The organism is Novosphingobium aquimarinum (genome assembly GCF_009746585.1).
GTDB classification, from domain to species: domain Bacteria; phylum Pseudomonadota; class Alphaproteobacteria; order Sphingomonadales; family Sphingomonadaceae; genus Novosphingobium; species Novosphingobium aquimarinum.
The window spans coordinates 113,041-226,168 of record NZ_WRPO01000003.1 but is presented as its reverse complement, the minus strand read 5'-3'; the positions used below and the strand labels follow the sequence as shown (position 1 = coordinate 226,168).

General features: G+C 63.9%; 109 protein-coding genes (2 of these 109 running past the window's edge). 43 read left to right on the top strand and 66 right to left on the bottom strand.

Annotated elements, in window-relative coordinates; all coding sequences use genetic code 11:
* A protein-coding gene (locus tag GQO94_RS21360; protein WP_408636589.1) for a hypothetical protein crosses the window boundary here: on the bottom strand, positions 1-132 show its 5' portion. 78 nt of this gene lie to the left of the window's left edge; only the first 132 of its 210 coding nucleotides appear in the window; it begins with the start codon at positions 130-132; the stop codon falls past the left edge of the window.
* Here GQO94_RS21360 and GQO94_RS20955 point away from each other — a divergent pair.
* Positions 28-363, top strand: coding sequence for a hypothetical protein (locus GQO94_RS20955; protein WP_232332782.1), 336 nt, complete (start codon positions 28-30; stop codon positions 361-363). The two genes, GQO94_RS21360 and GQO94_RS20955, sit on opposite strands and share 105 nt — an antisense overlap.
* Before the next feature lie 246 nt (positions 364-609).
* The gene (locus GQO94_RS05095; RefSeq protein ID WP_156840081.1) at positions 610-1,527 is read left to right on the top strand and encodes a glucosamine inositolphosphorylceramide transferase family protein; all 918 of its coding nucleotides are present in this window, start codon (positions 610-612) and stop codon (positions 1,525-1,527) included.
* A 28-nt stretch (positions 1,528-1,555) separates the two neighbouring features.
* Here GQO94_RS05095 and GQO94_RS05090 read toward each other — a convergent pair whose 3' ends face one another.
* Genes GQO94_RS05090 through GQO94_RS05080 form a run of 3 tightly spaced genes read right to left on the bottom strand, consistent with a single transcriptional unit; the run spans position 1,556 to position 5,627 of the window.
* The gene (locus GQO94_RS05090) at positions 1,556-3,673 is read right to left on the bottom strand and encodes a GumC family protein (protein ID WP_156840080.1); all 2,118 of its coding nucleotides are present in this window, start codon (positions 3,671-3,673) and stop codon (positions 1,556-1,558) included.
* A 54-nt stretch (positions 3,674-3,727) separates the two neighbouring features.
* Positions 3,728-5,047, bottom strand: coding sequence for an outer membrane beta-barrel protein (locus tag GQO94_RS05085; RefSeq protein WP_156840079.1), 1,320 nt, complete (start codon positions 5,045-5,047; stop codon positions 3,728-3,730).
* Positions 5,048-5,054: 7 nt separating this feature from the next.
* On the bottom strand, positions 5,055-5,627 hold the full coding sequence (locus tag GQO94_RS05080; RefSeq protein WP_198045813.1) for a polysaccharide biosynthesis/export family protein: 573 nt from the start codon (positions 5,625-5,627) through the stop codon (positions 5,055-5,057).
* Between the two features lie 244 nt (positions 5,628-5,871).
* Here GQO94_RS05080 and GQO94_RS05075 point away from each other — a divergent pair, with 244 nt between their 5' ends.
* Positions 5,872-6,984, top strand: a complete 1,113-nt coding sequence (locus tag GQO94_RS05075) for a glycosyltransferase (RefSeq protein WP_156840077.1) — start codon at positions 5,872-5,874, stop codon at positions 6,982-6,984.
* On the opposite strand, the gene GQO94_RS05070 is transcribed toward GQO94_RS05075, so the two are convergent.
* The 8 genes from GQO94_RS05070 to GQO94_RS05040 form a co-directional block, all read right to left on the bottom strand.
* Positions 6,935-8,038 carry an acyltransferase family protein gene (locus tag GQO94_RS05070; RefSeq protein ID WP_198045812.1) on the bottom strand — a complete coding sequence of 368 codons (1,104 nt, stop codon included), beginning with the start codon at positions 8,036-8,038 and terminating at the stop codon, positions 6,935-6,937. The two genes, GQO94_RS05075 and GQO94_RS05070, sit on opposite strands and share 50 nt — an antisense overlap.
* Positions 8,031-9,443, bottom strand: coding sequence for an O-antigen ligase family protein (locus GQO94_RS20760; protein WP_198045811.1), 1,413 nt, complete (start codon positions 9,441-9,443; stop codon positions 8,031-8,033). The genes GQO94_RS05070 and GQO94_RS20760 overlap by 8 nt, the downstream gene beginning before the upstream one ends.
* 39 nt (positions 9,444-9,482) lie before the next feature.
* Positions 9,483-10,646 (bottom strand): glycosyltransferase family 4 protein, encoded by a 1,164-nt coding sequence (locus GQO94_RS05065; RefSeq protein ID WP_156840075.1) that lies wholly within the window; start codon positions 10,644-10,646, stop codon positions 9,483-9,485.
* Entirely contained in the window at positions 10,643-11,227 is a 585-nt protein-coding gene (locus GQO94_RS05060; RefSeq protein ID WP_232332781.1) for a glycosyltransferase, read from the bottom strand. Before GQO94_RS05060 ends, GQO94_RS05065 begins: the two co-directional genes overlap by 4 nt.
* Positions 11,173-11,736: a glycosyltransferase family protein gene (locus GQO94_RS05055; protein WP_156840073.1), complete on the bottom strand. Its 564-nt coding sequence runs from the start codon at positions 11,734-11,736 to the stop codon at positions 11,173-11,175. Before GQO94_RS05055 ends, GQO94_RS05060 begins: the two co-directional genes overlap by 55 nt.
* 217 nt (positions 11,737-11,953) lie before the next feature.
* Entirely contained in the window at positions 11,954-13,471 is a 1,518-nt protein-coding gene (locus GQO94_RS05050; RefSeq protein ID WP_156840072.1) for a lipopolysaccharide biosynthesis protein, read from the bottom strand.
* 202 nt (positions 13,472-13,673) lie between these two features.
* Positions 13,674-14,993: an SGNH/GDSL hydrolase family protein gene (locus GQO94_RS05045; RefSeq protein ID WP_156840071.1), complete on the bottom strand. Its 1,320-nt coding sequence runs from the start codon at positions 14,991-14,993 to the stop codon at positions 13,674-13,676.
* 7 nt (positions 14,994-15,000) lie between these two features.
* Positions 15,001-15,429: a hypothetical protein gene (locus GQO94_RS05040; protein WP_156840070.1), complete on the bottom strand. Its 429-nt coding sequence runs from the start codon at positions 15,427-15,429 to the stop codon at positions 15,001-15,003.
* 169 nt (positions 15,430-15,598) lie between these two features.
* On the opposite strand from GQO94_RS05040, the gene GQO94_RS05035 reads away from it, so the two are divergent.
* Together GQO94_RS05035 and GQO94_RS05030 are read left to right on the top strand one after the other, a co-directional pair.
* Entirely contained in the window at positions 15,599-16,561 is a 963-nt protein-coding gene (locus GQO94_RS05035) for a J domain-containing protein (protein WP_198045810.1), read from the top strand.
* Positions 16,530-16,934 carry a hypothetical protein gene (locus GQO94_RS05030; RefSeq protein ID WP_156840068.1) on the top strand — a complete coding sequence of 135 codons (405 nt, stop codon included), beginning with the start codon at positions 16,530-16,532 and terminating at the stop codon, positions 16,932-16,934. The genes GQO94_RS05035 and GQO94_RS05030 overlap by 32 nt, the downstream gene beginning before the upstream one ends.
* A gap of 24 nt (positions 16,935-16,958) precedes the next feature.
* Here the strand turns inward: GQO94_RS05030 and GQO94_RS05025 are convergent, their stop codons facing one another.
* Complete coding sequence (locus GQO94_RS05025; RefSeq protein ID WP_156840067.1) at positions 16,959-18,239, bottom strand: nucleotide sugar dehydrogenase; 1,281 nt, start codon at positions 18,237-18,239, stop codon at positions 16,959-16,961.
* 254 nt (positions 18,240-18,493) lie between these two features.
* Here GQO94_RS05025 and GQO94_RS05020 point away from each other — a divergent pair, with 254 nt between their 5' ends.
* Both GQO94_RS05020 and GQO94_RS05015 read left to right on the top strand, forming a co-directional pair.
* Positions 18,494-20,002 (top strand): glycoside hydrolase family protein, encoded by a 1,509-nt coding sequence (locus GQO94_RS05020; protein ID WP_198045809.1) that lies wholly within the window; start codon positions 18,494-18,496, stop codon positions 20,000-20,002.
* Entirely contained in the window at positions 19,999-20,607 is a 609-nt protein-coding gene (locus GQO94_RS05015; protein WP_198045808.1) for a hypothetical protein, read from the top strand. Before GQO94_RS05020 ends, GQO94_RS05015 begins: the two co-directional genes overlap by 4 nt.
* Positions 20,608-20,640: 33 nt before the next feature.
* On the opposite strand, the gene GQO94_RS05010 is transcribed toward GQO94_RS05015, so the two are convergent.
* The 22 genes from GQO94_RS05010 to GQO94_RS04905 form a co-directional block, all read right to left on the bottom strand.
* A complete protein-coding gene (locus tag GQO94_RS05010; protein ID WP_198045807.1) occupies positions 20,641-22,560 on the bottom strand; it encodes an acyltransferase family protein in 1,920 nt (639 codons plus the stop codon).
* Entirely contained in the window at positions 22,557-23,432 is an 876-nt protein-coding gene (locus GQO94_RS05005) for a sulfotransferase (RefSeq protein ID WP_156840064.1), read from the bottom strand. Before GQO94_RS05005 ends, GQO94_RS05010 begins: the two co-directional genes overlap by 4 nt.
* Positions 23,429-24,619: a glycosyltransferase gene (locus GQO94_RS05000; RefSeq protein ID WP_156840063.1), complete on the bottom strand. Its 1,191-nt coding sequence runs from the start codon at positions 24,617-24,619 to the stop codon at positions 23,429-23,431. The genes GQO94_RS05005 and GQO94_RS05000 overlap by 4 nt, the downstream gene beginning before the upstream one ends.
* Positions 24,620-24,653: 34 nt before the next feature.
* Positions 24,654-25,781, bottom strand: a complete 1,128-nt coding sequence (locus GQO94_RS04995) for a glycosyltransferase family 4 protein (RefSeq protein WP_156840062.1) — start codon at positions 25,779-25,781, stop codon at positions 24,654-24,656.
* Positions 25,778-26,878, bottom strand: a complete 1,101-nt coding sequence (locus tag GQO94_RS04990; RefSeq protein ID WP_198045806.1) for a glycosyltransferase family 4 protein — start codon at positions 26,876-26,878, stop codon at positions 25,778-25,780. Before GQO94_RS04990 ends, GQO94_RS04995 begins: the two co-directional genes overlap by 4 nt.
* The gene (locus GQO94_RS04985; RefSeq protein ID WP_156840060.1) at positions 26,875-27,792 is read right to left on the bottom strand and encodes a glycosyltransferase family 2 protein; all 918 of its coding nucleotides are present in this window, start codon (positions 27,790-27,792) and stop codon (positions 26,875-26,877) included. Before GQO94_RS04985 ends, GQO94_RS04990 begins: the two co-directional genes overlap by 4 nt.
* Positions 27,789-29,651, bottom strand: a complete 1,863-nt coding sequence (locus GQO94_RS04980) for an ABC transporter ATP-binding protein (protein WP_198045805.1) — start codon at positions 29,649-29,651, stop codon at positions 27,789-27,791. The genes GQO94_RS04985 and GQO94_RS04980 overlap by 4 nt, the downstream gene beginning before the upstream one ends.
* A 57-nt stretch (positions 29,652-29,708) precedes the next feature.
* Complete coding sequence (locus GQO94_RS04975; RefSeq protein WP_156840058.1) at positions 29,709-30,806, bottom strand: EpsG family protein; 1,098 nt, start codon at positions 30,804-30,806, stop codon at positions 29,709-29,711.
* Positions 30,800-32,755 (bottom strand): asparagine synthase (glutamine-hydrolyzing), encoded by a 1,956-nt coding sequence (asnB, locus tag GQO94_RS04970; RefSeq protein WP_156840057.1) that lies wholly within the window; start codon positions 32,753-32,755, stop codon positions 30,800-30,802. The genes GQO94_RS04975 and asnB overlap by 7 nt, the downstream gene beginning before the upstream one ends.
* Positions 32,755-33,477: an NTP transferase domain-containing protein gene (locus GQO94_RS04965; protein WP_198045804.1), complete on the bottom strand. Its 723-nt coding sequence runs from the start codon at positions 33,475-33,477 to the stop codon at positions 32,755-32,757. The genes asnB and GQO94_RS04965 overlap by 1 nt, the downstream gene beginning before the upstream one ends.
* Positions 33,470-34,372, bottom strand: a complete 903-nt coding sequence (locus GQO94_RS04960; protein WP_198045803.1) for a glycosyltransferase — start codon at positions 34,370-34,372, stop codon at positions 33,470-33,472. Before GQO94_RS04960 ends, GQO94_RS04965 begins: the two co-directional genes overlap by 8 nt.
* Entirely contained in the window at positions 34,369-35,001 is a 633-nt protein-coding gene (locus tag GQO94_RS04955) for an HAD family hydrolase (protein ID WP_198045802.1), read from the bottom strand. Before GQO94_RS04955 ends, GQO94_RS04960 begins: the two co-directional genes overlap by 4 nt.
* A complete protein-coding gene (locus tag GQO94_RS04950; protein WP_156840053.1) occupies positions 34,994-36,217 on the bottom strand; it encodes a 2-phospho-L-lactate transferase CofD family protein in 1,224 nt (407 codons plus the stop codon). Before GQO94_RS04950 ends, GQO94_RS04955 begins: the two co-directional genes overlap by 8 nt.
* Positions 36,211-36,456, bottom strand: a complete 246-nt coding sequence (locus tag GQO94_RS04945) for a hypothetical protein (RefSeq protein ID WP_156840052.1) — start codon at positions 36,454-36,456, stop codon at positions 36,211-36,213. The genes GQO94_RS04950 and GQO94_RS04945 overlap by 7 nt, the downstream gene beginning before the upstream one ends.
* 10 nt (positions 36,457-36,466) lie before the next feature.
* Positions 36,467-37,843, bottom strand: coding sequence for a lipopolysaccharide biosynthesis protein (locus tag GQO94_RS04940; RefSeq protein WP_156840051.1), 1,377 nt, complete (start codon positions 37,841-37,843; stop codon positions 36,467-36,469).
* Positions 37,844-37,883: 40 nt separating this feature from the next.
* A complete protein-coding gene (locus tag GQO94_RS04935) occupies positions 37,884-39,134 on the bottom strand; it encodes a tetratricopeptide repeat protein (RefSeq protein WP_156840050.1) in 1,251 nt (416 codons plus the stop codon).
* Positions 39,131-41,401: a GumC family protein gene (locus tag GQO94_RS04930; protein ID WP_156840049.1), complete on the bottom strand. Its 2,271-nt coding sequence runs from the start codon at positions 41,399-41,401 to the stop codon at positions 39,131-39,133. Before GQO94_RS04930 ends, GQO94_RS04935 begins: the two co-directional genes overlap by 4 nt.
* 148 nt (positions 41,402-41,549) lie before the next feature.
* Positions 41,550-42,944, bottom strand: a complete 1,395-nt coding sequence (locus GQO94_RS04925) for an O-antigen ligase family protein (protein WP_156840048.1) — start codon at positions 42,942-42,944, stop codon at positions 41,550-41,552.
* A gap of 172 nt (positions 42,945-43,116) precedes the next feature.
* Complete coding sequence (locus tag GQO94_RS04920) at positions 43,117-43,374, bottom strand: hypothetical protein (RefSeq protein ID WP_156840047.1); 258 nt, start codon at positions 43,372-43,374, stop codon at positions 43,117-43,119.
* Positions 43,375-43,511: 137 nt separating this feature from the next.
* Positions 43,512-44,255, bottom strand: a complete 744-nt coding sequence (locus tag GQO94_RS04915) for a polysaccharide biosynthesis/export family protein (RefSeq protein WP_156840046.1) — start codon at positions 44,253-44,255, stop codon at positions 43,512-43,514.
* Positions 44,256-44,259: 4 nt separating this feature from the next.
* The gene (locus GQO94_RS04910) at positions 44,260-45,102 is read right to left on the bottom strand and encodes a metallophosphoesterase family protein (protein WP_156840045.1); all 843 of its coding nucleotides are present in this window, start codon (positions 45,100-45,102) and stop codon (positions 44,260-44,262) included.
* Positions 45,102-46,385 carry a sugar transferase gene (locus GQO94_RS04905; RefSeq protein ID WP_232332780.1) on the bottom strand — a complete coding sequence of 428 codons (1,284 nt, stop codon included), beginning with the start codon at positions 46,383-46,385 and terminating at the stop codon, positions 45,102-45,104. Before GQO94_RS04905 ends, GQO94_RS04910 begins: the two co-directional genes overlap by 1 nt.
* Before the next feature lie 233 nt (positions 46,386-46,618).
* Here GQO94_RS04905 and GQO94_RS04900 point away from each other — a divergent pair, with 233 nt between their 5' ends.
* A complete protein-coding gene (locus GQO94_RS04900) occupies positions 46,619-47,755 on the top strand; it encodes an acyltransferase family protein (RefSeq protein WP_156840043.1) in 1,137 nt (378 codons plus the stop codon).
* Between the two features lie 3 nt (positions 47,756-47,758).
* Here the strand turns inward: GQO94_RS04900 and GQO94_RS21315 are convergent, their stop codons facing one another.
* The 6 genes from GQO94_RS21315 to dcm form a co-directional block, all read right to left on the bottom strand.
* On the bottom strand, positions 47,759-48,478 hold the full coding sequence (locus tag GQO94_RS21315; RefSeq protein ID WP_332310832.1) for a cell wall hydrolase: 720 nt from the start codon (positions 48,476-48,478) through the stop codon (positions 47,759-47,761).
* Positions 48,479-48,676: 198 nt separating this feature from the next.
* Positions 48,677-49,423, bottom strand: coding sequence for a hypothetical protein (locus GQO94_RS04890; protein WP_198045801.1), 747 nt, complete (start codon positions 49,421-49,423; stop codon positions 48,677-48,679).
* A 34-nt stretch (positions 49,424-49,457) separates the two neighbouring features.
* Positions 49,458-50,297 (bottom strand): hypothetical protein, encoded by an 840-nt coding sequence (locus GQO94_RS04885; RefSeq protein WP_156840041.1) that lies wholly within the window; start codon positions 50,295-50,297, stop codon positions 49,458-49,460.
* Between the two features lie 12 nt (positions 50,298-50,309).
* Positions 50,310-51,530, bottom strand: a complete 1,221-nt coding sequence (locus GQO94_RS04880) for a type II restriction endonuclease (protein WP_156840192.1) — start codon at positions 51,528-51,530, stop codon at positions 50,310-50,312.
* Position 51,531: 1 nt separating this feature from the next.
* Positions 51,532-51,984 (bottom strand): very short patch repair endonuclease, encoded by a 453-nt coding sequence (locus GQO94_RS04875; protein ID WP_156840040.1) that lies wholly within the window; start codon positions 51,982-51,984, stop codon positions 51,532-51,534.
* Positions 51,977-53,236 carry a DNA (cytosine-5-)-methyltransferase gene (dcm, locus tag GQO94_RS04870; protein WP_156840039.1) on the bottom strand — a complete coding sequence of 420 codons (1,260 nt, stop codon included), beginning with the start codon at positions 53,234-53,236 and terminating at the stop codon, positions 51,977-51,979. The genes GQO94_RS04875 and dcm overlap by 8 nt, the downstream gene beginning before the upstream one ends.
* A gap of 206 nt (positions 53,237-53,442) precedes the next feature.
* Between dcm and GQO94_RS04865 the strand changes: the two genes are divergently transcribed.
* Entirely contained in the window at positions 53,443-54,027 is a 585-nt protein-coding gene (locus tag GQO94_RS04865; RefSeq protein ID WP_156840038.1) for a nucleotidyltransferase family protein, read from the top strand.
* A 44-nt stretch (positions 54,028-54,071) separates the two neighbouring features.
* Here the strand turns inward: GQO94_RS04865 and GQO94_RS04860 are convergent, their stop codons facing one another.
* The 4 genes from GQO94_RS04860 to GQO94_RS04845 are packed head-to-tail and all read right to left on the bottom strand — an operon-like array spanning position 54,072 to position 57,574.
* Positions 54,072-55,268: a site-specific integrase gene (locus GQO94_RS04860; RefSeq protein ID WP_156840037.1), complete on the bottom strand. Its 1,197-nt coding sequence runs from the start codon at positions 55,266-55,268 to the stop codon at positions 54,072-54,074.
* Positions 55,265-56,452 (bottom strand): site-specific integrase, encoded by a 1,188-nt coding sequence (locus GQO94_RS04855; protein WP_232332779.1) that lies wholly within the window; start codon positions 56,450-56,452, stop codon positions 55,265-55,267. Before GQO94_RS04855 ends, GQO94_RS04860 begins: the two co-directional genes overlap by 4 nt.
* A 10-nt stretch (positions 56,453-56,462) precedes the next feature.
* Complete coding sequence (locus tag GQO94_RS04850; protein WP_232332778.1) at positions 56,463-57,104, bottom strand: cell wall hydrolase; 642 nt, start codon at positions 57,102-57,104, stop codon at positions 56,463-56,465.
* Complete coding sequence (locus GQO94_RS04845) at positions 57,101-57,574, bottom strand: Rap1a/Tai family immunity protein (protein ID WP_156840036.1); 474 nt, start codon at positions 57,572-57,574, stop codon at positions 57,101-57,103. Before GQO94_RS04845 ends, GQO94_RS04850 begins: the two co-directional genes overlap by 4 nt.
* Positions 57,575-58,025: 451 nt before the next feature.
* On the opposite strand from GQO94_RS04845, the gene GQO94_RS04840 reads away from it, so the two are divergent.
* The 4 genes from GQO94_RS04840 to GQO94_RS04825 all read left to right on the top strand — a co-directional run bounded on the left by GQO94_RS04840 (position 58,026) and on the right by GQO94_RS04825 (position 61,207).
* Positions 58,026-58,994 carry a UDP-glucuronic acid decarboxylase family protein gene (locus GQO94_RS04840; RefSeq protein ID WP_232332777.1) on the top strand — a complete coding sequence of 323 codons (969 nt, stop codon included), beginning with the start codon at positions 58,026-58,028 and terminating at the stop codon, positions 58,992-58,994.
* A 1-nt stretch (position 58,995) separates the two neighbouring features.
* Positions 58,996-59,970: a glycosyltransferase family 2 protein gene (locus GQO94_RS04835; protein WP_156840034.1), complete on the top strand. Its 975-nt coding sequence runs from the start codon at positions 58,996-58,998 to the stop codon at positions 59,968-59,970.
* Positions 59,963-60,313 carry a hypothetical protein gene (locus GQO94_RS04830; RefSeq protein ID WP_156840033.1) on the top strand — a complete coding sequence of 117 codons (351 nt, stop codon included), beginning with the start codon at positions 59,963-59,965 and terminating at the stop codon, positions 60,311-60,313. The genes GQO94_RS04835 and GQO94_RS04830 overlap by 8 nt, the downstream gene beginning before the upstream one ends.
* A gap of 132 nt (positions 60,314-60,445) precedes the next feature.
* Positions 60,446-61,207, top strand: a complete 762-nt coding sequence (locus GQO94_RS04825; RefSeq protein ID WP_156840032.1) for a metallophosphoesterase — start codon at positions 60,446-60,448, stop codon at positions 61,205-61,207.
* 2 nt (positions 61,208-61,209) lie between these two features.
* Here GQO94_RS04825 and GQO94_RS04820 read toward each other — a convergent pair whose 3' ends face one another.
* The 3 genes from GQO94_RS04820 to GQO94_RS04810 all read right to left on the bottom strand — a co-directional run bounded on the left by GQO94_RS04820 (position 61,210) and on the right by GQO94_RS04810 (position 64,246).
* Positions 61,210-62,184 (bottom strand): class I SAM-dependent methyltransferase, encoded by a 975-nt coding sequence (locus GQO94_RS04820; RefSeq protein ID WP_198045800.1) that lies wholly within the window; start codon positions 62,182-62,184, stop codon positions 61,210-61,212.
* Positions 62,185-62,252: 68 nt separating this feature from the next.
* Positions 62,253-63,410 (bottom strand): hypothetical protein, encoded by a 1,158-nt coding sequence (locus tag GQO94_RS04815; RefSeq protein ID WP_156840030.1) that lies wholly within the window; start codon positions 63,408-63,410, stop codon positions 62,253-62,255.
* Positions 63,411-63,511: 101 nt separating this feature from the next.
* A complete protein-coding gene (locus GQO94_RS04810; protein ID WP_198045799.1) occupies positions 63,512-64,246 on the bottom strand; it encodes a methyltransferase domain-containing protein in 735 nt (244 codons plus the stop codon).
* Positions 64,247-64,605: 359 nt separating this feature from the next.
* Between GQO94_RS04810 and GQO94_RS04805 the strand changes: the two genes are divergently transcribed.
* Together GQO94_RS04805 and GQO94_RS04800 are read left to right on the top strand one after the other, a co-directional pair.
* The gene (locus GQO94_RS04805) at positions 64,606-66,150 is read left to right on the top strand and encodes a hypothetical protein (RefSeq protein WP_156840028.1); all 1,545 of its coding nucleotides are present in this window, start codon (positions 64,606-64,608) and stop codon (positions 66,148-66,150) included.
* A gap of 13 nt (positions 66,151-66,163) precedes the next feature.
* On the top strand, positions 66,164-67,684 hold the full coding sequence (locus tag GQO94_RS04800; RefSeq protein ID WP_156840027.1) for a hypothetical protein: 1,521 nt from the start codon (positions 66,164-66,166) through the stop codon (positions 67,682-67,684).
* Here the strand turns inward: GQO94_RS04800 and GQO94_RS04795 are convergent.
* The 3 genes from GQO94_RS04795 to GQO94_RS04785 are packed head-to-tail and all read right to left on the bottom strand — an operon-like array spanning position 67,650 to position 69,603.
* On the bottom strand, positions 67,650-68,030 hold the full coding sequence (locus GQO94_RS04795) for a GtrA family protein (RefSeq protein ID WP_198045798.1): 381 nt from the start codon (positions 68,028-68,030) through the stop codon (positions 67,650-67,652). The genes GQO94_RS04800 and GQO94_RS04795 overlap by 35 nt on opposite strands.
* Before the next feature lie 5 nt (positions 68,031-68,035).
* A complete protein-coding gene (locus GQO94_RS04790) occupies positions 68,036-68,728 on the bottom strand; it encodes an HAD family hydrolase (protein WP_156840025.1) in 693 nt (230 codons plus the stop codon).
* Positions 68,725-69,603 carry a UbiA family prenyltransferase gene (locus tag GQO94_RS04785; protein WP_198045797.1) on the bottom strand — a complete coding sequence of 293 codons (879 nt, stop codon included), beginning with the start codon at positions 69,601-69,603 and terminating at the stop codon, positions 68,725-68,727. Before GQO94_RS04785 ends, GQO94_RS04790 begins: the two co-directional genes overlap by 4 nt.
* Positions 69,604-69,916: 313 nt before the next feature.
* On the opposite strand from GQO94_RS04785, the gene GQO94_RS04780 reads away from it, so the two are divergent.
* From GQO94_RS04780 to GQO94_RS04765, 4 genes are read left to right on the top strand one after another with little or no spacing between them, the layout of a single operon-like run.
* Positions 69,917-70,921: a glycosyltransferase family 2 protein gene (locus GQO94_RS04780; RefSeq protein WP_156840024.1), complete on the top strand. Its 1,005-nt coding sequence runs from the start codon at positions 69,917-69,919 to the stop codon at positions 70,919-70,921.
* A gap of 11 nt (positions 70,922-70,932) precedes the next feature.
* Entirely contained in the window at positions 70,933-71,940 is a 1,008-nt protein-coding gene (locus GQO94_RS04775) for a lysylphosphatidylglycerol synthase transmembrane domain-containing protein (RefSeq protein WP_198045796.1), read from the top strand.
* Positions 71,937-73,277: an NAD(P)/FAD-dependent oxidoreductase gene (locus GQO94_RS04770; protein ID WP_156840022.1), complete on the top strand. Its 1,341-nt coding sequence runs from the start codon at positions 71,937-71,939 to the stop codon at positions 73,275-73,277. The genes GQO94_RS04775 and GQO94_RS04770 overlap by 4 nt, the downstream gene beginning before the upstream one ends.
* Positions 73,270-74,874 (top strand): hypothetical protein, encoded by a 1,605-nt coding sequence (locus GQO94_RS04765; protein ID WP_156840021.1) that lies wholly within the window; start codon positions 73,270-73,272, stop codon positions 74,872-74,874. The genes GQO94_RS04770 and GQO94_RS04765 overlap by 8 nt, the downstream gene beginning before the upstream one ends.
* Positions 74,875-74,928: 54 nt before the next feature.
* Here the strand turns inward: GQO94_RS04765 and grxD are convergent, their stop codons facing one another.
* The 7 genes from grxD to GQO94_RS04730 form a co-directional block, all read right to left on the bottom strand.
* Entirely contained in the window at positions 74,929-75,258 is a 330-nt protein-coding gene (gene grxD / locus GQO94_RS04760; protein ID WP_156840020.1) for a Grx4 family monothiol glutaredoxin, read from the bottom strand.
* A 58-nt stretch (positions 75,259-75,316) separates the two neighbouring features.
* Positions 75,317-75,550, bottom strand: coding sequence for a BolA/IbaG family iron-sulfur metabolism protein (locus GQO94_RS04755; RefSeq protein WP_156840019.1), 234 nt, complete (start codon positions 75,548-75,550; stop codon positions 75,317-75,319).
* Between the two features lie 31 nt (positions 75,551-75,581).
* A complete protein-coding gene (locus GQO94_RS04750) occupies positions 75,582-75,905 on the bottom strand; it encodes a DUF1476 domain-containing protein (RefSeq protein ID WP_156840018.1) in 324 nt (107 codons plus the stop codon).
* 75 nt (positions 75,906-75,980) lie between these two features.
* Positions 75,981-76,583 (bottom strand): 3-isopropylmalate dehydratase small subunit, encoded by a 603-nt coding sequence (gene leuD, locus GQO94_RS04745; RefSeq protein WP_156840017.1) that lies wholly within the window; start codon positions 76,581-76,583, stop codon positions 75,981-75,983.
* A complete protein-coding gene (locus GQO94_RS20755) occupies positions 76,583-76,756 on the bottom strand; it encodes a hypothetical protein (RefSeq protein WP_198045795.1) in 174 nt (57 codons plus the stop codon). Before GQO94_RS20755 ends, leuD begins: the two co-directional genes overlap by 1 nt.
* A gap of 373 nt (positions 76,757-77,129) precedes the next feature.
* The gene (leuC, locus tag GQO94_RS04735) at positions 77,130-78,563 is read right to left on the bottom strand and encodes a 3-isopropylmalate dehydratase large subunit (RefSeq protein WP_156840016.1); all 1,434 of its coding nucleotides are present in this window, start codon (positions 78,561-78,563) and stop codon (positions 77,130-77,132) included.
* 76 nt (positions 78,564-78,639) lie between these two features.
* A complete protein-coding gene (locus GQO94_RS04730) occupies positions 78,640-79,032 on the bottom strand; it encodes a hypothetical protein (protein ID WP_156840015.1) in 393 nt (130 codons plus the stop codon).
* A gap of 240 nt (positions 79,033-79,272) precedes the next feature.
* On the opposite strand from GQO94_RS04730, the gene GQO94_RS04725 reads away from it, so the two are divergent.
* From GQO94_RS04725 to GQO94_RS04695, 7 genes are all read left to right on the top strand, one after another.
* Positions 79,273-80,385: an S-(hydroxymethyl)glutathione dehydrogenase/class III alcohol dehydrogenase gene (locus tag GQO94_RS04725; protein ID WP_156840014.1), complete on the top strand. Its 1,113-nt coding sequence runs from the start codon at positions 79,273-79,275 to the stop codon at positions 80,383-80,385.
* Positions 80,385-80,768, top strand: coding sequence for a VOC family protein (locus tag GQO94_RS04720; protein ID WP_156840013.1), 384 nt, complete (start codon positions 80,385-80,387; stop codon positions 80,766-80,768). The genes GQO94_RS04725 and GQO94_RS04720 overlap by 1 nt, the downstream gene beginning before the upstream one ends.
* A complete protein-coding gene (gene fghA, locus GQO94_RS04715; protein ID WP_156840188.1) occupies positions 80,768-81,601 on the top strand; it encodes an S-formylglutathione hydrolase in 834 nt (277 codons plus the stop codon). Before GQO94_RS04720 ends, fghA begins: the two co-directional genes overlap by 1 nt.
* A gap of 110 nt (positions 81,602-81,711) precedes the next feature.
* Positions 81,712-83,916, top strand: coding sequence for a catalase/peroxidase HPI (katG, locus tag GQO94_RS04710; protein ID WP_156840012.1), 2,205 nt, complete (start codon positions 81,712-81,714; stop codon positions 83,914-83,916).
* A gap of 302 nt (positions 83,917-84,218) precedes the next feature.
* Positions 84,219-84,899 (top strand): DUF969 domain-containing protein, encoded by a 681-nt coding sequence (locus GQO94_RS04705; RefSeq protein WP_156840187.1) that lies wholly within the window; start codon positions 84,219-84,221, stop codon positions 84,897-84,899.
* On the top strand, positions 84,896-85,834 hold the full coding sequence (locus tag GQO94_RS04700; protein WP_156840011.1) for a DUF979 domain-containing protein: 939 nt from the start codon (positions 84,896-84,898) through the stop codon (positions 85,832-85,834). The genes GQO94_RS04705 and GQO94_RS04700 overlap by 4 nt, the downstream gene beginning before the upstream one ends.
* Positions 85,835-85,958: 124 nt before the next feature.
* Positions 85,959-86,945 (top strand): DUF2891 domain-containing protein, encoded by a 987-nt coding sequence (locus GQO94_RS04695; RefSeq protein WP_156840010.1) that lies wholly within the window; start codon positions 85,959-85,961, stop codon positions 86,943-86,945.
* Here the strand turns inward: GQO94_RS04695 and GQO94_RS04690 are convergent, their stop codons facing one another.
* Entirely contained in the window at positions 86,946-87,440 is a 495-nt protein-coding gene (locus GQO94_RS04690) for an asparaginase domain-containing protein (RefSeq protein ID WP_156840009.1), read from the bottom strand.
* 72 nt (positions 87,441-87,512) lie between these two features.
* Between GQO94_RS04690 and GQO94_RS04685 the strand changes: the two genes are divergently transcribed.
* The gene (locus tag GQO94_RS04685; RefSeq protein ID WP_156840008.1) at positions 87,513-87,788 is read left to right on the top strand and encodes a PilZ domain-containing protein; all 276 of its coding nucleotides are present in this window, start codon (positions 87,513-87,515) and stop codon (positions 87,786-87,788) included.
* Positions 87,789-87,998: 210 nt separating this feature from the next.
* On the opposite strand, the gene GQO94_RS04680 is transcribed toward GQO94_RS04685, so the two are convergent.
* Positions 87,999-91,394, bottom strand: a complete 3,396-nt coding sequence (locus tag GQO94_RS04680) for an acyl-[ACP]--phospholipid O-acyltransferase (protein WP_232332776.1) — start codon at positions 91,392-91,394, stop codon at positions 87,999-88,001.
* Positions 91,395-91,641: 247 nt separating this feature from the next.
* Here GQO94_RS04680 and GQO94_RS04675 point away from each other — a divergent pair, with 247 nt between their 5' ends.
* Positions 91,642-92,232: a TetR/AcrR family transcriptional regulator gene (locus GQO94_RS04675; RefSeq protein WP_156840007.1), complete on the top strand. Its 591-nt coding sequence runs from the start codon at positions 91,642-91,644 to the stop codon at positions 92,230-92,232.
* Here GQO94_RS04675 and GQO94_RS04670 read toward each other — a convergent pair.
* A complete protein-coding gene (locus GQO94_RS04670) occupies positions 92,229-92,858 on the bottom strand; it encodes a TetR/AcrR family transcriptional regulator (protein WP_156840006.1) in 630 nt (209 codons plus the stop codon). The two genes, GQO94_RS04675 and GQO94_RS04670, sit on opposite strands and share 4 nt — an antisense overlap.
* Before the next feature lie 66 nt (positions 92,859-92,924).
* Here GQO94_RS04670 and GQO94_RS04665 point away from each other — a divergent pair, with 66 nt between their 5' ends.
* From GQO94_RS04665 to GQO94_RS04655, 3 genes are read left to right on the top strand one after another with little or no spacing between them, the layout of a single operon-like run.
* On the top strand, positions 92,925-94,382 hold the full coding sequence (locus GQO94_RS04665; protein ID WP_156840005.1) for an efflux transporter outer membrane subunit: 1,458 nt from the start codon (positions 92,925-92,927) through the stop codon (positions 94,380-94,382).
* Complete coding sequence (locus tag GQO94_RS04660) at positions 94,379-95,572, top strand: HlyD family efflux transporter periplasmic adaptor subunit (protein WP_156840004.1); 1,194 nt, start codon at positions 94,379-94,381, stop codon at positions 95,570-95,572. The genes GQO94_RS04665 and GQO94_RS04660 overlap by 4 nt, the downstream gene beginning before the upstream one ends.
* Positions 95,572-97,125: a DHA2 family efflux MFS transporter permease subunit gene (locus tag GQO94_RS04655; RefSeq protein ID WP_156840003.1), complete on the top strand. Its 1,554-nt coding sequence runs from the start codon at positions 95,572-95,574 to the stop codon at positions 97,123-97,125. The genes GQO94_RS04660 and GQO94_RS04655 overlap by 1 nt, the downstream gene beginning before the upstream one ends.
* A gap of 66 nt (positions 97,126-97,191) precedes the next feature.
* Here GQO94_RS04655 and GQO94_RS04650 read toward each other — a convergent pair whose 3' ends face one another.
* Positions 97,192-98,226 carry a chemotaxis protein CheB gene (locus GQO94_RS04650; protein ID WP_156840002.1) on the bottom strand — a complete coding sequence of 345 codons (1,035 nt, stop codon included), beginning with the start codon at positions 98,224-98,226 and terminating at the stop codon, positions 97,192-97,194.
* A 188-nt stretch (positions 98,227-98,414) separates the two neighbouring features.
* Between GQO94_RS04650 and GQO94_RS04645 the strand changes: the two genes are divergently transcribed.
* From GQO94_RS04645 to GQO94_RS04600, 10 genes are read left to right on the top strand one after another with little or no spacing between them, the layout of a single operon-like run.
* Positions 98,415-99,812: a methyl-accepting chemotaxis protein gene (locus GQO94_RS04645; protein ID WP_156840001.1), complete on the top strand. Its 1,398-nt coding sequence runs from the start codon at positions 98,415-98,417 to the stop codon at positions 99,810-99,812.
* A 22-nt stretch (positions 99,813-99,834) separates the two neighbouring features.
* The gene (locus tag GQO94_RS04640; protein WP_156840000.1) at positions 99,835-100,095 is read left to right on the top strand and encodes a chemotaxis protein CheX; all 261 of its coding nucleotides are present in this window, start codon (positions 99,835-99,837) and stop codon (positions 100,093-100,095) included.
* The gene (locus tag GQO94_RS04635; protein WP_156839999.1) at positions 100,092-102,296 is read left to right on the top strand and encodes a chemotaxis protein CheA; all 2,205 of its coding nucleotides are present in this window, start codon (positions 100,092-100,094) and stop codon (positions 102,294-102,296) included. The genes GQO94_RS04640 and GQO94_RS04635 overlap by 4 nt, the downstream gene beginning before the upstream one ends.
* A complete protein-coding gene (locus GQO94_RS04630; RefSeq protein WP_156839998.1) occupies positions 102,293-103,162 on the top strand; it encodes a CheR family methyltransferase in 870 nt (289 codons plus the stop codon). Before GQO94_RS04635 ends, GQO94_RS04630 begins: the two co-directional genes overlap by 4 nt.
* On the top strand, positions 103,159-104,184 hold the full coding sequence (locus GQO94_RS04625) for a protein-glutamate methylesterase/protein-glutamine glutaminase (RefSeq protein ID WP_156839997.1): 1,026 nt from the start codon (positions 103,159-103,161) through the stop codon (positions 104,182-104,184). The genes GQO94_RS04630 and GQO94_RS04625 overlap by 4 nt, the downstream gene beginning before the upstream one ends.
* Positions 104,184-104,738, top strand: a complete 555-nt coding sequence (locus GQO94_RS04620; protein WP_198045794.1) for a chemotaxis protein CheD — start codon at positions 104,184-104,186, stop codon at positions 104,736-104,738. Before GQO94_RS04625 ends, GQO94_RS04620 begins: the two co-directional genes overlap by 1 nt.
* A gap of 17 nt (positions 104,739-104,755) precedes the next feature.
* Complete coding sequence (locus GQO94_RS04615) at positions 104,756-105,127, top strand: response regulator (RefSeq protein WP_156839996.1); 372 nt, start codon at positions 104,756-104,758, stop codon at positions 105,125-105,127.
* A gap of 26 nt (positions 105,128-105,153) precedes the next feature.
* Complete coding sequence (locus GQO94_RS04610; RefSeq protein WP_156839995.1) at positions 105,154-105,594, top strand: chemotaxis protein CheW; 441 nt, start codon at positions 105,154-105,156, stop codon at positions 105,592-105,594.
* Complete coding sequence (locus tag GQO94_RS04605) at positions 105,572-105,928, top strand: hypothetical protein (RefSeq protein WP_232332775.1); 357 nt, start codon at positions 105,572-105,574, stop codon at positions 105,926-105,928. Before GQO94_RS04610 ends, GQO94_RS04605 begins: the two co-directional genes overlap by 23 nt.
* Positions 105,929-105,968: 40 nt before the next feature.
* Positions 105,969-106,574 carry a DUF938 domain-containing protein gene (locus GQO94_RS04600; RefSeq protein ID WP_156839994.1) on the top strand — a complete coding sequence of 202 codons (606 nt, stop codon included), beginning with the start codon at positions 105,969-105,971 and terminating at the stop codon, positions 106,572-106,574.
* Here the strand turns inward: GQO94_RS04600 and GQO94_RS04595 are convergent.
* A complete protein-coding gene (locus GQO94_RS04595; protein ID WP_232332774.1) occupies positions 106,561-107,901 on the bottom strand; it encodes an MATE family efflux transporter in 1,341 nt (446 codons plus the stop codon). The genes GQO94_RS04600 and GQO94_RS04595 overlap by 14 nt on opposite strands.
* A gap of 49 nt (positions 107,902-107,950) precedes the next feature.
* Here GQO94_RS04595 and GQO94_RS04590 point away from each other — a divergent pair, with 49 nt between their 5' ends.
* Together GQO94_RS04590 and GQO94_RS04585 are read left to right on the top strand one after the other, a co-directional pair.
* Positions 107,951-108,754 carry a fructosamine kinase family protein gene (locus GQO94_RS04590; protein WP_156839990.1) on the top strand — a complete coding sequence of 268 codons (804 nt, stop codon included), beginning with the start codon at positions 107,951-107,953 and terminating at the stop codon, positions 108,752-108,754.
* A 185-nt stretch (positions 108,755-108,939) separates the two neighbouring features.
* Positions 108,940-109,908, top strand: a complete 969-nt coding sequence (locus tag GQO94_RS04585) for an aldo/keto reductase (protein ID WP_156839988.1) — start codon at positions 108,940-108,942, stop codon at positions 109,906-109,908.
* Positions 109,909-109,955: 47 nt separating this feature from the next.
* On the opposite strand, the gene GQO94_RS04580 is transcribed toward GQO94_RS04585, so the two are convergent.
* From GQO94_RS04580 to GQO94_RS04570, 3 genes are all read right to left on the bottom strand, one after another.
* A complete protein-coding gene (locus GQO94_RS04580; protein WP_156839986.1) occupies positions 109,956-111,059 on the bottom strand; it encodes an NAD(P)/FAD-dependent oxidoreductase in 1,104 nt (367 codons plus the stop codon).
* A gap of 72 nt (positions 111,060-111,131) precedes the next feature.
* Entirely contained in the window at positions 111,132-112,070 is a 939-nt protein-coding gene (locus GQO94_RS04575) for a 1-phosphofructokinase family hexose kinase (protein ID WP_156839985.1), read from the bottom strand.
* Positions 112,071-112,185: 115 nt separating this feature from the next.
* On the bottom strand, positions 112,186-113,128 hold the 3' portion of the coding sequence (locus GQO94_RS04570) for an NAD(P)/FAD-dependent oxidoreductase (protein WP_232332773.1). Its footprint extends 140 nt past the window's final position; the window shows 943 of its 1,083 coding nt (coding positions 141-1,083); its start codon lies beyond the right edge, outside the window; the stop codon is at positions 112,186-112,188.

Sequence of the window (113,128 nt, the reverse complement as noted above, 5' to 3'; positions counted from 1 at the left end):
TCGGGCGCAGCGCCCGCTGAGGGAAGGTTGATCGGAGTTGGCAATACTGTCGATCCAGATGGTTCGCGCTCCGATCGCGCGTGCCGCGATCAGGCAGAACAAGCCTGGCAGGGCCCCGGTCGTGACAAGCACTCGGGGGCGAAGCCGGACGACGAGATTGACCGATGCGAGCAGGCATTTCAGCGCCCGCCAAGCGCCGTCGCGATTGGCGTCGGGCAGAACGTGAAAACGTTCGAGACCATCGCGCTTGGACAATTCGGGATCCGTCGTGGCAAACACCGGATCGAACTCGAGCAATGCAGGACGAAGCAGAATCAGTTCTTCCCAATGACCGCCTCCGGAAGATACTGCGAGAAGCGCTGATTTTGACCGTTCCCTCCTGGCTCTCATCCACCTATCTCAATCGACCAGAAAGCCAGATACCTGCAGCATGAAGCCATGGGTAAAATTACGGATGCTACCGAACCCTGCTTCGCTACCCGACGTTCAGGCATTCCGCAAGTTTGCGAATGGTCCCCTCGTGCGGTGAAGTTTCCAGGCCATCCGACGGCAAAATGCATCAATATCATAGCGACTTGCGGAGGCGCCGGCGACGGCGAGGAGTGATGTTTGCAAATTAGGAAAGATATCTGGCGCTGCGGCATCATACCGGCTTCGCTGTCGCAAATCCTGCAATCCGACAGCTTGGACGGCTGGCCTCTGACTTGGCTGCCGGGCTCGGGCAATCTGCGATATCTTGCGGATCCATTCGGGATTTGGCGAGATAATCGGCTCCATGTCTTTGCCGAGCATTTCGACTACCGCGATGCACGGGGGCGGATCGCTCTATCGGTCTACGATTCGACTCTGACTTTGCTCGATCAGGAGATCGTGCTCGCAGAACCGTGGCACTTGTCTTACCCTTACGTGTTCGAAGCCGAGGGTTCGATCTGGATGCTTCCCGAGAGCTTCGAATCGGGCGCGCTATGGCTTTATCGCGCGGTCGACTTTCCGAAGCGCTGGGAGCGCTCGGTGCGGATCGACCTGGATGCGATCCCGCTGGATGCGACGCCGTATCATGATGGCGAGCGATGGTGGCTGTTCTACGCTCCTGCGTTTCCGCAGAATGCTCGGCTAACCCATCTTCACGTCGCATGGTCATCGACGCTGGAAGGGCCTTGGCATTCGTGCAGGGCGAACCCGGTCTTCGTCGACGAGAACGGCGCGCGGCCCGGTGGTACGCCATTCCGATCTGGGAACGCCTTGTTTCTTCCGGTTCAAAGCTGTGTCGGCACATACGGAGCGGCCATCCGGATGGTACGGATCGATCGATTGACCCCCGATGCTGTCGAAGTCAGCGTGACGTCCGAATGGCAAGCTCCGATATCGGCAACTCCGTATCTCGATGGGTGCCACACGATTGCCGGCGCGGGGCCGTTCACACTCATCGACGTCAAGCAGACCCAATTTTCGGCAAAAGGCTTGCTCGTTCGCCCCATGCGTCAGTGGTATCAGCGAAGAAGGGCGGCGCTCCCCCAAGGCTGGTAGGCCGAGCGGAGCGCTCGGCCTCCATCGATCACTGATTCTGGTAATATCCGGCGTATTGCTTCGAATAATAGTAGAGTCCGCCGACCGAATGAGCCGACGCATCCACTTGGGTGAAGATGGCACCGACCGGGCGGGCACCGTCACTGCGCAACCAGCTCACGGCTGATTTGACGGCTGAAATCGGCGTACTGCGCCACTTGACGACGAGCGCTGTCGCATCCGCGAAGGTGGCGAGATAGCGGCCATCCGCAAGCCCCATCAAAGGCGGAAGATCGAGGACGATGTAATCGTACCGCTGGCGCAGTTCGGCCAGCAATGCCTCCATCCGGCCTTCTCCGAACAGATTCTCTGCGGAGAAATACGGGCTGACGGTCAGCAGGCGGTCGAGGTTCGGGACGTCGCCCTCCTGGATTGCGGCATCCACTTCGACTTCGCCATGGAGCACTTCGACGATCCCGGTCGATGGCGACGGGATTTCCAGGACCTGCTGGATCGCGGCCCGGCGAATGTCGCATTCGAGCAGCAAAGTACGCGAGCCCGCGATGGCAAGCGTGCGGGCAAAGGCCACGGCCGATGTGGTCTTGCCTTCGGCCGGAAGCGAAGAAGTGATCGCGATGACCTTGATGTTCGGATTGCCGGCGCCCCCGAAGATCGCCGTTCTCGCGATCCGGAAGGATTCCGAGAACATCGATGTCGGTCGCTCCAGCATCATCTGAGCCGGCGATTCGCTGTCGGCCACCTTCGGGACGACAGCAAGTACCGGCAGTCCTGTCTGCGATTCCAGTTCTTCGACCGACTGGAAACCACCACTCAGCATTTCCTGGATGGCGATCACGGCCGCACCTGCCGCCAGTCCAACCAGAAATGCCAGACCATAGAGCAACGGCTTGTTCGGCCGGCTCGGGTGCGTCGGGGGTGTCGCCGGAGTGTATTCCGCTTGCTCGAACTGCTCGGTGACTTCCTGCGTGGTATCGAGCGAGAACTTCGACATGTTGTCGTAAAGGGCCCGTTTCGCTTGGGCTTCTCGCTCCAGCGCATAGGCGGTCGAGTTTGCAGAGGCGCTCTGTTCGCGCTGCCCCTCGATATTCTGGAGCGATCCACCAAGGCTTTGCGCGCGCGCATTTGCGGCGGCGGCTGCCGCTTCAAGCGAACTGACGACGCGCCGTGCTTCGGCTGCAATCTGACGATCGAGCGATTCGAGTTGTCCCTGAATGCGCAGGGACTCCGGGTGCTTCGCGCCGTACCGTTCGGTGATCTCCTTGTTCTCGATCATCACTTCGGCGCGTTGGCGGCGCAAATCCGCGATGACGGGCGAATCCAAGACCTTGGACACGGACTCGAGGCCACCACGGGCCATCTGCGCCCGGGCCGCGGCAAGGCTTGCACGTGCCGCGGCGGCCTCCGATTCCGCGGCAGCGAGCGAACCGGCAAGCGGGGCGACTTGCTGGTCGACGATCGTGCCGCCGACGCCGCCCTCTAGAATTCCGGCGCGGCTGCGAAAGGCAATCGCCCGTCCTTCCGCGGCAGCCGCATCACGACCCAGCTCGTCAAGACGTTCCTGGAACCAGATGTTCTGCTGGCGAGCCGATTCTCCGCGCTTCGAACGGCGCAGTTCGAGGTAGTTCCGGGCAAATGCATTGGCGATCCGCGCCGCTTTTATCGGATCACGAGCGCTGAAATTGATGTTGAGATTGAAGCTCAAGGATTCGCGCGAGACATTCAGGTTTTCGAGAAGCGCATTGGCCACAATCGTTTCGCGCGCCTCCGGGGTCGTCGTCGCGCTGACTGAGGTCTCGAGCGCCTTCGCATAGACGGGATCGCCCATGAGATCTTCGGACTGGACCACGCTGCGCGCGACTTCGAGCGAACGAACCGAACTGGCTTCGGTCTCGATTGCCTCGTCCGACAGTTCTTTGGGCTGCCGCGGAGAATTGCTTGTCGGCGACGCTTTCTCCGGTTCGAGCCGGATCTTCGCAGTGGCGCTGTACATCGGCGTGATCAGCGACACGAGCACGATACCGGCAATGATCACGGCCAGCGCTACCGCGGCGAAGGTCTTCCAACGCCGCCGAAGCGTATTCTGAACGACACTGATGACGTCGGAGAGCCGAGCTTCGTACTCGTCGGCTTCGTGCTTCATCTCCATGGTGTTCGACTCTCTTGATGAACTACTTGAATGGTCATCGCGCTTCCAATCCGATCAGATCTGATACTGAAAGCCGACGGTGAAGCGGCCTTCGTTTACCGACCGCTGGAATGCGGCGTCGTCGCTTTTGCGATAGCGATAGCTCAGCGCGCCTTCGATGCTTGCGCGGCGCGATCCAAGATATCGTGCGCCGATGGACGCTCCATAGGTGTCGGCCGTCACGTCACTCTCGGTGAAGTCCTGCCGCGAGTATCTCACGGTGGATGTCAGCAGGAGGTTCTGCTTGAGCGCATAATCACCGGTAAGGGCGAACTGTGTCCGCCAGAAGGGATCGCGCCGCCGCAAAGTGGAATCCTCGATGGAGCGTTCCGCTTCGGCAGTCACGGTGAACAAGCGACTGGGAAAGAACTCCACCCGGCTGTCGACCGAAACGCCGCGGACCGTATCGTAGATATCGGCATCGAAATCCTTGATGCCGTAGCCGACACCTACGGATCCGCGCATCTTTCCCGAAATGTCGAAGTTCACCCCGCCGACGACGCGGATCGCCTTGGAGTCGATGTTCGGCAAGCCCGAGAACAAATCGTTGTCGTAGTTCGTGTCGGCTGCGCCGATCTGCGCGAAAAGGGCGAGGGCCGGCGAGCGGGCGTATTCGATTTGTCCGGTGATCCGCGCGATCGAGCGATCTCTATCGCTCTGGTCGATGACATTGCCGCTGGAGAGGGGAACGTCATCGAAGCTCAGGTCCGCATAGTCGCCCAGCACGAAAACGCGGACTCTGCTTTGCGTATAAGTCGCCTGCAGCGATCCGAAATTGCGACGATACCGGGACAAGGCAGCGACTTCATCGTTCACCTCGCCCGAGAACAGGCTTTCGACTTCCCGCGACGCCTGCAGGTTCGCTTCGATCTCGAAGCGTGAACCCAGTTCGACCAGACCTCGGGCACTCGCGTCCCAGGTACGTTCGTTGCGGCGGGACTCGCCCAAGTAATCGACGCGGTCGACGCTCCCCGTGAGGGTAAGCTGGTGCCGCTGCCAGCCGGAAGCCAGGCGGCCGTAAGCGCGGGCCGTGATGAACGGCGCGGCCTTCTCGTTCTCGCTGCTGAGGTAGGTGTTCGACGTAGCTCCCGCGCCCGCTTGGAGACGAGGGTAGAAGTAAAAGCTGCCCAGGCGAATCCCAAGCGGATTGTAATCGGGTAGCGGAGCCTGACGCACGCTTACGTTCCGGCCCCTATCATAGCCTTGTGGAATCTGCGTTTCGATGTCGAGCCGTTCGTCGACTTGCGCGATCGCGGGCGATGCCGAAGTCGCTGCAAGAATTACAACCAGCCAGACACGTGCGCTCAAAATCGCTCCGCCCCGTTCGACCGTCATCACGAACTCAAAAGAACCGCTCGCCAATCAGGATCGTGTCGCCTGGGTAGACGTGGAGATTGGGAGTCAGTGCGTAGTTGATTTCCTCGGTCGCCCCCTTGCGACGAATCCCGATCACGTCCTTGTTGGCCCGCGGTGTAAAGCCCTTCGCGAGCGCCACGGCATCATTGACTGTCAAACCGACGGAATATGGATAAGAGCCCGGCGTCGCCACTTCTCCGAGAATGAAGAAGGGGCGGAACTCGACGACTTCCGCCGCCACTTGCGGTGTGCGCAAGTATCCGTCCGCGAAGCGCGCTTCGGCGGCGCGTGCGACCGCGTCGATCGTCTGCCCGCGCGCGAGGATGTTTCCTATCAGCGGAAGGGAAACCATCCCATCCGGCTTGACGTTGAACTCTCCCGACAGAGCGGCTTCGTTGTAGACCGTGAGTCTGATCTTGTCGCCCGTATCCAGTTCGTAGTCCGAAACTTCGGCCGTGGTGGGCGCGTAGCGATCGCCGGTCGAGACGACAGTTCCCGTGCTCGCGCATGCTGAAACGAGGAGAAACAGCGCGGATAGTGCAATAGTTCGAAGTGACATTAGGCCCCGGAACATCCCCAAATCGGTAGCGTCGTGTCCCACAATCCGTCCGCCATTGCAATCAGGTATGGGTGTTTTACCGTAGTTGCCCGCAGGTGCGAAGGGCTGCCAGATCCAGGCCCCCGTATTTTCCAAACTATGCGCTCACTATTGCACTGTTCGGCGTTGCTGCAGCGCGACAGCCCGCGCAGATTCCCATATAGTAACACGTCCAGCGCCACTCAGTTGAGGTCTCGGTAGAACCGTGAGCCGATCTGCATCGATCGTCGTCTTCATCCGCTCGCTGCGCGAGGGCGGCGGGGGGGCGCAGCGAGCGATGGTCCGCTTCGCGACCGGGCTTGCCCGGCGCGGGTTTGCAGTAACCATCGCCACCTTGCACGAGGGTCGGGCTTACGATGACGAACTCGATCCGGCGGTGCGCCGGGTCGCCTTGAGTGGAGGCCGGCTCGGCGGTGCGATTCCGGCGCTTGCGGCATTCCTGCGACGCGAACGTCCGCAGACGATCTTCAGCACCGAGCCGGCCAGCAACGTGATCTGCGTGCTGGCCAAACTTGCCTCCCGCGTCTCGACCCGCGTCGTGATCCGCGAAGGGCTTTATCCCTCCGTCGCCCGGAAGGTCAGTCCCTACCGTGCGACGCGCCTCGCCTACGCGCTTTCGCCCCTGGTGTACCGCTTTGCCGACGACATCATCGCGATCGCTTCTGACATGACGGCGGATCTCGCCCGGACCGCGAGGATTCCGTCTGCGCGCATCACAACTATCGCGGTCAATCCCGTGGTCACGCCGGCCTTGCTCGAAGCAGCGCAACAGCCGCCGCCGCATCCCTGGCTTCATGACGGCGGGGCGCCCGTCATCCTCGGTGTCGGTCGGCTCACCAAGCAGAAGGATTTCGCCACACTGATTTCCGCTTTCGCGCTGGTGCGGGCGCGGCGAGCGTGCCGGTTGCTTATCATCGGAGAAGGCGATGAGCGGCCATCGCTGGAAGCCTTGGCCGCCGAGACGGGATACGCGCAGGACGTCGGGCTTTCGGGGCATGTGCGCGAACCGTTCGGCGCGATGCGGACTTGCGATGCCTTCGTTCTGTCATCGCGCTATGAGGGCCTGCCCAACGTCCTGATCGAAGCGCTCGCGTGTCGCGCGCCCGTGATCGCCACTGACTGCCCCAGCGGGCCTCGAGACATTCTCCAAGGCGGCGCGCTCGCACCGCTGGTTCCAGTGGGCGATGCTCCGGCAATGGCGTGTGCGATCGAACTCGTGCTCGACGAGCCCCCCGATCGCGACGCGCTCTTTGCGCGCGCGATGGATTTCACCGTGGATCGGAGCCTGGATTGCTACCTTCCAGTGCTGTTTCGCTGAAAGAGAGGCGCGGTGCACTGGCGCGGCGCGAGTTCATCGCCGCGATGAGCGGGCGCTCGATAACCAGGTGAGCTGAGATCCCTCCCATCACAGCGAAGGCTACGATCGGAAGGTACAGCAACTCAGCAGAGACGCTGTCGAGCACGTCGAATCGGATGATTACTGAGCCTGCCACCGCGATGGCGGCGGAATGCGCAAGATAGAGCGAATAGGACGCATCGCCCAGGAACATCAGGCCGCGTGGAAGGCAAAACGCGCGCTGGCGCTCCAGCAATGCGAGCCCCAGTATCAGGACCGCGAAGCCTGCCATCATCGCCAGCATGGGCAGGCTGCGCCCACCGTGGAAAGCCGGGATCGGAGTGGCGCAGACGACGGCCATGATAGCGACGCTTCCCAGCCAAACGTAGCCGGACCCGAACCCGGCCGCGCCGCTTCGAAAAAGCAGACAAGCCATGAGACCCAGGGGGAACGCGAGATTCCAGTAGGACAGCCATTCGGCGGAGAGATCGTTCCACGGCGAGAGCGTGGCTATCGCGAAACCCCAAACGCAAGCCAGAACCATCGCCGGGCGCGGATAGGCGATGGCCAGCGCGAACAACAGATAGAACCGTATTTCATAGAACAGCGTCCACGCCACTTTGAGAGGCGGCGGGCCGAAGTTCGGCGTGACGTGGATGAGCAGATGTGCCTGAACGAATTCGGCGGGGGCATAGGAAAAGTCGGGCTCGCCCATGCCGGAGATCGCCGCGCAGACGAAGAGCGCCGAAAGGACCCAGTAGACCGGGTAGACCCGCAAGAACCGTTTGCGCACGAATGGTGGCAAGCGATCCGGCCGGCCAAGGTCGGCGAAGTGCGCGTGGCCGATGATGAACCCGCTCAGCACGAAGAAGAACGGCACCCCCATGTAGCCGTATCCGCCGGCTCCGTCGAAGAGGATGAGATCGGCTCTCTGCTCGAACAGAAGCGAGGTATGGTAGAACACGATGGCGAGTGCGGCGAGGCCGCGCCCGACCTGGATGGTCTGCAGCTGTCGGCTCGCCTGGACCTCAGGCAACGCCAGCCTCCGGCTTCGGCGCGAACCGGCGCGCTGGCGAGAAGAAGCATGACATCGGGGTGCCGACACGACGGAGGCTTGCGGTCCGGGGCGCGCGCAAAGGCCCGAAGCGGTCGAACATCGGGATTGCAATCAGCATCCAGAATGCCTGGTTCACCGGCATGAAGATCGGCGCGACGACGCCGAGGACCAGCATCGCGACAAGCACGGCCAGCATCGTTCGCGCATAGAGGTCGCCGTGATTGGAACGCCGGAACAGCGACACGATCACGAGCACAAGCGCGCCGTAGAACAGCGCGCTGCCAATCAGTCCGAGATTGATCTGGTTCTCAACGTAGCCGCCCTGGGCGTTCCCCGCGAAGAATTCGTACTTGAAAAAATCCGCGCCGGTCGGTGTCTGCCAGAGCGCGCCGCCGAAGCCCCAACCCGTCGCCAGCCGCTCGGTCATGGCCGGTTCGAGCGCATGCCAGAGGCGCGTCCGGCCCGATAGGGTGGCCGTTTTGTCGAAGGCTTCAAGGACAAGGGGCAGGAGCAATCCGGACAGGCCAATCAGTCCGGCACAGACTATGATGGACAAGCCGGAAAACACCGGGCGCGCCCTCCCGGTGCTGCATAGGATCGCCATTGCCACCATGACGGACAAGCCGATGCCAAGCGCGCAGATGCTGCTCGCCGATCGCGACAGGCAAACGCCGGCAATGCCGGCCGTGAGAAACAGCGCAGCGCGCATCGTGCCGATCGACCGCGCGCGCCAGGCGCCGAAGATCACCAGCGTGAAGAGGCAGGCCGCCCAACCGTAGATGTTCTTGTGCACGTAGAGGCCGCGGGCAGTCGTTTCGCCGCGGTAGGTGGAAATCGCGAGATCGGGCGCGATTGCGGTAAGAAGCAGTGATGTCAGCAGCACGGCGCCGAAGGTGAGCGCCATGATGCGCAGTTGCGCAGCGCGCGGGAACGTGGCGATGAATGCCGCGGCGAGCGTCGTCCCGAGGAAGGCGAAGGCGCGCGACAGCGTGTAACTCGGCGCGATCGACCAGAGAACGCTGGCGAAGGCGTAAGCGACGATCAGCCACACCGGCACGGCCCGCAGCAACGGCATGAGATGGAACTTGAGGCGCAATCCGATCCCGAGCGCCGACAAGCTGAAGCAAGCGAGGGCAAGGATATAGAACATCGCGCTGGTTTGGCCGCGCTCGCCAAGGGTGAGGCCCGCGCTTGCACCTCGGCCGCCCATGAACAGGACACTGGGGTTCATCGCAAAGAAGAAGAGAACGACTTGAGCGATCGAGCGGAAGCGATTGTCGGTCCGCTCGGGAACCGACTGCACCGCTGCCGCATCCCGGTTCGTCAGCTTGTCGAAAAAGCGCTTGGTAACGAGATCATACATCCGCGCGAACCGCCTTGCCATGTCGTCCTGCTTGTTCAACCGACCCCGCGCCTCGTCATCCTAGTATGCGGCTTTGAGGTTGTGCCTGTCGTCCGATGCCGGAACGGGACGACTGACCCTTTCGGTTGTGGGGGCGGAGAAGATCATCGCGGCATAGCGATCCACCATGGGGGCGAGCGCAAAGCTGTTCGCATGGGTGACGAGCCGCTCGGTCTTCGCGGCATCGCATCCTTCTGCGATCCGGTTTCGGATGCATGCCGCCCAACGATCGGCATCGAGGGGAAGGAAGTCGCCATGGCGATCAAGCACCTCTCGCGTCACGGGGAGGTCGTGAGCGATGACAGGCACGCCCTGCGACATGGCTTCCAGCAGGGTTCTGCCGAACCCTTCGTAGCGGGACGGGAACAGGAACAGATCGAGCGATCGCAAGAGCCGCGTGACGTTCTGGCCTTCGAGACGGCCGGGCAGGATCAGGTTCAGTCCCCGTGCGCGGACTGCGTTTTCCATTTCCGCCGCCATGGGGCCTGCGCCTGCCAGGACGAACGTGACTTCGGGGATGCGGCTTGCCACTTCGAGCAAAAATTCGGGGGCCTTCTGCGGATGCAGTCGTCCGATGTTGCCGACCAGCGGCCCGTCCTGCGGAAGCCCCAGTGCCGCGCGCGCTTCGCGTTTGCCTTCCTCGAGTTTGGCCAGTGGCGGCAAGCCATTTGGAATGACCGTCAGCTTGTCGAGGTAGGCGGTGCTGTAGTGCGCGTAGGTCTGGCGAACGGCATGGCTGACGGCGATGTTGGCGTGATAGCGCGAGGTTGCCCCCAGCAGCGCTTCGATATGACGCAGGATCGTGCTTTGACTATGCGAGGTGTTGCGTTGCGTCGCGATGAAGCGGCGATGGGGCGTCGCTGCGAGCGCACCCATGACATTGGCGAGCGGGTGAAATCCGACGACTGCGACGGGATCTGCGCCTTGGACAGCCGCGTAGAAGCGCCGAACCATTCTCCCCAGAGCCAGGGGCGAGCGCGGAACGTGGTCCAGCATGACGCGCACGGGGACGTCTGTCGTCTCGAGGTCCGCGGACCGATAAAGGCACCATAGCTCTGCGGAAATGCCGCGTGCGACGAACTGCTCGGCCAGCATTCGCGCATTGAGCGTCGCTCCGCCCGTAGTGTAGCGGGATGCAAGGAAGATCACCGGACGATCCTTGCGGACCGGAATGACGGCGCTCATGATGTCATTTCGGTCTGGGCCCGGCTCTCGAGCAGCGGGTTCCGGGCGCGCCGGGGAAACTTCGCCAAGTATTCGCTCAAGGCCGCCTTGAGCTCTTCTCCCGAAGACGCGTTGCTGTGATGGGGAAGTCCGATTTTGTGAGGATCGAGCAGCAAGCTGCGCAGATCAGCGTCGTTCAGCGCTATTGCGATCCCCGGACGCCCCGCGAGCGTACGCGTGGTCGCGAGCTGGTGGTCGTTGCGATGTTCGCCCAGCATCGCGCGTCGGGGGAACAGAATCATCGGCTTGCGCAGCAGCCGCGCGTTGAGCACCGTCCCGATACCCGCGTGGCCCACCACGATCCTGGCCGATCGCATGATCCGCTTGAAGTCCTGCGGGCTCAGGGTGCTTCGCCAATCCATGTTCGCAGGCTGAAATTTACCGTTCCCAGTTTGCGCGAAAACCCTCCCAGGAAGATCGGGCGCTATCGCATCGACCAAGCGAATCAGCCGATCGAACGGCAGCTGCGTGCCGACGGTGACGAAGATCACAGGATCGACCCTACGTAGCTCGGCCCTTCCGGGCGAGCGAGATGTTCCCATTGGGTCAGCGTCACTGTCGCCACGCATGTTGCGACGCGTCCGCACATCGAAAGGCGCTCGGCATTGGCGACACTATCGACCCAGATCGTCTCGGCACCGAGCAGCCGTCCGAATAGAATGCAAAGCAGTCCGGGCAAGGCGCCAGTCGAAACGACATAATTGGGCCTGAACCGCCAGACAGTCCAAAAGCTGATCAGAAAACACTGAAGTAAAAGTAAGGGCGTATGGCGATTGCAGTCCGGCAAATCATAGGCTCGTTCGGTCCCGTTCGCGACGCTCAGATTACGGTCCGTGGTCGCGTAGGCCACGCTGTATGGGGCGAAAACGTCGCGCAGCATCATCACCTGGTCCCAATGACCACCCTTGGATGCGGCAACCAACAGCTTTGGGGTGCCGTCGGGATGGTGGAGTATACCTTTGCCCCGGTTCCTGTCGTTTACTCGCTTATCACGTCCGCATGACGAGACATGCGAATAAAGCTCGTATAAAACCGCATCTGATCGGAGCATAGGCCTACCCCTCCAATGAAAGGAGGCGATTCGCTCCTCCTGTCTATGGAATATTACTTACGCTCCCTAAGCCCATCAATAAGTATAAATACGGATATAAAGTGGCGGGGCGCGGCGATATTTATATGTAAAGTATGTAATTCGGGTTCGAATAGTGCCGGATTCGCAGAATTTTGGCTGTCATCCGTTTGTCGGCGCCGCTTCACGCTGCGCGCGGTCAGTGCGGTGAGCTGGGGCGGGGTCTGAAAGCGGTCGCTACCGGTATTCTTTGAACGAGCTTGTCGAAGATTGGCCGAATATCGGCGGGCAGGAAAAGCGACGTCCTGATCGCGATCGCGGCCGTCACCACGCAACCGGCCAGGAGGATGCTCCCGATCAGCACGACGAGCGGGCTGCCGGACCATGTGCGCAATTCGCCGGTTATCGTCCAAAGCGTCAGGCCGAAGACCAGCGTCAGCGGCAAGGGCAGGACGTGTGCTTTCACCAGCAACGCAAACGGGAGGCCGCTCAGCCGGCGTGCGAGTTCGAGTTGCACGACGGTTTGCACGAGGATCGCGGCCGTCACTCCCCAAACGACGCCGTCCAGACCATGGCGGCTGCCGAGATAGGCTCCTGACAGAACCGTGGCGAAATAGAGCGCCTCGCCGGAAGCGATTCTCCAGTTTGCGCCGGTCGATCGCGAGACCGTGGTCGCGAGGCGCTGAGACGAGCGGAATGGTAATGCCAGGGCGAACAGCGCCAGCAGCGGAGCGGCTGCACTCCACTGCGGACCAAGCGCAATCGCGATGATTTCGGGAGCAAGCACGGCGCAGGCAACTGCTGCCAGGAACAGAAGCGTATTCATCAGCAAGAGCGATCGGAATAGGCCACGCGCGAGGCGCGCGCGCTCGTTCTGCACTGCCGAGAAACCCGGAAACGCGGCGTCTTCGACGATGTTGCCGAGCAGCCGGGCAGGCAATCGCATGATCTGGTAGCTGCGGGAATAGAGGCCGAGTGACGCCGGTCCCAGTACGCGCGCGACGACAAAATAGTCGGCCTGGTTCGCCAGCGTGTTGGCGATCTGCGACACGGAGAAGCCGGTGCCGAAATGGAACAGCTGGCGCAGGCGCTCGCGCTCGAACAGCGGCCGGCGCGGGTGGCGACACCCGAAGGACAGCAGGATCGCCGCGACCGTGACTTCGCCGAGCTTGGCCCCGACGAGGGCCCAGGCGCCGAAGCCAAGCACGGCCAAGCCCACCCCGATCACGCCGTAGCCGACGAAATAGCTGAGGGTTCGGCGCAGCGCGAGAAGGCCGAACTGTTGCCGCCGGGCCGCGAGGCCTTCTGCGACTGCGCTCTGCGATTGGACGAGAAAGACGAGCGAAAGAACTTGCACCATCGGCGCGGCCGACGGGGTGTTGAGCAGTCTGGCGAAGGGGGCGGCCAAGGCGAAGACCAGGACCCCGAGCAAGGTGCTGAGACCGACCGCGATCGTATGCGCGGCGCGCAGATCCTGATGGCTCAGTTCGGCGCGCTGGACGATCGCGGGTTTCATGCCCAGCAAGGCAAATCCCTGCGATAGCTCGAGTACTACCATGGCGGCGGCCACGAGCCCGAATTCGCGCGGACTGAGCAATCGCGCAAGAATGCCGACCGTCAGCAGCTGCAACAGGACCTGAAGCACCGCCGCGAGCGAAAGCCAGGCTCCGCCTCTCAGCGTCGTCTGCGTGAGGTTGCGCGGCGTGTCAGCAGCCAAGGATCAGAGCCCGCTGGCCAAGGCGATCCCGAACGCGGCCGACAGCGGCGAAACGGAGTTGCGGCGCGATGGGCAATGGCAAGCGTGTCCCCCGGGGCCGCTTCGAAGCAGCGGCCCCTCTTCGGGTCGAAAGACTACTTACGGCGCGGGAATCTTGCAATTGATACTGTCGCAGCGTCAATAAAAGGCAAGGTCCGCCCGGCTATACTTTCCTCAGCGAAACGTTGTTGAAGGCAACTGCTCCCGTCAGGGCAGCGCCGCCATAGCCCGATAGATAGAGACCGATGCGAACTTCCTCGAGGATACCGGCGGGAACCGTCAATTGCGGCGTGCGGATGACGCCGCTCCAGGCCTCGGGGGGAAGATAATTGGTGCCGGTATCGCGCGTTCCCGCTTGCGCATAGTGATAGGTGCCGTCGACGCGCACGCGCAGCTGCGCCATGATGCCCTTGAGGTTGGCGCTGGCGCCGCAATCAACGCCGCAGAACAATTCCAGCACGTCGCCGCTGCTCACGCGCGAAAGCACCGTCGAGCCATATTGCTCGAGGATGACTTCGGGATTGGTCGAGGTGGGCGTGCCGCTCAGCGTGATGCGTTGGCTCGTGATCTGGCCGTTGGCGCTGGTGACCTTGCTGGCGACACCGGTCACCCCGCCCGCGGACGTGGTCTGCAGATAGTAATTGTCGGCGATGGAGCCTGACATGGCGCCTCCGCCATCGGCGACGATCGACCCGCCGGTGCCGATCATCGCCGGGTTCTCGTTGACGCAGCCAAAGGGGTTGTTGGCCGCATCCCATTGATCGGCGTTGGAATAAGCCAGGGGATCGCGCGGCGGATAGATCGTATCGATCGCGGCAGCCAGCGCCTGGCCCATGTAGTACGCGCCGCAAGGTCCGGGGTGCAGGTGATCGTTCGAGCGCATGACCAGAGGCGTTTGCCGGCTGCCGATGGTAGACACCGAAGGATCGGCCATGTCCGGCCACGCGTCGACGACGACCACATTGGGAAACTCGGTCGGCGCGGTGTACTTGAGATAGGAGCGGATCGCCATCAGGTGGCCGCGCTGGGCCATGCTCCGAACCGAGCCGGTCTGGGGCAGCTCCGCGAACAGGAAAACTAGTTTACCCGCACCCAGCAGCGCCGCTAAGATCGTGCGATAGGCGGTGAGGCTTTGCGCGATGGTGCGTCCGGCCGTGGTGATGTCGTTGGTGCCGGTCAGCATGAGGACGCCCGAGGCCGGGCAGGCCAAGACTTCGGCGAGCTGCTGATCGATGAGCTCCTGCGTGTTAGTGCCGGCGAGCGCGAAATCATATTCGAGCGGGAACCGCACGCGTGCACGGGAAAGCGTCGTCGCCCAGAATTGCGGCCCGCGTGCGGTATGGATGCGGCTGTTGGGAGTCGCGACATCCTTGCCGAAAGCCACGCGGCTGTCGCCGATGACGGCGAGCATGTTGTTTTCAGGGCGCGAGCGCGGGGCCATCCGGACCAGCTTGCTGCGCGCGATCAGATCGAAGTCCATCATGATCTCCTCAACGCTGGCCGGCGCGAACCGTGAGCGACGGCGTCGAGGCGGTCCCGGATCGCTCCAGCTTGAGCCAGCCACCGCCGGGAAGCAGATAGATGCCGTCGCTCGAGACCGAGGCAAAGGGACCGTTCCCGTTCATATCGTAGACGGACGTGACCGGTACGAAGCTCTCCTCGTCGAGCGAACGCAGGAATGCGAGCCTGTCGCCGCCGGAGAGGCCACTGACCTGAACTTCGGCAGAGGCGAAGCCGGTCAGATCCTGCACGGAGGACAGAGAGTTCCAGGCTGCAGGCGCGAGATCGGCCAGGGCAGCCCGCACCGGCAAGGGCGAACCGGGGCCGACGATCACGGTTTCGTCGTTGTCGCTGGGAAACGCGAGGCCCTGGATCGTCACGTAATGGGCCGGCGCAAGCATTTGGGGCAGGTCAGGCATGGGCATCTCCTTTACAGGGATTTGCCTCTTAATGAACCAGATAGGTTGTAGGAAAGGGAATAAGGAACCTTATGTGCCATTCGTAGCCTCGGTTGGCTCCCGCGACTTAACAGGCATGGAAGCCCGACAATGGGCGTGTTAAGGCTGTCGTCGCAGGCTGGGAGCGCGTGTGCGGACAAACTATTACGATGTGCTCGGTGTCTCGCCTGCCGCCACAGCGGCGGAGATCAAGGCGCGCTATCTCGCCCTGATGCGTCGCAACCATCCGGACGTGAACAGTTCCCCGATGGCCAACCGGCGCGCGGCCGAATTGAACGAAGCGTTCCGGTGCCTCACCGATCCCGAAATGCGCCGCCGGCATGACGAGCAGCTTGCCCGTCGTCGAGCAGAGGCGATCAGCGTCCGCTCGGTTGCACTCGGGCGGCAACGCCGGGGGACATCGCTCGCATTACGGCGCAAACGACCTTTCTATCGGCGTTACGAAACCCAGATCGCGGTGATCGCCTTGGTGGTCGCGACGTCTGCTGCTGCGTGGCGGATCGAGCAAGACTTGCTCGCGCAAAACCGCGGCAACCAGTTCGGCCAGGCTTCGCCGGAAGACGACGGTGAAGCCCGGCTGGCCGTGGCCGCGATCAGCGAGGCCAGCGCGCGCGAGACTCAGGCGATGCCCGTGGTCTCGCAGGATGCCGTCGCAAGCGGAGTGAATGCATTCAGGCGGATTTCCGCCGGCAACGATCCTGCCGCAGTACGCGCTGCCAGCGTGGAGTGTCACGACCAGGTCGGCGGTGAGTTCGCCTCGTGGGAAAACCTGGATTTCTGCGTGGCTTTCGATCTGGCGGCGTTCCTCGCCTACGCGCGCGATGGAACGACCTCGGTCAACACGGCCTACTTCGTCGATCGTCACGATCGCGCGGCGCACCTTTACGTGTCCCGGGTCGTGAGTCTCGAGGCCATAGACCGGCGTCTGGCGTTCATTCGGGGCTTGGTGGAGCCGAAGCCTGCGAAAGTGCAGCGCACTCCCACACAGCGGGTGCTTCACGGCATCGCGAAGCGGGGCCGGAACTTGCTCGAACTCGTCTTCGACGGCGATCCGGAATCGAATGATTCTCAATCCGCAGACCGAGATTTCTGACCGCCTGACAATGCCGACGGATTTCGAACAAACGATCGCACTGTGGGGCGACTTCAAGATTTGGCTGGAGCACAGCTCGCACGTCCCGCAAGCGGCGATGCACGTGATCGTGGGAATCGCGCTCTATCCGATCTTCGCCAAGTTGCTGAAGGTCCGCTGGGGCTCGCCCCTGCCACTGCTGCCGATTCTGGGGATGGAGCTGATCAACGAAGCGATCGACTTCACGCGCTATTACCTTGCAGGCTGGCCCTATTCGCCGACGCGTTCACTTGGCGATGTCGTGCTGACGATGGCGCCGATTGGCGTGCTGGTCGTCATTTTCCGGCTGTGGGGGTGGCACGAGAAGCCGGGCACCGCGAAGCGCGGGAACTGACGGCAAAACCCAACGTCGCGAGCCTCACAGGCCCCAGTACGTGATTCCGTTCGGCAGCGATTGGCCGGCGAAAACTCCCTTGAGATCGGCAAAAACCCCGCCTTCGCGCAAGGGCGCGATCACGCCCTGCAGACCGGCATCGCGGTAATGCGCATGGGCGACGGCCAGCAGGACCGCGTCGTAGTCGCTCCGTTCGTCGGCGCTGTTCAGTTCGAGCCCGTATTCCCGCTTCGCTTCGGCAGGATCGGCCAGGGGATCGGTAACGTCGACGGTATGGCCAAGCGCCTGCAGCCGCATCACGAGATGCGCGACCCGGCTGTTGCGCAAGTCGGGGACGTCTTCCTTGAACGTCAGGCCCTTGACCAGAATGCGCGAGCTGGTGCCGAGGCGGGCGGAAAGCTGATCGGCGACCCATTCGCTCATGCCGTCGTTGATCGCCCGGCCCGAGAGGATCACCGCCGGCTGGTATCCTCGATCGACCGCGCTTTGCGCCAGGTAATAGGGATCGACACCGATGCAGTGGCCACCGACGAGGCCCGGCTGAAACGGCAGGAAGTTCCACTTGGTGCGCGCGGCCTCAAGCACGTCCCAGACCGAGATATCCATCAGCGCGAAGATGCGCGCGATCTCGTTCATGAAGGCGATGTTGATGTCGCGCTGCGCGTTCTCGATCACCTTCGCGGCTTCGGCGACTTTGATCGAAGCGGCGCGATGGACGCCGCCCGCCGTGATCGCGCCGTAGATCGAGGCGAGAAAATCGGTGATCTCGGCGTTTTCGCCCGCAACCACTTTGGTGATCCGGTCAATCGTGTGCTCGCGGTCGCCCGGATTGATCCGTTCGGGGCTGTAGCCGAGGAAGAAGTCGCGGCCGCGGGCGAGGCCGGAGACCTCTGCGAGGATGGGGCCGCACACGTCTTCGGTCACGCCGGGATAGACGGTGCTTTCGAAGCACACGACCGGACGCCGCGCCGCATCGAGCATGCCGCCCACGGTTCGCGTCGCGCTTTCCACGATCGCAAGGTCGGGGCGGTTCTGTGCATCGACCGGAGTCGGGACCGTGACGATGTAGAGATCTGCCGGTTCGATCTCTTCGGGCGACGCGGCCAGGCGCAGGGGCGATTGCTCGAGCTTTTCCGGTGAGATCTCGTTGGTGTGATCGTGGTTCCGGCGCAGTTCCGCGATGCGGGGCTGGTTGATGTCGAAGCCCACGGTCTCGAACCGCGACGCGAGCGCGACCGCCAGTGGCAGGCCGACGTACCCTAATCCGACGACCACGATCCGCGGCGATGTTCGGGCGTCGGTCAAGGCACACTCACACGAAGCAAAAGAAAAAATTGGTCGCGTTTCCCGGCGTTTGGCATCAACATCTGGGCGTCCCGGTTTGTGCGACCTCGTCAGGCTGCCTTAAGGAAAACAACCTAGAACGGCTGCTAGCGGCAGTCGCACGCGAAGGGAAGGGACAACCGCGCAGGCGCGAGGCGAAGCCTTCCGCGCTCATGCGGGCCTTGCTCATCCGGGCATGTCGACAAGAGTTTTCCCGAAAATTAGAATTGGAAAATATGACAGCCACCTCTGCAAGTACCCGGCGACAGTTGCTCCGGGCCGCTGCGTCGCTTGCCCTGGCTGCCATGCTGGCGCGTCCGACTTATGCCGCCGAGCTCGCGTTCACGCCCGAGCGCTACGGAGCGCGCGGCGATGGCCGCACCGACGACAGCGATGCCTTCGCGCGGTTATCGGACGCGGTTAACGCGGCGGGTGGCGGCGTCGTCCAGCTGCGCAAGACGACGTATCTTGTCGGCACGCAAAAGCCTGGACCCGATGGTGCGCCAAGCGAAGTGCGGCTGATGACTTTTGCGAATTGCCGCCGAATGGTGACGATCCGGGGCAATGGCGCGCGACTCTTGTGCGCGCCTGGCCAGCGATACGGGATGTTCCAGCCCGACGGTACGCCGGTGGCCAAGATCGTGCCCAAGGGAATCGTCGGTCGGGCGAGGCCCTATGCGGCAATGATCGATGCGCGGTTCTGCGCGGGCGGCGTCCATATCGAGAATCTCGAGCTCGACGGCAATTCGGGCAAGCACATCATCGGCGGCAAGCGGGGCGACAAGGGCTGGCAAATCGGCTGCGTCGGCATTGCCCTGCGCAACAATTCCGGACCAGAACGATTAATCAACGTCAATGCGCACCATCAACCGCACGACGGCTTCTACATCGACGGCCCCCGCGAGCCGACGCCGGGCGTCGAGCGGCGATTTACCGGCATTGTCGCCGACATGAACGGCCGGCAGGGCATGAGCCTCGTCGGCGGGCACGGCTATCGCATCGAGCGCTCGCGCTTTTCGCGCACGGGTCGCGGCGCCGTGGCCAGCGCGCCGGGCGCCGGGGTCGACATTGAGGCGCAGCGCAAGAAACCGATTCGCGACATCGCCTTTTCCGACTGCCGCTTCGAGGACAATCGCGGCTGCGCGGTCGTCGCCGATTCGGGCAACACCGCCGACGTGCGCTTTGCCGATTGCAGGTTCGTGGGAACCGACAACTGGGCGGTCTGGCCGGACAAGCCGGGCTTCGCTTTCGATCGCTGCCTGTTTTTGGGCAATCTCGTCCACGTCTACGGCGATGCCGATCCCCGGCGAGCGACGCGCTTCACCGGCTGCAGGTTCACCGACGATCCCACGCTCTCACCCACCGGAAAGCTGGCGCTGCGCAAGAGCAAGGCCTCGCTGATCAAGGGCGAGAACGTGCTGTTCGATGGCTGCGCCTTCACCATGATCGGCGAGGGAGTGCTGCCCAGAAGCGATGCGGCCATCTATCGCAATTGCCGGATGACGCAGGCTTCGCCCAAGATCGCGACCCCACGCGGCACCTTCGAGGGTCGTAACATCATCGAAGCCAAAGCGGACCTCGGCTTTTCGGTCATCGCCGGGCCGACGATCGTCAACGGGAAGGAATTGCCGTTACGCTCGCGTGAGGAGGCGCAGAAGCTCAAGGACGCGCGCGAGAAATCAACAAGCAATAAGTCGGCAGCAATCGAGGGAGCACTTCGCTCCAGCGTGGAAATCCAAGTATGAACATCTTTGTCCTTTGCACGGGACGATGCGGGTCCAAGACCTTCATCCATGCCTGCTCTCACATCACGAACTACAGCGCCGGCCACGAATCGCGCGTTCGGCTCGTCGGGCGTGAGAAGTTCGCATACCCGGCCCGCCACATCGAAGCGGACAATCGCCTGTCCTGGCACCTTGGTCGGCTGGACGCGGCCTATGGGGACGATGCGTTCTATGTGCATCTGAAGCGCGACTCCGACCGTGTGATCGAAAGTTATGCGCAGCGCTGGGCGCCAGTCGGGGGCATGATGCCGGCGTACCGCAACGGCATCCTGCGCGCGGGCAATCACAGCAAGAGCGCGATCGCCGCCGACGCCTATGAAACGATGGAAGCGAACATCGTCAGCTTCCTGCGCGACAAGTCGATGACGATGTCCGTCTCCCTGGAAGACGCGCCGCAGTGGTTTCCCGAGTTCTGGGAGCGCATCGGCGCGCAAGGCGACTTCGAGAGCGCGCAGGCCGAATGGAGCGTCTCCCACAACCGCAGGCGTCAGCGGACGTTCGTGCGCCGCCTCAAGCAGAAGATCAAAGGAATCGAGCAGGTCCTGTTCGAACCGCCGCTCAGTTGATTTTCAGCGCCGGGTGAAGCCCGGGGCCCTTTCTCAGGTGTCGCCAGCCTTAGGCTTTGCATCCTTATCTCTCGCCACCGTCTGCATCAGCGGGGCATAAAGCTGTGCCAGCAAACGGGCTCCGACTTTCGTCAAGTGATGCGTATCCGAATACAGCGGTTCGCTCGCCTTCGCGTAAAGGCACGCATCGCCGGGGCACAGGATCGGCGTGGGATCGAGCACGATCGCATCCTCGTGGCGCGCGGCCCAAGCCGACATCGCGGTCGCAACGCTACGCGCCTGCTCGGCATGCGCAGCGCGGGAATATTCGCTCCGGTCGCTCCAGGCATCGGGCCGCGTCATGTAGTATTCGGGCGAGAGACTTTCACTGACCGGGGTCGGCCGTTCTAGGACCACGCGCACACCGGTTTTTGCCAGTCGATCGAGCGCGGCAGTGAGCGGAGCGGCGTCGAACGGTTCGGGCCATAGCGCGACGATCACGACGGTGCCGATTTTCTCGCGCGCGATGTCGCGCTCGATCTGACGCCAGACCGGCAGGCGGCAATTGCGATCGACACCGAAGTCGATAATCCGGCAGTTCTGCTTGGTGATGTAGATCGGCACGCCATATCGACTGCCGAGCTCCGCCAGTGCCGTCTTCTGCATTTCGACATGCGAATCGCCGAGGAAGAGAATGCCGTTCGCGCCATCGACATCGTTGACCGGGCAGATTTGCCCGCGCCAGTTGCGAAGGCGAGTGACGAAGTCGCAGCGGCCGTCGGGCCGATCCATTTGCGCGGTCAGCAAGGGGCGCTCGCGCAAGGGGTAGCGTTGCAGGAAGCCGTTGCTGGCGATCAGCGCCGTGCCGGCTGCCGCCGCGAAGGCGAGAAAGGCCAGCAAAAGCCCGATGGTCCGCGCCGGTTTCGCCAGCGCGGAACTGCGCGAGGCGCGCCGCTCCAGCAAGTGCCAGGAGACGAGGCCAAGTCCGTAGCCGAGCAGCGTCAGCGCGATCGCCGCGAAGCCTTGCGCCGGCTGTCCTTGCAGCAGGAAAACAAACGACAGCGGCGGCCAGTGCCACAAATACCAGCTGTACGAAATCCGGCCGAAGTGCTGCGACACGCCATTGGTGAAGAGGGCGGCAAGGCTTGCCGACAAGCGGGATTGCACGAGGCAGATCGCCCCTGTCGCGGTGATCGCGAGCAGGCCTTGCGTGAGGATGCTGGCGCTCTCTTCGTCGAACAGCAGTGCCGAGGCCAGCAATCCCAGGATCGCAGCGATGCCGATCGCATTCGCGACCGCCGGCGGTAGATTGCGCGCGAAACCGCGCATGTAGAGAATGGCGGCGCCGATCCCGGCGAGGAATTCCCAGGCGCGGAAGGGCAGCCAGTAGAAGCTGGTCTTGGGGCTGATCGGCTCGACGATGGTGGCCGCGGCGATCATCGCGACGGCGAGGAGGAGGCCAGCGTAAAACGTCAGCTGCGGCCGCCAGCGCGCCGCGAGGATCAGCAGCGGGAAGCACAAGTAGAACTGCTCCTCGATTGCCAGCGACCAGGTGTGAAGCAGGGGCTTGCGCAAGGCGGCATCGAAGTATTCGCCCTGAAACCAGAACACCGCGTTTTGCGCGTAGAACGACTGGCCGAGCAGGCTCCAGGCGAAGCGCAGCAAGTCCTTGGGCGCCATGATGAAGGCCGCCGCGACGGTTGTCGCGACAAGCACGGCGAAATAGGCCGGGACGAGGCGGCGCACGCGGCGCAGGAAGAACGTGCCGATGGAGATCTCACGCGCGATCAGCGGTTCGAGATAGCGCAGCGCGATCACGAAGCCGGAGATGGCGAAAAAGACGTCGACGCCGATGTAGCCGCCGGGCACCAGTCCCGGAAAACCGTGGAACAGCACGACGGCGACGACCGCAAACGCGCGCAGGCCATCGACGACGGGAAGGCGGGTGTCGCTAGGCGCGCGCGTCGCGATCATTGCGGGGTCTGCCTCTGCTGCCACGCCTTGCCATGGGCCCCGAAGGCATCGGCGCAACGATCCAGTTCCGGCGCGAACCATTCCCGCACCGCCTTCGCGGCGGCCTCCTGAGGCACGAAGCGAGCGGCGCGCTGCTTGCGATTGAGGGTGGGCGCAATGCCGGGGAGCCGCTTGCGCCAGTCGGCGCCGATCAGTTCGACGATGCGGCGCAAGGTGGCGGGCGCATCGGCGACGATATCGTCGAAGTAGATGATCTCGAGACGATCGCGCCCAAATCCCTCATGCCAGCGCGCGGCGATATCGCTGAGCAAGTGCTGCCGCTGCCGTACCGGATCGGCGAAGAAGGCGCGGGCGAAGTCCACGGACGTGTAATCGACATCGCCGAACGAGCGCTTGCGTGCGTGCATCGCCAGTTCGGACCAGAACCGCTGCACCGGATCGCGGGCCAGCAGGATGATCCTGGCCGCGCCGATGGCGGGCAAGGCATCGCGGATCTCGGCCACGCCCATCGAGGCATACATCGGCGAAATGTCGCCCGAAACGCGCGATCCGGCAGGCGCGAAAAGCTGGCGATAGCCTTCCAGATCGCGTTCGGGCTCTGCCGCCAGCCGGCGCGCGGTGCGCAGAAAGGCCGCGTCCGCCGAAACGCCGGGGCCCTTGTTGCGCACGACGCGTTTCGCGACTTCCCAGCCGCTCCAGCGCAAATGCATGTAGGGCTTGGCCGCATGATCGGCGAAGCCGCCGCTCAGGTAGTTCAGCTCCTGAATGGGAGTGAGCCAGATGTCGCGGTGGAATTTGAGTTGATCCGCCAGCCAGGTCGTGGCGGACCGCTTCGGGCCGATGCACACGAAGGATGGCCGGGGCGGGCTCACTGCGCGGCGATTTCTCGTGCGACCGTATCGCGTTCGGCGATCTCACGTCCGGCGCACTCGCGTCCGCTGAGCCCCAGCACTTCGAAATGCCGGGCGATCACCGCGTCCTCGCCGAAGCGGCGCACGCCCTCTGCCACCACCTCGGGGGCGATGGGATCGTCGAGCTGTTCGCCGATTGCGCGGGCGATCGCGTCCACGTCGCCCACCGGCACGATCTTGCCATAGCGGCCCTTGGCGAGGATTTCGTCGGGCCCGCTCGGGCAATCGGTCGAAACGAGCGGGCAGCCGCAAATCATCGCCTCGATCAGCGCATTGGGCAGGCCCTCGAACGAGGAAGTCAGCGCGAACACGTCGGCGCGCGCGAGATAGCGCAGCGGATTGGCGATCTTGCCCGGCAGCGAGACACGATCCTCGAGCCCCGCGTCGCGCACTTGCTGTTCGAGCTCTGCACGCTGGCGGCCCTCGCCGAAGATCACCAGGCGAATGTCGCGCCCGTCCGTCACCAGCCTGTCGAATGCGGCGATGAGGTCGGTGAAGCCCTTGCGCGGCGACAAGGTCCCGGCCGAAATCACGATCGGCTTGCTCTTGTCGACGAACCAGGGATGCTCGACCGGTTCCTCCATGCGGCGCCGCGAGGGGCCATCGTCGACGAGGTTGTGGACGGTGAGATGCGGTCCGTTGGGAAAGAAGGCCCGGTATTCCTCGACCATGCCTTGCGACACGCACGTCAGCGCCGTTGCCCGCCATTTCACCGCGCGCATCGCCTGCTTGAACAGCCACTTCCGGGTCAGCGGGCGGTTGGAATAGGTGTAGAACGGATTGACGCGCGAGGAGCCGCTGATCTTCGCTTTCGAGCCCGTCAGGATCGCCGCGAGCAGAACTATGCCGTTCAAGTGATCCTGCGAAGTGAACACGATATCGGGCTGTTCCTGGCGCAGATAGCGCGCGAAGGGCAGCAACATCTTGCGCGCGCTCGGCCGATCGAGCACGCGCAGCCGCGCCTGCCCTCGATCCGGCAGCGTGTCGCCTGGATCGACATGTCCCAGCACGATCTCGACATCGTGGCCGCGCTTCGCGAGTGCGCGGGCAAAGCGGAACTGTGCGAGGGGAACGCCGGTGAACGAGAACCGGGCGACCACCACGCAGATCTTCAAGGGGGCTTCGATGGTCTCGGGCACATGAATCATTACGCAGTTCCCGTTAGGGGAGGTGCCGTAGCTGTCAAGCGAGCCCGCGCTTGGCGACGGCGGCAGCAACACGCTGACAATAAATGTCTATCACGCGTTGCTCGGCATAGTCGCGTTCCACCCGCGCGCGCGCCGCGTCCCCCATCGCGTTCCGCTCCGCCGGTGACATGGCGATCATCCGGCGGATCGCGGCCGCCAGCGAGCCGGAGTCCTTGGCGTCGCACAGCAGCCCAGCGACTCCGTCCTCGACGACATCGCGGCACCCCGGAACGTCGGTCGTTATCATCGGCCGGCCGAGTGCCGACGCTTCGAGCAAGACCCGCGAGGTGCCCTCTCGGTAGGAGGGCAGCACCACGACATCGCTATCGGCGATCATGCCGCGCACATCGTCGACGGGCGGGCAGTATTCGACGATCCCTTCGCGCACCCAGCCTTCCACCGTGTCGGCGGGAATGGCCGTGCGATTGGCGACGCCCAAGCCGCCGAGCAGGCTGAAGCGCACCTCGGGATGGTCGCGCCGAACGTCGCGCGCCGCCTCGACGAATTCGCCGACGCCCTTGTCCCACAGCATCCGCGCGATCAGGAGGAAACGCAGCGGCGCGTCGCCTGAGCGATGCGGCGCCTTGGCGAAACGGTCGAGGTCGATGCCGGAACCGGGCAGCAGCATCGTTTGCGATTTGCGGACGAGGCCGAGCGCCTCGAACTGGGCGAGGTCCTCGGGGTTCTGGAAAAACACCGTATGCGCCCGTGCCAGGCCGACGTGGTACAGGCCCCTGACCACGCGGTTCAGCATGCCCTTGCGCATGAAGCCGGTGCCGAGGCCGGAGATGTTGTTGAGCGTGGGTACGCCCAGGCTGCGCGCGGCCAGCGAACCGTAGACGTTCGGCTTGATCGTATAGCCCAGCATGGCATCCGGGCGCTCGCGCGCGAACACCGCGCGCAGCCGGGCGAGCAAGGCAAGGTCGCGCAGGGGGGAAAGACCGGCGCTGTCCATCGGCACCGCTTCCAGGCGAATGCCGGCATCGGCGAGAGCCTGCCGCATGGCCGCATCCTCCGGCGCGACCGCGACCACTTCATAGCCTTGCGCCATCAGCGCGTTGAGCACGCCCATGCGGAAGTTCACGAGGTTCCAGGCGGCATTGACGACCGCGACGATCTTCATCGCTGATCGTCCTCGCTTGCGAGCATGGCGCAAGCTTCGAGGAAATCTTCGCGATGCAGCGGATGATCGTTCCAGGTTCGGGTCGCGGCCTGACGCATGGCCAGGAATTCGTCCGGAGCGCCCAGCAATTCCTCGACTCTTTCGGCGGCTTTGTGCGGCGTTTCGAACCACACGCCGTTGCGCCCATCCTCCACGTAGCTGCCGATCTCGCCGACCGGCGTCACCACCGGCACGAGACCCAGTTGCATGGCCTCGACGGCCGCCATCCCCATCCCCTCGAACGAGCTGGTCTGGACGAAAAAGCTCGCCTGTTCGGCAGCCAGGGCGATCTCCTCGATGGATTTGGGGCCGGCGAACTCGACGGCCTCCTCGACGCCCAAATCGGCCGCCTTGGCTTCGAGCATGGCCCGTTCGCCGCGATCGGGGCCGATGATCGTGAACCGCGCGTCGCGTCGCTTGGCATGAACCAGCGCGAACATGTCCAGCGCCAGATGGATGCGCTTGCGCGGATGCAGTCGCCCCCAGGTGATGAAGCGGGGGCTGGGCCCGAGCGGCGTGACTTGCGAGAGCCGGGAGGTGAGAAACGAAACGGGGCGGACATGCGGGGCCCAGTCCCTGCCGAGGCGCTGCTCGGCGGTGCAAGTCGAATCGGCGAGGATCGCGTCCGACGCGCGCGCCGCGAGCCGTGTCAGCACGCTATCCACCCAGTTGGAATGCTTCACGTTGTGCAGGAAAACGACCAGCCGCGTGCGCGGGCGCAGCGCCTTCAGAGCGAGGCCGACGATGCAGGATCGCCAAAGCGAGACGATCACGACCTTCGGGCGCAAGTCCAGCAAATGGCGCAGAGTCCGGGCGAAAGCACGGGGGCTGTTTTCGGACCCGACGCCGGATTCGTAGACATAGGGTCGCGGCCGGGGCTCGCGCACGCTGGCGACATAGATCCGGCGCAGCTCGAACGCGGGATAGGGTCCGGGCGGAACGCTGTCCGCCGCCGTCTCGACGCCGCCGATGTCATCGTAGGGAATGACATGGACGATCAAGGGGTGCGACGTCCGCGTTGTGACGTCTCCATTATCCAGGGATGCATGTGCGCTCACCGGTGCGCCGCCATGAGCCGATGCAGCGGAGCGGCGATGCCGACCTGCGCCGCCACCATCATCGCGGCGCTGCCCCAGCGTTCGGACGGCCGCGGCGCCAGCGCCAGCAGCGCGCGGCGGAATTCCCGTGCCGCATGCCGGTCCCCATGGCGCAGGCTCGTACGCAGGCGCGCCATCAGGAAGCGCCGCCGGTTCGCGACGTCGCCGATATGATCGCGCGCGAACGCAAGGCTGGCTTCGACTTGCGCCGAGGCGCTCATGCGCGTGGCGGCCCCGATGTGGATCACGACGCCGTATTCGGGATCGAACATCACCCCGCGGCCCTCTCGCCACGCGGCGAGGGCAAAGCCCCAGTCCTGATGCTTGCGCAGCGCCGGATCGAACGTCGTGCCGCCCAGCGCCCGCCGCGACACCGACAGCGTCGAAGAGCGCGCATCGCCGCCGCCGGCAAAAATGTAGGTTTCGAGACTGCCGCCCGAATAGGCGGAAAGCGGCATGTCCCATTCGCGCTGGCCATCGTTCAGACGAAAGCGGCCGATCGCGACGCCCGCCGGATTGCCGCGATGCATGGCGCAACGCCGCGCGACGTGTCCGGGGCGGTAGGCATCGTCGGCATCGAGAAACAGGATCGTGTCGCAGGACGCCTGCTGGATTCCGAGCGCGCGCGAATGGGCCGCGTTGACTCGCCTATCCTTCGCGATCAGGCGCGCGCGCGGATCCTTGGCGACCAGATCGGCGATCGCTTTCCCATCCTGCGAGGCATCGTCGATCACGAGGATCTCGACCTCGGGTTCGTCGATCGAGGCCAGCGCGCGCGGCAGGGTAGCGGACGCATTGAAGCACGGAATCACGATCGTCGCGCGGTCGGCGCGCTGGCCCGCTGGGCTCCGAGAAGTGCTTGAAACGCCGCTCATTCCTGCAGCGCCCGCATTGCCGGATCTTCGCTCGCACTGCCGATGATCTCTTCGAAAGATCCCTCGGCCACCACGCGACCCGCATCCAGCCGGATGATCTTCGAGCAATGGCGCAAGGTGCTGAGGCGGTGCGCGACGATGATGATGGTGAGGTCGGCGTCGAGCCGGCGGATCGCCTCCATCACTTGATCTTCGGTCGCGCTGTCGAGCGCGCTCGTCGCTTCGTCGAGCACCAGCAGCGGGCGGCGGGCATAGAGCGCACGGGCCAGGCCGATGCGCTGCCGTTGGCCGCCCGACAAGCGCGTGCCTCGCTCGCCGACGGTGCTGGCATAGCCATCGGGTAGCGCTTCGATGAATTCGGCCGCCTGCGCGGACTTTGCCGCGGCGCGAACGCGGTCCATGTCGATCTCGTCGGCTTCCTGGCCGAAAGCGATGTTCGCCGCCAGCGTATCGTCGGACAGGAAGATCGCTTGCGGCACGTGATTGATGTTCGCTTGCCAGCGAAACCGGTCCTGCGCCCCTTCCAGCTCCATGCCGTCGATCGCGATCGCGCCTTGCTGCGGCTGGAGCAGGCCCATGAGAGTGTCGAGGATCGTGCTCTTGCCGCTGCCGGTGCGACCGACGAGGCCGATCCGCGCGCCTTTGGGGATCGTCAGCGAGACGTCGCTCAGCACGCGGCCGGCGCTGCCATAGGCGAACGAGACCTCGCGCAAGGCGATCTCGCGCTCGAACGGCAGCGGCGCGGCAGTGCGGTCTGGCCGTTCGACCGGCTGGTCGAGCACGTCGAGGATATTGGTGAGGTTGTGGTAATTGGTCATCATCTGCGACCAGCCGAAATAGACTTGCTGGAGCAGCGGCATGATCCGCTGGGCGCCGATCGCGAGCGCGCCCAGCGCAGGAAGGGCGGCGGCCAACCCGCCCGGCTGGTTCGCGGCGAAGATCGTGAGGATCGCGATGAGCACCATCCCGATCCCCTCGACCAGGTAGCGCGGCGCATTGGCGAGGAACGTCGTCAGCGACTGGGAATCGCGGAACGACTGGTCGAGCCGCGCGAACTTGCGCAGATAAAGGGGCTGCGCGCGCTCGATCAGCACGTCGCGCACCGATCCCATGCCTTCCTGGATCGCCTGGATGCGCTGCCCCGAAAGCTTCGAGAGCTTGACGCTGTTGCGACCCAGCACGCGGCGAACCGTAAACGAGATCCCGACGTAGATCCCGCCGAAGCTCACGATGGCGATTCCGGCAAGCAGCGGATCGACTATCGCGAGAGTGACGATGATGAACACCATCACCGTCAGCGAGATAATCCCCTGCATCAACGGTTGCAGGAACAGATTGGTGACGTTGTTCACCTTCTGGATGCCGTCCTGCACTTCGGCGCTGTTGTGCAGCGTATGGTATAGGTAGCTCTGGTGAAGCAGGTGATCGTACAGGTTGGTGCCGAGATCGTGGCCCACCCCGTAGACGAAGCGCTGCGCGACGCGCAGCAGCAGCAAGCGGATGCCCATCGCCGCGAGGGCGGTGAAGATGAAGACGGCGGTTGCGGCTGGCAGCAACTGTTCCGTCGTCAGGCCGATCCGCGCGATCAGGGGCCCCAGCACGGCGTTCTGCGTTACCGTCTCGGGCGCAGCGAGGAGCGCCAGGAACGGGAACAATGCGCCGATGCTCGCCATCTCGGCGAAGGCGCCCACGACCATGAACAGGCAGACGCGCGTGAACTGGCGGCGCCGGCTCGCGGACAAGTGCGCGAACAGGCGGCGTGCGGCACTTGTCAGATCTTGCGTCTTGGCGTCCTGGGGGCGCGTCTTGGAAGTCGGCGTCAGCGGGACGAACTTATGTTTTGGGTCGATCGCGGACACGGCTAGCGGCGCTCCCATCCCAGGTGGCCCGAGCGCTGAGCGATCAAGAGGCAAACCCTAGAAGTCACGTGGCGACCCGCATTCCAGACAAAGGCCGTCCTCGAACAGCCAGAAGCGGTAGGGAAACCAGGCATCGGCGTGATCCGCGTAATTCACGAAGGTAAAGAAGATAACGATGTAAAGCAGGACGATCAGCAGCCCGAACACTTGTCGCTGCTGCACCGATGTCGCCAGCGCATCCGGCACGCGCGACCAGACGAAGAACTGGAGGGGCAGGAGATAGAGGCCAAGGCGATCGATCACGGTGGAAGACGGAAAGAATTCGACGGCAGGCACTGCGGCGACCGCCGCGATCGCCAGCGCCGTCCAGGCAAGCTGTGGACTTCTCGCAAGCGCGAAGTGGCGCCGAAACAGCAGGAAGATCGCGCCCGGCACCGCGCTCATCATGGCACGCACGAGCGCACCGGCGGATTCGGCGTCGGCTTCGACATAATTGTTGACCAGCGAATCGGCACGCGAAGCCAGCAGCGTGCGGAACGCCAGGATCGTCATCACGATGACGAAGGCGATCACGATCAGCCGATTGCGCCGGCTGACGATGGCACCGAGCGGGATCATCACCAACGCAGTCGCGTGAAACAGCGCTCCTGTCGCGACCCAGGCCGTGTAGCGACCCACCCGCTCGCGCTCGAGCGCCAGAAGTCCCATCAAAATGAACGAGATCGCGATGCCCTGGCGCATGTAGCCCATGCCGCAGACGACGACGAAGTAGGGAAACGCCACCATCATGCACAGCCAGGGACGAGGCTGGGCCAGGCTGAAAATCGTCAGCGCAATGCCGAGGACGATCCCGGTGAACATGGTGATGACGACAATCCCGGTCGGGAACCAGGAAGCGAAGATCGAGAGTACGGTGAAACCGACGTCCTTGCTCGACGCGGCGGCATCGTCGACCATCAGCCAATAGAACGGTTCGAGGCCGAGGTAGTAGTTGCCCCAGTCGCCGCCGGTACGCCAGCGCCCGCCCATGAAGAGGATCAGGGCGATGGCAAAGACCACCCACACGAAGTTGGCGCGGTGGCTGACTTCGCGGTCGCCTTGTTCGACCAGCGCCATGAGTGCGATGAAGCCGAGAAAGAGCCAATAGATCAGCATTGCGCATGCCACCTTGTCAGCATCAGGACCGACCAGAGCGCGACCGTCCAATCATGCGAGCCGCGCAAGTGCTGCTGCCAGCGCTGGCGTATCGCCGCATGGTCGAGGCCTTCGAACGCGTCGAGGGACGCGTCCGACAGTCCTTCCTCGGCCCATTCGCGCAATGGCCCGCGCAGCCAACGGCCGAGCGGCACGCCGAAACCCGATTTCGGACGCTCGATCAGAGCGGGCGGGACATGGCGGTATAGCACGTCGCGCAGGATGCACTTGCCTTGTCCGTTGCGAATCTTGAACGCCAGCGGCGTCCGCCAGGCGCACGCGATGACTTCGGGATCGAGCATCGGCGCGCGCACTTCCAGCCCGACATCCATCGAGGCGCGATCGACCTTGGTCAGGATGTCGTCAGGCAGGTAGGTCATCAGGTCCCAGTACATCATTTGCTCTTCGCGAGTCAGTTCGGCACCCAGGGGATCGGCGATGAACACCGGCTGTCGGGACGCATCCGAAAGTGGCAGGCCGGCGTGCCATTCCTCGGTAAAGGCGGCGTAGATCTCGCCCAGTTGGCCGTCGGAGCGCATGGCCTGCGCAACTTTGTGCGCCTTGTTTCCCAGCATGGCCATCTTCGGCATCAGCGGCAGCGTTGCCATGCGGTCCAGCGTATCGGACGATATGCCGCCGATCATCCGCCCGAGCCCGCGCCGGGCGCTGGCGGGGATCAGCGCCAGCCGGTCGAAGATGCGGCTGGTCATGACATAGCGGTTGTAGCCGCCGAAAAGTTCGTCTCCGCCATCGCCGGAGAGGGCGACTTTGACCGTTCGCCGCGTCTCGCGACTGAGAATGTGCGTGGCGATCTGGGAGGAATCGGCGAAAGGCTCGTCGTAAATCTCGGGAAGCCGGTCGATCGCGTCGATCGCCGCCTGCGGCGTCAGGTAGTGCTCGTAATGCTCGGTGCCGAGATGGCGGGCGATCGCCGCGGCATGCGGTGCCTCGTCGTAGGCGGGATCCTCGAAGCCGATCGTGAACGTGCGCACGCGCGATCCGATCGCCTTGCGCATCAGGGCGACGATCAGCGAGCTGTCGACGCCGCCCGAAAGGAAGGCGCCGATCGGCACGTCGCCCATCGTCTGGCGCGCGATCGCGGCCGTGAGCGCGGCTTCGAGGTGGTCGGCGGCATGCTGCGGATCGCTTTCCGGTGTGGCTCGTTCTGCGCGGACGACATCGGCCAGCGACCAGAACCGCTCGCAGCTCGCATGCGGGCCCGGCGAAGGCTGATCGGGCAGCAGCATGTGCGGTCGGCCGATGGCCTGCGCATCCAGCGTCACGATCGTGCCCGGCATGACCTTGAAGATGTCGCGATAGATCGACCAGGGCGCGGGCACGCAGTTGAAGCGGAAGTACAGCGACAATGCGCGCTGATCGATTGACGCCGAAAAACCGGGAACGGCCCGGAACGGAGCGAGGCCCGAGCCGAACAGGATCGACTGGCCGTTCCAGCCATAGAAGAGCGGCTTCTCGCCGATCCGGTCGCGCGCCAGGTGAAGCTGGCGTGTCTGCCGATCCCACAGGCCGAGCGCGAACATGCCGCTGCAGCGGCGCAGCGCGTCCTTGAGGCCCCATCGCGCGATCGCCTCGATCAGCGTCTCGGTATCGGAATGGCCGCGCCAGCCGATCGGCTCACCGGCCTCGAGCTCGCGCCGGATGTCGGCGTGATTGTAGATCTCGCCGTTGAAGGTCAGCATATAGCGGCCGCAGCGCGACGCGAAGGGTTGGTGGCCGGCTTGCGACAAGTCCACGATCGACAGCCGGCGATGGCCCAGCCCGATCCCGGCATCGGGATCGATCCAGACTCCTTCGTCGTCCGGTCCGCGATGCGCCACCGCGCGCGCCATGGCGCGCACGGTCGCCTCCGACACCACCTGCGTGGTCAGGATGCCGGCAATGCCGCACATCAGGCTTGGGTTTCCAGGTCGCTCAGCGCGTTGAGGGAAATGAGCTCGCGTTGCGTCGCGATCGGAAGCGCGTCGACACGGTCGCCTCGCTCCGCCAGCCGTGCGATCACTTGCAGAAAGCCGTGTTCGCCGCTGCTTGGATCGTGCCGCGAGGCCGAGGTGCGCAGAGCGTCGAGCACCGGGCCGGCTTCGAACACGAAGACTCCGATGTCGCGCTCGCCCGGTTCCAGCGCTCGACCGGTCACGCGCGTCTCTTCGAGACCCGTCACGCGGCCATCGGCATCGCGAGAGATGACCGTGTAGGCACGATCGACGTGGCGGGAGGGAAACGTCAGAACCGCGCCGCTCGTGCGATGATGGGCCAGGGTGGCATCGAGTGTCGCGCGCGAAAGATAGGGAATGTCGCCCCAGATCAGCACGACCGTGCCCGCGCCGATCGCAGCCGGCGATTGGTCGAAATGCAGCACGGCATCGCCCATCCCCGTCGGGCTCGGCTGCGTGAGAAGATGCGCCGACCGGCCTTCAGCTTCGAGAAACTGCGCTACGAGGGGCCGTCCTGCGGGCGACGCGACGATGGTCGGTTCCGGATCGAGGACGGCGAGGAGATCCAGAATGCGGCCAAGGATGGGGCGCCCTTCGACCGGGTGAAGCGTCTTGGGATAGGGCAACCCCGCGCGCGAGCCCGCCCCGGCGGCGGCGATCAGAACGCGCGTCTCACCCATCGAGATCGGCCCCGATCCGTCCGCGCAGGCCCCGGATGATCGCGCGCGGAACCAGCCCGCGCTGCGGACCGGCCAAAGTGGCCGCGAGGTTGCCCCAGCCGTTGCGCGCACCATACCGGGCAAGGCCGATGCCGAGCGTCGCCAGATGGCGCAGCGCGACTTTGTCGAAATAGATGCGGTTCAGGATGAGCGTGTTCTTGAGATAGTAATAGAGCTTGGTCGGCGTCAGTGGCCGCCGCGCGACGTCGGGGTGGTAATGCCGTGCGGCCAGCACCGACCGCACTTCGCCGACCTGGCGCAGTCGGAAGAAGTAATCGACTTCGTCGCCGAACATGAACCAGCGGGTATCGACACTGCCCGCCGCTTCGATCGCGGCGCGCATGACAAGCGCGCCGTTGAAGAAATGGGCGAAAGGATACGTGCCGGAAGGCGCGATCTGCTCGAGTTCGCGTAGCGTTGCCAGCTTGCGCTGGCGTTGCGCGAGTACCGGAAGCCCGCGCCGATCGAGCAGCGGAAAGGGAAACACGAAGTGGCTGCGCTCATCCTCGCGCAAAACGACCGAAGACACGCAAGCCGTCGAAGCATCGATCTCGCGCTCCAGCGCCGCAAGCGCCGCCGTATCGGGAAACCCGTCGTCGTCCATCAGCCACACCGCGTCGAAGCCCTGTTCGAGGCAATGCGCGATCGCGCGATTCCAGCCGCCGGCCGAGCCGACATTGGCCTGGTCGATATGGGCGATGCCCTTGGCGTCGAGCATCTCTACCGTGCCGTCGGTACTGGCGTTGTTGATGACGACGATGGCATCGGGCTGTCGCGTCTGCGCGCGCAGATGATCGACGCATCGTTCGAGCAGCGTGCACCGATTGTGCGTGACCACCGCCGCCAGGATCTTCAAGCGGTCGCTCCCGCGAGGCATGCCGTCAGGTCCGCCCAGGCATGGCCTTCGCCGCCGATCCGGATCGTCTCGATGCCAGCAGCGGCGGCTGCGGCCAGCCCGGCCTCGCTGTCTTCGAACACCAGCGCATCGGCTGCGGACACGCCCGCTTGCGCCAGCACCGTCAGGAAAGCATCGGGCGCGGGCTTGGCCTTGGCCGTGTCGTCCGCCGTCACCAACGGATCGAAATTCTGCGCGAAGGCCAGTGTGGACAGAGTCCGCACAGCCGTCTCTCGCGCTGCGGACGTGCAAAGCGCAAGGCGGTGCGCGCGCGCGGCCTGCGCGAGAAATTCCCGCGCGCCGGGGAGGGGGCGGACCGAGGCCAATCGCTCGCGAGCAGCGGCGCGCTTGGCTTCGACCAGCGCAGCGATCGTCGCCTCATCCACTGCCTGCCCTGCATCCTCGAGCAATTTGCGCATGGCATTGGCGGTCGCCAGCCCGGCTATCGCGGGATAGTCCACCGCTATACCCAGCGGCGCCAGCGCTGCGGCGAAAGCGGTAGCGTGGATCGGGGAAGTATCCGCCAGCGTTCCGTCCAGATCGAACACGAACAGCCGCCGGCCGGAGAGTTTCGCTGCGGGATCAGGCATGGCGCCGGCCTGCCGAGGGCGCCTCGAGCAAGTCGAGGATGACGCGCACGATCGCCGCGCCGTCATGCTTGCCCGGGGCCTCTCGCGATTCGAAGTCGGCGACGATGCGCTCGACGGGAAGGCCCGCGAAGTTCTCGGCGTCGTCCTCGACATACGTTTCGTCGGATTTGATCCGGCTGGAATTGATCAGCACCGTATCGATCAGATCTTCGGTCGCGATCCGGCGTTGCTCGCCCAGCTTGAGGAAGCGCAGCGCCCCGTTCACGAAATCCGAGGTCTTGTAGCGCGGCGTTTCGTAATCCGCGCCGATGTTGGTCACGAACACCTTGAGCGCGTCGGAATTGCCGGCGATCGCGCCGGCCAGCCCGCGCGACATGTACGTGGGATAGAGCGAGCTGTGCTGCGTGCCGGCCGAATAGATGATCACGTCGGCCTGCTCGACCGCCAGCTTCGCGCCAGCGGACAGCCGCACCGGGGTGTGACGCTGCGCGAGGAACCGGCTGCGATCTTCGGGTGCGAGCGCCGACAGTCCTTCGGCATCGATCGGTTCCTCGAGCAGGAACAGCCGCGAAAGGCGGTCGTTCGAGCGCAGTTCCACGATGTCGGCCTCGCAGTGGAGGATCGAGCCGTCCTCGCGTTCCGCCGCCAGCCAGCGGTTGTCGCAGCTGTTGGGCAGGACGACACCGCGCAACCGGAACAGCCGGTCGACCGCCCAGACGGTCTGCTCGAAGTCGCGGCCGTGATCGAGGAAAGCACCGGCATAAAGGCAATTCATCAGCGCGCAGTCCGCGCATTCGAACGATCGACCGGCAACCGCTTCCGCCAGTGGCAGGGCGTCGAGGAAAACCTGCGACCAGCGGCGCAGACCGTGGGCAATGCGCGGCGGCAGCGGGCCGATTCCGTCGAGGTGGTCGTCGCCCTCGCAGAATCGACGCAGTGCGGCCAGCGTATCCTGCTTGCCCGCCGCCATGTCGAACCGGCGATCGAACAGCGCGAGCGAGGTCTCGTAGGTTTCGTCGTGCGGCAGCATCAGCAACTGCACCTTGCGCAAGTCCGATGGGCCGAGCATTCCGAAGAAATGCCGGATCTCGCCAGTCGATTTGCCATCGTCGTAGGCATTGACGATCGACGTCAGACGCAGCCCGGGCACGGCCAGAAGCGCGGGCACGATGGTGGCGGCCCCCCGACCCCCGTTCAAAACGACGACATTCAACATGCTCTGGCCCCGAGCGTCTCATAGACGGACGAGTACGCATATATCCCTGCTTTGAGGCTCAGCGCCAGCATCGATGCGCGGATGTCCTTGGACGGTACTGCGCATTCAAGCACTTGTTCTAGGCCGGAACGCATGGTCGCCGGCTTCAGGTCGGGCAAGACGATTGAGCTGTTGACTTGGGGCGACAGCATGTCGTCGAGATCGCCGATGCCGTCCTGGTGAAGAAAGAGAAATGCCATGTGATAACGCCTACCGCGGCGTGAACCCGCCGGCGGTCGGCGGGGATGGCGGGAGAGCATCCAGTGATGCGCGATGTTCGCGCAGATGCCGCACCGCGCCGAGGATCGAAGGGGCGATGCCGAGTGTGCGCTTGGCGTGGCGATTGAGGATGATCGCCCGCAGGGCGGTGGCCACCAGCATCGATCCCGCCGCGCCGATCGCGCCATAGAGCGCGGTGAGCGCCAATCCGGCAAGGATCGCGGCGGTGACGGAGATCACGAAGGCGCGGGCGACGGCCTGTTCGTGCCCGGTCATGCTCAGCAAGAGGACGCCGGGGCCCATCAAGGCATAAAGCAGCTGGTTGAAGCCGAGGACAACGAAGGGCCAGTAGGCGGCGGCGAAAGGCCGACCGAATGCCAGCGGCAAGGCCCAGCGGCCCAGGGCAATGACGGCGATGACCGCGATGCCGACCGCCAGCGAAGTGAAGACGGTCGAGCTCGCGACGAGCAGCCCCAGCCGCTGGGCTTCTCCCGCGGCATGGGTGCCGGCAAGAAAGGGAGCCATGACGATGTTCTGCAGCGAAATCGGCACCGAAATGGCCAGAGAACAGGCAATCGCGACGCGCAGCAGGCCTGCGTCGACGGTATTGGCAAGCGCGCTCGTGACCAGCACGGCGTAATTGCCTTCGAGCACGCGCATCGCTTCGAACAGCGTGATCGGCAAGGCGGCCGCGAGCACGAGGCCGACGCCTTGCGAACGTCCCGAGGTGTTTGTCGGCAGTCGCCAGAGGAACAGGGCGAAGCCGATCAGGGTGATGGCGCCGACCACGATCGTCTGCGCGCTGATCGCCGATTGCACGCCGAGCTCGGACCAGGCCAGCAGCAGCGCGGCGAATGCCAGCGGCCGCACGAGGACATCGAGAAGCTGGCTGCCGATGACCATCTCGCGACCGCGCATCAGCCCGATCACCAAGGTCTCCAGGGCCAAGGCCGGCAGCAGTGGACTGGCGGCCGTGAGCGTCGATGCGATCGCGGGTTCGAAGGGAAAGATGTGTGCCGCCAGCCACAGCGCCAGGACCAGGACCAGCGAGGCGGCGGCGACCATGGCGAAGAACCGCCAGCCGATTCCGGCCACTTCGCCCAGCAAACCTTGCGCGCGCGCCTTGGACACTTCGCGGGTCGCCAGGATCGGCAATCCCAGCTGCGCGAGCACAGCGAGGATCGAGACGATTCCAATGACGGTGCCGTAAATGCCGTAGCCTTCGGGGCCGAGCGTGCGGGCGAGGATCAGCCCGACGAAGAATGTCGCGATCGTGCCGAAGGCCCAGATTAGTCCTCCCGACGCTGTCGCCACCGACAGCCTGCGCCCCAGCTCGCTTTGGGACAGGGCGCGCAGATGCGTCAGCATGGCCGGGCAGCGGTATCCACACGAGGTCCGATGGACGCGGTCATTGGTCCGCAGCCTGCGCGGCGGGGGTGATGGTCACAGCCGTGACCTGGGCTTCGATCTCGCTGAACAGCTCACCAGGAAGGCCCGTGATGCTGATGCGCAGAATATGGCAATCCGGTCCCACCTTCACCGGTGTCGAAAACCGGCGCAGTCCCGGGCCGATGGGATCGAGCAGGACCGAGGCGATCACTTCTCCCGGCGCGCACCGGGCCTGCAGATTCAGCCGGCCACCAGTCGCCCCCTGGCTCCGCCGCCGCGCCACTGCGGAAAGGCGATAATTGCCCGGCGGGACGTGAACGTACTGTTCGGCCAGCGCGCCCGCGGTCGACCCGAAATAGCGGACGTTCAGAGCCGAACCTTGCGGCAGGTCGCCCGCCACGACACTACGCGAAATTCCGATCTCGGAGTCCTCGACCACCCAGTTGAAGGGCTCGGCGCCCGGCCAGTTCGCGAAATTGCTGTCGTAAATGCCATCCGCCCGGCCGCGGTATCGGGCGGGCAACATGGACTTCCAGGCGCGATAGGCCCGCACGCCGTCGTCGGCTTCGATCATCTTCTGGAAGACGTACTTCTGTTCCGCTTCCATCTTCTGATCGGCAGACTGGCCGCGGCTCGACGCGAGCAGCGATAGCAATACGTCGGGGTCGGTCTGCTGCGAGGCTGCCTGGAAGAAAGACGTGCGCCAATAAGGTGCGCTCGCCAGCTTCTTGGCCAGCGCGGGTCGAAATTCAGGTTCGTTGGCGAGCGTTGCCAGCACCGTCATGACGACAGTCATCGCCTGGCGGCGCAAGCGCAGCGCCGGGCCAACCTCGTCGAGCGCGAGGGCATAGCGACCCGTGCGCATGTACCGGTCGAGCAGCCAGAAGCGCGTGATCGTGGAGCGCGGGTCGCGTTCCTTGGCCTGGACCATCAGCCGTTCGGCGCGCTTGGAATCCCCTGACTGCTCGGCATCGAGCGCGGCCAACACGATCGGGCTTGCCAATGCGGGAGACTGCTCGAGCGCTTCCCGGAACAGTTGCCGGGTCGGCTCATCGATCTCGCCGCTGTTTGCGGCCATCTTGTCGCGTGCGAGCGATGCCAGGCTTTCGCCATCGGCTGGCCAGAAGTCAGCGGCGACTTGCGGGGCCGAATCATGCAGCGCGTTCTGCACGGCACCGCGTGCGACCGCCCAGGCCAACAGCGCTGCGCCGCACAGCAACGCGATGCGCACTCGCCCATCCGGCACGTAGCGACCCATCTCCTCGCTCATGTGATTTCGTTGATGTCGAGGTGCCGCAGTTCGGCGTTCTCGCCATAGCGTTGGTTACGCTGCTTACCGTAGCCATAGCCATAGCCGTAACCATAGCCGTACCCGTAGCCGTAACCGTATCCGTAGCCGCCGTTCTTCGGATTGTACTTCGTGAGAATGGCACCGACGACTCGTCCATTGGAGGACTGCAGTCGCCGCAGCGAGCTGAGGACCGCGGGCCTGCGGACCGAACCTGCCTCGACCACGAGGATCGTGCCATCCACCACCGAGGAAAGGACCGGCGCGTCGGCAAAGCCGAGGATCGGGGGCGAATCGATGAGCACGATATCGAAATGCTCCGACAGTTCGGCGAGGATCTTTTCGATCCGGTTGGTCGAAAGCAGCTGCGCCGGGTTCGGCGGGACGGGTCCGCTGGGCAGCAGCGACAAGTTCTCGATCGAAGTCGCGGCGACGTGATCGATCGCCATCTCCTGCGTGACCAGCAGCGTGGACAAGCCGATTTCTTCGGACTGGTTGGCCTTGAACGTAGGTTTGCGCATGTCCGCCTCGACCAGCACGACACGATAGCCGACGCGGGCGAGGTTCTGCGCCAGGGCGAGCGAGGACGAAGACTTGCCTTCGCCCGGCCGGCTGCTGGTGACGAGCGCGGTTCGCGGAAAGCTGTTGTCTGAGACGAACTGCACCGAGCTCATGATCGTGTAGTACGCCTCGCTGATCTCCGACCGCTGGTCCTTGAGTTCCTCGACGAAGGAATGGCCCTTTTCGCCCTGGGGCACGACGCCCAGCAGCGGCACCGACAGCTTGTTGATGACGTCGTCGGGAGTCTTGAGGGTATCGTCGACGAACTCGATGCCGAATGCGAGGCCGACGCCGAAGATGAGACCGGCGAGAAGACCGATCGCCAGATTGGCATAGACGTTCGGGGTGAAGGGGCTCGAGGGCGTCGTCGCATTGTCGACGATCGAAGCCTGGCTCTCGCCAACGCCGCCGGTGGTGCCCACTTCCTTGAAGCGCTGCAGCAGCGCGTCGTACATCGATCGGTTGGTATCGAGATCACGCTGCAGGATGTTGTACTGGATGCCGCGGCTGCGCAGATCGAGGACGTTCGAGCGGTAGGAATTCACTTGCCCGAGCAGCTGGCGTTCGCGGCCTTGCGCGGCCTGATAGGCGGAGCGTAGTTCGTCACGATTGGCGGAGCGAAGCTTGCTGGTTTCGGCGGCAATGCTCGCCCGGATCGAATCCATGCGCTGGCGCAGGGCGACCATCTCCGGAAACTCGGGCCGGAAGGTGCCGAGCTTCTGCTGATAGTCAGCCTGCACGCTCGCGAGCTGCGCGCGCAAGCCGGAGAGCGCCGGGGAATCGTCGACCGATTCCGAGGCACCCGCGCGATAGGCCTGCTCTGCCGCGATGCGGTCACGCGTGGCCGCCGCAAGGGCATCGTTGAACGAGACGAGCGACTGGGCCGAGAGCGAATCCTGGGCGGTTTCGCTTTGGCCCGAGCCCGCGCCGCCGCTGGTTACGTTGCCGCTGTTGAGCGACAGGATGTTGTTCGCCCGCGCGTACTGGACAAGCTTGCGCTCCGAATCCTCGAGCTTTTTGCGCGTGGCTTCGAGCCGACTTTGCAGAAACTGCCTGGCGAAAGCGGTCGCGTTGTACTTGCGCTCGAGCGTCGTATCGATGAACCCTTGCGCATAGGCATTGATGATCCGGGCAGCGCGTGCGGGATCGGGATCCATATAGCCGATGAGGATCAGGTTGCTGCCGCGCAGCGGGGTCACTTCCATGTTGGACATCAGCTTGGTGACCGCGGCCGCCTCGCGATTGTTACGGTCCGGATAGCCCTTCACGAACGAATCGTTCTCGGCGAGATTGAGCGTGCGCATCACCCGCTCTGCCAGTGACCGGCTGCTCAGCAAGCCGACTTGCGTCGTCAGGAACTGCGCTTCGTTGCGGGCAACCGGCTGCAGATCGGTATTCTGCTGCATGACCTGCATCGGCTGGGTGTTGATTTCCAGCGTGGCGGTGGCTCGGTAAACCGGAACCGTCGAGATGGTGACGATAATGGAGGCGGCGATCGAGGCGACGATGATGCCCAGGATCAGCCAGCGCCACTTCATCAGGACGCGCCAGATCTCGTTGACGTCGAACTGACCCGGCGTCTTCTGGGTCTCGATCGGGTTCGTCAGCGCATTCGCGCCCCGGCTCACCAGCGCGTTAGACTTGCCTTCCGGGCGGCCGGGCGGTTCTGTGGCGGTAATGTCGTTCATGGCTTTGCGTGGGTTCCGGACAGGATGAGGCGCAGGCGGGGGGCAGGCAGATTCGGCGCTGACTGACCAGAGGCGGTTGCGACCGGCGCGTCACGGGCGACGCGGGTTGCGAAACGGTTCGATACCAGGCCGGAGACGCGCGAAGATCTCATTGGTCGGACAACGCGATCTCGATGCGGCGCGCGCTCTTTTTGCCGCGACTGCGCCGGCGGTGCTTGGTTTGCCAGGAGGGCATTTCCTCGGAGGCGGGTGCGACCATCATCGCCGCCGACATCGCGAAAAGCGCTGCGATGGCTGCGGTGCGGCCCGGATAATCGACCAGGCTATGCGCAAAGAGCACGCCCATCGCGATGAAGCTGGCGCGAGTCAGCGGCTCGCCCTTGCCTTTGCGCCACTGCTTTCCGGTCTGGCGAACCCAGAAATAGAGCGCCGCGCCGATCAGGACGAGGCCGGGGATGCCGTGCTCGAGGAAGACTTCCACATAGTCGCTATGCGCGTGGTTCATGAATTCGAGCGAGGCGTTCGCAGCGTCTTCGTAATGCGGGTAGATCAGGCTGAACGACTGCGCGCCTGATCCGAACGGCAGATAGTCGAGTGCGGCCATCGCGGTGGTGCGGATCGACATGTTCCGCAGCTGCGGATTGATGCCACTCAGCTTGTCGCCCAGATCGTTGACCTGCAGCGGCGCGACGATCGCGGCGACGAGGCAGACGACGGCGACAAACAGTCCCGTCTGTACCAGTGCGGGCGGAACCCGGCCCTTTTCGCTACGTACCAGGACGGCGACAGCTCCGAAGATCGTCGGTAGCAGCAGGAACCAGCCCGCCGCCGAACCGACGATAACGACGCCCACGGCCAGCAGCAGCGCCAGACAACCGGTGATCATCAGACGACCGACGCGCGAATCATCGCGATCCGTGCTGCGCGACGCGCTTTTCGGATCGGCCGCGAGCGCGCCGATGAAAGGCAGCGTCATCAGCAGGAACGTGGCGAGGTGATTGCGGTTGGCGAAGAAGCCGACCACGCCGCCGCGATTGGTGATCTCGTAGATGTAATAGAGCGAATCGGGCCCCTGCATGCGCTGCAGGACGCCGAGGAAGATCGAGAGCACGGCGATCGCGATCATCACGAAAACGCAATAGATCCGACCGTAGCCCGTGGAGGCAAAGATGAGCAGCGCCATCGCCACCGGAACGATGAGCGAGGTCAGGGTCATGAGGGTGCCGTCGGGGGCCAACGAGATCGGCAGCCAGGGCCGGTCGATACCCATCGCCGCATAGCCATCGACCACCCAGTCACGCCCGGGCAAGATGCTCCACAGAAAGGGGGGCAGGGGGATCAGCTCGAACGCGAGCAGCGCGCCGGCTGCGCCGAGCAGGATCAGCAGCGTGCGCGCATCGCCTCGCAATGCGGGCAGCGAATTCGTCAGCACGACGATCAGAATGCAAATGAGGCCGAGGAACTGGAGCATTCCGTTGGCCAGAAAACCTGCGGCGCTCGCGCCGCCCAGCAAAAGGCAGAGGCCCAGATAAACCGGCGCCATGTAATTTCTGATGATCCGCGACAAAGCGAAGCCTCAATCTAAGTCAGGCGCTGATCGCGCGACCGACGCTTGCGCTGCCTTCAAGGCCGCCCCGCAACATGAAACCGGTCCGCGAAACGGCTTTCGCGAACCGGCTGAATTCGAATAGCTTACGAACCACTCTGTCTTGGGTTCAGGGGCTGACCGGGATCTGGTCCTCATCGTCGTCGTCCGTAATCGCGACTATGAGCGCAGTCAGGGCCGCGATGCCGGCAGCGATACCAACGCCAACACCGACGCCGATTCCGCCGGTGCCCGAACCCGCGCCGCTGCTCGCAGTCGACGAATCGGACTGAGTTGTGTCATCCTGGGCCGCAAACGCTGCCGAAGACACGCCGAGTTGCCCCACAGCAAGAGCGAGAGCCACTGCGCAAGTTACAACGTTTCGCATTAAACCTCCCGTAAGTCAGCAATGTCTCAATTACACTACTACAGATTTATACCTAGCATCGATCCTAAACGACCACAACCCGCTTAGGTTGCCGTGCAGTCAGAATGTCGAGGAACGACAATCGACTATAATCGCCTTTAGAACCGCGAGAAGAGCGCGATCAGAGGAACCGTCTGAAGCAGCGTCGACCAGGCCGGGCTAATGTCCCTGCCGTCCACGACTACGATGTCGTTGGCATAGATGACCGGATCGGGATCGACACCGTCGCGGATCGAGGTGAGATCGAATGCGGCCGCGTTGCGCTGCCCGTCGATCTGCCGGAAGACGACGACTTTCTTCGGATTCGCGCCTTGCGACGTCCCTTTCGCCATGGCGATCGTCTTCATCAGCGTCGTCTTGTCGGCCACGGGGTAGAGCCCCGGAGCGCCGACCGAACCATCCACGGTGACCGTGCGCGCGACGGCAGTCACCAGCGACACGGTGACTTGCGGGTCCTGCAGGTATTTCGCCCCGAGTCGCTGCGTCAGCTTGTCGCTCAACTCCTGAGTCGACAGCCCGGCAGCAGGCACGGCGCCCAGCAGGGGCATCGTCAGATTGCCGGCCGCATCGATCTGATGCTGCCCGGTCAGCGAATCGACGCTGAAGACAGACACGTTCACGACATCGCCCGGTCCGACCCGATAAGTCGCCAGCGACGTGTCGAACGGCAATTCGTCCGGCGCCCGGAAGTTCGCCGGATTGTAAGTCATTTTCGAATCGCGCCCGGCATTGCAGCCGGAAAGCAGCACGGCGAGAGCCAGCACCGCGATCAGAATGATGGCCAGCCGCGTGCCTCGCTGCCCGCCGTGTGCCCGGCCATAATCGGATAGGTATTCTTGCATAATCTCACACTGCCCCAAGGCTGTCGGCGGAGCAAGCCAGCTCCGGGTCGGAATGGCCGGACGATCGGTCGGGCGTCGTGGCGAGAAACCATTGCTGATCGCTTTCGAGACCGATCGCGGTCAGCACGCCGCTACGATAGGCTCCGGTGTCGATGCCGATCCGGTTTCTGCGCCGATCGACCGATTCGCAGATCGTATGTCCGTGCACGATGAGCGCGCCGTGATCCTTGTCGCTTTCCACGAACTCTTCGCGAATCCAGCGCAAGTCGGAGCTTTCCTGATGCGCGATCGATATGCCGGGGCGAACGCCCGCGTGAACGAACAAATAGTCGCCGATCGCGATCTTGTCCTCCCCGGCATCGAGCAGGGAGATGTCCTCGCGCGGAATGTCGCGCTTTAGGATTTCGCTGAGATCTCCGTAAGACCCGCGATCGATATCGTCCTCTGCGATCCCGAAACTGGTGAGCGTTGCCCGCCCCCCGTTGCGCAGAAGAGTGCGTACCGCCTGGCGATGGCCTCGCGCCGCCGAGACGAAGATCTCTTCGTGGTTGCCCTTGATCAGGCGCCCCGTTCCCGACGCCAGCAGATCGCGCACCAGTCGCACTGCGCGAGCCGAATCGGGGCCGCGATTCACGAGATCACCCAAAAAGATCACCGTCAGTTTCGCCGGGCCTCTCGCTTCGTGATCCTTTGTGATCATGTCCAGCAGCGTCGCCAGTTCGTCGGCGCAGCCATGAACATCGCCGATCGCGTAGACTCGCTCGCCATCGGGCACGGTCGGCGACCGGCGTCCAGCTTCAGGCGCGGCCGGCTTACGGCGCTTGAGGAACGGCAGGTTGATCTGCATCACCTTGCGCCAAACCCGGACCCGATGATCCGGAAGGTCTTTAGCCCGATCAAAAGATCCAGCCAGGCCGAGAAGTTTTTGATGTAATAGAAATCATAGCGAAGCTTGGCGGACACCGACTCGATATCGGTGACATGCCCTTGCTTGACTTGCGCCCAGCCCGAGATGCCGGGTCGCACGATATGCCGATAGAAATAGAACGGGATTTCCTTTTCGTACCAGCGGGAGAGCGGAATCGCTTCCGGTCGCGGTCCGATCCAGCTCATCTCGCCGCGCAGGATGTGCCAGACCTGGGGAAGCTCATCGAGACGCGTACGCCGAAGGAAGTGGCCGATTCGGGTTATGCGCGAATCGCCCGTCGCCGTCATGGCGTCGTCACGGCTCGTCTCCTCGCTCGCGGGATTGCGCACGAACATCGTGCGGAACTTGATCATCCTGAACGGAACGCCGCGATACCCCATCCGTTCCTGAATAAACAGCACTGGCCCCGGTGAACTCAGTTTCACCAGCACCGCGATCCCCAGCAGAAGCGTAAGCAGGATCGGCGAAAGTACGAGAACGCTGACGATGTCGATCGCGCGTTTGACTTGCACATATACCAGATTGGGCAGCAACGTGCCGAAACTGTTCTCGGACAAATGCTCCATCGAAACCTGGCCGGTCAGCGATTCGATCAGCACTTTCGTGTGGTAGACCTCGTGACCCTCGACCGCCGCGACGGCCAGCATCCGCGACCACTCATCGTCGTGATCGTACTGCAGATCGGCGACGACCACCGCGTTCGGCACGTTCGGCACGACCGGCTCGGTCATGATGATCCAGTCTACATGCCTCGTCGCGCGCGCCAGATCGACTTTGCCGAACGGAACCAGCCAGAAGCGCCGTCGCGCATTGCGGGCAACGTGCAGCGCCGCGAACAGCGCGGTCAGCAGCGCGAGCGCGAACGACACGGTCAGGAACATACGATTGTAATCGAGGCGCGCCAGCAGCAACCCGGCCACCGCGAGCCCGTAAGCGGTCGCGAAGCACGGAATGATGTACATGAAGGCCCGAGTCCCGGGGAAGGCCGCGAAGCGCCGCACCGACAAGGTCGCGAGGATGATCGCGCAAGAAGCGCCGACGATGCTGAACGTCACGCCGCGACCGGCGCGCGTGTCCTCACCGAGGTAGGTGAGCAGGAACAAGGCGGGAAGGAAGATGCCGCTGCACAAAGCTAGCGCGATTTGCAGCCAGGCCCTATCCAGCGCACTTCCACGAAAGAACGAGACGTGCTCGCGTCTCATCAGCATATGCGTACTTTGCCCTGTCTCTTCCCAAACTCGGCCGATCGCGGTCATTTCGCGGCAACGAATGGCGATCGTCTTCCACGGGAATGGTACCGTTAAAGGATACGCATTTCTACTTATCACCGGCGCGTAGGAAAACCTAGCGAAATTCGCGAGCTCCAAGGGCTGATTTCCGTTGTGGGCGAAGGATTTGAGTGGTTGGAGAGTGTGTCCGTGTTCAGGGAGGGCGAATGAGCGAATCGGCTCAGAAGGGTGATACCGGCGGCATGCCGAACCTCGATCACTTGCGCTGGATCGCCGCATTGGCCGTCGCATTTCAGCATGCCCGGGCCCTCGTGATGGTAGACTATCACCCAGGTGCGGGCCTGGTCGGGAACGCGGTCTTCTTCGCGGCAGGCTTCAGCCATGAAGCGGTGATCGTGTTTTTCGTGCTCTCCGGCTATCTTGTGGGCGGCAAGGCGCTGCGACTTCTGCGCGAGGGTTCCACCCGAGCCCAAAGGCAGCGCTTCGTGCAGGATCGCTTCGTGCGCATCGCGCTCGTCCTGTGGCCGGCGCTGCTGCTGACAGCGGTTATCGCCGCGATCGCGCCGAGCAGCGCGGTGCTGACGACGGCGGGGTGGAGCGCCGATCTGGTCAATATCGTCGCCGATTCGACGGCGCCGGGATGGGCGGCGACATCGGTGATGCTGAACGAAATCCTCGTCCCGACCGTCCCGTACAACGACCCGCTATGGTCGCTCGCATACGAGTGGACGTATTATGTGCTGGCGGCTGCCGCGGTGTTTCTGTTCGCGCGGGACAGGAGCATTCTCGGGCTGATCGTGGTTGTCTATGCGGCGGCGCTGCTGGCGCTGGTGGCCTGGAACTGCCCCTTGTTGCTCTGGATGATGCTCTACTGGCTTGCCGGCGCTTTTGTCGCCGGTGTTCCGGGGCTGCGGATGCCGTGGCTTACGGGGGGCGTGTTCTGCCTGGTCCTGATGCTGTCGCGGTTCGACCAGCCCGCAGGGATGTCGGATATCTGCGTGGCGGCAGCGACGGCTCTGCTGATCGCCGATCGCGCCTTCCGATCGGGACGAGTGGCGAGCCGGCTTGCAGGGTGGCTCGCTTCGTTCTCGTTCTCGCTTTACGTCGTACACTGGCCGATCATGCTTCTGCTCGTCGCATGGCTGCAAAGCTTCGGCTATGTCGAACAGCGACTGCCGGAGGGGATCGCCGCGTATGCGCTCATCATCTTGTTGGTTGGCGTGTCGTACGCGGGTGCGATCGGGTTCGCCTGGGCCACCGAAGCGCGCACCGATGCGGTTCGCGGCTGGATGCGCAGGCGGAATTCGACCGCAGCTGGGCAGGGACCTGTCCGGGTCCCCTGAACGTCAGGGTGCTGGTTCGACCAAAGCCACGTGGCCAGGGGCATTGGCCTTGTCTGCCGCGGGCTTCGTGCTGCGTTCGCTTTCGTCTGCAGCGACGGCAGCATTGGGACGCTTCGCAGCCGCTGCCTTCTGCCCATCCATGCCGATGACCCAGCGTCGGTCCGATGACGCGCGGCCGCCCGAACCGGGGCCGGCAGGCTTTCCCGTCAAAGCAGCGGACTTCTGACCGGCCGGCAGGTCCTTGTTGCCCGCGAGCTGCAATACCTGGCCGCGGTGATCGAGAATGGGCCTCGCGCCGGCAAGTACGACCGCTTCGGCCGGCAAGGCAGTGTCCGTCTCCGCCCCTGTCTCTGCTACGGCCAGCTGCCCTGCGGATGTGCGGGCGAGCACATCGGGTTCGCGCCCGGCATAGGCGAGCGTAAACGCTCCGGGGTGACCATAAGCGCCATTGATACGGTAGAAGATATGGCGGCCCACCGTGAACGTCTTGACCAGCGAGGAGGCCCAATAAGGAACGACGTAATCCGCGTGGTAATGGGTCGAGAGGCCGACCGGCGTGTAGACGTATCCGGCGAGCGCCTGCGCGGCGACCTTGCGCAGCCGATCCCAGATTGCGGGGATGGGCCGGCGGGCGAGCGAGCCGTCGCAAGTGAAGCTGAACTGGCAGCCCGTCCGGCGCTCGGATCCCTGGAACACGACGCCGCATTCGGTGTGCTTTGTCAACAGGGACTGAGGACTCGTTCCAGTTCTTGGATCGGCGTGTTCTAAGCGGCTGATTCTTCGAATTTCCAGGACGCAAAGCCAGGCCACGCGGCCATGAGAAAGCATTCCCTGAAACCACTAAGTTCCACTGATGTTCTGAAATGGGGACCAAATAGCCATCATCAATCCGGAAGCAGCAAGCCTTAGAAAAACGCAGCGCTATAGAGATCGAAAGCGGGCGGCTAAGCTAGCTGCAAGGTGCTGGCGACCTTCTGAGTTGTTAAGATAAGACAGGTAGCGGTGGTGCTGTAAGTCGAATGGAATATCTGACTGGTTTTGCGTGATTGGAACCACGTGCTTGCCAAGCGTGTGTGCGATGCCGGCTTCGTAAAAGACGTTCGGATTTTTGCCGGTGAAATCGCAAACTACAATCTGCGATCTGAAAATAAGACTGAAGACATCCTGTATAACCGTCGAATGCTGCCAGATGTCTTTCGCGCGCAAAGCCCGGAAACCTGCCTCGGCGCTAGCAGCGCTTATAGACGTGAAAACAGCCTCAAATTCTGCTGAAAACGGTGTCATGACGGAGACTAGGTCTGTTTCTACAGCGCCCTCTGGCACTTCGAAGACTGCTGGCGCAAATGTGACCATTCGGGTGCGGCTGCTCGCCGTCGAAATTATGTCCGCAGGCTCCCCATACATTTCGTGAATGTATTCCTCGATGATCTGAAGGTTCTGGGCGTCCTTTTCGACCAGGTTGAATATGACTGCATGCGCGTTCCCCGAGTAATCGGGATCATTGAAGCTAAGGCTCCGAAGAAGACGATCATGGTTCGTTATAACGGACATCTCGCCAGTGTGCGCGCCAAGGGTCTGCCAGTCACCGGCATTGAAATTTGCGACGGCTAATCGACACAAATTGATAAGACGCTTGCGTTCAATTTTACTCATCCCAAGTGAGAACATTTTCGCCGATCTTTCCTTGTATGAGCATAGCCGCTTAGTGGCCCAAAATTGTCTGCATTCGACCCTGTAACGCCGCAGATAATGCAGCCCGTCCTTCGGCATTGTTGAGGTAGCGAACATATCTCAGATGCCGAAGATCAAAGGGAATATCGCCCTCATTCTGCGTGATCAGAATAACCTCCCGGCCAAGAGCATGGGCAATTCCTGCTTCGTAAAAAACGTTTGGGTTTCTGCCTGTGCAATCACAGATTACGACTCGCGAACGGTCAATCAGCGACACAACATCCTGAATGATTGCAGGGTTCTCCCAGATGTCGTCTGCACGCCTGCAATGCAGACCTGCATTCTCAGCGGCCAACTGGATCGCACCATAGACTTCGTTGAACCCGGCATCGAATGGCATCATTGCCGACGCAAGGGTCGGTTCGATATTCTCATGATCCTCGATCCGGAATACTGTCGGTCGTTGACGGCGCGGGTGTGCATTACGGAGCAGGAAACGGTACAAATCGACTTCTTTAAGGGCCCAGTGATTTCGGGAGAATTCAAAGTCTCGCGGCATATCAAGAGAGTGCCGGTTTGCATAAATTAGGCTGTTTCGTAAGGGGGCTACGTCTGGATCGATAGCATACTCAAAGCGAACCTCACCGTTTACGATGCGTGCCCTGAAAATCGATCCGACATATGCAATTTCATCGCCAGTGCCTTCCTGCATGAACAGGCAGGGCAAACGTGCGAGACTGTCTAGGTCGATGCCGTCTGCAGTACGAAACTGGTCGGCTACGCTGTCCTCGGTGTATTCAAAAACCCTGCCAACCTCCATTGTTTCATTGCCGGTGTTCCATGGCACCGACCGCATGATCAAGTTGAACATTCTGTTGTCCTCTCAAAATTGCTGTCGTTCGCCCACCAGTGCCAGAAATTCTGACACGTCCATTAGCCACCCCTGCTGAGCAGGCCGGAAACTTTCGTGAAGCTTGCGTGGCAGCACAAGCTGAAGTTGCTTGACTTGCATCTCGCTAGTCTGGTTTTCGGATATGCCCGGCTCCAATGTCAGCAGATGCTTGTTATCGATCCGCTCGGCTTCGGACAGCACCTGCCGCCAGCGATCTTTCAACGTAGATTTGGCCCCCAGCATGGTGAGTTTTTCTGCCGGGAAAGCAGGGTCATGGTAATGCTCGTGGCCCGGAAACAGGAAGTCGGGCTTGTTGCGGTTCTCAGTCTCCTTACCGCGCGAATACCGGATGCTGTTGGCAGTGAATACCGCCTCTAGATGATGCTCCAGCGCTTGCCCTGCGCGGGACTTGCGCCGATTCTGGACGCTGAGGGAGAATGACAGAAAGCCGTCCACGTCCGCGCCTTCTGGCGCATTAAACCCGCCTGCAATGCGCTCTGCCACTATGCGCCGCTCCAGCCTGCGGAAAAGCTGCTCTTCCATGTCGAGCCAGCCCAGCAATGCGCCGTCCGGATCGTCTGCCGGGGAAACGTCTGTCACTGCTGACCGGGCAATTTCGGAAAAGATCTTCGTGGTCGGGAATGTCATGCCGAACTGCTCGATCAGATCATCCAGTCGGTCCGCTTCCGGCTCTTCCGGCTCGATACCCAGCTCGTCCAGGATATAGCGCGCCGCAAAGTCCAGATCGGGATTGCTGGTGCCTGCGATCTCCTGAACGGTGAACTCGAACTCTGGCTGGTCCTCCAATCCGAACAGCCACACAAGCTGGTTCTGGATCGTGCTGTCGACCGGCGTGACAATGACCATGGCAGTGCCGTCACGACAAAGAGCAATGAACAGCACGTCGCCTTCCTGCATCATCCCGGTGACTTCGTTGTCGGTGTAATAAAGACGGTATTCGGTGCGGGTCGCGTGCTTTCGCCGTGAATCATACCAGGTCAGAATGCTGTCAGTTGTGACGGCTTCCTGTTCTTGGCCAAGCCATATGTAGCGGGCCGGAAAATTCTTCTGGTCATCTTCTCCCAGCAACCGGCGCAGCGGCGCGGAACCGTTGAATTCGTGCTGGTTGGAAGTGTCCGGGCTGGTTTCGACCGCGCTTAAACGTTTGACAGCGACCCCTGCAAAGTAGTCCGAAAGCTGGCCTCGCTGCATGTTATTTTCCCCTGATTTCAAGCTCTGCGGCATCTGATTGCAGCCATTGCCCGCAAGTATCGATCACCTTGTCATGCGGCAATCTCGTTTTGCCCTTGAGAGCGCATTCCCATACTTCGGCCTGTCTCCATCCGGCTTGTGCCAGCGCAGTGCGGGTCCGGGCATCAATCTTGCGGTTACGATCAATCTTCGCGCGCCAGAAGTCCGGGCGTGTCGTTGGCATTTTGAATAGATGACAGTCATGGCCGTGCCAGAAACAGCCGTGCGCCATGATGACGGCACGATAACGCGGAAAAACGATATCGGGCTTGCCCGGCAGCGACCTGTCGTGAAGCCGGAACCTAAAACCTACAGCATGAAGCCCCTGCCGCAGGATCAACTCCGGTTTGGTATTCTTCGACCGGATTCCTGACATCATCCGGCTGCGGACCTCCGCTGCGACTATATCAACCATATGCGGCGGAGGGTTCCCGGTCGGGCCGCGATACTGGATGGGGCGCTTCGTTACTCTGGCCGCCACCTTTGGACATTGCGGCCGCAATATACGGCTGCATTGCGTTCGCCAGAGCTTCAACAACCGGAACGACCACGGCATTGCCAAACTGGCGATAGGCCTGCGTGTCCGAAACCTCGATGCGCCATTTCCGGTCCCCACGCTCGAAACCCATAAGGCGGGCACATTCGGTTGGCGTAAGCCGCCGTGGCCGGGGGCCGGGCTGGTCTATCAGGATTTCTGATCCGTCCTTGTAATAGCGGGCAGACAGGGTGCGGGTCACATCATCCGGTCCGAACAGGCTGAAGCCAAACCCGTTGCCCTTTGCCTGATGCTTTGCCTTGTATCCCTGCAGATATTCCCAGAGCCGGGGGGTAAGCGTGTATTTCGGGTCAACGTTCTCGTGCCGGTCCAGAATGCTGCCCAGCTTGGGGCCGTTTTCGGCCAATGGCAGCTCTAGCGCATCTAAATTGAAATCGGTGTCCTCGCGAAATCCGACGATGAATACTCGCTCGCGCTTCTGAGGAACCCATGGCTCTGAACTTATCACGCGCGTCTGAACCTTGTAGCCCAGTTCGTTTTCCAGAACGTTTAAGATCGTGGCGAACGTCCGCCCCTTGTCGTGGCTGGCCAGATTCTTAACGTTTTCCAGAACAAAAGCTGCCGGGCGGTGATGCGCGATGATCTGAGCCGTATCGAAGAACAGCGTTCCTTGCGTGTCGCAAAGAAAGCCGTGTGGCCGCCCAAGCGCGTTCTTCTTCGACACACCGGCAATCGAGAAAGGCTGGCACGGAAAACCGGCAAGCAGTACGTCATGCTCCGGAATGCTCTCCGGCTGCTCTGAAAACTCGCGTATGTCCCCGGCAATTCTGTGGTTGTCGCGGAAATTGAGGGCATAGGTTTTTTGCGCGTTTGCATCCCATTCAGACGTGAAAACGCAGTGGCCGCCAATCCCGTTAAATCCGATGCGCAACCCGCCAATCCCTGCGAACAGGTCAATAAAGCGGAACGCCGTATTGTGGCTGGCGGGTTTCTTGCCCGCCGCCTCGCGCAACACCTTTTCGGCCAGACGGGGCAGACTTACCGTGCCATTCGCATAACGGTAGGCGGTGCGCTCCGACACCTCCAGCAGACTTCGCGCTTCGTCCTGGGTTAGGCCTGCCTGACCGCATAACTGAGTGAATTTTGTAGTCCTTACAGCCGTTTTGCGCATCGAAACCCCGCTCTGTGTCAATTTTTGACACCGTGGCAGAAAGGTTCCCAGCTTGCAATAATGTTCTTTGTGTGTTCTCACTTTTTGGCGGTCGGCCATTGGATACGAAATTGGACGGCAAACTTTGGGGTGGGAAGCCGACAGTCTGCTTGAGGGTAACGCGCATTCAGTAGCGGACATCTTGCGAAAGCTGTAGCGATGTTCGCATGGAGAGTGTTGCGATCATTCAAAAGGTGCTTGGGGCTGATCGCCTCAGGCGAGAGGCATTAGAGCTCGTGGCCGAACTCGATCTTCCAGACTGCTGGATTGCTGCGGGATTTATTCGTGATGCGGTGTGGGATCATCTGCACAACCATCCGATTAACGAACCACAAGGGGACGTAGACGTAGTCTGGTTCTGCGAAGATTCGCCGGACGCTGACGGTGACCGGCAAATTGAACATCTACTATTTGCAAGAATGCCTAACCTTGACTGGTCTGTGAAAAACCAGGCGCGAATGCATCGTCGAAATGCAGATCGCCCTTACAAATCCGTGGCCGACGCCATGAAATGTTGGCCCGAGACAGCAACCGCCATCGCGGCGCGTATTGATCGCGGGGGTTCGATTGAGATCAACGCCCCGCTCGGCCTGGATGACTTGATTACATTTCAATTGCGTCCTGGACCGCGATTTAGAGAAGGGAAACTGCCAATTTTTTTTGAACGCGTATCCACAAAATATTGGATCAAGAGATATCCGAAGCTCGAAATCGCGGTGTCCGATTCTGGTGCATCTTCACGATCCGATTGATGGCCGATCCTGGGTCGAAAGCAGTCATTTGGCTTGGAACACAATCATCCTATCATCTTCTCAACTGCTGCCCCGATCTCTCCTGCCGCATCGAGCACATGCTCGTCGTCCATATGGGCGTAGCGCGCGGTGGATTGAACGCTAGCATGGCCCAGCAACCGACCAATCATTGGCAGCGTTTCCTTGTTCATCGCCGCGTGGCTCGCGAATGTGTGCCGTAGATCGTGCACGCGCAGGCACGGCAGTCCGGCCTGTTCGCGGAATTGCCGCCAGAAAGTGTCTATGGCGCGCATGGGTCGGCGGTAAGGAGTATTCCAGAACACCCATGGGATTTTCTCATAACGCGGAATTGTATCGATAATGGCCCGCGCCTCGTTTCCCAGCCAGACCATGCGAGGCCCGGTCTTACCGTGGCGCAGCTTGATCCGGGTTCCGTGAATATCCTGCCAATGCAGGCCGAGTATTTCTCCACGCCTGCAACCGGTGAGCAATAACAGCGTTGCCGCCTTGGCTGCCAACGAACGCATGGCGTGATCGCCGTCGCGCGCTCGCGCTAGCACCAACCCAAGGCGCGCAAGTTCCTCATGCGTCAGAAACCGCTCGCATTGGCGGCGGCGGTTCATACGCACCACACGGCATGGATTGGTGTTCTCCAGCCTGTAGCCCCATGCTTCGGCCTTGTTGAGCATCAGGCTGAGCAGACCGAGCGCCATATTGGCCGCTCCCGGCCCGGTCTGGCGGTTCACCTCGGCAAACCATCTCGTGACATGCTCCTCGTTCAGTTCGTCGATAGACAGCTCCGCAAACGCATTCTGAAGGTACAAGCGGCGATAGCCGCTATTGATGTCGTAGGTTTTCGAAGACCAGCGCGACGCCCACTTTTCCCAGATCTCGTCGAGGAAATCGGTGTAGCGCGGAGCCGAGCGTATCCGCCTGCGATTTGTGGCCGGGTTCTCTCCCATCCGCGCATGGGCGAGCACCATCCGCGCCACTTGCGTTGCCTGCGTGCGCGTGAGGACCGACGCTGGTCCAAGCGTGACCGTCCGCAGCTTCCCGCCCATCCGCGTCTGCACAATGTAAACGTTCCTGCCCGACGCGTAATGACGAATGCCGAATCCATGCTCGATTGCCAGCCAAGTGGTGGTGCGCGGCTTGCCCTTTGGAATCCGGATGAAGCTGACATCGGCTCCGACCTTTGCCAGCGCGTCCTCGACCACCTGCCTGAGCGCGAGCGCAGTCATATTCGAAGGCCAATAGCTGAAGCGAGCGAACCCGACACGCGCTGGGCGGCGTCGGCTACGAACGCGTCGGCCAGGTGAGCATACTTTGCTGTGGTCTCGGGCAAAACGTGCCCAAGCAACTTGCCGATGGTCGCCAGCGGCACGTCATCCATAATAGCGGTCGAGGCGAAGCTGTGCCGGAGATCGTGAATGCGCACATCGGGGAGCGCGCAACGGCGGCGGAACTTCGACCACCACATGCCGACATTGATGGGTTTCGTGCCGGTACGATCAGGAAACACAAATGGGCAGTCTCTTCTTTGCTCAATCCCCTCGAGCACCGTGAGCGCCTGACTGTTGAGCCATATGAACTTGGGTCCGGTCTTGCTGTCAGGAAGCACAAGGCGAGGCGGCTTTACCCAGTCCCAGCGCAGCTTCTCGATCTCGCTTCGGCGCGCTCCAGTATAGAGCAGGACCCGGATGATCGCGACCTGCTCTGGGGCTTCATTCTCGCAGGCGCGCAACTCTGCACCAATACGTGCATATTCGCGCGGGGTCAGATAGCGCTCCATCGCCTGCCGCTTGTAGCGCGGCATTCCGCGACACGGGTTTGATCCCTTGCGGCGCATCCGCAGCGCCTCGGCATATTTGAGCAATGCTGCCAGAACCGGGACCGCGCGATTGAAGCGCGCTTCCTTCTCGCCTGCGCATGCATCGCGCCAGCGCACGACCTCCGCCTTTGAGACATCGGCAACGAGGACCTCGCCAAAGTGCTCGGCCAAATCAATTCTCCAAGCATTTGCATTGCGCTTCGAGGTTGATGGCTTCCAGACCCTTGCGAGATCATCGAAATGGGTCGCGACGAAATCGTTCATCGTCGGGGTCGATTTGACCACCACGCGCTTAGGCAGGCCGTCTAGCGCGGCCTCTGCCAACAGGCGTCTCGCCTGCGCTCGCGCCAGAACCGCATTGAGCTCGTCAGTTTTACCAAGCGTAATCCTGCGATGCTTGCCGCGATGCCTAAGCCGAACGAACCAGAAGTAGTTGCCGGTGGGCCGAACTCGCAATCCGAAGCCAGCCAGCTCGGTATCCCAGATGCAATATTCGTTCGTTTTTAGCGGCAACTTCCGGCGTGCGAAATTGCCATCCAGAAAGGCCCTGCGGCCCGCTTTTCTTCGCATGGGGACCATATGGCCATCGCTCATATCCGAACTGTCACCCAAAGTCCCGGAATTCTGCGAATTTGCGGGGACCAAATAGCCATCGATAGCTACCGATCTGCCAAGCGCCACATTGAACGCGCGCGCTGATTCTACTGCACTTTTTCCCATAATGGTGCGGCATGCCGCGTACGGTGTGCGGATAGAGCGGATGGCGCAGGCGATTGAGCACGACTTGGGCGACCGCGCGCTGGCCTTCCTCGGATTCGAAGCCCGCTTCGTAATAGAGCGCGGCCGTCATGCAATCGAGCGATCGCGCGGAATCGGTGGCGTCGCCCGACATGACCATCAGCGAGCGCGCGGCCGGATTGGGCAATGTCGAAAGGGGGCGAGAGGCGTTGGTCTCCACCGCCTTTTCGGGCGTGACTTCCGCGAGTGCGTCAGGATCGGCCACCGACAACTTGGCCGGATCGAACGGCGGCGCTTCGAAATAGACGCGGACCTCCGGTTCGCCGGATAAAGCCCGCCGTTCCGAGGCGGCAAACGTGATTTTCGAAGCCAGGAACGCGAGTGCGAGCCCGCCGACAACCAGCGAGATCATCAAGATCACGCGCTGCAGGCGCGCATTCCCGTCCTGGTCAGGAACCGACAGCGAATGCGACTCGCTGTTCAGTAAAAGGGCCGTGGCACTGCTCACCGTCGTTTTTCGGTCTCGCTGTCAGCCGGGGCGGTCCTACCGGACGTGCTGCCGCAAGGGTACGCGGCCTTGAAGGCGGCCATAGTGACCGAAGCGCCTTGTCCGGACCGATAATCGGGATTCGCGGCGAGGAAGGCGTTGAACACGTCGCGCAGTTCCACTTGCGTCACGGTTGCCGGCGCGCAGAACTCCGATTGACCGAGCCAGACCTCGTAGGCCTTCGTCGTATCGCGAACACCCGCCAGATAGGCGAAGCAATACGACATCGCGAAGCCGGAGGGCGCGGCGCATTGCTCGGCCAGTTTGGCAGCGGTCATGTAACCGAACGAAAGGTCATTGCCGGTGGATGGCGTCGCGGTGCTCGCTTCCGGCACCGCGCCGGCGGCCACGGGTGCGGGTTGCGCCATGGCCTGCGGGCCCGCGAGAACGAGCGCGAACAGGCAAATCGCCCAAATCGGAAGCAATCTCAATTGCGACACGCCTTTGCAGCGACTATCGTGCCATAGTGGACGAAGTCGCGCGGTGCGTCGCGGGTTTGCTGTAATATAGCCGATAATCCGTTCAAAATCACAACCTTGTCGCTGTCAGAATTCGTCAGGCGTTGCGGCTCATTACATTGCATTGCAGCATGCTGCGAGAGCCAATCGTCGAGTCACCTCGTGGCGACGGTATAGCGAGTGCGCCTGCAAGTATCGTGAACGCGCCAGCGCCAGCGCCGTTGCTGCGGCAGACTTATCGTAGGTTTCCGGTAGCTTGCGAAGGGCGGCATCCGCTTTACAGGTAGAATTCCTCAGTTTAGCTGCCTATCGTCACGCGGCTCATCGTGCGGGCGAGGTCTTGGCTCGTCCAGTGGAGCATCTGGTTTCAGCGCATCGGGCGCTAAGGTTCATGGGGCGGACTTCAGTTGAGGGAGAAGAGTTCGTGAGCCATGCTGGCGCGGGATATGCGCCGAAGCGCGTGCTGGTGACGGGGGGCGCCGGCTTCATTGGCTCGCACTTGTGCGATGCCCTGATCGAACGCGGCCACGAAGTGCTGTGCGTCGACAATTTCTACACCGGCGCGCGGCGCAACATCAGCCATCTGCTTGGACATCCCAGCTTCGAGCTGATGCGCCATGACATCACCTTTCCGCTCTACGTCGAAGTGGACGAGATCTTCAATCTCGCCTGCCCCGCCTCGCCGATCCACTATCAGAACGATCCGGTGCAGACGATCAAGACCAGCGTGGTCGGGGCGATCAACGTGCTGGGTCTGGCAAAGCGCCTGCGCATCCGCGTGCTCCAGGCTTCGACCTCGGAAGTCTACGGCGATCCGCAAATCCATCCGCAGACGGAGAATTACTGGGGCCACGTCAATCCGATCGGGCCGCGTTCGTGTTACGACGAAGGCAAGCGCAGTGCCGAGACGCTGTTCATGGATTATCACCGCCAGCACCGGCTCGACATCAAGATCCTGCGCATCTTCAATACCTACGGCCCGCGCATGGATGCCGCCGACGGCCGTGTCGTGTCGAACTTCATCGTACAGGCCCTCACCGGCGAACCCCTGACGATCTACGGCGATGGATCGCAGACGCGCTCGTTCTGCTATTATTCGGATCTCGTCGCGGGCATGCTCGCGATGATGGACACGCCAAGTGATTTCACCGGCCCCTGCAATCTCGGCAATCCGGCCGAATTTACCATGAGCGAACTTGCGCACGAAGTCCTCGAACTGACCGGATCGAAGTCGAAGCTGCAGCACATGCCCTTGCCGCAGGACGATCCCCGCCAGCGCCAGCCGGATATTTCGCTGGCGAAAGATCGGCTCGGCTGGACTCCAAAAGTGGCCTTGCGTGAGGGATTGAAGGAAACGGTGGCCTATTTCGATCGGCTGCTGAGCGATCGCTAGCATGACGGCAGACCGCGCTCCGCAAGGGGAAGCCCCGCCTGCGGCCTCGTCGCTCGTCAGCGTGGTGATTCCGACATTCGCGCGCGCCGAACTGGTGCAGCGCGCCATTCGCAGCGTGTTCGCGCAGACCCACAGCAATCTCGAAGTCATCGTCGTGATCGACGGCGACGATCCGGCGACCGAAGCAGCGCTGGCGAAGATCGAGGATCCGCGCTTCCGCTACATCGTCCACGAGGTCCAGCAAGGGGCGGGCCCGGCGCGCGATACCGGGGCGCTGGCCGCCCGCGGCGAGTGGGTCGCCTTTCTCGACGACGACGACGATTGGCTGCCGACCAAGCTCGAACGGCAACTGGCGCTCGCTCCGACGGGACGACCGGCGCTGTTGATGACGCTGTTTCGCTGCATTTCGCCCGACGGCGATCTCGTGAAGCCGGCGCGGCTTTATAAGGGCAGCGAGCCCATCGACGAATGGCTGTTCGATCGGCACAGCTGGGCGCGCGGCGGGGAGGGCATGCTGCAGACCTCGGCGCTGATGCTGCCGCGGGTGCTGTTCGATCATCTCCGCTTCAAGGACACCAAACAGCACGAGGAATGGGAACTGGCGATCCGCGCCGTGAAGGAACACGGCTGCGAATTCGTGATCGTGCCCGAGCCTTTGGTGAACTATTATGTGCCCACCAACGCGCCCTCGTTGAGCAAGACCTATACCTGGCAGCGCTCGCTCGAATGGGCGAACAGCATGTCGGGTGTGATGACGCCGCGGGCCTACGCGGGCTTTTGCCTCACCGTCGTCACCCAGGCCGTATCCTGGACCAAGCAGCCCCGCGCTTATCTCGAACTGACTCGCGCAGCCTTTGCCAAGGGACGGCCGACCGCACGGCAGATCTTCGCCTTCGCGATGATCGTCGCGACGCCGCACCGGCTGCGCCGGGCCCTGCGCGGGCTGGCCGGTCGCAAGAGCGTGCCCAATGCTTGATGGGCGATCGTGCCGGTGCCGTCTGGTGGGGGCGAGCATCTCGATCGCGTGTCTGCTGGGCGCGGTTCCGGCGCTGGGCGAGGCGGACCGCGCTGAGGCGGAGCCGCCAAAGGCGGACATCGTGGTCGTCGCGGTGGCGGGCAAGTGCCGCGTCAAGCGCGCCGGCATGCTGGTGAACAACAGGGATCTGGCCAAGCTCGGCAGCGGTTGGCCGAAGGATCGCCCGTTGCGGGTGGAAGAGCCACGCGGTGCGGATCGCAAGTGCCTGACCAGGATCGTGCTGGATCTGGAGAAGAAGGGCTTCCGCTCGTTCGTCTTCGTCGATCCGGCACCGCGCAATTAGGCAGGGCGGCGGCTGCGGTCGAGCCAGCTTGCTTGCCCCTTGGTATCTCATCGGATCAATAGACTGTGCGAGGCGTTTCGCAGTAAGGTTTAAGGCCAAGCATTTGATGTTCCACGCAGCGGGAAACCGGTTTTGAGTTTTTTGGGGTTTTTCAAGAAGGCGCGGTCTGCACCGCGCACGGCGCCTGGCACGCGGATCTATGCGATTGGCGACGTGCACGGGCGGCCCGACCTGATGCAGATGATGTTCGACGCAATCGAGCGGCGCGAGGACGAGTTGGACGAAGCCCGCACGCAGATCATCATGATCGGCGACATCGTCGATCGCGGTCCGAATTCGCGCGACGCCTTGCAGCTCCTGTTCGATCGCCAGCGGCAAATGCCCAACTTGCTGACCTTGCTGGGCAATCACGAGGAAATGCTGCTGCGCTCTTTGCGCGGCGATGAAGCCGAATTGCGCGGCTGGATGACTGTCGGCGGGGCAGAAACGGTGGCAAGCTTCGGTCTCGAACCCCTCAAGCCGGGCGAAGATGCGCTGCCTTTCGTGCTGGATCTGCAGAAAGCCGTTCCGCGCGACTGGGTCGAGTGGATGCACGCCTGGCCGCTCATGTACCAGTCGGGCGACTATTTCTTCTGTCATGCCGGCATCAAGCCGGGCGTAGCCCTGGCGCGGCAGCACCGCCGCGATCTGCTGTGGGCGCGCGAGGGTTTCATGGATGACGAGCGCTGGCATGGCGGGGTCGTCGTGCACGGTCATACGATCACTGAAACAGTGGAGATCCGCGAAAACCGCATCGGCCTCGATACCGGGGCCTATCGCAGCGGTGTGCTCAGCGCGGCCTGTTTCGACGGGACCGACGTCGATATTCTGACGGTACGCGGCGAAAGCGGCTGATCTCAGCGCGGCTTGCGCAGAAGATAATATCCGATCCGCAAGCGAATTGCCGCTTTGGTCAACTCGACGCCGAGCCTTTTGACCCCGCTTGCCATGCCTTTGATGCTGTCGGTGTCGATCGCGACGCTGCGGCGGCGAACTTGGGCCACGATCTCGAGGCCGTTGTCGCGGGCCAGCCAGTCGATGGTCTTGGCGCTGTAGGCGTTGAGATGTTCGAGCGGCTGGATCGCGCCGCTCGCTTCGGCATCGCCCGGAATATCGCGCGCGCCAGCGGTTGCGAACAAGGCGCGATCGGACAGCTTGCCGGCCCGCAAGATGCTTTCCAGATTGCCGCGATAGGGAACCGCGACCTTGAACAAACCACCGGGCGCCAGCGTTTTTGCCAGGCGCGCAAAATCGCGGCCAGGGTGGACGAGATGCTCGCAGACCTGCTCGGTATGGACGAGATCGAAGGTGTTTCCGTCAACTTCCTCGTCCTCGAGCATCTTGATGCCGAGGGCGCGGCCCAGCGTGTATTTGTCGTCGCCGATTTCAGTCGCGTAGACCTCGGCGCCCATCCCGCGCGCGACACGCGCCCAACGCCCCATTCCCATACCGTAGTCGAGCACGCGAATGGCGTGGATCGGCTTGTTCATGTGGTGAAAGATCGTCGCAAACTCGCCCGAAATACGTTGGAAGTTATCCAGCGTAAGCAGACTTCGTTCGTATTGCTCGAGCGCCTCCGAGCTAATCATCCGGGTATAGATTTCCTCGAGAAGCGCATCGCCCGGAACGTTGCTTTGGTAGATCAGGTCACACCGCGGGCAATGGTGAACTTCAAATTCCGCGTCTGCCAGCAAGGACCAGTCCACGACGCCTTGCTCCGCGTAATTCGAAGAGACCAGCGACTTGACGGGATCGTCCTGATACGAGCAGCGATAGATCTGCTCGCAATCAGCGGCCCCGCAAACCGGGCAGGTGTGTCTCGCCACGAACATCGAAGCGAGCGGCGCATCTTTCTTATTCGACGATGCGGTAAGGGGTCTGGTGGCATCTCTCAAATTCATTAGCGGGCGAATGTTCTCGTTCTCACGCGTTTTAGTTTTAGCCGGATCACGACCATAGTCATCAACCAGCCCGGAATGAGCGCTGCAATGGTCCAGACCGGCAACCCCGCCAAGATGATCGCTATCACGCCAGCTAAGTTAATAATGCCGGCCCACACATTTGCACGCGCCAGAAACTGATACTCGTTTCCTGCTTGCATAACAACGATTTCAGGGACTTGCGCCAGGATGACAAATTGTAACAGCGCCCAAAGAACCGCGGCTAGCCTTAACGTGCCGAGATCGTAGTCGGCGGGGAAGACCAGGCCCGGCCGGATCATCAGGATCGCAGCCCCGGCCGCAACCGTCCCAAACCACACCAAAAACAGCGCCATGCGCATCCAGTGAATCGTCCGATCGAGAGCGTCGGGCTGCCTGGAATGGAGATGCCGCACGAACTGCGGCCGCTCGTATTCGATCAGGGCACCCTGAACCACCAGCATCGGTCGCACGAGCAGCGCACTGGCGGCGATCGGCGCGACGGCTGCGGCGCCGATGAAGGCGGTGAGCAGATAGATATGCGCGTTCGCCGCGGCTTCTGCGGCTGCCACCGCGGCAAGCGACCAGCGTGACTGGCCATCCCATGTCCGCTTGAAACGCCGCAGCCGGCTGGGTCGGGCCCGGGCGAGCAGGGTCCGATAGCCGCGTCCCAATCCCGCCAGCGCGGCCAGCCCCGCCAGCGCCAGCGCGGCAAACGTCGCATGGACCGGTCGCACATTCAGGATGAAGACGGCCGTTGCCAACGACAGCAGGACGATCACCGCATAGGATGCGTCCGATGCAGCGACGTGCCGCGGTCGCGCCACCGAGTACGTCCAGGCGCGCCCGTACTGCCGCAGGATCGTGAACGCCACGAACACCGCGTAGAATAAGGCAGGAGCGCCTTCGAAGTCGAGCGCCATGGCCAACAGCGCGAACAGCGGAATGGCCAGGATGGCAGCGGCGACGGCAGCCGAACTGATGGCATCGGTGGTGGCGGTGCGGGCCTGCGGATCGGTGTCCTGCAATGTCTGCACGGGCGCGCCGAACAGCGCGCTCGACAGCGATCCAGTGAACATCGCGGCGGCAAACAGGATAGTAAAGGTGCCGAAGCTGTGCGGATCCTCGAGCCGCAGCATCGAGAATGACACGCAAAAATGGGCGACCGAAACCAGGATCGGCCCGGCCGCCGCGAGAACGTAGCGGCGCGAACGGACGATATGGGCCGAAGCGCCCCGGCTCACTGCCGCGGCGTGCAGATGAAGATCGTCTCGCCGCGCTCCAGACCGTAGCGGCTGACTTCGGGCTCCTTCGCCACGTCGGTGGTGAGATCGAAGCCCGCCCGATCGAGCCGATCGCGGAAATCGCGCCCGTAAAGGCGCAAGTGGTCCTTCTGGTTGAAATGGAGATCGCGACCGGCTTCGCTGTCGATCGAGGGGTCTTCGTAAGTCTCGTCCCAGGCTTCGAACATGGGCACCGACATCAGCGCCCGCCCGCCGGGCTTCAGCACGCGCCGGATCTCGCGCAGCGCGCGGGCATCGTCGGGGACGTGCTCCAGCACGTTGTGCACGATCACAGTATCGAACGTGGCATCGGGAAAGGCGATGTCCTGCAGATCGATCACGACTTCATCGTTCTTGGGCATGTAGTCGGCGCGGACATAGTTGCCGCCGGTTCGCGCCAGCTGCGCGGCATAGCGCTTGGCAAAGCAGGGTTCCGGGGCGAAATGCAGCACCGTGGCGCCGTCCAGCCATTCGGGATGGCGCAGCACGAGCAACTGATGCTGGCGGTGCCGGCCGACCGACCGGCAGCTCGGGCACTGGCCGTCGATCACTATTGGCTGGCGGCCCTTGGCCCAGAACAGACCTTTGTAGCCGCAGATCGGGCACTCGCGCGGATAGCGGCCGCGCACATCGCGGAACGCGTGTGCCCCGGCCTCGAACAGCACGAGCTGGTCGATCAGCTTTCTCGGCAACAGCGTTTTCAAACGCCCCCGCACGGCTCTGCCCAACATGATTGTGCCAATCCCTCAATAGTTAAGCGCAATTACTGAAGGTGGGTCCTATGCCGCAGGCCTTCGCGGAAGTCACACCTTTAGCGTCACACGCGGCGAAGTTGTAGCCGGCTTGTTCTGCGTCCTCGGGGCACAGTTAACAGAGCGAAGCACGCGGCTATTGTTCGTCGTTTATGCGATCCGATTTCGAAATAACGATCAATAGCCGAGCCGATGCATCGCATCCGTTGCAGTATTGGCATTTAGTATCCCAAGACGGCGCCGGCGGCGCAATCTTCGCTGGATTGACCGTGGCATTTGCGCTCTCTAACACCACAAGCATGGCGACTGGCCGAACGCGATTTCCGGCGACACGCGCCTTCCCGGCATCACGCGATTATTCCGACCTCGTGCAGATCGCGAGTTGCGGCCTCGTGGTTGCCTCCCTGATCGCGATGGTGGTGCTCGCTTTTCAGCGGGGGCCGTGGCTGGACGAATTCTGGACCGTCTGGATGGCCGAGCCTTCGTTGTCGCTGAGCGAGGCCTATGCGCAGCGCTGGTCCACCGATCTGCATCCGCCGCTTTATTATGCCAGTGTCTGGCTGTTCCGGCAGGGGCTGGGCGACGAGATCGCATGGTTGCGCTTCGTCAACGTCCTGCCGCTGCTGCCGCTTGTGCCCAGCGTGTATCTCTGGCTGCGCAACACCCGGCGCGACACCTGGCTGGCGATCTTCGCGGTGCTGGTGGCGAGTTGCCCTTATACCATCGCGAACTTTGCCGAGCTGCGTTCCTACTTCGCGATCATCGCGCTGACGGCGGCGCTGGTCATCCTGCTGAAACTGTTCGATCGCGAACACGAACTCGCGCCGCGCGAGCGCGGATGGCTACGCGCCCAGATAGCCGTGACGATCCTGATCGCGCTCAACGTGCACTTCCTCTCGTCCGCGATCATCGCGGCGCGAATCGGGCTGGAAATGCTGCGGGCGCTGCTTCGCCGCAACTGGTCGGGGCTTGCCGTTCTGGCCATTCCCTCGGCGATCGGAGCGCTCGTGCTCACGATCACTTTCGCGCTGCAGATGGGGCGCACCGAGTTCTACACCTTCTACCCGGCGACGTTCCTCGATTGCGTGGTCATCGTCGGCGCGGGCGTCGCGCTCGGCCTGGTGCTCAACCCGGGAGTCGACCTCGCCATTGCCCGCACGCTCTTGCGGCATCGCGTTGGCGCGCTGCGCGATGCGGGGTGGAGTTTCGCCGCGCTGGCGATTGGAGCGCTGGGCATTCTCGTTTACAGCACGCTGAGCGGGTCGCTCACCTTGCGGTATACCTTCGTCCTGATCCCGCTTGCCGCCGACCTCGCTGCCGACCTGGCAAAGCAGGGCCTTGCGCAGAGCCGGTTGCAAGTGCTGCTGTTTGTTCTGGGCGCGATCGCGCTTCAGCTGTTCACGGTGGTGCACGAATCGGCGAACAAGCGCTGGCTGCTGCTCGCCGACCAGATCGCTGCCATCACGCGGGACTGCCCCGGCACCCAAGTCATCGGTATCGACCAGCATGCGCTTCACCCCGACGACGAGCAGCGCCCGGTCTCCGGCTGGATCGGGGTATTCGATTCGGGCTATCGCTGGGTCGCATCGCGCCACGGGTTCACGGTGGAGACGACCGGGCGGGATGCGGATACGATCGCGCGGGCTTCGAGTTGCCCGACCCTCGTTTGGGCCGAACACGATTTCAATGATATTCCCGATCCCTTCGAACTCGTGCGTCGCGCGAGGATCCGGTTCGAGGGCGGTACGCCGCAGCTCATCGAACAGCGCCGCCTTCCGCACCAGCAACTGCTCGTGTTTCGCAACCCGGGCAGCGGCGTGGCCGATCCCACGACGGCCCGCTAGAGACGCGAAGGATATGGATCGGCCTTCGTCGCACAACACCGCGCTTCGACACCTGCTGGTGGTGCTGGCCGGGGCATTGCTGCTGCTGATCCCGGGCTTGCTCAACCAGGAGCCGTTTCTCTACCGCGATACTACGACTTATTACAAAGGCGCGGAAACCGGCATCGTGCGCTTGCTGGGCGATCGGTTCTCGCTTGGCGAGCCAGCGCTCGCGGATCCCGCGACTGTCGATCCGGCCCGTAACTTGCCGACAGTGGATGGCGGGGCGCTGACGTCGGTCGACGACGGTGTCGTTATCGCGGGGCGCTCGGTTTACTACGGCGTGCTGGTCTACGCCGCGCTTTGGCTGGGATCGCTGTTCTATCTGGCGGCACTGCAAGCGCTGATCGTCTCCTATGTCGTGCACGCCTTCTTCCGGGTCTTGATGCCGCAAGCGCTCACGCTGTTCCTTCCGCTGCTGGCCTTACTCTCGCTGGCGACTCCGCTCGGCTATTTCACCAACTTGATCATGCCCGATATCTTGGCGGGCGCGGCGATCGTGATCGTGGCGATCCTGCTCACGCGGTTTGCAGTGCTGGGCCTGTTCGATCGGGTGTGCCTGCTCGCTATTCTGGTGCTCGCGCTGCTGGGGCACAGCAGCCATCTGCTGCTCGTCGGGCTGATGCTGGGTCTCGGAATCGTGCTGGTGGCCCGGCACGGATGGCGGCGGCTGCGCGATCCGGCGCTCCTCCTGATCGCAAGCGCGCTGCTGGTCGGCTTTGCGGGTGAGCAGGCGTTCAACTTTGCGGCGCGGCAGATGCTGGGTTCGGCGCCGCTGCGCTTGCCGCATCTTTCCGCGCATCTCGTCGAAATGGGGCCGGGGACAGAGTACCTCGACGAGCATTGCCCCGAAGCGGGCTTCGCGATCTGTGCCGACCGCGCCAAGTTCCCGATCGTCTGGACCAACTTCCTGTTCAATCCCGATCCGCGCAACGGCGTGTTTGCGGTGGCCGATGCGCCGCGCAAGCGCGCGATCAGCGACGAGCAAGTGCGCTTCGCATTCGCCGTGCTCGCGGACCGTCCGCTAGAAACGATGGGCGGGTTTTCGCTGTCGTTCCTGGAGCAGCTCGGCCGCTTCAAGCTCGACGAGTTGTATTATGATGCGGACTCCTTTCAGACGTTCGCAACGCGATTGCCGGCTTCCGAATTCCGCCGCGTGGCCCGCTCGGCTGCCGCCGGCCACGGTGTCATCGAGGATTGGCTGACCGGGAGCACGTACCTCGTGGTGCTCGCAAGCCTCGCCATCATAGCGGCAATGCAATGGCGCTTATGGCGGTCACAGCGCGCGATCGGTGGAGACTTGATCACCGCGTCCTGGCTGATCCTGTTCGGCGTCGTCGCAAACGCGGCGGTCTGCGGGATCATTGCCTCGCCCTTCGATCGATTTCAGGCGCGCGTGATCTGGCTCGTCCCGCTCGCGGCGTTGGCGCTCGCGATGGCCTGGCGCGGGCAGTCCCGGATCAGTGCCGCTCGCGAAACGTCACCAGCAGATTGACCGAAAAGTTGACCGCGAACGCCACGCCGATGCCCAGCACTTTCGCCCAGGGCGGGGCAAGCGCGAACAGATAGGCGGCGGCGCTGGTGACTCCGGTGTTGACCGCGAGCCCCAGCAGCGAAGCCAGCGCGAAGGACGCGAACCGGCTCCAGCTCAACGCATGGGCGAAGACGATCCGGCTGGCCGCGACATAGTGGAACAGCATCGCGACGAGGAAACTGGCGGCGGCGGCGACCACCAGCGGCCACCCGAGGCGAGAAAGCAGCAGGAAGCCGCCCAGATCGACGATCGCGGCGAGCCCGCCGGTGCAGACGTATCGCGCGAGCTTTTCGGGAACCGAGCGCAAGTGGCTCAGCCAAGCAGCGGCGCGAACACCGCGTCGTCGAAGTGGCGGAAGGTGGTGACCCCGGGGATCGGTCGGCGCGATTTGATCAGGCAGGCGGTGCCGGCGCGCTGGGCGGCCAGGCCGTCGCGTTCAAGGCGGTCGCCGATCATGATCGTTTCGTGCGGGGCGGCGCCGGCGCGTTCCATCAGCCAGAGCAGCCCCGAAGGATCGGGCTTGAGCCGAACCCCGTTCGCATCTCCGGCGCAAGCGATGTGATCGGCCTCCAGTTCCAGCGCGGCCAGCTTCGCCGCCACCGGATAGTCGGAGTGGACCGCGATCGTGCGGCCACTTCGGCGAATGCCGGCGAACAGCTCGGCAAGCTGCGCGAACCGGTATCGCCGCAAGTGTCGCAAGGGACGGGTCTCGATCCATTCGCTGACGAGCACAGCGACATCATCGGGCGGGGTTGACGTTGCCAAAGCCACGGCCTCGCGCAGCTCGCTTTCGAAGTCGGCGAGGTTTCGTTCGGCCCATTCCTCCCGCAACCTGCGGTATCTCGCCAGCGTGCGAAGCGTCTTCGTCTGTCGGCTCGCGAGCGCATCGCGCGCCAGCTCGAAAGCCATGCGGCGGCGCAAGGGCCGCTGATCGTATAGCGTGCCGTCGAGATCGAACACGATCAGCCGGATCGCATCCCAATTGCCCGCGAATGGCGCGGTCATCGCAGCGTGATGTAATGCTGGCTGGTCAGCGTCTCGAGCGCCGGAATGTCGATGAAGGTCGCGCCCACGAACAGCACGCCGAGCAGCGCCACGAGTCCCATCAGGATCGTCTCGCGATAGAGTTTCTCCGGGCTCTGCGCCGCGGACTCGGGCTTCATCGACAAGGCGAGGTAATGCACGAACAGCGCGGCCAGCACCGGGAAGCAGACGATGTATTCGATCCGGTATTTCACCAGAAAGATGGCCATGAAGAACGAGGACAGCAGCGCGTAGAGGAAGCACGACGCCGTCAGCGAGATTTCGGTATAGCCGGCGAAACTGGCGCGGTAGCGGACCAGCAGCTCGGTTCCGTGCGAGGCGGCGAGCTGGCGATATTCGGACAATCGTTTCGCGGCCATCAGGAAGGCGCCGCCCGTCCAGTAGGCGAGCAGGATCGACGAGGGGGGGATCGTCGCCGGATCGATCATAGACCAGCCGATCATGAAGCGCAGCGGGTTGTTCACCGCTTCCGACACCACGTCGATATAGGCGCGATCCTTCGAGCGGACCGGCGGCACGTTGTAGACCAGGCCCTGCAGCGCGAAGATCGCTGCCAGCCACAGCGTGATCGTGCTGCACACCGCGGCCAGCGCCAGTCCCACCACCACGAACAGCAGCCATTCGGCAAACACCAGTTCGCCGCGCAATTCGCGCTGGACTGCGGCGCGCGTGGACTTGGTGGGATGGAGCCGGTCGAAGTCGCGGTCGAGCCATTCGTTGATGACGTAATTGGCCGAAGCGATGCAGACCACCGCGCCGAACCCCGTCACCAGCGAGAGGACGATATCCTGCGCGATCGGCCCGCGCAGGAGCAGCGCCAGCAGGATCCCGGGCACGACGAAGATATGCTTGGTCGCATGATCGAAGCGCGCGATGGCGAGATAGTCTGCAAACCGACCATGGCTTGCCGGGGCAATTTCGGAATCCGGCTTGATCGCTGCGTCCTTCCCGACCGAGTAGATTTCCTTAGTAGCCTCCTGATGGAGAACTCCCTGGAAAACCGCCAGTCCTTTTTGTCCTGGAGCAGTCGCAAGTCTCGGGCACCACGTGTAAAAGCCTTGCCGATGGCCTTGCGGATAGCTTAGGGATTCACACGCATTTCGTGGAGGAGCCTCGGGGCTGCGGTCGGTGTCGGGGGACACGCATTTCGTGCGAAAATTGATTTCGATCGTCGTCCCTTGTTACAACGAGGAAGAGGTTCTCAAGGAGACGCTCCCCAGCCTCGATCGGCTTTGCGACAGTCAGCCGGGCTTCGACTTCGAGATCGTCTATGTCGACGATGGTTCGCGCGACGCCACATTCGAGCTTCTGTGCGAAGCGGCACGTGCCGATCCCCGCCTGCGCGTCATCCGTTTCGCCCGCAATTTCGGCCACCAGATCGCAGTGACTGCGGGCATCGACGCGACGCGCGGCGACGCCGTGGTGCTGATCGATGCCGATCTGCAGGATCCGCCCGAAGTCGTGAACGACATGATCGCGAAATGGCAGGAAGGCTACGACGTCGTTTACGGCATGCGCATGTCGCGGGCCGGCGAAAGCACGTTCAAACTGGCCACCGCGCGGGGCTTCTACCGGCTGCTCAACCGCTTGTCGGAAGTGGAGATTCCGCTGGATACCGGGGACTTCCGCCTGATGAGCCGCCCGGTCGTGGACGTGCTCAAGGCCATGCCCGAGCGGCATCGCTTCGTGCGCGGCATGGTGGCCTGGATCGGGTTTCGGCAAATTGCGCTGCCTTACGTGCGGGTCGAGCGCGTCGCCGGGACGTCCAAGTACCCGCTGCGCAAGATGCTGCGCTTCGCCATCGACGGGATCCTGTCGTTTTCGACCAAGCCGCTGCAATTGTCGGTGGCGCTCGGCCTGATTGCGGCGACGCTGGCCATTCTCGGGATCTTCTACGCGCTGGCTTTGCGGGTCTTCACCTCGATCTGGGTCGAAGGCTGGACGGCGCTGATGATCGCGGTGCTGTTCATCGGCGGGGTCCAGCTTTTCTCGCTCGGAATCCTGGGCGAATACGTCGGCCGGATCTACAGCGAAGTGAAGCGCCGCCCGCTCTACGTCGTCGGCGAGCGCGTCGGTTTCGACGACGAGCGCGGCGCCGCGACCGTCACGGAGATCAACCGCCCGACCGCCACGAACCCCGAGCGCGCCGAATGACGGGCCGTGGAGTGAAGCGCGGTCTCCAGCTTTCGATCAGCCTCGCCGTCGCGGGGTTCTTCGTCTGGCTCGTGGTACGCAATATCGACGGGGACGCGGTGGTCCGCGCGCTGCGCGAGGCATCGCCGGGCTGGATCGTGCTGGGCGTCGGGCTGTTCCTGCTGGGCTATGGCTGCCGCATCGCGCGCTGGCGCCTCATGCTGTTGCGCGACAATCCGCAGATCCGCTGGCAACCGGCGGCTGTCGCCTTCTTCGGTTCGATCGCGGCCAACAACGTCCTCCCTTTCCGCGCCGGAGATGCGCTGCGCGTGTTCGGCTTCACCAAGTATCTCGGGGTTCCGGTCTCGACGCTGCTGGCGACCCTGCTGGTCGAACGCATGCTCGACATGCTGTCCCTGCTGGTCGCGCTGGGACTGGCGCTGATGCTGCTTCCGGTCGGCGGCAATGGGCTCGGCACGCTGATCGGCGCCAGCGGCGGCGTGTTGGCGGCAGTCGGCGCGGCGATCCTGGCCGTTCTGCTGTTCCCCCAACTGTTCGAGCCGCTTGCCCGTGTCTGCCTGGCGCTCGTCCGCCGGATCTCGATCGGTCTGTCCGATCGCTTGAGCCCCTTCGTCGACAATATCTTCGCGACGCTGCGCCATCTCTCCGAGGGGCCGCGAATGCTGGTTCTCTCGCTCTGGTCGGCCGCGGCTTGGGCGCTGGAAGGCGCGGTGTTCTGGGCCGTGGCCCGCGCGGTTCCGGCGATGTCCGAACCCGTCGCGGCCTGGCTCGCCTTTCCCGTGGGCACGCTGTCGACTTTGCTGCCCTCGACGCCGGGCTACATCGGGACGTTCGACTTCTTCGTCATCAAGTCCGTCCAGCTCGTCGGTAACGCTCCCGCAGCCGCCGCCGCCTTCGCGGTCCTGGTCCATCTGGTGATCTGGCTGCCCGCCACCGTCATCGGCGGCGCGGCGATGCTGATCTGGAATCTCTCGGGCTCCGCGCCCGCCGCCAAACCCTGCAAGCGAGTACCATCATGACCGACACGCCCCGTCAGATCACTATCATCGGCGGCGGGTTTTCGGGCCTTGCGGCCGGGTTCTACCTGACGCGCGCGGGCCACAAGGTGACGGTGCTCGAGGCCGACAGCGTCGTCGGCGGGCTGGCCGGAGCCTTCGAAACCGACGGCGAGCGGCTCGACCGGTTCTACCACCACTGGTTCACCAGCGATCAGGACGTGATGGACCTAATCGATGCGCTCGGTTTGAGCGACAAGGTCGTGGTCAACCCGACGAATACCGGGGTCTACTACAACCAATCGGTCTTCAAGATGTCGACCCCGCTGGATCTGCTGCGCTTCACCCCGCTTCCGTTTGTCGATCGCATCCGCTTGGGCATTCTTACCTTGCGGGCACGGCGCGTCGGGGACTGGAAGCAGCTCGAGGACAAGACCGCGGCGCAGTGGCTGCGCGAGCTGGGCGGCGAGCGGGTCTACAAGGTGATGTGGGAGCCGCTGCTGCAAGGCAAGTTCGGGCCTTACGCCGAAAAGATCTCGGCAGTGTGGTTCTGGAACAAGCTGAAGCTGCGCGGCAGTTCACGCGGCAAGGCAGGCGAGGAGCGGCTGGCCTACTTCAAAGGCTCGTTCGCCTCGCTCGCCGAAAGCGCCGCCGATGCGATCCGCGCCGGGGGCGGCGAGGTGCGGCTCAATGCGCCGGTCGAACGCTTCGAGCGCAACGAGGATGGCCGCTGGATCGCGCAAGGACCTTGGGGACGCGTGGAAAGCGACCTGATCATCGCGACCCCGGCGCTGCCGCTGATCGCCGACATGATCCAGGATTGGGCCGCGCCCGACTATGCCGCGCAACTGCGCCGGATCGATTATCTCGGCAACGTCTGCCTCGTCCTCCAGCTCGATCGGTCCTTGAGCTCGACGTACTGGCTGAACGTCAACGATCCGACCTTTCCCTACGTGGGCGTGATCGAGCACACCAATTTCGAAAGTCCGGACAGCTATGCCGGCGACCACATCGTCTATCTTTCGAAGTATCTGCCGCATACCGATGCGCTCTATACGATGACCCCGGACGAGGTGCTGGAATACTCGCTGCCGCATCTGCAGCGCATGTTCCCGGCGTTCGATCGCGCCTGGATCCGGGACTTCAAGGTCTGGAAGGCGCGTTGGTCGCAGCCGGTCGTCGAGAAACGCTATTCGGCGTTGATTCCTGCGGAGCAGGGGCCGCTGCCGGGCTTCCACATCTGTTCGATGGCGCAGATCTATCCCGAGGACAGAGGCACCAACTACGCCATTCGCGAAGGGCGCAAGATGGCGCAGGAAATCGCCCGAAGCCTGACGGAAGCGCCGCCCGCGCATGGCTGACAAGGGCCTGGCACGCGCGTTGCGATGGGCGAGCCTGATCCTGGTTCTGGCCAATGTGCTGGCCGTCGTGACCGTCTTCCTCAGCGGCTACGACTGGGACCTCGATCACGAATTCTACTTCGGCAGCCGATTGCTGGCGGGCGAACTGCTGTGGACGCGCGAATTCCACGACAAGCTGCCGATGCTGCAGATGGTGATGGTGCTGCCGGCCTCGTTCGAAGCCGGCATCCAGGTCTGGCGGGCGATGTCGCTGATCACCTGCCTCGTGTGCTTCCTCGGCCTTAGGGTCTGGATCCCCCGGCTCGTCGGGGGCGAACCGGCCTTGCGCGCTGACCGCCAGCGCGTGGTCGATTTCGGCCTGCTCTTCCTGCTGTTCATGACGACGATGAGTCCGGGGGGTGTCTCGACAATCAACCCTGTCGCCTCGTTCCTCGCTGCGACGGTGATGGTGCTCATGCTGTTGATGGCTCACTCGGAGCCGGCGTCGACAATGGCGCGGATTGCCGTGTTTGTCCTCGGCGGACTGGCGGCGGCTCTCGCGATTTCGATGCGCCCTTATTTCCTGGCGCCGCTCGCTTTTACGGTACTGTGGCTCTTGGCAGAGGCCTTCCTCGCCAAGGCCCCTGCAGCGCCGCGGCGCAAAGTGCTGCTCCAAAGCATCGCCTGGGCGGCTTCGATCGGCGGGTTCGGGGTCGCCTGCAATGTCCTGCCCTATGTGGTCACCGGCCAGGTCGACGCGCTTCGCGATGGGTTGCGGTTGCTCGCAAGCGACGTGAACCAGGCGCCGTTCCTGATCAACGTGATCGGCTTCCTCTGGGTGTCGCTTCGCGATGGACAGCTGTTGCCGGTCTACATCGCGGCCATCTTTGCCGGGGTGACGGTCCTATCCCTTGTCGGGGCGCGGAAGGGCGAGGGGATCAACCCTCTCGTCTACCATGCCATCGGCGCGATCGTGGTGCTGTTCGCCTTCATGGCGGCCAAGCACTGGTGGAACCACTACGTGCATCTCTTCGATGCGTTCGCGGGTTATCTGCTGATCCTCTTCCTTATCCAGATCTGCGAAGGGCGGCTGCGCGACGCGATCGGCGCGCCATTGCGCGCGGCGTCGCGCTACGCCTTGCCGCTGCTGGCACTGCTGTGTCTCGGCCTTGCCGTGAGGGATCTGGTGCACGGCACCCGCGCGGCAGACGAGGACCATCCGCACGCCGTGCTGGTTCGCGAGATTACGCGGTATCGCGCGTCGCGGCCGGCATCGGACCGGAGCATTCTGGTGCCGGTGAGCGTCTATGCCCATTGGCAATTGAACGAAGGCAGACACGGCTTCCCGCATGCCGCGAACACCGGACATATTCTGGCAGGATGGTGGCAGCAGATCGGTCCGTTCACGGGCTTTCTGGCGCCCCGCGATGCGCGCGAATATTGCCGGACGCTCATGCGCCGCGGCCCGGCCATCGTGGTCACGTTCCAGGGAATGGATCATCCCCGGCCGAACCGCGAGCTGGCCCGTTGTCTTTCGGCTCCCGGATCCCGCTATCGGCTCGACACCGTCAGGAAGCTGAGCGAGGATGCCGAAATCGACTTCTTCATTCGCCGATGACGGCGTTGCCCGGGCAGGGGGCGTGTCTCGCTCCGCCGCCCGGTCACGAGAGGATCAGTCGGCTTTCGCGACCTTGCGTTCGACCATGAGCTGTTCCAGCTCGCCTGCCTCGAACATTTCCATCATGATGTCGCTGCCGCCGATGAATTCGCCTTTGACATACAGTTGCGGAATCGTCGGCCAGTCCGAGTAGGACTTGATGCCCTGCCGCACTTCCTGATCTTGCAGAACATCGACGCTGCCGTAAGCGACGCCGAGATGATCGAGGATCGCGACCGCGCGGCTGGAAAAGCCGCATTGCGGGAAGAGCGGCGTGCCCTTCATGAACAGCACGACATCGTCGCTGCTGACGATTTCGCCGATGCGGTGGTTGACGTCTGACATCCTGGATTACCCTTGATCGCGGTTCCGGACGATGGCCCGGACGAAGCTGTGTTAACGGTCAGTTGGGTACAGCGGTGGTCAGTTGCAAGGCGTGAAGCTCGCCGCCCATGCGCCCGCCCAGCGCTTCGTAGACCATCTTGTGCTGAGCGACGCGGGTCTTGCCGACGAATGCGGAGGAGACGACGTGCGCTTTCCAGTGATCGTTGTCGCCGGCAAGGTCGGTCATCGTCACTTGCGCGTCGGGCAGCGATTCGACGATCAGCTTCTCGATCTCTGCGGCTGGCATGGCCATCTCGTGGTTCTCCGGGTCCGGCGTCTTCGTTTCAGGCTTCGCCCATCAGCTGGCGGCGGGCTTCGATGTGCTTTTGCTCGAGCGCGGCGCGCACGCGGGCCTCGTCGATGTCGACCCCGGCGGAATTCATGTCGCCGAGCACTTTGCGGATCACGTCCTCGTCGCCCGCTTCCTCGAAATCCGCCTGCACGACGGCCTTGGCATAGGAATCGGATTCGGCCGGCGAAAGCTTCATTTCCGAGGCGGCCCACTCGCCCAGCAGCCGGTTGCGGCGGGCCTGGATCCGGAACAGCATATCCTCGTCATGCGCGAACTTGGCTTCTTCCGCGCGCTCGCGATCGTCAAATGAAGTCATCGTGATCCCTCGAAAGTCTGGATTCCTGGTTTGCGATAGGGCGCGCGCCCCGCAGGTTCAACCGATTTGAAAGCCTCAGGCGGCGCTCGCCGGCGTGTTCATCAGGAACGGCAAGTCCCGCCCGGCGCGCTCCTCGTGCCGCGAGATCGTATCCGCCTGCGCCAGCGTCAGCCCGACTTCGTCCAAACCGTTGAGCAGACAGTGCTTGCGAAAGGGGTCGATCTCGAAGGTGAAGCGGTCCTGGAAGCGGGTCGTCACCGTCTGCGATTCCAGATCGATGTCGATTGGATCGGTCTGGGTGACCTCCAGCAGGCGGTCGACCGCATCCTGAGGCAAGGCCACGGTGAGGATGCCGTTCTTGAACGCGTTGCTCGAAAAGATGTCGGAAAAGCTCGGCGCGATCACGCAAGTCACGCCCATGTCGAGCAGGGCCCAGGCGGCATGCTCGCGGCTCGAGCCGCAGCCGAAGTTGTCGCCTGCGATCAGGATCGGCGCGTCGGCAAATTCGGGATCGGTAAACACGTTGCCCGGCTCGGCCTTGACCGCTTCGAAGGCACCGCGACCGAGCCCCTCACGCGTCACCGTCTTGAGCCAGTGCGCGGGGATGATCACGTCGGTGTCGACGTTCTTGCGGCCGAACGGAATGGCGCGACCGGAAACGTGGTCGATCGCGTCCATCAGTCGGTCTCTGGCGCGTTATGCGGGTGCAGCGGCGGCGCGGTGGGCTTGTCCTTGTCGCGGCGCTTCTTCGCGTAGAGGAGCGCGGCCGCGATCGCGGCGGAACCGATCGCGGCGCCTGCGGCCACAGCCGCGCGGGTGACGATGTCGGACTTTTCGGTGTCGTCTGTCATGGCGCGATCCTATGCGGCGAGCGCGTGCGCTTCGCAAGAGGGGCGCGCGCGGTTCATTTCGCTGCAGCGGGAAACTCGGGCAACTTGCCGACGTCGGCAGGCTCGTACTGGATGATTACGGTGGCGCCGAGGTTCTTCGCCAATTGCTTCCCGCCGCAATCGAGACGCGTCAGGAAGACTGGCGCGGGCGGCGGGGCGGCGCCGAGCAGCCGAGCAAGAGAAAGGCGAGAGCGGCGACGGGCAGCTTACGCATGGGCTCGATGGTTGCGAAGCGAATCGCCCGCGTCAAGCGACTAAGGGTCGGTCAGAAGGCCTTGCCATCGCCCCCGCCCGGCGGTCTCGATCGTGACCGAACCGCACAGGCAGGCGCCTTTCACTCCACCAGATCGCGCACGTCGGTGAGCTTGCCGGTCACCGCGGCGGCGGCGGCCATGGCGGGGCTCATCAGGTGGGTGCGGCTGCCCGGGCCCTGACGGCCGGTGAAGTTGCGGTTGCTGGTGGATGCGCAACGCTCACCCGCCGGGACTTTGTCGGGGTTCATCGCGAGGCAGGCCGAGCAGCCGGGTTCGCGCCATTCGAGGCCGGCTTCGACGATGATCTTGTCGAGACCCTCGGCCTCGGCCTGTTCCTTGACCAGACCCGAGCCCGGCACGACGATCGCCCACTTGACGTTGTCGGCCTTCTTGCGCCCCTTGAGCACGGCAGCCGCGGCGCGGATGTCCTCGATGCGGCTGTTGGTGCACGAACCGATGAAGATGTTCTGCACTTCGACGTCGGTCAGCTTGGTGCCCGGCGTCAGGCCCATGTAATCCAGGCTAACCTTGACCGCTTCGCGCTTGGAAGCGTCGGCGAAATCCTCGGGCGCGGGGACGATGCCGCCGATCGCGGACGTGTCTTCGGGGCTGGTACCCCAGGTGACGGTGGGTTGGATGTCCTCGGCGCGGATCGAGATGGACTTGTCGAACGTCGCGCCGGGATCGGTCGCCAGGCTCTTCCACCAGGCGACGGCCTTGTCCCAGTCCTCGCCGGTGGGCGCATAAGGGCGACCCTTGAGGTAGGCGAAGGTCGTTTCGTCGGGGGCGATCAGGCCTGCGCGCGCGCCGCCTTCTATCGACATGTTGCACACCGTCAGGCGGCCCTCGACGGTCATCTCCTCGAACACGTTGCCGCGATATTCGATGACGTGGCCGGTCCCGCCGGCCGTGCCGATCACGCCGATCACGTGGAGGATTACGTCCTTGGGAGTGACGCCCGCGCCGAGCTGGCCGTCGACGCGCACTTCCATCGTCTTCGATTGCTTGAGCAGCAGCGTCTGCGTCGCCAGCACGTGCTCGACCTCGGTGGTCCCGATGCCGAACGCCAGCGCACCGATGCCGCCGTGGCAGGCGGTGTGGCTGTCCCCGCAGACGATCGTCGCACCGGGCAGCGAGAAGCCCTGCTCGGGGCCGACGACGTGGACGATGCCTTGCTCACGGTCGGTCGCATCGATGTAGCGGATGCCGAACTCGGGGGCGTTGCGCTTCAGCGTGGAAAGCTGGTTGGCGCTTTCGGCGTCGGCGATCGGCAGGATGCCGCCGTTCGCGTCCTTGCGCGCGGTGGTCGGCAAATTGTGATCGGGCACCGCGATGGTAAGGTCGGGGCGACGCACGGGGCGCCCCGCCATGCGCAGGCCTTCGAATGCCTGCGGGCTGGTGACTTCGTGGACGAGGTGGCGGTCGATATAGACGAGGCAGGTGCCGTCGTCGCGAGTATCGACGACGTGAGCGTCCCAGATCTTATCGTAGAGCGTGCGCGGTTTACTGGCCATATGCGCGCGCTTAAGCCCGCCGCGCCCGCCTTGCAAGCGGGAGGGGCGGGCCTTTTGCGGTACCTTGCGGCTTGTCTCAGCCGCGACGACCATCGCGATCGCGGCGCTCTGCGCGCAACGCGTACTGAATGCGGTCGATACGGTTCTGGATCGCCCGGGTCTCACGCGCGGTCAGGCCGTTGCGCGCATATTGGGCGTAGAGACGCTTGACCTGATCGGCTTCGCGCTGAAGGCCGCGCGCTTCGCGGGTCGAGATGGCACGGCGCGAATGCGCGCGGGCGATCTGACGGTCGAGCTGTTTGATGTCGCGGCGCACATCGAAGTTGCGCACCGGGGTATAGCGCGCGGCTTCGACGCGGTTGCCGTAGAGATTCGACGGGCCCGAATGTGCCACCGCGGGCGTTGCGAGCGTGCCCAGGCCGAGCGTGGCGACGAGGGCGGGGGCGATGATCTTGGCAAATTTGGTCATGGCTGACTTCCTTTCACATGACGGCAGTTCGTATCGGCCCGTTCAGAAATAGGCGCGTCAAAGTGAACGGCGGGGAAATGACTGGTCGCAGGTTTGTTCCAGATTGTACGAAAGTGTCGCAAGGCGGTCCGGTCGCAGCGATATACCGCCGCAGCCGACACCGCTTAAAATACCGCGCGCAAGCTGCTAGGCAGCGCGCAACCCGGCGCCGAGGCGCCCGTTCGATTGGAGATTGACTGCATGAAGACCCGCGCCGCCGTCGCATTCGAAGCCAAGAAGCCGCTCGAGATCGTCGAACTCGATCTCGAAGGGCCGAAGCAAGGCGAGGTCCTCGTCGAGATCATGGCGACCGGTATTTGCCACACCGATGCCTACACGCTCGATGGTCTCGATTCCGAAGGCATCTTCCCCTCGGTCCTCGGCCACGAGGGCGCCGGCGTGGTGCGCGAAGTGGGCCCCGGCGTCACTTCGGTGAAAGCGGGCGATCACGTGATCCCGCTCTACACGCCCGAATGCCGCCAGTGTAAATCGTGCCTGTCTGGCAAGACCAATCTGTGCACCGCAATCCGCGCCACGCAGGGGCAGGGCCTGATGCCCGACGGCACCAGCCGCTTTTCGTACAATGGCGAGACGATCTACCACTACATGGGCTGCTCGACCTTCTCGAACTTCACCGTGCTGCCCGAGATCGCCGTTGCCAAGATCCGCGAGGACGCGCCGTTCAAGACGAGCTGCTACATCGGCTGCGGTGTCACCACTGGTGTCGGCGCGGTGATCAACACCGCGAACGTGCAAGTGAACGACAACGTCGTCGTGTTCGGGCTGGGCGGCATCGGCCTCAACGTGATCCAGGGCGCGCGGCTGGCCGGCGCCAACAAGATCATCGGCGTCGATCTCAACCCCGACCGCGAGGAATGGGGCCGCAAGTTCGGCATGACCGACTTCCTCAACAGCAAGGGGCTGAGCCGGGAGGAGACCGTCGCCAAGATCGTGCAGATGACCGACGGCGGCGCGGATTACACCTTCGATGCGACCGGCAACACCGAAGTCATGCGCACCGCGCTCGAAGCCTGCCATCGCGGCTGGGGCACCTCGATCGTCATCGGCGTGGCCGAGGCAGGCAAGGAAATCAGCACGCGCCCGTTCCAGCTCGTCACCGGGCGCAACTGGCGCGGCACCGCGTTCGGCGGGGCCAAGGGCCGCACCGACGTGCCCAAGATCGTCGACATGTACATGACCGGCAAGATCGAGATCGATCCGATGATCACGCACGTCATGGGCCTCGAGGAAATCAACACCGCCTTCGATCTGATTCACGAAGGCAAGTCGATCCGCAGCGTGGTGGTATTCTGATGTTCAGCCATGTCATGCTGGGCGCGAATGACATCGCGGCGTCCAAGGCGTTCTACGACGCCGCGCTCGGCGCGCTGGGCGTGCCCGAGGGCGCAATCGACGAGATCGGGCGGATCGTTTACGCCCATGCGGGATCGCGTTTCGTCGTGCGCACGCCGCTCAATGGCGAACCCGCCACCGGCGCGAACGGCGGCACTCTGGGCTTCCTCGCCGGGTCGCCTGCCGAGGTCGATGCGTGGCATGCCGCCGGGCTGTCGGCGGGCGGGACCGCGATCGAGGATCCGCCGGGCATCCGCGATGTGACCGAGGGACGCCAAGTCTATCTCGCATATCTGCGGGATCCCGCCGGCAACAAGCTATGCGCCTTCTACCGGGTCAAATGATGGAAACCGTTTCGACCAATCGCAGCCACGGCGGCGCGCAGGGCGTCTACAAGCACGACAGCCGCGAGACGGGGACGGAGATGACCTTCTCCGTCTTCGTGCCCGATCATGCGCCGGGCTCTAAGCTGCCGGTGCTGTGGTATCTTTCGGGCCTCACCTGCACGCACGCCAACGTGACCGAAAAGGGCGAATACCGCGCGGCTTGCGCCGAGCACGGCGTGATCTTCGTCGCGCCGGACACGAGCCCGCGCGGGGACGACGTGCCCGATGACGAAGGTTACGATTTCGGCAAGGGCGCGGGTTTCTATGTCGATGCGACCGAGGAACCCTGGGCGAAGCACTACCGCATGCGCAGCTACATCGAGAGCGAATTGCCAGCGCTGATTGCCGCCGAGTTTCCGGTCGACATGGACCGGCAGGGGATCACCGGTCACTCGATGGGTGGGCATGGCGCGCTCACCATCGGCTTGCGCAATTCCGGGCGGTTCCGCTCGGTCAGCGCGTTTTCGCCGATCGTCAGTCCCTTGAATTGCCCTTGGGGTGACAAGGCGCTGGGCGGCTATCTCGGACAAGACCGATCCACGTGGCGCGAATACGATGCTTGCGCGCTGATCGAAGATGGCGCGCGCGTGCCCGATCTGCTTGTCGATCAGGGGACGGCGGACGGTTTCCTCGAGGACCAGCTCAAGACGCATCTGCTGCGCGACGCATGCGACAAGGCGGGCCAGCCCGCGACGATCCGCATGCAGGAAGGCTACGATCACTCGTACTTCTTCATTTCCACGTACCTTGGCGAGCACGTCGGCTGGCACGCGGCGCGATTGAAGGCCTGAGGACCTTCAATCGGCCCTGCCGATCACACTAAGCACCTCTGGGTGCTTTCCCGATTAGTCGGCATGCCATAGTTATCCTTCATCAAGTCCGAATGAAGGGAGATAATGCCATGGACGCCAAGACCTCTGACCCGCTGGGCGGCGGCTGTCCGTTTTCCGCCGATGCTGCGCGCTCGCTGCTCGGCCGCACCAACCGCGACTGGTGGCCCAACCAGCTCAGCCTCGACATCCTCACGCAAGGCGGCAAGAGCGCCAGCCCGTTCGGCGCGGATTTCGACTATGTGGAGGCGTTCAAGTCGCTCGACTACGATGCGCTGAAGGCCGATCTTCACGCGCTGATGACCGACAGCCAGCCTTGGTGGCCGGCCGACTACGGCCACTACGGCCCGTTCTTCATCCGCATGGCCTGGCACTCGGCGGGCACCTACCGCACCGGTGATGGACGCGGCGGCGCCAGCAGCGGGCAGCAGCGCTTCGCTCCGCTCAATTCCTGGCCCGACAACGCCAATCTCGACAAGGCGCGCCGTCTGCTCTGGCCGATCAAGCAGAAGTACGGCGCGAAGATCTCGTGGGCGGATCTGATGATCCTGGCGGGCAACGTCGCGATCGAATCGATGGGCGGCCCGGTGTTCGGCTTCGGCGGCGGCCGCGCCGACGTGCTCGAGCCCGAAAAGGACGTTTACTGGGGCACCGAGGAGGAATGGGTCGGCGCCGGTGCCGAAACGCGCATTCAGCCCGACAAGGAAATGGCGCTCGAAAATCCGCTGGCGGCGATCCAGATGGGCCTCATCTACGTCAATCCCGAAGGCCCCGGCGGCGATCCCGATCCGCTCGGCTCGGCCCGCGACATCCGCGAAACCTTCGCGCGCATGGGCATGAACGACGAGGAAACCGTCGCGCTCACCGCCGGCGGCCACACCTTCGGCAAGTGCCATGGCGCGGGGGATGCGAACCTCGTCGGTGCCGAGCCGGAAGGCGCGGACATCGCCCAGCAGGGCCTCGGCTGGACGTCCGACCACGAGAGCGGAATGGGCGATCACACCATCACCTCCGGTCTCGAAGGCGCCTGGACGCCGAACCCGACTAAGTGGGACATGGGCTACTTCGACATGCTGCTCGACCATGAGTACGAGCTGACCAAGAGCCCGGCGGGCGCGACCCAGTGGCACCCAGTCGGCGATCCTGACGACACGCTCGCTCCGGCGGCGCACACTTCGGGCAAGCGCGTGCCGACGATGATGACCACGGCCGACATGGCGATGAAGATGGACCCTGAATACCGCAAGATTTCCGAGCGGTACCGGGCCAATCCCGATCAGTTCGCCGATGCCTTCGCGCGCGCCTGGTTCAAGCTGTGCCACCGCGACATGGGACCCAAAGCGCGCTACCACGGGCCCGAAGTGCCGTCCGAGGACCTGCTGTGGCAGGACCCGCTCCCGGCGCCGGTGCACGCTCCGCTGTCGGACGCGGACGTCGGCAGGCTCAAGGACAAGATCGCCGCGTCGGACCTCACGGTGGCCGACATGGTGCGCACGGCCTGGGCCTCGGCCTCGACCTGGCGCGGTTCGGACCATCGCGGCGGCGCGAACGGCGCGCGCATCCGCCTCGCGCCCCAGAAGGACTGGGACGTCAACGAGCCCGAAAAGCTCGCCAAGGTCTTGGCGGTCTATGAGAAGATCGCGAGCGAAGCGGGGAACGTCTCGATCGCGGACCTGATCGTGCTCGGCGGCAGTGTCGGCATCGAGCAGGCGGCGAAGGCGGCGGGTCAATCGATCACGGTGCCGTTCACTCCGGGCCGCGTCGATGCCGGTGACGAGCACACCGATGCCGAGGGTTTCGAATATCTCGAACCCAAGGTCGATGGCTTCCGCAACTATCTGCCCACGCGGATGCGCGTTCCGACCGAGGAACTGCTGCTCGATCGCGCACAATTGCTCGGCCTTTCCGCTCCGGAAATGACCGTGCTGGTCGGCGGCCTGCGGGTGCTGGGCGTCAACCATGGCGATGCGCCCGAGGGCGTGCTGACCGATCGCAAGGGCCAACTCACCAACGACTTCTTCGTCAACTTGCTGGACATGGGCACGGCTTGGAAGCAGGTCAGCGAGGAAAGCGACGAGGAGTTCATCGGCACCTGCCGCAAGACCGACGAGCAAAAGTGGCGCGCCACGCGCACCGATCTGGTGTTCGGCTCGAACTCGCAGCTTCGCGGGATCAGCGAAGTCTACGCGTCGGCGGACGCGGGCGAGACGTTCGTGCGCGATTTCATCGCCGCCTGGACCAAGGTGATGAACGCGGACCGCTACGACCTCGCCTGAGGTCAAAGGGCCACACGAGGGAAGGGGCGGGCCTGAGGCTCGCCCTTTTTCGTTGGGGAAGGGATTGCCGGTCCGTCTCATGTGCCTATGGTCCGCTGGCGCGAAATCCCGCCGAAAGGACCGTCCCGACTTGCCGCATTCTTCCGCATCGACGTTTGCGACACTGCCCGCCCGTCACCCTGAACTTGTTTCAGGGTCCATCTCTCCTCGCGCGCCGTCGCTTCGGGTCGCGAGATGGATGCTGAAACAAGTTCAGCATGACGGGGCTCATGTCGTGCGCTTCGGTTCTAGGTGACCAGCTGATGTGGGTGCTGATCGGCATTGTCGTGATCGTCGCGGGCTTCGTCCTGCGGTTCAACCCGCTGCTGGTGATCCTGGCTTCGGCGCTGGCGACGGGGATCGCCGCCGGGTTCGGCCCGGTCGAAATCGTCTCGGCTTTCGGTAAGGCGTTCAACGAGGCGCGCTATGTCAGCGTGGTCTGGCTGGTGCTGCCGGTGGTCGGCCTGCTCGAAGCCTATGGCCTGCAGGAGCGGGCGAGGGCGCTGATCGAAAGCCTGCACGGCGCGACCGTCGGACGGCTGCTCACAGGATATATGCTGTTGCGTCAGGCGACGGCGGCGGTCGGGCTGATCTCGATCGCGGGCCATGCGCAGACGGTGCGGCCGCTGGTCGCGCCGATGGCCGAGGCGGCGGGGGATCGCCAGTCCGAAGGCATGGACGAGGACACGCGCGAGGAAGTGAAGGCCTGGGCCGCAGCGACCGACAATGTCGGCGTCTTCTTCGGCGAGGACATCTTCCTGGCGATCGGATCGATCCTGCTGATCAAGGGCCTGCTCGAACAGTACGGCTACGACATCGAGCCGTTCCACTTGTCCGTCTGGGCGATCCCGACCGCGATCGCCGTCGCGCTGATCCATGGGTTCCGCCTGTTCCGCCTCGATCGCCGGCTCAAGGGCCCCCGCAAGGCGACGAACGAAGCATGATTACGCTGACCTGGGTCTATGCGCTGGCCGGCGCGGTGTTCGCCGCTTTTGCGCTGCTGGGCCTGCGCGACCGGACCAATCCGAAGCGCTGGGGCACATCGCTGTTTTGGGGTCTGCTCGCGCTCAGCATGTGGGCGGGCGATGCACTGGGTGATCTCGGCAACGGTATCCTGGTGCTGTGCCTGGTCGCCATTGCCGGGACCGGCCAGTTGGGGCGCGGGACGGACGGCGAGGTCGATCCCGTCGTGCGGCGCGAGCGTTCCGCGCGCTTCGGCAACGGCCTGTTCCTGCTGGCGCTGGTCATTCCGATGACCGCGCTGATCGGCACGTTCGTGTTCAAGCAAGTGCCGCAATGGGTGGATCCGAAGCAGACTACGCTGATCTCGCTGGGGCTGGGCGTGCTGCTGGCGCTGGCCGCCGGATACGTCTGGCTGCGCGCGGGCGCTCCCGTGCCGCTCGAGCAGGGGCGGCGGCTGATGGATTCGGTCGGTTGGGCCGCGATCCTGCCGCAAATGCTGGCGAGCCTGGGCGCGGTGTTCGCGCTGGCGGGCGTGGGCGATGTGGTGGGCTCCATCGTTCAGCTCGCGATCCCCGAGGGCAGCCTGTTCGGCGCGGTCGCAGCCTATGGCCTCGGCATGGCGCTGTTTACGATGGTGATGGGCAATGCCTTCGCCGCCTTTCCGGTGATGACCGCTGCGATCGGCATTCCGCTGCTGATCGAGCGCTATGATGGCGAACCGGCGATCGTCTGCGCGATCGGCATGCTTGCGGGGTTCTGCGGCACGCTGATGACGCCGATGGCGGCGAACTTCAATCTGGTGCCCGCCGCCTTACTTGAACTGAACGACGAATACGGCGTGATACGGCGGCAGATCGGCACGGCGCTGCCGCTGCTGGCGGTGAATATCGGGCTGATCTGGTGGCTGGCGTTCTGATGGGGGCGTTCACCCGTCACCCTGAACTCGTTTCAGGGTCCATTTCTCCCATCGTGCCGTCGTTCCAAGGGGCGAGATGGATGCTGAAACAAGTTCAGCATGACGATGTAATTGGGGTAGCACGATGAGACTGACGCAAGACATCGCGGAGGGCTTCGCGCGCCTCACCTTGTCGCATCTCGGCAAGCGCTATCCGTTCAAGATGGACCTCGTCTACAACGGGCCCGAGGACGTGCGCGAACCGGCCGAGCATCACCCGATCTTCCACGGCAGCTTCGACTGGCATTCTTGCGTCCACGGCTACTGGCAAGTGCTGCGCCTGCTACGGCTCTATCCGGACATGGCCGGAGCCGCCGCGATTCGCGCGCGCACCGATGAAATGCTGGTGCCGGAGAAAGTCGCGGGCGAGCTGGCCTATCTGCAGCGACCCAACAGCGCCGGGTTCGAGCGGCCTTATGGCTGGGCCTGGCTGCTGGCGCTGCATGCCGAGGCAGCGCGGCACGACGCGCCGTGGGCGGAGGCGCTGGAGCCGCTGGCACAGGCTTTTGCCGAGCGGTTCCGCAACTTCCTGCCGAAGATGACCTATCCGCTGCGGGTAGGAACGCACTTCAATATCGCCTTCGCACTGACGCTCGCGGGTGAGTGGGCTCAGGGCCGCGACCCGGTGCTGTCCAGCCTGATCGCCGACCGGGCGCGCGTATGGTTTGCCGAGGATCGCGACTGCCAGGCCTGGGAGCCGGGCGGCGACGAGTTCCTCTCCTCCGCGCTCACCGAGGCGCTGCTGATGAGCCGCTTGCTCGATCGCGACGCCTTTGCGGACTGGTTGGATCAGTTCCTGCCGCGCCTCGCCCAACGCAAGCCCGCCACGCTCTTCATGCCCGCGACCGTTTCGGATCGCAGCGACGGCAAGATCGCCCACCTCGACGGGCTCAACCTCTCGCGCGCGTGGTGCTGGCGCGCGATTGGCGGCGCGCTGGGCGCGGATCACCCGCTTGCCACGACGACAGAAGAGGCCGCGCAGGCGCACCTTGCGGCCAGCCTGCCGCACGTCGCGGGCGATTACATGGGCGAGCACTGGCTGGCGACCTTCGCGCTGCTCGCGCTGGAATAGTCAGGCTTCGACGAACGTTCCGGCCGCACGGTCCTTGCGCACCTTGAGCCCATCGAACACCGAGCCGTTCATCGTGATCCACACCCCCGGCGCGGCCGACTGGCAGCAGCCGAACGCCATGCCGAGATTGAAGGGCGCATCGCTTTCGGCAAAGCGCGCCGGCGCCAGTGCGCCCACCAGCACCACCGTCTTGCCGGTGTCGCCGCCAATGGCGCGCGCCGTGTCCGCCATCGTGTCAGTGCCGTGGGTGATGACGACGTGGGTTTCCTCGGCCTCGCGCACCGTCGCGGCAATCAGCTCGCGGTCGGGATCGGTCAGTTCGAGGCTGTCCTTGCGCATCAGTTCGATCACGCGGACCGGGTGCGTCACGCGGCCCAGCCGCAACAGCCGCGCCATCTGGCTTTCGCCGACCTGATATTCGCTGAGCGCGTCGAAATATTCCTTGTCGATGGTTCCACCGGTCGTGATGACGAGGATCGGGGATCGTTGGACCATGCGGAGATTCACTTCCTGTCTTTGCGCCCCTGAGGGCTTAAACGTATCGATCTGAAGCCGTTAGCAGTTTCAATGACCAGTTCCGACCGCTTCGTACCCACGCCCGTCATTCGTGAGAAGCGCCGCCCGCAAGTGGCGCGCATGCAGTTGCGCGACGGCACGGGCGAGCCGATCGAGATCATCGTGCGCGATGTCTCCGCGCGCGGCATCAGCGCCGTGACGCGCGGCCGCGTGCCGCAGGAGGAAGAAGTCGTGAGCATCGATCTTCCCGACGGTCGCGAGTTCTGGGGGCTGGTCCGCTGGGTCAGGGGCAACCGCTTCGGCGTGGAGTTCGATGTGACCAGTTAGTTAGTCCGGTCCGCCCATTCGAGCGGACCTTCGGCTGGTGCCGAGGCCAATGCTGTGCTGGATCGCCGCGGCCAATCGAGCAGACGCCAACATTGAGCTCAGTTCCCCCGTCACCCCGGCCTCCGAGCCGGGGTCCCGCTCTTTTCTTCCAGGGCAAGCGGGACCCCGGATCAAGTCCGGGGTGACGTTAAAGGGGGCGGCTTCGAACGTTTACTCCGCCGCCATCTTGCCCATCGTCACGTAATCCAGCTTGCCGGTCCCCAGAACGGGCAAGGCGTCGAGCGGCCGGATGTCGCGCGGGATCATCAGTTCGGTGACGCCATTGGCGCGGCCCCAGGCTTGCAGTTCCTTGGCGTTCGCGTCCTTCGCCGTCGTGAACATCACCAGCTGCTCGCCCTTCTTCGGATCGGGGCGCGTGACGACCGCATGTTCGGCATCGGGCCATACCTTTGCGGCGTAGCTCTCGACCGCGGGTAGCGAGACCATCTCGCCGCCAATCTTGGCGAAGCGCTTGGCACGCCCGCGGATGACGACGAAGCCCTGATCGTCGATGGTGACGATGTCGCCGGTATCGTGCCAGCCGTCCTCGGGCGGCTTGAGCGCGCCGGGATCGTTTGCCAGCAGGTAGCCGGCCATCACGTTGGGACCGCGAATGAACAGCCGCCCGCCTTCCTCGATGCCGGGCACGTCCTCCAGCCGCGCTTCGATTCCCGGCAGCAGCCGACCGACCGAGCCCGCCTGGAAATGCATCGGTGTGTTGACCGCGATCACCGGGGCCGCCTCGGTCGCGCCGTAGCCTTCCATGATGCGCAGCCCGAACTTGTCGGCATAGGTGCGCCGCGTTTCGTCGCGCACTTTCTCGGCGCCGGCGAAGATGTAGCGCAGCGAGTAGAAGTCGTAGCTATGCGCCATGCGCGCGTAGCCTGACAGGAACGTGTCGGTGCCGAAAAGGATCGTCGCATTCGCGTCGTAGGCCAGCGCGGGCACGATCCGGTAGTGGAGCGGGCTCGGGTAGAACACGGTGCGAATGCCGTTCAGCAGGGGCAGCAGGGTGCCGCCGGTCAGCCCGAAGGAATGGAAGATCGGCAGCGCGTTCAGCACTGTGTCGGCGGGGTTGAAGTCGATCCGCGCGGCAAGCTGCGCGCAGTTCGACAGCAAGTTGCGATGGGTGAGCACCACGCCCTTGGGCGTGCCTTCCGATCCGCTGGTGAACAGGATCACCGCCGGCCCGTCGGGCGAGAGCCTCAAGTGCTTGTGCGAGCGCATCGGCGCGCGTTTCGAGACGAGGCCCCACAGCTTGGCGAACTTGCCGATCCGGGCGGCGAGATCCTCCAGATACAGCACGTTCAGGCCTTCGCGCTCCAGGGCTGCGATCAGTCCTCCCAGCTTGGCCTGCTCGACGAAAGCATGCGCGGTCACCACCGTCTTGATTTCGGCCGTCGCGCAGGCCGAGAGCATGTTGGCCTCGCCTGCGGTAAAGTTGAGCATCGCCGGAACGCGCGCTTGCGCCTGCAAGCCGAAGAACGCGACGATCGCGCCACTGACGTTGGGCATCAGCAGGCCCACGTTCTCGCCCTGCGCGGTTTCCTTCGCCAGTTCCTTGCCGAGCAGGCCCGAGGCGAGGATCAGCCGGTCATAGCTCAAGGGTTCGCGCTTGATGTCTTCGACCACCAGCGCATCGCCGCCATGGACTCGCCGGGCCTCGCCCAGTGCCTGATACAGCGTGCGATGCGTCGGCGAGGTGTCGAAGATCATCCGGCTCATCTCGTCGTAGAGCTTGCGGCCGGCGATCGCGCGGCGCTGGCGCGCGCTCATTTCGCCTTCGATGGTGAAGCGGCGTTGCGGCAGCACGGTGATGCGCACTTTGGGGAACCAGCGGCGGCGGACCTTGTCCTGCATCCGCGAAAACATGGTGTATTGCGGCCCGTCGAGCCGGACGGGGACGATCGGCGCATTGGCCTTGTCGGCCACCATGCCCGGGCCATCGAACACTTTCATCAGCGCGCCGGTCACGGTGATCCGTCCTTCGGGGAAGATCACCAGGGTCCGACCTTCGCGCACCGCCTTGACCATGGCCTTGGCTGCCATCGGATTGGTCGGGTCGACGGGAAAAGCCTCGAACAGCTTGAGGAAGGGCTTGATCCACCATGCTTTCGCGATTGCGGTGGAGATCGCGAAAGTCGGCTTGCCGGGCAGGAAGGCGCCCAGCAGCAGGCCGTCGAGGAAGCTGAGGTGATTGACGACCACGACCGCGGGTTCGTCGGCCTTGGGCATGTTCTCCTTGCCGCTGACTTCGACGCGGTAGAACAGCTTGAGCGCGGCGCGCACGAAGGCCTTGAACAGCGTCTCCGGCAGCAGCCAGACCGAAATCAGCGCGACGGTCAGCGTAGCGAAGCCCAGCGCGCCGATCACGCCGGGCACGGTCACGCCCGAGCTCAGCATAAAGGTGACGACGATCACCACGCACACCGTCACCAGCGCATTGATGATGTTGTTCGCGGCGATGACTTGCGAGCGCTCCTCGGGCTCGGCGTGGGTCTGCAGGATCGCGTAGAGCGGGACGATGAACATGCCGCCCGAAACCGCGATCAGCACGACATCGGCGATCACGCGCCAGGCACCGGGATTGCGCAGGAACTGCGCGATCGTGGCGTCGGGCGCGTAGACCTGGAACATGCTGGCCGAAAGCCACAAGTCGATCATGCCCGCCGCCAGGCCCAGGGCACTGGCCGGCACGTAGCGCGCCGAGACTTCGCCCTTGAGCAGCCGGTTCACGGCCAGACTGCCGATCGCGATCGAGACCGAGAACACCACGAGCAGCAGCGAGACCACTTCCTGGCGCGCATCCAGCGGCCCTGAGACCAGTGGCGCGAATTCGCTCATCAGCACCGCGCCGGCAGTGAAGAACCAGCTCACCCCCAGGATCGCGAGCCAGACGCCGCGGCCCTTGTGGGCCACTTTCAGGATCGACCAGGTGCCGCGCAGTATGTTCCAGTCGATCGGATGGTCTACGCGCGTCGGCGGCGCGGGCGGAACCAGCATGGCAAAGCCGAGCCCGACAAGCGCGATGCCCATCGCCGCGAGCCCGGCCTCCCACGCCGGGATCAGCCCCGCCAGGAGTTGTCCGCCCAAAATCGCGAGGAAAGTGCCCGCCTCGATCAGGCCGGTGCCGCCCATGATCTCGCCCTTGGCCAGATGCTGCGGCAGAATCGAATACTTGACCGGGCCGAAGATCGTAGAGTGCGTGCCCATCAGGAACAGCGCGAAGAGCAGTACGGCAACCGATTCGAACCAGAATCCGGCCAGCCCGATCGCCATGATGCCGACTTCGGCCATCTTGACGATGCGCACCAGCCGCGCCTTGTCGATGCGATCCGCGATCTGCCCCGCGAGCGCGGAGAACAGGAAGTAGGGCAGGATGAACAGCCCGGTCGCGATGACTGCGAGCTGTTCGGCCTTGTCGGGCTCCGCCGCGTAGAGGCCGAAGCTCGCCAGAAACAGCAGAGCGAATTTCAGCAGGTTGTCGTTGAATGCGCCCATGAACTGGACCGCGAACATCGGCCCGAAGCGTCGCTTCGTGAGCAGGGAAATGTCAGGTGCGGACAACGGGATCTCCGGGGCTTCGGTGCAAACACTCTCCTCGCACGTCCGGCCACGCGGTTCAAAGCGTGACGAACGGGAAAGGCGCAGATCTTCCTGCGAGAGAGCCAATGGCATATAATTATTCGGTGTTCAATTAAAATATTGATCGTTGTTCAATTTAAGGCGGTGCGGCCGGTAGAAGGATGAGTGGTGGCGATTGGGAACGGGGTAATTCTTCAAATCCCGCTGGCGATGCGCTAGGGCGCAAGCGATGGGCAGACGGTCGGACCACACGCGGCCCGAGCTGCGCGAGATGATCGTCAGCGAGGGACACCGGCAGATTTCGGAAGTGGGCTTCGCCCGCTTTTCCGCGCGCGAAGTGGCCAAGCGGATCGGGTATACGATCGGCACGCTGTATAACGTCTTCGGGTCCTACGATCAGCTGCTGCTCGCGATCAACGGGCGGACTCTGGACTTGTGGCTCGCAAACCTGGAGCGGCATCTCGAAGGAGTCGAGCAGGGGCGTCTCGAAGCCGCCATCCGCGCCTATTTCGAATTCGCGATCGCACACCGCCATGCCTGGACCGCACTCTACGACTTCCGGCTGTCCGAAGGCGAGGAGATGCCGGAGGTTCAGCGCGCGAAAGTCGAGGCGATCACCGGCGTGATCATCCGCGAGATTACCGATGAACTGCCGGCCGAGCGGTCAGCGGACGCGCCCGAGCTCGCGCGATCGCTGCTGGCGACCGTCCACGGCCACTGCTTCTTCGCGCTGAACGGAACGTTCGCCTTGTTGGGGGAGACCGATCCCGTCGCGCGCGCGCTCGACCGCGTCGAGGATGCGCTCGCCGCGTATCGTTAGGACGCGTCGCTAGGACGCTGCGCCTTCTCGCAGGCGGGAAAGTGCAAGTGCGATACCAGTGATTCGACGAACAGCTTCGCTTCCGACTGCATTAAATCTGGGGGAGCGATGAGAAGCTGGGCACGAAAGCCCGTGATCGCCGCAATCGTCACGCGGGCCAGGCGGCGCGCTTCGTCGGGCTCGAACGCGGTTCCGTAAAAATCGCTGACGTGTTCGTGCATCGTGGCCGGGCCCCGCTCCCAGTACAGGTCTTGAATCTCGGGAAAGCGTTCGCCTTCGCCCAGGACCAGGCGAAACAAGCGTGCCGACGGGTCGTCCATCATGCGGTCGAGGAACCGCTGGAGAAAATTCTTCAAATTGGTGATCGAGAACGTCTGATTGATCAGGAATTCACTGATTTCCTCGCTGAAGCGACCGATCAGCTCGTCCACGACGGCTGCAAAAAGCTCATCCTTCGATGCAAAGTGCGACCATAAGGTCGCCTTGGAACCGCCGATCTCGTCCGCTATCGCCGACATCGACGTGGCGGCATACCCATTTTCGAGGAACCACCGCGTCGCGACCTCGACGATCATGGCGCGGCGCCGCACTTTGTTGAGTTCGCGTTTGGAGGTTGCTTCGATCATGACTGTACTGGCTAGTACACTTTTCTATTGACATCGGCAAGGGGCGACACGATTGAAAGCGTACTGATGAGTACACCGATTTCCCCTCGACTCGCTGCGGCGAGCGCTGCCGCATTGGCGCTGGCGCTGTCTGCATGCGCCGCCCCCGACCTCGGCCCGCGTCCGCAATTGCGCGCGCCCGCCGATCTCGCATCCGCGCGCTCGCTGAACGCGAGCCCCGGCATTGGCGATTGGCCGTCAGATACGTGGTGGACCGCATATAACGATCCGCAACTCGATGCCCTGGTCGCCGAAGCGCTTGCAACGTCGCCCGACGTGGCAGCCGCGACCGCCCGCATCCGCCAGGCGCGTGGCGCCGAGGCGGTGGCGGGGGCGGCGGGCCTGCCGCAGATCGAGGGGCAGGGCACGGGCGGTCTGAACAAGCAGAGCTACAACAACGGCGTTCCCAGCGCGTTCGTCCCGCGGGGCTGGAAAAGCACCGGTTCACTCGCGCTCTCGGGCGACTTCGACCTTGATCTGTGGGGCAGGAATCGGGCCGCACTGGCGGCGGCGCGCTCCGAGACCGAAGCGCGCGAAGTCGATGCTCGGCAGGCGGAACTGCTGATCGCTTCCAATGTCGTCTCGTCTTACTTCGATCTTGCGCGATTGCTCGAGCGCGACAAGGCCTACGTCGATGCGCTTGCGGCGCGCGAGCAAGTGCTGGACCTGACCGGCAAGCGCGTGGAGCAAGGCCTCGACAATCAAAGCCCGCTGCGCCAGGCGCGCGCTGCCGTCGCGACTGCCCGGATCGAGCTTTCCGCCAATCGCGAGCAGATCGCGGTCCGGCGTCACGCGCTGGCCGCGCTGCTCGGTGCGGGGCCCGATCGCACGATCGACCTCGTGCCGACCCCGATCGAGAATGTCGCCGAGATGCCGGTCCCGGCAAACGCCGGAATCGGCCTTGCCGGGCGTCGCCCCGACATCGTCGCCGCCCGGTTGCGAGTGGAAGCGGCGGCTTCTCGAATTGATGTGGCGCGGGCCGATTATATGCCCGACATCTCGCTGCGCGGACTGATCGGCCTGACGTCGCTCGGCCTATCCAATCTGATCGACACCGGCTCGACTTACGGCAATGCCGGAGCCGCCTTGAGCCTGCCGATTTTTGAAGGCGGACGGCTGCGCGGACAATACACCCAGGCTCGCGGTGGTTATGACGAGGCCGTCGCCAACTACAACGGCACGGTGGTCTCCGCCTTGCGCGACGTCGCCGATGCCGTCGCCGGGCGCGACATCGCGCAAGCCCAGGAACGCGATGCGATCGCGGCGCGGCAGGATGCCGAAGTGGCCTATGCGCTAGCGCTGAAGCGCTATCGCGGCGGTCTCGCCAATTATATCGAAGCGCTCAGTGCGCTGCAGTCCGCGCTCGACGCGCGCCAAGCCGCAGTCGACGCGCATTTCCGCACACTGGCTCGCGAGGTCGCGCTCGAGCGCGCGCTCGGCGGCGGCTTTGCGGATCAGACAGACGAAGAGGTACCAGAGTCATGAGCGAGAACGGGTCAGACATGCCCCGCGATGCGGAAATTGCCGAGCACGACGAGGCGCCCGAGGCCGAATCCGGCGGCTCTGGACGAGTGATCGGCGCCGAAAAGCGCAAGCCGCTGCTGATCTATCTGGCGATCGCCGTCGTCGTGGTCGGGCTGTGCTGGTTTCTTTATGTCGAAGTCATCGGCAGCAACTCGGTTTCGACCGATAATGCCTACGTCGCCGGAGACAACGCGCAAGTCACGCCGCTCACTTCGGGGCGAGTCGTCGAAGTGGCTGTGATCGATACCCAGCCGGTCAAGAAGGGCCAGTTGCTGATGCGCCTCGATGACGAGGACCAGAGGCTGGCACTGGCTCAGGCCGAGGCGGGCCTTGCCTACGCACAGCGCCGCTACGAACAGGCGGTGAAACAGGGATCCGCGCAGGGCGCCGCGGCGGCCGCGACTGAATCGGCAGTGCCGGAAATGCAGGCGCGGCTTGCGTCGGCACAAGCCGATCTGGAACGGGCGCGGACCGATTATCGGCGTCGCGCGGCGCTGGTCAGCGACGGCGCGGTCTCTGCGGATGAAGTCACCGAGGCCCGCAACAAGGTGGAAACCGCGCAGGCCGCGGTCAGCCAGATGCAGGCTTCGATCCAGCAGGCCCGCTCGCAGGCAGTCAGCGCCCGCCGCAACGAGGAAGCGACGCGCGCGCTCGTGACCGGGACCACCGTGGAAACCGCGCCCGAAGTCCTGCTCGCGAAATCGCGGCTGGCGCAAGCTCAGCTCGATCTGTCGCGCACGGTGATTCGGGCGCCCGTCGACGGCGTCGTCGCGCAGCGTACCGTGCAGGTCGGGCAAAAGGTCGATAACGGTCAGGTCGCGATGATCATCGTGCCGACCGATCGGCTCTACGTCGATGCCAACTTCAAGGAAGACCAACTCGGCAAAGTGCGTCCCGGCCAGCCGGCCACGCTGACTTCCGACTTCTACGGCGGCGATGTCGTCTATCACGGCAAGGTCATCGGCTTCGCCGGCGGTACAGGTTCCGCTTTCTCACTGATCCCGGCGCAGAACGCGACCGGCAACTGGATCAAGGTGGTGCAGCGCCTCCCCGTGCGGATCCAGCTCGATTCGCGGGAATTGCAGGCGCACCCGCTGCGCGTCGGCCTGTCGATGGAAGCCGAGATCGATCTGACCGACGGTCGCGACTGATGGCTTCGGTGGCACGGCCCCAAGCAGCGGAGGGGGAGCAAACCACGCTCTCCGGCGCGAAACTGGCCTTGGCCGGCTTCGTGCTGGCGATGGCAAACTTCATCGTCGTGCTCGATACGACGATCGCCAACGTTTCGGTGCCGCATATCGCCGGAGGACTGGCGGTTTCGGTCTCCAGCGGGACCTGGGTGATCACGTCCTATGCCGTGGCCGAGGCGATCTGCGTTCCATTGACCGGTTGGCTGGCGAATCGCTTCGGGACTCTGCGGGTCTTCCTGGTTTCGTTGGTGGGATTCGGCGTGTTTTCCGCGCTGTGCGGGATTTCGAATTCGCTCTCGATGCTGATTGTCTTTCGTCTCGGCCAGGGCTTCTCCGGTGGGCCACTCATGCCGCTGACCCAGACCCTGCTGCTGCGGATTTTTCCGAAGGAAGCGCATTCGAAAGCCATGGCGATGTGGGCGATGACGGTCGTCGTCGCGCCGATCGGCGGACCGATTCTGGGTGGCTACATTTCCGACAATTGGTCCTGGCCCTGGATCTTCTTCATCAACCTTCCGCTCGTCGCCGTCATCTTTTTCGCCGCACTGACGCTGTTGCGCGGCAGCGAGACCCCGACACAGAAGCTGCCGATCGATAAGATCGGCCTCACGCTGCTGGTAATCTGGGTCGGCGCATTTCAGATGATGCTCGACCTGGGACGCGAGGAAGACTGGTTCTCCTCGGAAAAGATCGTGGCCCTTTCGGTGATCGCCGCGATCTTCTTTGCCATCTTCCTGATCTGGGAACTGACCGAGGAACACCCGATCGTCGACCTCAAGGTTTTCCGGCATCGTGGTTTTTCCGCCGCGACATTCTCTCTGACGCTCGCCTTCGGAACTTACTTCGCGTCGATCGTCATCATTCCGCAATGGCTGCAGACGTCACTTGGCTATACGGCAACCGATGCGGGTTACGCGATGGCCTTTTCAGGTGTGCTCGCGGTGGTCATCTCGCCGATTGTGCCGCAGCTGATGAAAAAGCTCGATCCGCGCATGCTGGTCTTCCTGGGAATTTCCTGGCTCGGACTGATCGCGGGGCTGCGTTCCATCTGGTGGTCGTCCGAAGCGACGTTCTGGACACTGTCTCTGCCGCAGCTCCTGCAAGGGGCGGGTGTCGCGCTGTTCATCGTGCCGTTGACCACGATCAGCCTGGGTGCGGTTGAACCGCGCGAAGTCGCATCGGCGGCGGGTATCGCCAACTTCGGTCGAACGCTGGCGGGCGCTGTCGCGACCGCGCTGATCACCACGTTGTGGGCCAATCTATCGCGTTCAAACACGGCAGAATTGGGAGCCAACCTCAATCAATCCGAGGCCGTGATGAGCCAGCTTCAGGCGCAAGGATATTCGCTGGAACAGGCGCGCGCAGCGCTGGCGCAAGTCGTCGGCGAGCAGGGAACGGCGCTGGCTACCACGCACTTGTTCGAGATTGCCGCCGTAATCCTGGTCGTTGCCGCTGCGACCATCTGGCTGGCGCCACGCCCGCCGAAGGACGTGAAACCCGTCGCGGCCCACTAGGCTTGCGTCTCGGCGCGGCGGCTACGCGTCGCGGCGCGGCGGAACCGCCCGTCGCGCTGGCCGGCGTCAGCCTTCGCCGCAGGCGGCGAGGACGGCGGCGGCCAGATCCTCGAGATTGAGCTCCTCGTCGACCGCGCCAGCGGCGACTGCCGCAGCCGGGGCCTGAGGGACGGTGGCGGTGTTGCGGTCCTGCGCCAAGGTCTTGCAGCCGGCATCGCGCAGCAGCTTGAGGCCCTTCGCACCATCTTCGCCCATCCCGGTAAGGACCGAGCCGATGGCCGGCTTGCCGCCACGCGCGATCGACCCGAACAGCAGCGTTGCCGAGGGCCTGAAGCCTTCGACCGGATCGCGCTCCACCACGCGCAGGACCGGCGTTTCACCGGGCTCGACAATGATGTGCTTCGTCGGATCGGACGCGATATGCACGGTTCCAGGGGCCAGCGCGGCGCCGTTCTCGGCCGCCACGACCTTGCACGCAAAATCCTTGTCGGCACGCGCGATGAAGGCGTTGGCGACGGCCGGTTCGGTCTGCAGGACGATGACCGTCGGCGGGCACTGCGCCGGATAGCTCGAAAGAACTTCGGACAGCGCGTCGACGCCGCCCATCGAGGCGCTGAACGCTGCGATCGTGCCATTGGGCGCGTAGCTGTCGGTTTCTTCTGCCTTGACGGCCTTCACCTTGGGCTTGACCCGCACGTTGGAGTTCGCCGCCGCGACGACGATCTTGCCGAGCTTGCTGACGATCTGCGCGAATTCTTCGGGGCTCGATTTGAGCGGCTTGGGAAAGCACTCGACCGCGCCCAGTTCGAAGGCCTTGAGGCTCGTTTCCGTACCGCTCTGGGTGAGCGAGGACAGCATGACGACGGGGAGCGGGCTGCCGCTGCTCATCACCTCTTCGAGAAATTCGATTCCGCTCATGCCGGGCATCTCGACGTCGAGCGTCAGGACGTTGGGCATCAGGTCTGGAATCAGGTCGCGCGCTTCGGACGCATTGGCTGCGGTACCCACCACACGCACGCTCTTGGATTGCTCAAGTACGTCGCAGAAAAGGGCCCGCATGGCCGCTGAATCGTCGACCACGAGGACGCGGGCGTCATGCATGAGAGAAAGGCCTTTCGTTACGCGGTATGAGGCGGCCCTTATAGACCAATCAACCATATCAGGCGTTTCGTTTTGACTACGCACTTTCCCCAAGTTGGTTTGTAATCGGCCCTTGTCAGCTGATGGTTAATTGGGGGGTGTCGATACGCAGGCTGCATGCCGGCGTGGTGCTACCGCCTGGAGGAATTATGCTCGATTGGTTTGAAAAGACGGCGCCAATACGCGTCAAGTTCAAGGCTCTGTTCGTCATTCACGCTGTGCTCGCGGCTGTGGGAGTCGTCACGACTTGGCTGGCCGGGGGCAATCTTGCCCAGATGGCGGCAGTATCCGCAGCATATCTGCTCACTCTGCTGACGGTCGCGCTCGCCTCGCAGCGCATCTGCAGGCCTTACGTCAACACGGTGCTGCGCATGGAAGCGCTCGCCGCCGGAGATACCCGCACGCCCATCGCTTATACCGACTACCGTGATTGCGTTGGCCGCATGACCACCGCCATGGCCACCTTCCGCGACAACGCGGACCAGATCGAACTGTCGCGCGAAGCACAGGACGTGGTCGTGAAGGGCATCAGCAGCGGCCTGCAAGAGTTGGCCGAAGGCAACCTCGCGCATCGCATCGATACGCCGTTCTCGGAGGAATACGAGGAACTGCGCAAGAGCTTCAACCAGACTATGGACACTCTGGGCGACCTGATGCAGCGCGTCGCCGGTTCGGCCGCGAGCGTTTCGACCGGCGCCAGCGAAATCCGCGCCGCGTCTGACGACCTTGCCATGCGCAACGAGCAGCAGGCGGCTTCGCTCGAGGAAACCTCGGCTGCGATGAACCAGGTGACCGACAGCGTGAAAACGACCGCCGACGGTGCGTCGGAAGTTCAGCGCAACATCAAGGACGCGCATCGCGAGGCGGAAGAAGGCGGCGCCGTCGTCCATCGCGCCACCGAAGCCATGGCCGCGATCGAGAAGTCCGCGCAGGAAATCACGCAGATCATCAACGTAATCGATGGCATTGCCTTTCAGACCAACCTGCTCGCGCTCAATGCGGGCGTCGAAGCGGCGCGTGCCGGTGATGCGGGCAAGGGCTTTGCCGTGGTTGCGAACGAAGTGCGCGCACTGGCGCAGCGTTCGGCCGAAGCAGCCAAGGACATCAAGGAACTGATTACGGCTTCGACCGCACAGGTCGCGGGCGGCGTCGAACTGGTCGCCGAAACCGGCACTCTGCTGGGCAACATCGTTGAGCGCGTCGGCGACATCAGCGAACTGATCACGCAGATCAGCGAATCCGCTACCAGCCAGGCGAACAGCCTGGTCCAGGTCAACTCCGCCGTCGGCGAAATGGATCGGATGACCCAGCAGAACGCCGCAATGGTCGAGGAATCGACTGCGGCGGCCCGCAGCCTCGCCACCGAGGCCGAGGATCTCACGTCCCTGGTGGCGCGCTTCCAGACGGGCAGCAGCAGCAACGTGGTGCGCAAGCTTCCGAGCCGACCGGCGCCGAAGAAGGCCATGATCGCCAGCGCCGCGCCGATGACGTCCGGCAACCTCGCGCTCAAGTCGAGCGACGGCGGCGAGGATTGGAGCGAGTTCTGACTCGCCAGGCCTGGAGGCTAGCATGAACAGCATCAAACTCCCTGCACGTTGCGACCGGGCAGCGGCCGAAGCGCTCTTTCCCGAATTCGTCGCCGCGATGGGTTCGGGGGCGACCGAGATCGACGGTGAAGCCGTCACGATGGTCGGGCAGGGCATGCTGCAATTGCTCGTCAGCGCACGGCGCAGCGGTGATGGTGCGAAGATCACGCCGTCCGAGGCGCTCTTGAGCGCCGCCAAACTGACCGGTCTTTCCGGCGAGCTTTTCGATGAGGACGCAGCATGACACCCGAGGAAATCCAGCAGATTTTCTTCGTCGAATGCGAAGAATCGCTCGCCGCGGCCGAGGCCGGTCTGGCCGCCTGTCAGTCGGGCACGCAGGACGGCGATACGATCAACGGCGTGTTCCGCGCGGTCCACTCGATCAAGGGCGGCGCGGGCGCGTTCGGCTTCATCGAACTCCAGGCCTATACCCACACGTTCGAGACTCTGCTTTCGGACGTGCGTGAAGGCACCGTCGATCTGACCGACGACCTCATCGGGCTGTTGCTGCGCGCGCTCGACACGCTGAGCGATCATGTGATGACGGCCCGCGAAGGCGGCAGCGCTCCCGATGACGCGGCGTTGATCGTCGAGATGCAAGCCGCGCAGGCAGGCGCGGCTTCGGCTGCGGCACCAGAGGCGGAAGAAGCACCCGCAGCCGCTCCTGTAGCCAAGGTCGACGATACGCCCCTGGCTGCACAGGATAGTGGCGACGACGGGTTGGACTTCGATCTCGATTCTCTGCTCGACGATCTGACCAGCGACTTCGACCAGCCGAAGGCGGCAGAGCCCCAAGGCTGGGACGTCCATGTTCGACCCCACGCCGGGGCGATGCGCAATGGCAGCGAGCCATTGCTCATGCTGCGTGAGCTGGTCGAACTGGGCGGGCACTGCACGCACTGCGACGTCGGCAGCGTGCCTTCGCTCGACCAGTTCGATCCCAGCCAGGGCTATCTGGGGTGGACTTTCAGCATGCCCGCCGAGGCCGAGGTCGACGCGGTTCGCGAGATCTTCGATTTCATCGGTTCGGACTGCACGATCGCGATCGGCGAAGAAGGCATGCCTGCTGCCGAGATCGAACAAGCCCAGGCACCGACGCCTCCTGCGCCTCCCGCGCCCGCGGCGCCGACGGAGGCCGTCGAGCCGGCCAAGCCGACAGCGACGCCAGCCGCCGCACCCGCGACGCCGCCGTCCGAAGCGGCCGCACCGGCTCCCGCGACGCCGGCACCGGCCGCAGCCCCGAATTCCGGTTCGGCTGCATCCGCTGCCGGGCAGTCGATCCGCATCGAGTTGTTGAAGCTCGATCGACTGATCGACCTGGTCGGCGAACTGGTGATCGCGCAAGCCATGCTGGTGCAGCGCCTCGACGGGGCCGGTATCACCGCCACCGAGGAATTGGCGCTGCTCGAGAACCTGACTCGCGACATCCAGGAAAGTGCGATGTCGATCCGGGCGCAGCCGATCAGCAGCGTGTTCAGCCGGGTCCCGCGTATCTTACGCGATCTCGCCTCGACCACCGGCAAGCACGTGAAGCTGGACGTCATCGGCGAATCGACCGAACTCGACAAGACCGTGATCGAGCGTCTGGGCGAACCCTTGACGCACCTCATCCGCAATGCCGTGGATCACGGCATCGAAAGCGCCGAGGACCGGATCGCCGCGGGTAAGAATCCCGAGGGCACGCTGACGCTTTCTGCCGAGCATCGCTCGGGTCGCATTCTCATCTCGATTGCCGACGATGGCGCGGGCATCAATCGCGAACGCGTGCTGGCCAAGGCGATCGAGAAGGGTATCGTCGCTCCCGAAGCGCAGCTGAGCGCCGAAGAGATCGACCATCTGATTTTCGCGCCCGGTTTCTCGACCGCGCAGACCATTTCGAGCGTATCGGGCCGCGGCGTCGGTATGGATGTCGTGCGCCAGAACGTGAAGGATCTGGGCGGACGCATCATGATCGAGAGCAAGCCGGGCGAGGGCACCACCTTCGTGCTGACCTTGCCGCTGACTCTGGCGATTTCCGACGGCATGATCGTCAACGTCGGCGATCAGACCCTCGTGGTGCCGCTCGCGCACGTTCTCGAGAGCCTGCGTCCTGCCGAAGGCGACGTGAAAGCCCTAGGATCCAGCCGGCACATGCTCAATGTGCGCGGCCGGTACATTCCGGTGCTGTCGCTGCGCGAGGCGCTGGGAGCGAACAGCGGAGCGACGTCGCCCGAGGAGGGCGTCCTGATCGTCGTCGATACGGAATCGGCGGGTCAGGCCGCGCTGCTCGTCGACGATATCCAGGACCAGCGCCAGTTCGTCATCAAGAGCCTCGCGACCAATTACCGGACGGTCGAGGGCGTGGCCGGTGCCACGATCCTGGGTGACGGCCGTGTCGCGCTGATCGTCGATGTCGACGGCCTCGTCGCCTGTGCCCTTCCCACGCAGGAAAGGCAGGCCGCATGAAACACGCACTCGTGCAGAAGGACGCGGTCCCCGGCATAAGTCCGGAGATATACAGTCCGAGGGACTTCGCCGCCGTCTCCGAAATCGTCTATTCGCGCGTCGGCATCGTCCTGGCGGAAGGCAAGGCGCTGCTGGTCTACTCGCGCCTCGCGCCCCGCGTTCGCGAGACCGGTGCGGTGACTTTCGCGAACTACGTCGAACTGCTGCGGGACGACGAGGTCGAGCTCAATCGCGCGCTCGCCTCGCTCACAACCAACCACACGTTCTTCTATCGCGAGGCGCATCACTTCGAGCACTTCGAGGAGCACACGCGCCCCAATCTCATCGCGAACCTGAACCGGCGCGTTCCGGTGCGCATGTGGTCGGCCGGCTGTTCGAGCGGCGAAGAAGTCTATTCGCTGATCATGACCATGCTCGGGACCGACCGCATCGCCGGTCAGTCGATCGCGCGCGGTGATCTCAAAGTGCTCGCCAGCGACATCGCGCCGCACGCCCTCGCAAAAGCGGAAGCGGCGGTCTACGAGGCCAAGGACCTGAAACCCGTTCCCAACGAGCTGCGCGAGGCCTGGACCAGCAAAGCCGGGGACGAAGTCACCATCAGCCCCGTGGCGCGGTCACTGGTGCGGTTCCGTTCGCTCAACTTGTTGGGCGACTGGCCGATGGCGGGCAAGTTCGACGTGATCTTCTGCCGCAACGTCATGATCTATTTCGATCAGCCCACCAAGGAGCGCCTGATTTCGCGCTTCCTCGACGCGCTGAAGCCCGACGGGCTTCTCTACATCGGTCATTCCGAACGCGTCACCGGCCCGGCTGCCGATCGCGTTCAACTCGTCGGCCCCACCGTTTATCGCCGGAGATTGCCATGAGCATCCGCGTTCTGATCGTCGACGATTCGCCGACCATGAGGGCCATCCTGATGACCCGGTTGTGCGAAGAGCCGGACATCAAGGTGGTCGGTACGGCATCCGATGCGCTGGAAGCGCGTGAGCTCATCAAGCGCTTCGATCCCGATGTGGTCACGCTCGATATCGAGATGCCCGGAATGAACGGTCTCGACTTCCTCGAGAAGATCATGACCCTGCGGCCGACGCCGGTGATCATCGTTTCGGGCCATACGCAGGAAGGCAACGAGATGACCGCCCGCGCGCTCGCGCTGGGTGCGGTCGATTGCTATTTGAAGCACGACCCCTCGGGCAAGCTGAACGTATACGACGACGGTCGGCTTGCCGCGCTCGTGCGACAGGCAGCGCAGGTCGAGTACAACACCAAGTGTTCGACCACTCCCGGTCTGGTCGAGCAGAGTCGCCGCAAGATCAATGCCGAGACCCGGATGATCGCGATCGGCTCCTCCACCGGCGGCGTCGAAGCGCTGCAGATCCTGCTGAGGGAATTCCCGGTCAATTGCCCGCCGACGATGATCGTCCAGCACGTCAATCCGCGGTTCGCCTCTGCCATCGCCAAGACGCTCGACCTCACGTGCCCGGCCAACGTCCAGCTCGCCGAGCCCGACCTGCCGGTGCGTCCGGGCAACGTCTATCTCGCGCCCGGCGGCAATCACCACATGCGGGTCGGCGGATCGCATGCACAGTACATCAAGCTTCGCGCGGGAGACCCCGTGGCGGGCCATATCCCGAGCGTGGACGTGCTGTTCCAGTCCGTCGCGGAGACCGTCGGCGCGAAAGCGGTCGGCATTCTGCTCACCGGCATGGGCTCGGACGGAGCCAACGGACTGCTCGCGATGGCGCGAGCGGGGGCGCACACCATTGCCCAGGATGAAAGCACTTCGACGGTGTTCGGTATGCCGCGCGCCGCGATTTCGCTCGGCGCCGCACAAGTCGTCGCCCCGATCAACCGTATTGCCCGCCACGCCCTGACGAAGGCAGCCTGATGATGCTAGAAAAACCGCCCATACTGCCAAACATCACCCGACTGACGGTGCTGCAGGGCCAGTTCCGCGTCAGCGCGGGGCCCCGGGTCGAACTCAGCACCGTGCTCGGTTCGTGCGTCGCGACGTGTCTCTTCGACCCGGAGGCCGAAGTCGGCGGGATGAACCATTTCCTGCTGTCCGAGCCACCTGCGAGCCATGCGAGCGAGGAAGTGGACGTCCACTACGGCGTCTACCTCATGGAAATGCTGATCAACGAGATGCTTGCCAACGGGGCCAGAAAGAGCCGGCTGCGCGCCCATCTTTACGGCGGTGCCAACATTCGCGCCGGGATGGCGCAAATCGGAACGGCCAACGCCAACTTCGCTCGGGTCTTCCTTGAGCGTGAGCGCATTCAACTCGTTCGCGAGGATATGGGCGGCGTCAGCGCCCGCCGCGTCGATTTCCGGCCCGCGTCCGGACTGGTGCGCTGCCGCACCGTGTCCAGCACCGAGGCTCCGGATACCAAACCCATCCCACGCGCCGTGCCTAGCCGCGGCGAAGTGGAACTTTTCTGAGAAGAGACGAGGCATCGATGACCATTTCAACGCGAATCCTGACGGTCGATGACAGCGCAAGCATGCGCGCATTGCTCAATCATGCGCTGACTTCGAACGGGTTCGAGGTGGCGCAGGCGGACGACGGTGTCGCCGCACTAGAATGGCTTGCCGTCAACGAGGTCGATGTCGTCATTACCGACATCAATATGCCTCGCCTCGACGGCTTCGGCCTGATCGAGCAGGTCCGGGGCGGCACGCGCCACCGCGACCGTCCGATCCTGGTGCTCACCACGGAAAGCTCCGACGAGAAGAAGAACCGTGCCCGCCGCGCTGGTGCGACCGGCTGGATCGTAAAGCCGTTCGATACCGAAAAGCTTGTCGCGGCCGTGCGCCGCGTCGCGCATTGACTTTTTGCCTGCGAAAGGACGTGGACATGCATCGCGAACTCATCACCTTCGAGGTATCGGGCCAGATCTTCGCGCTCGACATCATGGCGATCCGGGAAATCCGCGCCTGGACTCCGGTCACGCCGATGCCGCGCGTGCCGCACTACGTCGCCGGCGTGGTGAACCTGCGCGGCACGGTGCTGCCGGTGATCGACCTGGCGGCGCGGCTCGGCTGGGGTGCCACCGAGGCGACGCCGCGTCACGCGATCATCGTGTGCCAGATCGATGGCCAGGCCCACGGCCTGATCGTCGATTCGGTCAGCGACATCGTGACGATGCCGCACGACGCGATGCAGGCTCCGCCGACCGCTGGGCAGAACGAAGTCGTGCCCTTCCTCGAAGGGCTCGCTGCGATCGAGGATCAGATGGTGATGATCCTCGACCTTCCCGCCCTTGGCTCTTCCGGTGAACGCAGCATGGCTGCCTGAAGGAATGGGGACGCAGGCCAAATACGACGCCGTAGCGGGTATTCTCTCGGAAATCGGAGCCGAGGTCGAGGCCTTGGGAGAGGTCCTGTGCCGCGACGAGGGGTTCGCCGCAAGGCACATGCGCGAGCTTCAGGCGATCGACATGATCGCCCAGAAGCAGCGGGCGCTTGCCGCGATCCTTTCGGCCGGGTTGTGCGAGCAGGAAATGAGCAAGATCACGATCGATTCGCTGCGCAATCGCTTCTGCGGCTTCCTCGATGAGGAGACGGAAGTCTACGCGATCGAGGATGCCGATCCGAAGGATGCCGGCTACGTGAGTTTCTGGGGCGACTGAACGCTTGGCGCGAGCGATGCCGGCGCGCTAGGGCGGCGGCATGACCGCAGACCATCGCCGCCACGCCCCCGCCACCGAACGCAATCGCGATCCGATCGCGGACGTGCTGGCCGCAGTGCTGCCCACTTCGGGGACGGTGCTCGAGATCGCCAGCGGTACGGGCGAACACGCCGTCCATTTTGCGCGCCGGTTCCCCGCGCTCACCTGGCAGCCGAGCGATCCGTCGGCTGACGCGCTGCTCTCGATCGCGGCCTGGCGCGACGAGGCGGCCTTGCCGAACCTTGCCGCCCCGCTCCCGCTCGATGCCGCGAGCGCGACCTGGCCGCTGCAGCACGCCGACGCAATCGTGTGCATCAACATGGTCCATATCAGTCCCTGGGACGCGACGACCGGGCTGATGCGCGGCGCCGGCCGCATCCTCGGTCCGGGAGCGCCGCTGGTCCTCTACGGACCGTTCCGGCGCGGCGATCGTCCGCTGGAACCGAGCAACCTTGCTTTCGACGAGAGTTTGAAGTCACGCGATCCGCGCTGGGGCCTGCGGGAGGTCGATGCCGTCGTCGCCGAGGCCGAAGCACACGACATCGGCTTCGAACGGCTGATCGAGATGCCCGCCAACAACTGCATGGTGCTGTTTACGCGCCGCTGAAGTCCCGCCGCACGAGGCGCGGCATGACCAGCGCTTGCCCCACTGCACGGGCCACGAAGAACAGCGTGAAAGCCAGCCACAGACCATCGTTGCCGAGCCCGGTGTCGATCCAGAGCAGCGCGAGGTAGATCGCGATCGCCGCGAGCATCGTCCCGAGCATCGCCCGCGTCCAACCGGCGCCGACGAAGACCCCATCGAGCACGAACGAGGCGAAGCCCGCGACCGGCAGCAGCGCGACCCAGGGCATGTAGCGCGCGGCAGCGGCGCGAACCGCGCCGTCGGTGCTGAAGCTCGCTGCGAATTGCGCACCCGCCAGCCAGTAAACTGCGGCGATGGCGAGGCCCAGCACGCCGCCCCATAGCAAGTTGGCGCGCACCAGCCGGCGGAAGCGCGCCCGGTCCCGCGCACCGGCGGCCTCGCCGCACAAGACCTGACTGGCATTCTCGAAGCCGTCGAGGATCAGGGTGGAGAGCATGAAGACCTGAAACAGAATGCCATTGGCAGCGAGCACGACCGGGCCTTGTTGCGCCCCGCTGCGCGCAAAGATCAGGATCGCGCCGGTCAGCAGCAGGGTGCGCGCGAACAAGTCGCGGTTCATGGCGAACAAGGCCTTCATCGGCGCGGCTTGCCAGGTCGCGCGGCGCAGGAAGGCCGATCCGGCCTCGCGGGCGGCGCCCAGCCGGACAGCGAGACCGGCAAGCAGCGCGAGCTTGAGCCCTTCCGACAGCACGGTCGCCGCCGCGACGCCTTCGATGCCCCAGCCGAACTGCAGCACCAGCAGCAGATCGAGGGCGATGTGGACAGCATTGGCGGCGACTTCGACTACGAGCACGGTTCTAACCCGCCGCCGTCCGATGAACCAGCCGACCAGCACGCAATTGGCCAGCCACAACGGCGCGCCCCAGTACCGGATTTCGACATAAGCGGCAGCACCGGCGCGGACCGCGGTCCCGGCATCCAGCAGTCCGAGCCCCAATGGGATCGCGAACGGCATCGCCAGCAGCAGGATCGCCGCGATCGCGCCGCCTGCACCAAACGCGCGCGCCAGCGTCTCGCCGCCGCTGGTGTCGCCACGTCCGGCGGCCTGGGCGGTAAGCGCGACGGTGCCGGTGCGCAGGAAGTTGAACACGTTGAGCAGGCCGAGCATGAACTTCGCGCCCAGTTCGACCGCGCCTTGTGCGGCAGGATCGCCGAGCCGCCCGATCGCCCACATATCGGCGAGGCCGAACAGCGCGGTCGCGACGTTCGTCAGGATGGCGGGCAACGCGATCGACCAGACCAGCCGGCTCGGGCGTTCCCGCCTTGCGTCGCGTGCAAGTTCGGTCACGCTTTTCGCGGTTGCAGCCGATCGGCTGGCAGTCAATCGAGAAGCCGCAATGAAGAAATTAGCGCAGCGAGTCGCGGACTTGCTCGAAGAGGAAGTCGGCTCGGTCTCGGGCCTTGGGGGCGGAGACATCTCGGAAGTCTTCGAGGTCTCCCTCGTTCAGGGTGCACGCCGGGTGGTGAAACTGGGTCGCTTCGTCTGCGTCGAGGCGCGGATGCTGGAGCGTATCGCCGAAACCGGCGTCCCGGTCCCAGAGGTCCTGGCCTGTAGCGACGATCTCATGGTGATGACACATTGCGCGGGACGCAGCGGCATCGGCACCGCCTGGAGCGATCTCGCGGTCGCCTTGACGCGACTTTGGTCGCTGACCGGCACGACTTACGGTTGGGACGAAGACTACGCTTTCGGATCGGTCGCACTGCCGAACCGGCGCATGGCCGACTGGCCTGCGTTCTGGCGCGACAATCGCCTGCTATGTCATGTGCCGCACTTGCCTGCGGACCTGGCGAGCCGGATCGAGGCGGTCGCCGCCCGGGTGCACGACTTTCTCCCCGCGAAACCCACGGCCGGTCTGCTTCACGGTGACTTGTGGGGCGGCAACGTGTTGAGCGAAGGGGGTAGCGTCACCGCGCTGATCGACCCGGCCTGCTATCACGGTCATCGCGAGGTGGACGTGGCGATGCTGACGCTGTTCGATCGCCCGCCCGAGCGCTTTTTCCATGCGCTCGATCTGGAGCCCGGCTGGGAAGGGCGGCTGCCGGTCTATCGCCTGTTCCCGCTGCTCGTTCACTATCGCCTGTTCGGCGCCGGTTATCGCGCGGGCATCGAAAGCGAGCTGCACAAGCTCGGCTTTTAGGCGCAATTCGGGGCGGCGCGATGAGACGTCGTTCGTCCGCTGGCATCCCCTCAGGCAGTCTCGCCTGCGCGCCCCATCAGGGCGGATCGAAACATTTGGCTGGGTGAGGGCTTGTTCTACTCCCGATCCGGGCGGAATTGCGCCGGGCGACAATTCTTATCGGTAAAGCCAGGCAAGGAACGGACATGGACGAACGGATTCTCGGCAACGGTCTCAAGGTATCGAAGCTTGGGCTGGGCTGCATGAGCATCGGCGGCGCCTACGGCCCGCAACTCTCGCAGGACGATGCGAATGCCTTGCTGCGCGCTGCCTTCGATGCCGGGATTACGTTCTTCGATACTGCCGAGATCTACGGACCGTTCATCAGCGAGGAATTGGTCGGGGAGGCGCTCGCGCCCATCCGCAAGCAAGTGGTGATTGCGACAAAGTTCGGCTTCGAGCTGGATGATGAGCCTTCGCCGGGTATTCCCAGGCAGGCTTTCGACAGCCGGCCCGCGCACATCCGCGAGGTCTGCGAAGCGCAACTCAAGCGCTTGCAGACAGACACGATCGACTTGCTCTATCAGCACCGCGTCGATCCCGCCGTGCCGATCGAGGATGTCGCGGGCACCGTCGGCGACCTCATTCGCGAAGGCAAGGTGAAGCACTTCGGCATGTCCGAAGCCCCGGTCGACCTGATCCGCCGCGCGCATGCGATCACTCCGGTCACCGCCTTGCAGAACGAATATTCGCTGTGGACGCGCGACGTCGAGCAGGAGCTGCTGCCGACCCTGCGCGAGCTCGGGATCGGCCTGGTGCCGTTCAGCCCGCTGGGGCGCGGCTTCCTCACCGGCGAAATCAAACCCGATTCGATCGGCGATGAGGATTGGCGCGCGAACATGCCGCGTTTCCAGGGCGAGGCGGGCGAGGCTAACTTCCGCTTGGTCCAGGCGCTCGCCGCGCTCGCCAACGAGAAGGGCGTGACCAGCGGCCAACTCGCGCTCGCCTGGGTCATGGCGCAAGGTGACGACATCGTCCCGATTCCCGGCACACGCCGGATCGATCGCGTGGAGGAAAACGCGGCGGCCGCGCGCATCGAACTGAGCAAGGACGATCTTGCTGCGATCGAAGCCGCCTTTCCCTCCCGAGAAGTCGTCGGCGGTCGGTATGCGTGACCCGGACCAAGCCTCGCGAACACGACTTCCAGGCTGATGCGCGGCGTTCAGGCCGGGATCTCAACCCCCAGCCGCGTGCAGACTTCTTCGGCAATCGCCAGCGAGGACGTCAGCCCCGGCGATTCGATCCCGAACAGGTTCATCAACTCGGGCAAGCCGTGCATGGTCTCGTCCTGCAGCAGGAAATCGGCCTTGGGTTCGTCCGGATCGTGGATCTTGGGCCGCACTCCGGCATAGGCGGGGACCAGACGATCGGGATCGATCTCCGGCCAGATGCGCCGTGCCGCCTCGAGGAAACGCGGATACCGCGCGGGATCGACATCGTAGTCGATCGTATCGACCCATTCGATGTCCGGGCCGAAGCGACCTTGCCCGGCCAGATCGAGCGCGAGATGCGTGCCGAGGCTCCCGGGGACCGGTAGCGGATAGACCAGGCCCTGGAACGGGACCTTGCCCTGATAGGCGAAGTAGCTGCCCTTGGCGTAACGCAGCCGCGGGATCAGCGCCGGGTCGAGCGGCTCGATCCGCGCGGCGCAATCTTGCGCGCCGAGCCCGCAGGCGTTGACGAAGCGGTCGCACGCGACCTCGGTCCCGCCCGCCGAGACCACCCATTGCGCACCCGCCTGCCGAACCTGTTCGACGGGCGTCGAAGTCGCCAGCACGGCGCCGTGATCCTCGGCCTCGCCCAGCAGCGACAGCATGAAGCCGTGGCTGTCGAAGATGCCGGTTTCGGGCGAATGGATCGCCGCGTGGCACTGCATCGCGGGCTCATGCGCAGCCGCTTGCCGCGCGTTGAGCCAGCGCATCGGCACGCCCAGCGCAGTGCCCTTTTCGAACAAGGCGGCGAGGGCCGGCTCTTCGTCCGGCGCGAAGGCGGCGACCAGCTTGCCGCAGCGGCGGTGAGCGATGCCGTGGGTCTTGCAATAGGTATAGAGCCGCTGGCGCCCGGCGATGCACAGCCGTTCCTTGAGAGACCCCGGCGCATAGTAGAACCCGGCGTGGATCACTTCGGAATTGCGCGAAGACGTGATCGTGCCGAACGCGCTCTCGCGTTCGAGGATCAGCACTTCGAGCCCGCGCGATGCCAGTGCGCGGGCAATCGCGAGGCCGACGACGCCTGCGCCGGCGATGATCGCATCGACCTTGTCCATCTGCCACGCGATGCCCGGCGCGCGGGCGCTGCGCAAGGGGCGCTAGGGGCTACGACACCATCCTTCGCCGCGTCAGATCGGCCTCGGCTCCGGCATCTGCGCGTAGAGACGTTCGATATCGGCGACATGCGCGAGCCCTGTCCCCGCCGACAACACCGCCGCCGAGCCGGCGGCCATGCCGAAGCGGAACGCCTCGATCTCGTCGCGACCCGTCAAGAGTGCATGAACCATGGCCGCGACGAAGCTGTCGCCCGCGCCCACCGCGCTCTGCGCCTCGATCTGGGGCGCCTCGCAGTAGCTGGGCCCCTCCTTGCGCGCGAGCACGGCGCCCTCGTGACCCATCGTGACCGCGACCAGTTCGGCTTTCCCGGTCCGGACGATCTCCATCGCCGCAGTGGCGATCTCCACGACGGTATCGAGCCGCCGGCCAAGACACTGCTCGAGCTCGCCGACGCTGGGCTTAACCAGTCGCAACCCGCCCGCCTCGATCCCCGCGCCCAGTGCGTCGCCTGAGGAATCGAGCACCACGTCGATCCCGCGCTTGCGCAACCGCTGCGTGGCGCGCGCATAGAAGTCGGCCGGTACGCCGCGCGGCAGCGAACCGGACAGCACCATCACGCCGCATTCGGCCTGTTCCAGCGCATCGAGGCAGCTCTGCCATTCCGCTTGCGCCACCAGCGGCCCTTCGGGCGTGAAGCGGTACTCCTTTCCGCTATCGTGTTCGAGCACCGCCGAGGCGATGCGGGTCGGCTGCGCGATGGCAATGCGCGTGCGCACCAGCTGGTGCAGGTCGATCAGGCCGTCGAGCGCGGGACCGGTCGCGCCGCCCGAAAGGTAGAAGCATCGCGCATTGCCGCCGAGGCGCACGAACACCCGAGCGACGTTGATGCCGCCGCCGCCGGGCGCATACGTCTCCTCCTGAGTGCGCATCTTGTGCGTGTGGCGCACTGTTCCGACTTCGTAAGCAACATCGATCGTCGGGTTCATCGTCAGCGTGGCGATGCTTTTCATGGCGGCGCGGGCACCTCTTTTGCGTTCGTCGGCAATTTGCGGGAACCGCGATAGGGCCAGCTATGCCGCAGCGCGTCAAGACCGGTGACCGCGCCCGAATGGCTTTCGCCTTGCGTCAGGCGGGCAGGCGCGTCGTCTTTGCGAACAGGCCCAGCAGCGAGGGGAAGGCGCGCAAAACGGTCATCGCCGCGCCACGCAGGGGCGGTGTCTCGCAGGCCCGCTGCAGCCGCATCGCCCGGCGGACTTGCGTTCCCGCCGCCTCCCGGACTGCGCGATGATAGTCCGAGGCGGAGCCTGCGGCGAGGCGGGTTTCGGCGGCGATCCGCGCGCTGCGCAGCGCGATCGCCATGCCGTCGCCGGTGAGCGAGGCGGTCATCGCCGCCTGGTCCCCCAGCCGCCACAATCCGGATGGCTCATCGGCCGGGCAGACATAGCCGTAAGGCAGATTGGCGATCGCCAGCGGCTTGGCGAAGAGCGGTTCGGCATCGGCGAGCCAGCGGGCCACGCCTTCCTCTTCCAGGGTCGCGGCGAGCAGGCGATCCCACTCGCCGCCGTGCGCCGCCAGGCGATCACTGCTGATCACGAGGCACAAGTTGGCGATGTCGGCGGCGACGCGTTGCAGCCCGGCATAGCCGCCGTCGAACAGCACGAGGTCGATCGCATCGGCGCGCGCGACATGGCGGGCGGGAAGCCGGAAATGCATCTTGAAGCCGACGTAACCCTCGCGCGTCGCGGGCCGGGCGCGCGGATGGCCGCGCAAGTCGTGCTTGCCGGTGGCGAGCAGGACCGCATCGGCCGGTATCTGCCCTTGCGATGTCTCGACCCCGTCAGCGTCCGCCCCGCGCACACGCACGCCTTCTTGTACGCGCGCGCCGTGTCGGGCGGCCTCTTCGAGAAGGCGCGCATCGAGGATCCGCCGGCTCAGTCCGCGCGCCACGAAAGGCAGGCGCGTTTCGGCATGGTGGTGACGGTGCCACAGTCGCACGCGATCGATTTTTACCGCGCCGAGCCGATCGAGATCGATGCCGAGCTCGTCGAGGTAGCCGCAGGCTTCGGTG

Coding starts and splice junctions, on each gene's coding strand:
- GQO94_RS05090 (WP_156840080.1), bottom strand. CDS start 3,673: ATGGAGATGAAGCACGAAGCCGACGAGTACGAAGCTCGGCTCTCCGAC.
- GQO94_RS05085 (WP_156840079.1), bottom strand. CDS start 5,047: ATGACGGTCGAACGGGGCGGAGCGATTTTGAGCGCACGTGTCTGGCTG.
- GQO94_RS05080 (WP_198045813.1), bottom strand. CDS start 5,627: ATGTCACTTCGAACTATTGCACTATCCGCGCTGTTTCTCCTCGTTTCA.
- GQO94_RS20760 (WP_198045811.1), bottom strand. CDS start 9,443: ATGGCAAGGCGGTTCGCGCGGATGTATGATCTCGTTACCAAGCGCTTT.
- GQO94_RS05065 (WP_156840075.1), bottom strand. CDS start 10,646: ATGAGCGCCGTCATTCCGGTCCGCAAGGATCGTCCGGTGATCTTCCTT.
- GQO94_RS05060 (WP_232332781.1), bottom strand. CDS start 11,227: ATGGGAACATCTCGCTCGCCCGGAAGGGCCGAGCTACGTAGGGTCGAT.
- GQO94_RS05055 (WP_156840073.1), bottom strand. CDS start 11,736: ATGCTCCGATCAGATGCGGTTTTATACGAGCTTTATTCGCATGTCTCG.
- GQO94_RS05045 (WP_156840071.1), bottom strand. CDS start 14,993: ATGATGGACTTCGATCTGATCGCGCGCAGCAAGCTGGTCCGGATGGCC.
- GQO94_RS05040 (WP_156840070.1), bottom strand. CDS start 15,429: ATGCCTGACCTGCCCCAAATGCTTGCGCCGGCCCATTACGTGACGATC.
- GQO94_RS05030 (WP_156840068.1), top strand. CDS start 16,530: ATGATTCTCAATCCGCAGACCGAGATTTCTGACCGCCTGACAATGCCG.
- GQO94_RS05020 (WP_198045809.1), top strand. CDS start 18,494: ATGACAGCCACCTCTGCAAGTACCCGGCGACAGTTGCTCCGGGCCGCT.
- GQO94_RS05015 (WP_198045808.1), top strand. CDS start 19,999: ATGAACATCTTTGTCCTTTGCACGGGACGATGCGGGTCCAAGACCTTC.
- GQO94_RS05010 (WP_198045807.1), bottom strand. CDS start 22,560: ATGATCGCGACGCGCGCGCCTAGCGACACCCGCCTTCCCGTCGTCGAT.
- GQO94_RS05000 (WP_156840063.1), bottom strand. CDS start 24,619: ATGATTCATGTGCCCGAGACCATCGAAGCCCCCTTGAAGATCTGCGTG.
- GQO94_RS04995 (WP_156840062.1), bottom strand. CDS start 25,781: ATGAAGATCGTCGCGGTCGTCAATGCCGCCTGGAACCTCGTGAACTTC.
- GQO94_RS04985 (WP_156840060.1), bottom strand. CDS start 27,792: ATGAGCGGCGTTTCAAGCACTTCTCGGAGCCCAGCGGGCCAGCGCGCC.
- GQO94_RS04975 (WP_156840058.1), bottom strand. CDS start 30,806: ATGCTGATCTATTGGCTCTTTCTCGGCTTCATCGCACTCATGGCGCTG.
- asnB (WP_156840057.1), bottom strand. CDS start 32,755: ATGTGCGGCATTGCCGGCATCCTGACCACGCAGGTGGTGTCGGAGGCG.
- GQO94_RS04965 (WP_198045804.1), bottom strand. CDS start 33,477: ATGGGTGAGACGCGCGTTCTGATCGCCGCCGCCGGGGCGGGCTCGCGC.
- GQO94_RS04955 (WP_198045802.1), bottom strand. CDS start 35,001: ATGCCTGATCCCGCAGCGAAACTCTCCGGCCGGCGGCTGTTCGTGTTC.
- GQO94_RS04950 (WP_156840053.1), bottom strand. CDS start 36,217: ATGTTGAATGTCGTCGTTTTGAACGGGGGTCGGGGGGCCGCCACCATC.
- GQO94_RS04945 (WP_156840052.1), bottom strand. CDS start 36,456: ATGGCATTTCTCTTTCTTCACCAGGACGGCATCGGCGATCTCGACGAC.
- GQO94_RS04940 (WP_156840051.1), bottom strand. CDS start 37,843: ATGCTGACGCATCTGCGCGCCCTGTCCCAAAGCGAGCTGGGGCGCAGG.
- GQO94_RS04935 (WP_156840050.1), bottom strand. CDS start 39,134: ATGAGCGAGGAGATGGGTCGCTACGTGCCGGATGGGCGAGTGCGCATC.
- GQO94_RS04930 (WP_156840049.1), bottom strand. CDS start 41,401: ATGAACGACATTACCGCCACAGAACCGCCCGGCCGCCCGGAAGGCAAG.
- GQO94_RS04925 (WP_156840048.1), bottom strand. CDS start 42,944: ATGGCGCCGGTTTATCTGGGCCTCTGCCTTTTGCTGGGCGGCGCGAGC.
- GQO94_RS04920 (WP_156840047.1), bottom strand. CDS start 43,374: ATGCGAAACGTTGTAACTTGCGCAGTGGCTCTCGCTCTTGCTGTGGGG.
- GQO94_RS04915 (WP_156840046.1), bottom strand. CDS start 44,255: ATGCAAGAATACCTATCCGATTATGGCCGGGCACACGGCGGGCAGCGA.
- GQO94_RS04910 (WP_156840045.1), bottom strand. CDS start 45,102: ATGCAGATCAACCTGCCGTTCCTCAAGCGCCGTAAGCCGGCCGCGCCT.
- GQO94_RS04905 (WP_232332780.1), bottom strand. CDS start 46,385: ATGAGACGCGAGCACGTCTCGTTCTTTCGTGGAAGTGCGCTGGATAGG.
- GQO94_RS04900 (WP_156840043.1), top strand. CDS start 46,619: ATGAGCGAATCGGCTCAGAAGGGTGATACCGGCGGCATGCCGAACCTC.
- GQO94_RS04890 (WP_198045801.1), bottom strand. CDS start 49,423: ATGTTCTCACTTGGGATGAGTAAAATTGAACGCAAGCGTCTTATCAAT.
- GQO94_RS04885 (WP_156840041.1), bottom strand. CDS start 50,297: ATGTTCAACTTGATCATGCGGTCGGTGCCATGGAACACCGGCAATGAA.
- GQO94_RS04880 (WP_156840192.1), bottom strand. CDS start 51,530: ATGCAGCGAGGCCAGCTTTCGGACTACTTTGCAGGGGTCGCTGTCAAA.
- GQO94_RS04875 (WP_156840040.1), bottom strand. CDS start 51,984: ATGGTTGATATAGTCGCAGCGGAGGTCCGCAGCCGGATGATGTCAGGA.
- dcm (WP_156840039.1), bottom strand. CDS start 53,236: ATGCGCAAAACGGCTGTAAGGACTACAAAATTCACTCAGTTATGCGGT.
- GQO94_RS04865 (WP_156840038.1), top strand. CDS start 53,443: ATGGAGAGTGTTGCGATCATTCAAAAGGTGCTTGGGGCTGATCGCCTC.
- GQO94_RS04860 (WP_156840037.1), bottom strand. CDS start 55,268: ATGACTGCGCTCGCGCTCAGGCAGGTGGTCGAGGACGCGCTGGCAAAG.
- GQO94_RS04855 (WP_232332779.1), bottom strand. CDS start 56,452: ATGAGCGATGGCCATATGGTCCCCATGCGAAGAAAAGCGGGCCGCAGG.
- GQO94_RS04835 (WP_156840034.1), top strand. CDS start 58,996: ATGACGGCAGACCGCGCTCCGCAAGGGGAAGCCCCGCCTGCGGCCTCG.
- GQO94_RS04830 (WP_156840033.1), top strand. CDS start 59,963: ATGCTTGATGGGCGATCGTGCCGGTGCCGTCTGGTGGGGGCGAGCATC.
- GQO94_RS04820 (WP_198045800.1), bottom strand. CDS start 62,184: ATGTTCGTGGCGAGACACACCTGCCCGGTTTGCGGGGCCGCTGATTGC.
- GQO94_RS04815 (WP_156840030.1), bottom strand. CDS start 63,410: ATGCTGCGGCTCGAGGATCCGCACAGCTTCGGCACCTTTACTATCCTG.
- GQO94_RS04805 (WP_156840028.1), top strand. CDS start 64,606: ATGGCGACTGGCCGAACGCGATTTCCGGCGACACGCGCCTTCCCGGCA.
- GQO94_RS04800 (WP_156840027.1), top strand. CDS start 66,164: ATGGATCGGCCTTCGTCGCACAACACCGCGCTTCGACACCTGCTGGTG.
- GQO94_RS04790 (WP_156840025.1), bottom strand. CDS start 68,728: ATGACCGCGCCATTCGCGGGCAATTGGGATGCGATCCGGCTGATCGTG.
- GQO94_RS04770 (WP_156840022.1), top strand. CDS start 71,937: ATGACCGACACGCCCCGTCAGATCACTATCATCGGCGGCGGGTTTTCG.
- GQO94_RS04765 (WP_156840021.1), top strand. CDS start 73,270: ATGGCTGACAAGGGCCTGGCACGCGCGTTGCGATGGGCGAGCCTGATC.
- grxD (WP_156840020.1), bottom strand. CDS start 75,258: ATGTCAGACGTCAACCACCGCATCGGCGAAATCGTCAGCAGCGACGAT.
- GQO94_RS04755 (WP_156840019.1), bottom strand. CDS start 75,550: ATGGCCATGCCAGCCGCAGAGATCGAGAAGCTGATCGTCGAATCGCTG.
- GQO94_RS04750 (WP_156840018.1), bottom strand. CDS start 75,905: ATGACTTCATTTGACGATCGCGAGCGCGCGGAAGAAGCCAAGTTCGCG.
- leuD (WP_156840017.1), bottom strand. CDS start 76,583: ATGGACGCGATCGACCACGTTTCCGGTCGCGCCATTCCGTTCGGCCGC.
- GQO94_RS20755 (WP_198045795.1), bottom strand. CDS start 76,756: ATGACAGACGACACCGAAAAGTCCGACATCGTCACCCGCGCGGCTGTG.
- leuC (WP_156840016.1), bottom strand. CDS start 78,563: ATGGCCAGTAAACCGCGCACGCTCTACGATAAGATCTGGGACGCTCAC.
- GQO94_RS04730 (WP_156840015.1), bottom strand. CDS start 79,032: ATGACCAAATTTGCCAAGATCATCGCCCCCGCCCTCGTCGCCACGCTC.
- GQO94_RS04725 (WP_156840014.1), top strand. CDS start 79,273: ATGAAGACCCGCGCCGCCGTCGCATTCGAAGCCAAGAAGCCGCTCGAG.
- GQO94_RS04720 (WP_156840013.1), top strand. CDS start 80,385: ATGTTCAGCCATGTCATGCTGGGCGCGAATGACATCGCGGCGTCCAAG.
- fghA (WP_156840188.1), top strand. CDS start 80,768: ATGGAAACCGTTTCGACCAATCGCAGCCACGGCGGCGCGCAGGGCGTC.
- katG (WP_156840012.1), top strand. CDS start 81,712: ATGGACGCCAAGACCTCTGACCCGCTGGGCGGCGGCTGTCCGTTTTCC.
- GQO94_RS04705 (WP_156840187.1), top strand. CDS start 84,219: ATGTGGGTGCTGATCGGCATTGTCGTGATCGTCGCGGGCTTCGTCCTG.
- GQO94_RS04700 (WP_156840011.1), top strand. CDS start 84,896: ATGATTACGCTGACCTGGGTCTATGCGCTGGCCGGCGCGGTGTTCGCC.
- GQO94_RS04695 (WP_156840010.1), top strand. CDS start 85,959: ATGAGACTGACGCAAGACATCGCGGAGGGCTTCGCGCGCCTCACCTTG.
- GQO94_RS04690 (WP_156840009.1), bottom strand. CDS start 87,440: ATGGTCCAACGATCCCCGATCCTCGTCATCACGACCGGTGGAACCATC.
- GQO94_RS04685 (WP_156840008.1), top strand. CDS start 87,513: ATGACCAGTTCCGACCGCTTCGTACCCACGCCCGTCATTCGTGAGAAG.
- GQO94_RS04675 (WP_156840007.1), top strand. CDS start 91,642: ATGGGCAGACGGTCGGACCACACGCGGCCCGAGCTGCGCGAGATGATC.
- GQO94_RS04670 (WP_156840006.1), bottom strand. CDS start 92,858: ATGATCGAAGCAACCTCCAAACGCGAACTCAACAAAGTGCGGCGCCGC.
- GQO94_RS04665 (WP_156840005.1), top strand. CDS start 92,925: ATGAGTACACCGATTTCCCCTCGACTCGCTGCGGCGAGCGCTGCCGCA.
- GQO94_RS04660 (WP_156840004.1), top strand. CDS start 94,379: ATGAGCGAGAACGGGTCAGACATGCCCCGCGATGCGGAAATTGCCGAG.
- GQO94_RS04655 (WP_156840003.1), top strand. CDS start 95,572: ATGGCTTCGGTGGCACGGCCCCAAGCAGCGGAGGGGGAGCAAACCACG.
- GQO94_RS04650 (WP_156840002.1), bottom strand. CDS start 98,226: ATGCATGACGCCCGCGTCCTCGTGGTCGACGATTCAGCGGCCATGCGG.
- GQO94_RS04645 (WP_156840001.1), top strand. CDS start 98,415: ATGCTCGATTGGTTTGAAAAGACGGCGCCAATACGCGTCAAGTTCAAG.
- GQO94_RS04640 (WP_156840000.1), top strand. CDS start 99,835: ATGAACAGCATCAAACTCCCTGCACGTTGCGACCGGGCAGCGGCCGAA.
- GQO94_RS04635 (WP_156839999.1), top strand. CDS start 100,092: ATGACACCCGAGGAAATCCAGCAGATTTTCTTCGTCGAATGCGAAGAA.
- GQO94_RS04630 (WP_156839998.1), top strand. CDS start 102,293: ATGAAACACGCACTCGTGCAGAAGGACGCGGTCCCCGGCATAAGTCCG.
- GQO94_RS04625 (WP_156839997.1), top strand. CDS start 103,159: ATGAGCATCCGCGTTCTGATCGTCGACGATTCGCCGACCATGAGGGCC.
- GQO94_RS04620 (WP_198045794.1), top strand. CDS start 104,184: ATGATGCTAGAAAAACCGCCCATACTGCCAAACATCACCCGACTGACG.
- GQO94_RS04615 (WP_156839996.1), top strand. CDS start 104,756: ATGACCATTTCAACGCGAATCCTGACGGTCGATGACAGCGCAAGCATG.
- GQO94_RS04610 (WP_156839995.1), top strand. CDS start 105,154: ATGCATCGCGAACTCATCACCTTCGAGGTATCGGGCCAGATCTTCGCG.
- GQO94_RS04600 (WP_156839994.1), top strand. CDS start 105,969: ATGACCGCAGACCATCGCCGCCACGCCCCCGCCACCGAACGCAATCGC.
- GQO94_RS04590 (WP_156839990.1), top strand. CDS start 107,951: ATGAAGAAATTAGCGCAGCGAGTCGCGGACTTGCTCGAAGAGGAAGTC.
- GQO94_RS04585 (WP_156839988.1), top strand. CDS start 108,940: ATGGACGAACGGATTCTCGGCAACGGTCTCAAGGTATCGAAGCTTGGG.
- GQO94_RS04580 (WP_156839986.1), bottom strand. CDS start 111,059: ATGGACAAGGTCGATGCGATCATCGCCGGCGCAGGCGTCGTCGGCCTC.
- GQO94_RS04575 (WP_156839985.1), bottom strand. CDS start 112,070: ATGAAAAGCATCGCCACGCTGACGATGAACCCGACGATCGATGTTGCT.